Origin of the sequence: Trueperella sp. HMSC08H06, assembly GCF_001808465.1 — a bacterium.
Taxonomy (GTDB): domain Bacteria; phylum Actinomycetota; class Actinomycetes; order Actinomycetales; family Actinomycetaceae; genus Trueperella; species Trueperella bernardiae.
Window position 1 is genome coordinate 1 of the sequence record NZ_KV793339.1, and the last position, 115,343, is coordinate 115,343.

Annotated in this window: 93 protein-coding genes and 1 other RNA gene (1 of these 94 running past the window's edge); 21 read left to right on the forward strand and 73 right to left on the reverse strand. The window is 66.6% G+C overall.

Annotated elements, in window-relative coordinates:
• On the reverse strand, positions 1-3,525 hold a 3,525-nt coding region (locus tag HMPREF3174_RS00005), incomplete at its 3' end, for a glycosyl hydrolase family 95 catalytic domain-containing protein (RefSeq protein ID WP_210382908.1).
• 153 nt (positions 3,526-3,678) lie between these two features.
• Positions 3,679-3,978: a MarR family winged helix-turn-helix transcriptional regulator gene (locus tag HMPREF3174_RS00010; RefSeq protein WP_062613953.1), complete on the reverse strand. Its 300-nt coding sequence runs from the start codon at positions 3,976-3,978 to the stop codon at positions 3,679-3,681.
• Here HMPREF3174_RS00010 and HMPREF3174_RS08870 point away from each other — a divergent pair.
• On the forward strand, positions 3,968-4,228 hold the full coding sequence (locus HMPREF3174_RS08870; RefSeq protein WP_160326883.1) for an NAD(P)H-dependent oxidoreductase: 261 nt from the start codon (positions 3,968-3,970) through the stop codon (positions 4,226-4,228). The two genes, HMPREF3174_RS00010 and HMPREF3174_RS08870, sit on opposite strands and share 11 nt — an antisense overlap.
• Positions 4,212-4,364 carry a hypothetical protein gene (locus tag HMPREF3174_RS09315; RefSeq protein ID WP_160326882.1) on the forward strand — a complete coding sequence of 51 codons (153 nt, stop codon included), beginning with the start codon at positions 4,212-4,214 and terminating at the stop codon, positions 4,362-4,364. Before HMPREF3174_RS08870 ends, HMPREF3174_RS09315 begins: the two co-directional genes overlap by 17 nt.
• 158 nt (positions 4,365-4,522) lie before the next feature.
• Here HMPREF3174_RS09315 and HMPREF3174_RS00015 read toward each other — a convergent pair whose 3' ends face one another.
• Positions 4,523-4,894 carry a DUF3592 domain-containing protein gene (locus HMPREF3174_RS00015; RefSeq protein WP_062613952.1) on the reverse strand — a complete coding sequence of 124 codons (372 nt, stop codon included), beginning with the start codon at positions 4,892-4,894 and terminating at the stop codon, positions 4,523-4,525.
• A 216-nt stretch (positions 4,895-5,110) separates the two neighbouring features.
• On the opposite strand from HMPREF3174_RS00015, the gene HMPREF3174_RS09125 reads away from it, so the two are divergent.
• Complete coding sequence (locus tag HMPREF3174_RS09125) at positions 5,111-5,308, forward strand: hypothetical protein (RefSeq protein WP_148132132.1); 198 nt, start codon at positions 5,111-5,113, stop codon at positions 5,306-5,308.
• Between the two features lie 166 nt (positions 5,309-5,474).
• Here the strand turns inward: HMPREF3174_RS09125 and ssrA are convergent.
• Positions 5,475-5,852, reverse strand: a transfer-messenger RNA (tmRNA) gene (ssrA, locus tag HMPREF3174_RS00020).
• A gap of 142 nt (positions 5,853-5,994) precedes the next feature.
• Between ssrA and HMPREF3174_RS00025 the strand changes: the two genes are divergently transcribed.
• The gene (locus tag HMPREF3174_RS00025) at positions 5,995-7,068 is read left to right on the forward strand and encodes a S66 family peptidase (RefSeq protein WP_068538459.1); all 1,074 of its coding nucleotides are present in this window, start codon (positions 5,995-5,997) and stop codon (positions 7,066-7,068) included.
• A gap of 68 nt (positions 7,069-7,136) precedes the next feature.
• Here HMPREF3174_RS00025 and HMPREF3174_RS00030 read toward each other — a convergent pair whose 3' ends face one another.
• The 13 genes from HMPREF3174_RS00030 to HMPREF3174_RS00090 all read right to left on the reverse strand — a co-directional run bounded on the left by HMPREF3174_RS00030 (position 7,137) and on the right by HMPREF3174_RS00090 (position 17,065).
• Complete coding sequence (locus HMPREF3174_RS00030; protein ID WP_062613950.1) at positions 7,137-7,898, reverse strand: HAD-IIA family hydrolase; 762 nt, start codon at positions 7,896-7,898, stop codon at positions 7,137-7,139.
• A gap of 161 nt (positions 7,899-8,059) precedes the next feature.
• Positions 8,060-8,593: an SsrA-binding protein SmpB gene (gene smpB, locus HMPREF3174_RS00035; RefSeq protein ID WP_062613949.1), complete on the reverse strand. Its 534-nt coding sequence runs from the start codon at positions 8,591-8,593 to the stop codon at positions 8,060-8,062.
• A gap of 61 nt (positions 8,594-8,654) precedes the next feature.
• Positions 8,655-10,001: a murein hydrolase activator EnvC family protein gene (locus tag HMPREF3174_RS00040; protein ID WP_070447255.1), complete on the reverse strand. Its 1,347-nt coding sequence runs from the start codon at positions 9,999-10,001 to the stop codon at positions 8,655-8,657.
• Positions 10,002-10,010: 9 nt separating this feature from the next.
• The gene (gene ftsX / locus HMPREF3174_RS00045) at positions 10,011-10,919 is read right to left on the reverse strand and encodes a permease-like cell division protein FtsX (RefSeq protein ID WP_062613947.1); all 909 of its coding nucleotides are present in this window, start codon (positions 10,917-10,919) and stop codon (positions 10,011-10,013) included.
• Positions 10,916-11,608: a cell division ATP-binding protein FtsE gene (gene ftsE, locus HMPREF3174_RS00050; RefSeq protein WP_062613946.1), complete on the reverse strand. Its 693-nt coding sequence runs from the start codon at positions 11,606-11,608 to the stop codon at positions 10,916-10,918. The genes ftsX and ftsE overlap by 4 nt, the downstream gene beginning before the upstream one ends.
• 89 nt (positions 11,609-11,697) lie before the next feature.
• Positions 11,698-12,822: a peptide chain release factor 2 gene (gene prfB, locus HMPREF3174_RS00055; RefSeq protein ID WP_062613945.1), complete on the reverse strand. Its 1,125-nt coding sequence runs from the start codon at positions 12,820-12,822 to the stop codon at positions 11,698-11,700.
• Positions 12,823-12,832: 10 nt separating this feature from the next.
• Entirely contained in the window at positions 12,833-13,261 is a 429-nt protein-coding gene (locus HMPREF3174_RS00060) for a hypothetical protein (RefSeq protein ID WP_062613944.1), read from the reverse strand.
• The gene (locus tag HMPREF3174_RS00065) at positions 13,258-13,677 is read right to left on the reverse strand and encodes a hypothetical protein (protein WP_062613943.1); all 420 of its coding nucleotides are present in this window, start codon (positions 13,675-13,677) and stop codon (positions 13,258-13,260) included. The genes HMPREF3174_RS00060 and HMPREF3174_RS00065 overlap by 4 nt, the downstream gene beginning before the upstream one ends.
• A complete protein-coding gene (locus HMPREF3174_RS00070) occupies positions 13,661-14,029 on the reverse strand; it encodes a TadE/TadG family type IV pilus assembly protein (protein WP_068538462.1) in 369 nt (122 codons plus the stop codon). The genes HMPREF3174_RS00065 and HMPREF3174_RS00070 overlap by 17 nt, the downstream gene beginning before the upstream one ends.
• Positions 14,001-14,189: a hypothetical protein gene (locus tag HMPREF3174_RS00075; RefSeq protein WP_062613941.1), complete on the reverse strand. Its 189-nt coding sequence runs from the start codon at positions 14,187-14,189 to the stop codon at positions 14,001-14,003. Before HMPREF3174_RS00075 ends, HMPREF3174_RS00070 begins: the two co-directional genes overlap by 29 nt.
• A gap of 26 nt (positions 14,190-14,215) precedes the next feature.
• The gene (locus HMPREF3174_RS00080; RefSeq protein WP_068538463.1) at positions 14,216-15,073 is read right to left on the reverse strand and encodes a type II secretion system F family protein; all 858 of its coding nucleotides are present in this window, start codon (positions 15,071-15,073) and stop codon (positions 14,216-14,218) included.
• Entirely contained in the window at positions 15,066-15,857 is a 792-nt protein-coding gene (locus HMPREF3174_RS00085) for a type II secretion system F family protein (protein ID WP_168160548.1), read from the reverse strand. Before HMPREF3174_RS00085 ends, HMPREF3174_RS00080 begins: the two co-directional genes overlap by 8 nt.
• Before the next feature lie 8 nt (positions 15,858-15,865).
• Complete coding sequence (locus tag HMPREF3174_RS00090) at positions 15,866-17,065, reverse strand: TadA family conjugal transfer-associated ATPase (protein WP_062613960.1); 1,200 nt, start codon at positions 17,063-17,065, stop codon at positions 15,866-15,868.
• Between the two features lie 222 nt (positions 17,066-17,287).
• Here HMPREF3174_RS00090 and HMPREF3174_RS00095 point away from each other — a divergent pair, with 222 nt between their 5' ends.
• Positions 17,288-18,295 carry a phosphotransferase gene (locus HMPREF3174_RS00095; RefSeq protein WP_070447260.1) on the forward strand — a complete coding sequence of 336 codons (1,008 nt, stop codon included), beginning with the start codon at positions 17,288-17,290 and terminating at the stop codon, positions 18,293-18,295.
• On the opposite strand, the gene HMPREF3174_RS00100 is transcribed toward HMPREF3174_RS00095, so the two are convergent.
• The gene (locus HMPREF3174_RS00100; protein WP_070447262.1) at positions 18,292-21,705 is read right to left on the reverse strand and encodes a UvrD-helicase domain-containing protein; all 3,414 of its coding nucleotides are present in this window, start codon (positions 21,703-21,705) and stop codon (positions 18,292-18,294) included. The two genes, HMPREF3174_RS00095 and HMPREF3174_RS00100, sit on opposite strands and share 4 nt — an antisense overlap.
• Positions 21,702-24,776 carry a UrvD/REP family ATP-dependent DNA helicase gene (locus HMPREF3174_RS00105; RefSeq protein ID WP_148132133.1) on the reverse strand — a complete coding sequence of 1,025 codons (3,075 nt, stop codon included), beginning with the start codon at positions 24,774-24,776 and terminating at the stop codon, positions 21,702-21,704. The genes HMPREF3174_RS00100 and HMPREF3174_RS00105 overlap by 4 nt, the downstream gene beginning before the upstream one ends.
• Positions 24,777-24,896: 120 nt before the next feature.
• Between HMPREF3174_RS00105 and HMPREF3174_RS00110 the strand changes: the two genes are divergently transcribed.
• Complete coding sequence (locus tag HMPREF3174_RS00110; protein WP_062613935.1) at positions 24,897-25,118, forward strand: DUF3107 domain-containing protein; 222 nt, start codon at positions 24,897-24,899, stop codon at positions 25,116-25,118.
• A 127-nt stretch (positions 25,119-25,245) separates the two neighbouring features.
• On the forward strand, positions 25,246-26,844 hold the full coding sequence (locus HMPREF3174_RS00115; protein ID WP_062613934.1) for a DEAD/DEAH box helicase: 1,599 nt from the start codon (positions 25,246-25,248) through the stop codon (positions 26,842-26,844).
• Positions 26,845-26,921: 77 nt separating this feature from the next.
• On the opposite strand, the gene HMPREF3174_RS00120 is transcribed toward HMPREF3174_RS00115, so the two are convergent.
• Positions 26,922-27,542, reverse strand: a complete 621-nt coding sequence (locus HMPREF3174_RS00120; RefSeq protein WP_062613933.1) for a MarC family protein — start codon at positions 27,540-27,542, stop codon at positions 26,922-26,924.
• Positions 27,539-28,390, reverse strand: coding sequence for a PHP domain-containing protein (locus HMPREF3174_RS00125; protein ID WP_070447269.1), 852 nt, complete (start codon positions 28,388-28,390; stop codon positions 27,539-27,541). Before HMPREF3174_RS00125 ends, HMPREF3174_RS00120 begins: the two co-directional genes overlap by 4 nt.
• Before the next feature lie 77 nt (positions 28,391-28,467).
• On the opposite strand from HMPREF3174_RS00125, the gene HMPREF3174_RS00130 reads away from it, so the two are divergent.
• From HMPREF3174_RS00130 to HMPREF3174_RS00150, 5 genes are all read left to right on the forward strand, one after another.
• On the forward strand, positions 28,468-29,946 hold the full coding sequence (locus tag HMPREF3174_RS00130) for an aminopeptidase P family protein (RefSeq protein WP_068538468.1): 1,479 nt from the start codon (positions 28,468-28,470) through the stop codon (positions 29,944-29,946).
• A gap of 29 nt (positions 29,947-29,975) precedes the next feature.
• Positions 29,976-31,283, forward strand: coding sequence for a magnesium transporter MgtE N-terminal domain-containing protein (locus HMPREF3174_RS00135; RefSeq protein WP_062613930.1), 1,308 nt, complete (start codon positions 29,976-29,978; stop codon positions 31,281-31,283).
• A complete protein-coding gene (locus HMPREF3174_RS00140; protein WP_062613929.1) occupies positions 31,276-31,839 on the forward strand; it encodes a DUF1003 domain-containing protein in 564 nt (187 codons plus the stop codon). Before HMPREF3174_RS00135 ends, HMPREF3174_RS00140 begins: the two co-directional genes overlap by 8 nt.
• Before the next feature lie 9 nt (positions 31,840-31,848).
• Positions 31,849-32,982 carry an Mrp/NBP35 family ATP-binding protein gene (locus tag HMPREF3174_RS00145; protein WP_068538470.1) on the forward strand — a complete coding sequence of 378 codons (1,134 nt, stop codon included), beginning with the start codon at positions 31,849-31,851 and terminating at the stop codon, positions 32,980-32,982.
• A 91-nt stretch (positions 32,983-33,073) separates the two neighbouring features.
• Positions 33,074-33,694 (forward strand): O-methyltransferase, encoded by a 621-nt coding sequence (locus HMPREF3174_RS00150; protein WP_068538471.1) that lies wholly within the window; start codon positions 33,074-33,076, stop codon positions 33,692-33,694.
• Here the strand turns inward: HMPREF3174_RS00150 and HMPREF3174_RS00155 are convergent.
• Together HMPREF3174_RS00155 and HMPREF3174_RS00160 are read right to left on the reverse strand one after the other, a co-directional pair.
• Positions 33,691-33,861, reverse strand: a complete 171-nt coding sequence (locus tag HMPREF3174_RS00155) for a DUF3117 domain-containing protein (RefSeq protein WP_068538472.1) — start codon at positions 33,859-33,861, stop codon at positions 33,691-33,693. The two genes, HMPREF3174_RS00150 and HMPREF3174_RS00155, sit on opposite strands and share 4 nt — an antisense overlap.
• A gap of 113 nt (positions 33,862-33,974) precedes the next feature.
• Positions 33,975-34,736: an LOG family protein gene (locus HMPREF3174_RS00160; RefSeq protein ID WP_070447320.1), complete on the reverse strand. Its 762-nt coding sequence runs from the start codon at positions 34,734-34,736 to the stop codon at positions 33,975-33,977.
• A 157-nt stretch (positions 34,737-34,893) separates the two neighbouring features.
• On the opposite strand from HMPREF3174_RS00160, the gene HMPREF3174_RS00165 reads away from it, so the two are divergent.
• Together HMPREF3174_RS00165 and HMPREF3174_RS00170 are read left to right on the forward strand one after the other, a co-directional pair.
• A complete protein-coding gene (locus HMPREF3174_RS00165; protein ID WP_210382909.1) occupies positions 34,894-35,700 on the forward strand; it encodes a purine-nucleoside phosphorylase in 807 nt (268 codons plus the stop codon).
• Positions 35,700-37,382 carry a phospho-sugar mutase gene (locus HMPREF3174_RS00170; protein ID WP_062613925.1) on the forward strand — a complete coding sequence of 561 codons (1,683 nt, stop codon included), beginning with the start codon at positions 35,700-35,702 and terminating at the stop codon, positions 37,380-37,382. Before HMPREF3174_RS00165 ends, HMPREF3174_RS00170 begins: the two co-directional genes overlap by 1 nt.
• Before the next feature lie 132 nt (positions 37,383-37,514).
• On the opposite strand, the gene deoC is transcribed toward HMPREF3174_RS00170, so the two are convergent.
• The 24 genes from deoC to HMPREF3174_RS00290 form a co-directional block, all read right to left on the reverse strand.
• The gene (gene deoC, locus HMPREF3174_RS00175) at positions 37,515-38,168 is read right to left on the reverse strand and encodes a deoxyribose-phosphate aldolase (RefSeq protein WP_068538474.1); all 654 of its coding nucleotides are present in this window, start codon (positions 38,166-38,168) and stop codon (positions 37,515-37,517) included.
• 2 nt (positions 38,169-38,170) lie between these two features.
• Entirely contained in the window at positions 38,171-38,878 is a 708-nt protein-coding gene (locus tag HMPREF3174_RS00180; RefSeq protein ID WP_070444931.1) for a hypothetical protein, read from the reverse strand.
• The gene (locus tag HMPREF3174_RS00185; RefSeq protein WP_062613922.1) at positions 38,875-40,161 is read right to left on the reverse strand and encodes a thymidine phosphorylase; all 1,287 of its coding nucleotides are present in this window, start codon (positions 40,159-40,161) and stop codon (positions 38,875-38,877) included. The genes HMPREF3174_RS00180 and HMPREF3174_RS00185 overlap by 4 nt, the downstream gene beginning before the upstream one ends.
• Position 40,162: 1 nt before the next feature.
• Positions 40,163-40,603 carry a cytidine deaminase gene (locus tag HMPREF3174_RS00190; protein ID WP_062613921.1) on the reverse strand — a complete coding sequence of 147 codons (441 nt, stop codon included), beginning with the start codon at positions 40,601-40,603 and terminating at the stop codon, positions 40,163-40,165.
• Entirely contained in the window at positions 40,600-41,910 is a 1,311-nt protein-coding gene (locus HMPREF3174_RS00195) for an ABC transporter permease (protein WP_068538475.1), read from the reverse strand. The genes HMPREF3174_RS00190 and HMPREF3174_RS00195 overlap by 4 nt, the downstream gene beginning before the upstream one ends.
• Complete coding sequence (locus HMPREF3174_RS00200; protein WP_082661210.1) at positions 41,907-43,217, reverse strand: ABC transporter permease; 1,311 nt, start codon at positions 43,215-43,217, stop codon at positions 41,907-41,909. Before HMPREF3174_RS00200 ends, HMPREF3174_RS00195 begins: the two co-directional genes overlap by 4 nt.
• On the reverse strand, positions 43,218-44,759 hold the full coding sequence (locus HMPREF3174_RS00205; protein ID WP_070444934.1) for an ABC transporter ATP-binding protein: 1,542 nt from the start codon (positions 44,757-44,759) through the stop codon (positions 43,218-43,220).
• A gap of 78 nt (positions 44,760-44,837) precedes the next feature.
• A complete protein-coding gene (locus tag HMPREF3174_RS00210; RefSeq protein ID WP_062613918.1) occupies positions 44,838-45,920 on the reverse strand; it encodes a BMP family lipoprotein in 1,083 nt (360 codons plus the stop codon).
• A 174-nt stretch (positions 45,921-46,094) separates the two neighbouring features.
• Complete coding sequence (locus HMPREF3174_RS00215) at positions 46,095-47,171, reverse strand: mannose-1-phosphate guanylyltransferase (protein ID WP_070447275.1); 1,077 nt, start codon at positions 47,169-47,171, stop codon at positions 46,095-46,097.
• Positions 47,168-48,433 carry a YihY/virulence factor BrkB family protein gene (locus HMPREF3174_RS00220; protein WP_062613916.1) on the reverse strand — a complete coding sequence of 422 codons (1,266 nt, stop codon included), beginning with the start codon at positions 48,431-48,433 and terminating at the stop codon, positions 47,168-47,170. The genes HMPREF3174_RS00215 and HMPREF3174_RS00220 overlap by 4 nt, the downstream gene beginning before the upstream one ends.
• A gap of 8 nt (positions 48,434-48,441) precedes the next feature.
• Entirely contained in the window at positions 48,442-49,275 is an 834-nt protein-coding gene (locus HMPREF3174_RS00225) for an exodeoxyribonuclease III (protein ID WP_062613915.1), read from the reverse strand.
• 105 nt (positions 49,276-49,380) lie between these two features.
• Complete coding sequence (locus HMPREF3174_RS00230) at positions 49,381-50,265, reverse strand: tetrahydrofolate dehydrogenase/cyclohydrolase catalytic domain-containing protein (protein WP_068538479.1); 885 nt, start codon at positions 50,263-50,265, stop codon at positions 49,381-49,383.
• On the reverse strand, positions 50,262-51,548 hold the full coding sequence (gene glyA / locus HMPREF3174_RS00235; RefSeq protein ID WP_070447278.1) for a serine hydroxymethyltransferase: 1,287 nt from the start codon (positions 51,546-51,548) through the stop codon (positions 50,262-50,264). Before glyA ends, HMPREF3174_RS00230 begins: the two co-directional genes overlap by 4 nt.
• A 264-nt stretch (positions 51,549-51,812) precedes the next feature.
• Complete coding sequence (purU, locus tag HMPREF3174_RS00240) at positions 51,813-52,658, reverse strand: formyltetrahydrofolate deformylase (RefSeq protein WP_148132134.1); 846 nt, start codon at positions 52,656-52,658, stop codon at positions 51,813-51,815.
• A gap of 71 nt (positions 52,659-52,729) precedes the next feature.
• Positions 52,730-53,317: a biotin transporter BioY gene (locus HMPREF3174_RS00245; RefSeq protein ID WP_070447283.1), complete on the reverse strand. Its 588-nt coding sequence runs from the start codon at positions 53,315-53,317 to the stop codon at positions 52,730-52,732.
• Positions 53,314-53,736 (reverse strand): holo-ACP synthase AcpS, encoded by a 423-nt coding sequence (locus tag HMPREF3174_RS00250; protein WP_068538482.1) that lies wholly within the window; start codon positions 53,734-53,736, stop codon positions 53,314-53,316. The genes HMPREF3174_RS00245 and HMPREF3174_RS00250 overlap by 4 nt, the downstream gene beginning before the upstream one ends.
• Positions 53,729-62,758, reverse strand: coding sequence for a type I polyketide synthase (locus HMPREF3174_RS00255; protein ID WP_070447286.1), 9,030 nt, complete (start codon positions 62,756-62,758; stop codon positions 53,729-53,731). The genes HMPREF3174_RS00250 and HMPREF3174_RS00255 overlap by 8 nt, the downstream gene beginning before the upstream one ends.
• A 13-nt stretch (positions 62,759-62,771) precedes the next feature.
• Entirely contained in the window at positions 62,772-64,358 is a 1,587-nt protein-coding gene (locus HMPREF3174_RS00260; protein WP_070444950.1) for an acyl-CoA carboxylase subunit beta, read from the reverse strand.
• A 2-nt stretch (positions 64,359-64,360) separates the two neighbouring features.
• A complete protein-coding gene (locus HMPREF3174_RS00265; RefSeq protein ID WP_083281007.1) occupies positions 64,361-66,115 on the reverse strand; it encodes an acetyl/propionyl/methylcrotonyl-CoA carboxylase subunit alpha in 1,755 nt (584 codons plus the stop codon).
• Positions 66,116-66,129: 14 nt separating this feature from the next.
• Positions 66,130-66,960: a biotin--[acetyl-CoA-carboxylase] ligase gene (locus HMPREF3174_RS00270; RefSeq protein WP_070447289.1), complete on the reverse strand. Its 831-nt coding sequence runs from the start codon at positions 66,958-66,960 to the stop codon at positions 66,130-66,132.
• Between the two features lie 304 nt (positions 66,961-67,264).
• Positions 67,265-67,558 (reverse strand): ferredoxin family protein, encoded by a 294-nt coding sequence (locus HMPREF3174_RS00275; protein WP_070444956.1) that lies wholly within the window; start codon positions 67,556-67,558, stop codon positions 67,265-67,267.
• A gap of 1 nt (position 67,559) precedes the next feature.
• A complete protein-coding gene (locus HMPREF3174_RS00280; RefSeq protein ID WP_070447290.1) occupies positions 67,560-68,852 on the reverse strand; it encodes an FAD-dependent oxidoreductase in 1,293 nt (430 codons plus the stop codon).
• A 2-nt stretch (positions 68,853-68,854) separates the two neighbouring features.
• Positions 68,855-69,697 (reverse strand): electron transfer flavoprotein subunit alpha/FixB family protein, encoded by an 843-nt coding sequence (locus HMPREF3174_RS00285; protein WP_062613904.1) that lies wholly within the window; start codon positions 69,695-69,697, stop codon positions 68,855-68,857.
• 12 nt (positions 69,698-69,709) lie between these two features.
• Positions 69,710-70,471, reverse strand: a complete 762-nt coding sequence (locus HMPREF3174_RS00290) for an electron transfer flavoprotein subunit beta/FixA family protein (RefSeq protein WP_070444959.1) — start codon at positions 70,469-70,471, stop codon at positions 69,710-69,712.
• A gap of 137 nt (positions 70,472-70,608) precedes the next feature.
• Here HMPREF3174_RS00290 and HMPREF3174_RS00295 point away from each other — a divergent pair, with 137 nt between their 5' ends.
• Positions 70,609-71,280, forward strand: a complete 672-nt coding sequence (locus tag HMPREF3174_RS00295; protein WP_160326880.1) for a TetR/AcrR family transcriptional regulator — start codon at positions 70,609-70,611, stop codon at positions 71,278-71,280.
• Here HMPREF3174_RS00295 and HMPREF3174_RS00300 read toward each other — a convergent pair.
• From HMPREF3174_RS00300 to HMPREF3174_RS00350, 11 genes are all read right to left on the reverse strand, one after another.
• Positions 71,257-71,871: an MBL fold metallo-hydrolase gene (locus HMPREF3174_RS00300; RefSeq protein ID WP_070444965.1), complete on the reverse strand. Its 615-nt coding sequence runs from the start codon at positions 71,869-71,871 to the stop codon at positions 71,257-71,259. The genes HMPREF3174_RS00295 and HMPREF3174_RS00300 overlap by 24 nt on opposite strands.
• Positions 71,871-73,199: an MFS transporter gene (locus tag HMPREF3174_RS00305; protein ID WP_246783040.1), complete on the reverse strand. Its 1,329-nt coding sequence runs from the start codon at positions 73,197-73,199 to the stop codon at positions 71,871-71,873. The genes HMPREF3174_RS00300 and HMPREF3174_RS00305 overlap by 1 nt, the downstream gene beginning before the upstream one ends.
• A 47-nt stretch (positions 73,200-73,246) precedes the next feature.
• Entirely contained in the window at positions 73,247-74,125 is an 879-nt protein-coding gene (locus HMPREF3174_RS00310; protein WP_070444968.1) for a MaoC/PaaZ C-terminal domain-containing protein, read from the reverse strand.
• Positions 74,126-74,147: 22 nt separating this feature from the next.
• Positions 74,148-75,671: an AMP-binding protein gene (locus HMPREF3174_RS00315; protein WP_246783041.1), complete on the reverse strand. Its 1,524-nt coding sequence runs from the start codon at positions 75,669-75,671 to the stop codon at positions 74,148-74,150.
• Positions 75,672-75,707: 36 nt separating this feature from the next.
• On the reverse strand, positions 75,708-76,916 hold the full coding sequence (gene caiB, locus HMPREF3174_RS00320; protein ID WP_062613900.1) for an L-carnitine CoA-transferase: 1,209 nt from the start codon (positions 76,914-76,916) through the stop codon (positions 75,708-75,710).
• A 22-nt stretch (positions 76,917-76,938) separates the two neighbouring features.
• Entirely contained in the window at positions 76,939-78,072 is a 1,134-nt protein-coding gene (caiA, locus tag HMPREF3174_RS00325) for a crotonobetainyl-CoA dehydrogenase (RefSeq protein WP_070447293.1), read from the reverse strand.
• Between the two features lie 5 nt (positions 78,073-78,077).
• On the reverse strand, positions 78,078-79,055 hold the full coding sequence (aes, locus tag HMPREF3174_RS00330; RefSeq protein ID WP_062613898.1) for an acetyl esterase: 978 nt from the start codon (positions 79,053-79,055) through the stop codon (positions 78,078-78,080).
• Positions 79,056-79,061: 6 nt separating this feature from the next.
• A complete protein-coding gene (locus tag HMPREF3174_RS00335) occupies positions 79,062-80,441 on the reverse strand; it encodes an MFS transporter (RefSeq protein ID WP_062613897.1) in 1,380 nt (459 codons plus the stop codon).
• 300 nt (positions 80,442-80,741) lie between these two features.
• Complete coding sequence (locus tag HMPREF3174_RS09610) at positions 80,742-81,350, reverse strand: sugar O-acetyltransferase (protein WP_305798429.1); 609 nt, start codon at positions 81,348-81,350, stop codon at positions 80,742-80,744.
• Between the two features lie 128 nt (positions 81,351-81,478).
• A complete protein-coding gene (locus HMPREF3174_RS00345; protein WP_062613895.1) occupies positions 81,479-82,471 on the reverse strand; it encodes a malate dehydrogenase in 993 nt (330 codons plus the stop codon).
• A 98-nt stretch (positions 82,472-82,569) separates the two neighbouring features.
• Positions 82,570-85,797, reverse strand: coding sequence for a DEAD/DEAH box helicase (locus HMPREF3174_RS00350; RefSeq protein ID WP_210382910.1), 3,228 nt, complete (start codon positions 85,795-85,797; stop codon positions 82,570-82,572).
• Positions 85,798-85,935: 138 nt separating this feature from the next.
• Here HMPREF3174_RS00350 and HMPREF3174_RS00355 point away from each other — a divergent pair, with 138 nt between their 5' ends.
• Positions 85,936-86,577 carry a DUF4352 domain-containing protein gene (locus HMPREF3174_RS00355; protein WP_068538488.1) on the forward strand — a complete coding sequence of 214 codons (642 nt, stop codon included), beginning with the start codon at positions 85,936-85,938 and terminating at the stop codon, positions 86,575-86,577.
• Positions 86,578-86,941: 364 nt separating this feature from the next.
• Here HMPREF3174_RS00355 and pgi read toward each other — a convergent pair whose 3' ends face one another.
• Complete coding sequence (pgi, locus tag HMPREF3174_RS00360; protein WP_070444974.1) at positions 86,942-88,594, reverse strand: glucose-6-phosphate isomerase; 1,653 nt, start codon at positions 88,592-88,594, stop codon at positions 86,942-86,944.
• 99 nt (positions 88,595-88,693) lie between these two features.
• Here pgi and HMPREF3174_RS00365 point away from each other — a divergent pair, with 99 nt between their 5' ends.
• Positions 88,694-90,964, forward strand: coding sequence for a 6-phosphofructokinase (locus tag HMPREF3174_RS00365; RefSeq protein WP_062613892.1), 2,271 nt, complete (start codon positions 88,694-88,696; stop codon positions 90,962-90,964).
• A gap of 28 nt (positions 90,965-90,992) precedes the next feature.
• Here the strand turns inward: HMPREF3174_RS00365 and HMPREF3174_RS00370 are convergent, their stop codons facing one another.
• The 11 genes from HMPREF3174_RS00370 to HMPREF3174_RS00420 form a co-directional block, all read right to left on the reverse strand.
• Entirely contained in the window at positions 90,993-91,274 is a 282-nt protein-coding gene (locus HMPREF3174_RS00370; RefSeq protein ID WP_062613891.1) for a hypothetical protein, read from the reverse strand.
• 57 nt (positions 91,275-91,331) lie between these two features.
• On the reverse strand, positions 91,332-92,861 hold the full coding sequence (gene purH, locus HMPREF3174_RS00375; RefSeq protein WP_070447296.1) for a bifunctional phosphoribosylaminoimidazolecarboxamide formyltransferase/IMP cyclohydrolase: 1,530 nt from the start codon (positions 92,859-92,861) through the stop codon (positions 91,332-91,334).
• A gap of 41 nt (positions 92,862-92,902) precedes the next feature.
• Positions 92,903-94,321 (reverse strand): cell division protein PerM, encoded by a 1,419-nt coding sequence (locus HMPREF3174_RS00380; protein ID WP_070447299.1) that lies wholly within the window; start codon positions 94,319-94,321, stop codon positions 92,903-92,905.
• A 158-nt stretch (positions 94,322-94,479) separates the two neighbouring features.
• On the reverse strand, positions 94,480-95,397 hold the full coding sequence (sucD, locus tag HMPREF3174_RS00385) for a succinate--CoA ligase subunit alpha (protein WP_068538493.1): 918 nt from the start codon (positions 95,395-95,397) through the stop codon (positions 94,480-94,482).
• Positions 95,398-95,406: 9 nt separating this feature from the next.
• The gene (gene sucC / locus HMPREF3174_RS00390) at positions 95,407-96,579 is read right to left on the reverse strand and encodes an ADP-forming succinate--CoA ligase subunit beta (RefSeq protein ID WP_062613887.1); all 1,173 of its coding nucleotides are present in this window, start codon (positions 96,577-96,579) and stop codon (positions 95,407-95,409) included.
• Positions 96,580-96,685: 106 nt separating this feature from the next.
• A complete protein-coding gene (locus tag HMPREF3174_RS00395; protein WP_083200518.1) occupies positions 96,686-98,683 on the reverse strand; it encodes an acyltransferase family protein in 1,998 nt (665 codons plus the stop codon).
• A complete protein-coding gene (pcrA, locus tag HMPREF3174_RS00400) occupies positions 98,680-101,220 on the reverse strand; it encodes a DNA helicase PcrA (protein ID WP_246783042.1) in 2,541 nt (846 codons plus the stop codon). Before pcrA ends, HMPREF3174_RS00395 begins: the two co-directional genes overlap by 4 nt.
• Before the next feature lie 193 nt (positions 101,221-101,413).
• Complete coding sequence (locus HMPREF3174_RS00405; RefSeq protein ID WP_070444992.1) at positions 101,414-104,725, reverse strand: family 20 glycosylhydrolase; 3,312 nt, start codon at positions 104,723-104,725, stop codon at positions 101,414-101,416.
• Positions 104,726-104,853: 128 nt separating this feature from the next.
• Complete coding sequence (locus tag HMPREF3174_RS00410) at positions 104,854-105,144, reverse strand: hypothetical protein (protein ID WP_148132135.1); 291 nt, start codon at positions 105,142-105,144, stop codon at positions 104,854-104,856.
• Between the two features lie 170 nt (positions 105,145-105,314).
• Positions 105,315-106,877 carry a glutamine-hydrolyzing GMP synthase gene (guaA, locus tag HMPREF3174_RS00415; RefSeq protein WP_070447308.1) on the reverse strand — a complete coding sequence of 521 codons (1,563 nt, stop codon included), beginning with the start codon at positions 106,875-106,877 and terminating at the stop codon, positions 105,315-105,317.
• A 9-nt stretch (positions 106,878-106,886) separates the two neighbouring features.
• On the reverse strand, positions 106,887-107,891 hold the full coding sequence (locus tag HMPREF3174_RS00420) for a pseudouridine synthase (RefSeq protein WP_070444998.1): 1,005 nt from the start codon (positions 107,889-107,891) through the stop codon (positions 106,887-106,889).
• A gap of 191 nt (positions 107,892-108,082) precedes the next feature.
• Between HMPREF3174_RS00420 and pta the strand changes: the two genes are divergently transcribed.
• The 4 genes from pta (at position 108,083) to HMPREF3174_RS00440 (ending at position 112,381) form a co-directional block, all read left to right on the forward strand.
• Positions 108,083-109,714 (forward strand): phosphate acetyltransferase, encoded by a 1,632-nt coding sequence (gene pta, locus HMPREF3174_RS00425; RefSeq protein ID WP_070447311.1) that lies wholly within the window; start codon positions 108,083-108,085, stop codon positions 109,712-109,714.
• Positions 109,715-109,728: 14 nt separating this feature from the next.
• Positions 109,729-110,901, forward strand: a complete 1,173-nt coding sequence (locus tag HMPREF3174_RS00430; RefSeq protein ID WP_068538500.1) for an acetate/propionate family kinase — start codon at positions 109,729-109,731, stop codon at positions 110,899-110,901.
• Positions 110,902-110,981: 80 nt separating this feature from the next.
• Entirely contained in the window at positions 110,982-111,410 is a 429-nt protein-coding gene (locus HMPREF3174_RS00435; RefSeq protein ID WP_070447314.1) for a GNAT family N-acetyltransferase, read from the forward strand.
• 71 nt (positions 111,411-111,481) lie between these two features.
• Positions 111,482-112,381 carry a polysaccharide deacetylase family protein gene (locus HMPREF3174_RS00440; RefSeq protein ID WP_083200520.1) on the forward strand — a complete coding sequence of 300 codons (900 nt, stop codon included), beginning with the start codon at positions 111,482-111,484 and terminating at the stop codon, positions 112,379-112,381.
• An 80-nt stretch (positions 112,382-112,461) separates the two neighbouring features.
• Here HMPREF3174_RS00440 and HMPREF3174_RS00445 read toward each other — a convergent pair whose 3' ends face one another.
• The 3 genes in view from HMPREF3174_RS00445 to HMPREF3174_RS00455 are tightly spaced (each overlapping or abutting the next) and all read right to left on the reverse strand, a layout consistent with a single transcriptional unit that may run on beyond the window.
• Positions 112,462-114,630, reverse strand: coding sequence for an FtsX-like permease family protein (locus HMPREF3174_RS00445; protein ID WP_070447317.1), 2,169 nt, complete (start codon positions 114,628-114,630; stop codon positions 112,462-112,464).
• Complete coding sequence (locus tag HMPREF3174_RS00450) at positions 114,627-115,298, reverse strand: ABC transporter ATP-binding protein (RefSeq protein ID WP_070445010.1); 672 nt, start codon at positions 115,296-115,298, stop codon at positions 114,627-114,629. The genes HMPREF3174_RS00445 and HMPREF3174_RS00450 overlap by 4 nt, the downstream gene beginning before the upstream one ends.
• On the reverse strand, positions 115,283-115,343 hold the 3' portion of the coding sequence (locus HMPREF3174_RS00455; protein WP_070445013.1) for a PadR family transcriptional regulator. Its footprint extends 473 nt past the window's final position; the window shows 61 of its 534 coding nt (coding positions 474-534); its start codon lies off the right edge, out of view; its stop codon occupies positions 115,283-115,285. Before HMPREF3174_RS00455 ends, HMPREF3174_RS00450 begins: the two co-directional genes overlap by 16 nt.

Here is a 115,343-nt window from a genome sequence, read left to right on the forward strand (position 1 = left end):
GTCAGGCCCCGGCTCGGGGTCAGGCCCCGGATCGGTGATGCCCTGCGTAGAGAGCGCGTACATGTGGCCCGCCTCGGTAGGGAAGGAGACGTGGTTGGCGTCGATCTTGGTCAGCGCCAGCCGCTCCCCCGAACCCGAATGCCCGTCAATCACCACGGAGTTGAACTGGTCCGCCCCGTCGAAGAACAGCACGGCATCGCCACCGTTGTTGGAGGTCACCGTCGCGGTTGTCACCTTGCCCCCGGTCCAGGAGAAGTCGAGGTCGAAGTTGCCGCGAGCCTTCAGGCCCGACACGCTACCGTCAGCCCACGCCTTCGGCAGCGCCGGCAGCAGGTGGATGTAGTTGTGGTAGGCCACCCCATCCGCCTCGAAGGTCGAGTTCGACTGAGCGAGCATCTCGTTGATACCCGAAGTGTTGCCGAAGTTACCGTCAATCTGGAACGGCGGGTGCGCGTCGAACAGGTTGGGATACATCGCGCCCTTAAGCTGCTTGGTAATGAGCAGGTAGGCGCGGTCACCATCGCCGGTGCGCGCCCAAGAGTTGATGCGCTGGCCCACGCCCCAGCCGGTCGCGTCGTCGCCGCGCTGGTTGAGCGAGGTCTTCGCCGCGTCCATGAAGGTGGCGTTATCGACCGTGATGAGGTCGCCCGGGAACAGCCCGAGCATGTGGGACAGGTGGCGATGGCCCGCCTGGTAGCCCGCGATCGCGTTGCCGGCCTTGTCCTTGCCGAGGCCGCCCTCGAAGAACCACTCCTTGATCTGCCCGTCGTCGCCCACCTCAATCGGCTTGAGTAGGCTCTGCGCACACGACCACGAGCGGTTGGCGTCCGCCACAAACGCGCCGGAATCGTCCTTGCGCCAGTTGTCCACCGAGCACTGGCCGTCCGCACTCGCCAGGTCAGAGTCGACGCCGAGCACCGCCGCGGACTCCTGGGCGTCCTGCAACAGCTGCCACACCAGCGAGCTTTCGTAGGTGTTGCCATCGGTGCCAAGCGGTCCGTGCTCCGGCGAGTAGGCCACGCCAGTGGTCAGGCGGGCTTCGCCGTCGGCGGCGTCAGTGTTGCCTTTCTTGAGCATGTAGTTGACGTAGAAGTTGGCCTCTTCCTTCAGCAGTGGATAGATGCGGTCGGCGAGGATCGCCTCATCGCCCGTGTACTCGTAGTACTCGTAGACGTTTTGCAGGATCCACGGCACCGCCGCCGGGCTCCAGCCCCAGGAGAACGCCGCACCCGGAGTGGTCCAGCCATAGGCCGTGTTCTCGGTATGGGCCATAAAGCCGGCACCCTCGCCGATCTTTGTTCCGGCCTGCGTCTGAGCGCCCGCGTACACGTGCGCCGTCACGCGGCCCGGTTCCACCAGGCCCTCCACGTAGTCAATGAGCGGCAGGGCTGATTGCTCCAGGCTGGAGGAGTATGTGGGCCAATAGTTCATTTGCAGGTTGACGTTGAGGTGGAAGTCGGCGCCCCAGGGGGTGCGGCCGTGGGCGTTGTCATCGGCTGTGGAGGACCAGATGCCCTGCAGGTTGGAGGGCAACTGGCTGTCCTCGCGCGACGAGGCCACCGTGAGGTAACGCCCGTAGTTGTAGACCAGGGTCTCGAGCGTACGCTGGTCGGCCTCGCTCGCCGTGCCCTGCTTGTAGGCGTTGAGGAGCTCGTCGGTAGGCTTGGCGCCCTCGCCGAAGGTGGCCGCCTGGCCGAGGTTCAGCTTGACCTTCCCGTAGAGCGCCTCGTGGTCAGCGACGTGAGCCGCCCGGACGGCGTCGTAACCCTTGGCGGCGGCCGCGTTCACGACGTCGGCCAGGCGCGTGTCGAGCTGCTGTGCGGTCTCGCCGGTGCGGTACGCGGGGTAGCTCGCCTGGTAGTCGGTGCCGGCAGCCAAGTACAGCGTGACCTCGCTGGCGTTGGCAATGGTCAGCGCGTCGCCTGCATCGGACGCCGCGACCGTGGCACCCTCGCCCTCAACAACGGCCCGGATCTTCGCGTTGTAGAGTAGCCCGTTGTTGCCGAGAGCGCCCGAGGAGGTAAGAGTGTCGCCGTCGATCACGACCTGCGCGCCCGACTTGCTCCAGCCGCTATTGAGCGGGAGGGCCACGTCGAAATTAAGCGCATCCTTGCCCACAGACGTCAAGTGGGCGACCATCACGTCATCAGGGTTGGAGACGAAGTAGTCGCGCATGTAGTCGGTGCCGTCGTAGTGGAAGTGGACGTTTGCCACACCAGTCGTCAGGTCGAGGGAGCGTTGGAAGAGGAAGACCGGGGCGTCCTCGGGGATGTCCGAGGTGATCGTGAGGTCGCCCCAGTTCTGGAAGGACCCCTGCAGGGCGGCGTCGAATCCGCCGATCAGGCTGTTGGTGTTGGCCACAGTTGCCGCACCGCCGTCGAGCTCACGGTTGAGTTCGCGTAGCGCCGCGCCGTAGCGTCCGCGGCTGACCTCGTTGCCGCCCGTGTAGGTGTGCCCCTCGGCGGGGCCACCCGTCCACAGGGTCTCCTCGTTGAAGGTGATCCTTTCGGTGCCGACCTCGCCCCAGACCGTTCCGCCGACCTTACCGTTGCCGATCGGGAGGGTGGTGCGTTGCCAGCGGTCGTCCTTGCCGCCCGCCCGGAGCGGGTTGCCCGTGCCGACCGAGCCCATCGGGGTTGCCGACGCGGGCTGGCTGTACCACAGGACGTCGTCACCGGCCATCGCCGCCACCTGCTCATCCCAGGCGCGCGGGCCCTCGGGCGCCTGAGGCTCGGGTGCCTCCGGCTCGAACTCCGAAGTGACACTCAGGGTCGGCGCGTCCGCCGCCGTCAGCCCACCCAGCGCGCTGACGCCTTCGGTGGAAGCGAAGCGCATCTCCATGCCCTTCGTCTCCCCCAGCACGAAGGTCAGCTGACGATCGCCGGCCTCATAAGCCGCGCGCACCATCGCCGTGACGTCGATCGTCACCGCCCTGCGCTTGTCCGCCGCGATCGTCATACTGTCCGAGGTGTAGCGGTCGGCTGCGGCGACCGGGAAGTCGGCGGCGAAGGCGACGTCGTCGGTGGTGAGAGTGAAATCCGGGCGGGTTGCCCACGTCGACACGCCGGTGTCGCAACTGGCGGCGCCGTTGGTGCAGGTGTCGGTGTCAACCAGCGCGACGCCGACCTGCGCCTGCTCCGTACCCTGCAGGTTGTTCACGACGTGCCCAATGTACGTCAGCTGGAGCGTCGCCTCCTCCGGTGCCGCGGTGAGAGAGCTCAGGTCGAAGGAGATCATGCCCATCTTCGCGTCGGTGTAGTCCGAGGTGTCGGCGGAGACGAAGCCCTCACCGAACAGGCCGTAGGGCTGGTCGGGACTGGATATTCCCCCGCTGGTCGGGTGCAACGTGCCGATGTAAGGCTTGCCGACGTTCGACTGCGTCTTCTCCGACGCCCACGCTTGCAACGTGGTGTCCGCGCTCGCCGGGAGATCCTTCTGGGAGGTGTCAGCGAGGGCGGGTATGCTCCCCGCACTCAGCGTTAAGGCGAGAACAGCCGCTGCGGCAATACGATTTTTCATACGCATAAGGCGTCCAAAGCTCCTTTGCTTAGATCTTGCCTAGTGTGTGTACACGCCCACACTAGTGAAACCGTGTGTTTCCTGCCACCATTTTTCACAGTCTGCCAGGGGTACTGGTCCGTGCTCACACCCCTTCCGTCAGGGCGTTAGGCTCGGATACTACTGCCGTAACACTTCAAGTAGCCGGGTGAGCGCAGTGTCTAGCTTCTCCTGCTCCTCGGCAGTGAATGTGGACGAGAGGACCTGGTGGACGACGTCGTCGACGATCTGACGCGCCTCATCGTGAGCCCGGCGCCCCCGGTCGGTGACTGACAAGACGTTGACGCGCCGGTCGGCGCTACCCGGCACTCGCTCCACGTAACCTTTCGTGACGAGCTTGTCGATGACCTTGCTGATCCCGCCGGTGGTGATGTCGAGCGCGGAGGCAACCCACCGCGCAGGGCATGAGGTGGAAGTCATTGATCTGGCGTCCGAAGAGTTCGATCCGGCGCTTCGTTTCGGTTACCGACAACGCATGCATGAAGAAGCCTGCACTAAGACGCGGCAGGAGCTCCTGCAAAGGTGCGATCAAGCGGCACTCGCATTTCCCGTCTGGTGGGCGGGCGAACCCTCACTGCTCAAAGGCTGGTTCGATCGAGTTCTGACACCAGGCAATGCCTACCGCTATCTTTCGGGAAACTCGTTCACAATGGTTGCTCACCGGGCGTAGCACAACGCTGATCGCCACCAGCCACGCGCCCGCCTGGTATGCGCGCCTCCACCCGGCGAACCCGATCTCCCGCATCGCGCGGCACATCCTCGGCAACTGTGGCATCAAGGTCACGCAGCGCCTCACCTTCGGCTGAATGGACGGCAAGAACGCTACCCCTGACAACCTCCGAAGGTTCATCGCACGGGTGGAGAAGCCCGCCCACGAACTCTAGGAAATCGCCCTCGATGGGCTTGCCCGCACGTTGTTGACGCCTCGGCAGGGTGGCGCGCCTAAATCACCAACCGAATCATCCTAGATCAGGAACGCCAGCACACCTACGACCGCGGCGACGATCAAGAAAACCAGCGCAGCAACGCCATAACCGCCGACGCTTGCCGCGGAGACCTTCGTCGGGTTTGCCGGGTTGTAACGTAACGCCACCTCGTCGCCGACTTCGATCTTCGGCCGTCGTCGGAAATCCGCGTTGGCGACGTGTGCCTTGTCGTCGTCGACAATGCGGAAAACAGGCCGCCACACCTTCTGACCGTCGCTAGAGACCTCTTCGATGTTGCGGATCACCGGGAGGACTACCTGCTTCCACCTGCGCGCACGTAGAAAGAGCCCGGCGAAGATCAGGCCGAAGGCAGCGAAAATGACTGCCGATACGATCAATACCCAGAACAAGGCACCCCCTTCGTTGGCCATTTTAGAGGAGGCCGCGGGAGTCGATGGGAGATAATCGCGCCCTGCGACAGGAATTCACCCGAGGTTCGCCTTCGCCGCTTAGCTTGAACGCAACAGAACGCGCGAAGCGATCCACAGCGGGTCGGAACAAGGAAGTGAACTGTAGCGAATGCGGATCCTGACACACGACAACTCAATTCAGCCACCAGGAGAGACATGGGCCTTTTCGGACGACGTAAGAAAAAGCAAGAACAGCAAGAGCCGCAAAAGTCAGCAGCCTATCTTGCACGACAAGCAGAGATTCAGAACCTCATCGCTGCAGAACCCGAAGCGATCGCTGTCGACGGGATTGAGCTGGCAAAGCCGTCCGCGCCATCGACCCGACGCGGTTTTCTGGATTGTACCAAAGATTGATCTAGCCACATCTGCACCCTTGCTGTGTTGGAGAGAGTAACCCTATCTGCACCCTAGGGGGCCAAAAAACACCATACCAGACCAAAAAAGACCACAAAACAAAACGGGCACTTTTCCGCACCACAGCAACGAAAACCCCGCCAGATCAACGATCCGGCGGGGTGCCATGTGGAGATGGGGAGAATTGAACTCCCGTCCGACGATGCAAAACCCAAGACTTCTCCGGGTGCAGTCTGCTTTGCGTTGTTTTCAGCTCCAGCACTCACGCAGACAAGTTGCTGACGAGCATAGTTACCTAGTGTCGGCCAGCACCCGGTAACCCAGTGCCGACCCAGTGGCTTTCAAAAACGACGCCAGAATTCTCACGTGAAAGCACCGTGAGGCTGACGGACTTCCTTAAGTGCGCTCGCGCTTAGGCAGCGAGGGCGAAGTCGGACTTCTGCTTGTTGGCAGTTATTGTTTGCAGAGAGTCGTTAAAGAGATGACTCTGCATCCTCTACCCGCTTCCCTTCGGCAGTCATCGCCGTCGAAACCGATCATCCCCTTATTCAGTTGTCAACCAACTACGCCCGAAGGCGTTCGCCCATTCTACAACGACGCCGACGCCGCGTCTACCCCTGTCCCTCCCGGCTCAACCACCTCGGCTCACACCCCGCCGCACCCAGCCGGACCACTAGACTGTCACCATGACGATTACCACGCCCACCACGATCGAACCCGGCGACAGGGTCGCCCTGCTCTCCCCCGCCTGGGCGGCGCCGGCCTACTTCCCGGACATTCACGCGCAGGCAGTTGCGCGCGTGGAGCGGCTGCTCGACGTCGTCGTCGTGGAGTACCCCACCACGCGGAAAATGGGGGCGACGCCGGAGGAGCGCGCCGCGGACGTCAATGCCGCGTTCGCCGACCCCGACATCCGCGCGATCCTCACTACCGTGGGCGGCAATGACGAGATCCGCGTCATCCGCCACCTCGACCCGGCGCTCGCCCAGGCCGACCCCAAGCCGTTCTTCGGCTACTCGGACAACACGAACATCCTTAACTGGCTATGGTCGCACGGCGTGGGCGGCTATTACGGCGGCGCCACCCAGGTGCACTTCGGGCCAGGCACGCTGGTCGACGCCGAGCACCTCATCACCCTGCGCGCCGCGCTTTTCGGCCGCGGTGACACCGTCCTGCCCACCACCACCGATTCCCAGGACCACGGCTACGACTGGTCCAGCCCCGAGGCCCTCATCGAGGATTCCCCGCGCGGCCCGGCCCGCCGGATCGAGTTCATCGGTAGCGACGACGCCGTGCGCGGGCACACGTGGGGCGGGTGCCTGGAGGTCATTGACGAGCTCGGGCTCGCCGGCCGCCTGCCAGAGGTGGACGATCTCGAAGGCGCGATCCTCATCTTCGAAAACTCCGAGCGGGTGACGCCCGCGGATATCGTGGGCGACTGGATCCGCGCACTCGGCGAGCGCGGCTATCTCGAGGCTGCGGCGGGCCTCATGTTCGCCCGGCCCGTGGTCGACGACCGGGACGCGCCCACCACCCCCGACGTGCTGGAGGCGCGCCACGACGCTTACGTCGAATATCTCCTGACACAGGTGGGCCGTTACCGCAAGGACCTGCTCGTGTGCCTCAACGTCCCGTTCGGGCACACGCGCCCGCAGCTCATCGTGCCCTACGGCGGCGAGGTCACACTCGACCCGGCGGCCGAGCAGGTCACAGCCCACTTCCCGCTCGCCGAGCGCTACCGGGTCGGCGGGGCAAGCTAGGCGGCGCCTGCGCCCGCCGTCGCCCCGGCGCTGCCTGGAGCAGTGCCCATCACCCGGCTCGGCGCGCCCTAAATGTAGTCGATGACATCCTTGATCGACGCGTGAACGTGGTTGGGACGATAGGGGAACTTGATGATGTCCTCCCGCTTGGTGGAGCCGGTGAGCACAAGGTGCGTGCACAGCCCCGTCTCCACGCCCGCCTGAATGTCGGTGTCCATCCGGTCGCCCACGATCGACGTCTCCTCTGAGTGCGCCCCGATCTTGTTCAGGCCGTTGCGCAGCATGATCGGGTTCGGTTTGCCCACGAAGAACGCGCTGCGCCCGGTTGCCTTCTCGATCATCGCGGCAACGGCGCCGGTGGCGGGCAGGTCGCCGTCGGCGGAGGGGCCCGTGGGGTCGGGGTTCGTGGCGATGAATCGCACGCCCCTTTGGATGAGCCGGATCGCGGTGGTGATCATCTCGAACGAGTACGTGCGGGTCTCCCCCAGCACTACGAACTCCGGGTCCACCGACGTCATGACGAAGCCCTCTTCGTACAGCGCCGTGGTCAGCCCCGCCTCGCCCACCACGAACGCGCGCCGATTATCGGTCTGATTCGCCAGGAACTTCGCGGTGGCCAGGGCCGAGGTCCAGATCCGTTCCGGGGGCACCTGCAGGCCCGACGTCGCCAACCGCGCCGACAGGTCACGCGGGGTGAAAATCGAATTGTTCGTCAAGATCAGGTGCGGGATGTCCCGCTCCTCGAGCCGGTTCAGGAACTCTTTCGCGCCGTCCAGCGCGATCCCCTCATGAACAAGGACGCCGTCCATATCAATCAGCCATGCACTCATGCCCTAAGACAATCATGGATCACCGGCCGCCGACTACCGCAAAGCCAACCTGCACGTTTGTGCCACGCCTTGCCGAAAGGTGACCCAACGACGTCGTTCGCGGGCGTGCGCCATCAGCGCCAGTTCCTCGGGCACTCACGACGCCGTTCCCGGGCTCACGCCTAACGCGCCCGCTTGCGCGCCTCCGACACGGCCCGCTCGGCCTCACGCTGATCTTGCTTGCGGCGCAGCGTCTCACGCTTGTCCCACTCCTGCTTACCGCGGGCGAGGCCGATCTCCACCTTCGCGCGGCCACGGATGAAGTACAGCTCGAGCGGCACCACCGTGGTGCCCTTTTCCTTGACCTTAACGGCGAGCGCACGCAGCTCGTCCTTGTGCAGGAGGAGCTTGCGCTTCTGGGTGGGCGCATGGTTGGTCCAACCGCCCGTCGACCACGCGGGGATATTTGCCCCGACCAGCCAGGCCTCGCCGCGCCGATCGAAGTCGATCCACGCTTCCATGAGGGAGGCTCGCCCGGCGCGCAACGCCTTGACCTCCGTGCCCGCGAGCACAAGCCCGGCTTCGTAGGTCTTGTCAATGAAATAGTCGTGGTGGGCCTTCTTGTTGCGCGCCACCACCTGCTTCGCGTCCGCGGCCTCCTTCGCCTTTTGGGCAGGGGTCAGCTTGCCGCTGTCCTTCTTCCAGGCCTTTGGCATCGCTCATCCCTCCCTTGACGTGACCACATAGCTTAACGCCGAGAAACGGGCGTTCGCAAGATTAGGCCCAGCGGCGGGTAAAGGATGCGAAGTTCATCGGGTCAACAACCGTACCGTTCTTCCACACCTCGAAGTGAACGTGGCACGCGGTGACCAGGCCGGTCTGACCCGTCCACCCGATCACGTCGCCCTGGTTCACGCTCTGCCCCACCCGGACGTTGAACGCCGAGAGGTGGTTGGTGACCGTCACGTAGGAGTTGCCTCCCACCACGCCGTGGTTGATGTAGATCTGGTTGCCGTGCGTGCCGTTACCGGCGGCCGGGATGACAGCCGAGACGACGCCATCGGCGGGCGCGGTCTGTGCCTCGCCACACCGGGAACGCAGGTCCACGCCGTTGTGCATCCACGTGCCACCGAACGGGTAGACGCGCATGCCGAACGGCGAAGTGACGTAGACGGGGGCGGGAACCGGTGGCTTGATCCAGCTACCCGAAGTCTGTCCGGAGTTATTCGGGGCGGACGGCGCCTGCTGCGAGGAGCCGTTCCCCTGAGCCTGGGCCTGCGCCTTGGCGCGCTCTTCTTCAAGCTTACGCTTATTCTCCGCGTCGATCTGCGCGATGCGCTGGGCGGTCTGCTCGCTCTGGGTCTCGAGCGTGGCGAGCGAGGCCTGGTAGTTGGACTTCTTCTCCTCATAGTCAGCCGACTGAGCCACCAGGCTCGACTCCAGGTCCACGAGCTCGGCCTTGCGCGCATCAGCTTCGACCTTCTTCGAGGTCTGCGTATCAACCAGCTCCTCGGACTTGGCCTTCAGCTCCTCGATCTGGTCCTCCACCGCGTTCTGGCGGGACTCACGATTCTTTTCCTGCGCGGCCTTCTGCTGGAACTGCGCGAGCGACGCCGTCTGGGAGCGGCTCACGGCTGACTGCGCGCGGTACGCATTGGCGAAATCCTCGGCGGTGGCAGAGCCGACGAGCATCTCCATCGTGGAGGGCATCGTGTCGCCACGATAGGTAGCGCGGGCCAGCTCCCCCAGCGACTTGCGCGTGGCCTCCGCGTTCGCCTCGTTTTCCTTGATCTGGTCCTTGATCTGCGCAAGCTCCCCCTGGGCGGCATCCAGTAGCGCGGAGTTCGCTTCCAGCACGCGCACGGCGGCGGCGAGCTCGACCTCGGCGGTTTGCACGGCCTCCTCCGCGGCCGGGATCTTCCCGCGGGTCTCCTCCAGCTTGAGGTAGGCCTCCTGAAGGTTGACGTCGATGCCCTCCAGCTCGGACTGCAGGCGCTCCTTTTCGGCCTTCTGCTCCTGCTGCTGGTCCACCAGGTCGCTGCGCTCGTCGCCGAACGCGGGCACGACCAGCAGGGCTGACGCGGTCAGCGCGGCGGCGGCCACAGCTGAGGCGAGTTTACGCATGTTTCCTCCCTAGACCCGAGTGTAGCGGCGCAGAGCCAAGAACGAGGCGAAACCGGAGACCACGATCGCGCCGAGGATGAGCCACGGGGCGATGAGTAGCACATCGTGGCCCGTGATGATCCGTAGCCACGAGCCGGCGAACCAATCCTGAATGAAGTACTCCACTGCCGCCCACAGCGCCGCCACCGCGGCAAGCGAGCCCACGAGCGAGGCCAGCATGCCCTCGAGCACGAAGGGCGCCTGGATGAAACTGTTCGAGGCGCCAACGAATCGCATAATCTCGGTTTCGTTGCGGCGGAACATGGCCGACAGGCGGATAGTGGACGGGATGAGAAGCAACGCGGTGACGATCATGACGCCCGCTAGCGAACCGGCAATGAGTGTGAAACGGTTGAGCATTTTGAACAGCGGCTCGAGCTGCTCGCGCTGGTCGATGACGGCGTCGACACCGGGGCGCCCCTCGAGAGACTCGCGGACGACGTCGTACTCCTGCGGATCGACGAGCTTGACACGGAAGGACGCCTGCATCTGCTCGGGGTCAACCGTGTCTACCCACACACTGTCCTTGAGGTACTCGCGGAAGTTCTTGTAGGCCTCTTCCTTCGTCTCGAAGTAGACCTCGTCCACGTAGTCGGCCATCTCGGGCGAATGAAGGAAATCGTTAATCGCGTCGATCTGGTCCTGCGTGACCTCGCCGCCCGCGCACTGGGCCGTGTTCTGGTCCGGAGCACACAGGAAGGCCGAGACCTCCACCCGGTCATACCAGGCGGTCTTCGCGGACTCGATCTGATCCTGCAGCAGCACGGCCGAGCCGACGAAGAGGAGGGACACGAAGGTCACAAGCGTCACCGACGCCGACAGGGCGAAGTTCGCGCGCAGCCCCTTGAAAACCTGAGAAAAGATAAACCGTAGCCTCATGCCTGGCTCCCCCCGTAAACGCCGCGATCCTGATCGCGCACAACCTCGCCGTCAACCAACTCGATCACGCGCTTGCGCAACTGGTTAACGATCGCCTGATCGTGGGTGGCCATGACCACCGTGGTGCCCTGGCGGTTAATGCGGTCAAGGAGGCGCATGATGCCCAGCGCCGTCTTGTGGTCAAGGTTGCCGGTCGGCTCGTCGGCCAGCAGGAGCTCGGGGCGGTTGACCATCGCGCGCGCAATCGCCACGCGCTGCTTCTCTCCACCCGACAACTCGTGCATGCGCCGCTTCTCCTTGCCATCCAGGCCCACCAGCTCCAAAACCTGCGGGACCTCCTTAAGGATGGCGTGGCGCGGTTTGCCGATCACCTGCATCGCGAGCGCCACGTTGTCGAACACGTTCTTATCCTTTAGCAGGCGAAAGTCCTGGAAGACCGTGCCGATCTGGCGGCGCAGGAACGGCACCCGCCGTGAGGACACTCCCGACAGGTCCTTGCCGAGCACGTGAACTTTGCCCTCCGTGGGGCGCTCCTCGGCCAGGATAAGAGCCAGCATCGTCGACTTTCCCGAGCCCGAGGCACCGACCAGGAAGACGAACTCGCCGCGGTCGATGTTGAGGCTAACGGAGTCGAGCGCGGGAGCCGCGCCTCGCTGATAAACCTTCGTGACGTTTTCAAATGTGATCATAAATGGCGCCAAATCCTTGCAGTCATGGTCGTCACTAGCTTAGGAGCCGGGCTTTTGCGACCCGGGAAGGCGCGCCGACGTGGCGAGGATTACTCCGCCTCCCCCGCCTGGCGCCAGCGGATCCCGGCGTCGATAAAGCCGTCGAGGTCGCCGTCGAACACCGCGTCTGTGTTGCCCACCTCGTGGCCCGTGCGCAGGTCTTTGACCATCTGGTACGGGTGCAGCACGTAGGAGCGCATTTGGTCACCCCAGGAGGCCTTGACGTCGCCCGCCAGCTCCTTCTTCTTCGCTTGCTCCTCCTCGTGGCGCCTTTGTAGCAGCTTGGACTGGAGCACGCGCAAGGCCGCGGCGCGGTTTTGGATCTGCGACTTTTCGTCCTGCATCGAGACCGTGATACCGGTGGGAATGTGGGTCATGCGCACGGCTGAATCCGTGGTGTTCACGGACTGCCCGCCCGGGCCCGAGGAGCGGAACACGTCCACCCTGAGCTCCGATTCCGGGATCTCGATCGAATCGGTGGTCTCGATGAGCGGGATGACCTCCACCGCCGCGAACGAGGTCTGGCGCCTGCCCTGGTTGTCGAACGGCGAAATGCGCACCAGCCGGTGCGTTCCCGCCTCCACCGACAGCGTGCCGTAGGCGTAGGGGGCGTTGACCTCGAACGTGGTGGACTTGATCCCCGCCTCTTCGGCATACGAGGTGTCCATCACCTTCGACTTGTAGCCGTGACGCTCGGCCCAGCGCAGGTACATGCGCTGCAGCATCTGGGCGAAGTCCGCCGCGTCCACGCCGCCCGCACCGGAGCGGATGGTGATGACCGCGTCGCGATCGTCATACTCCCCGCTCAGCAACGTCTTGATCTCCATGTCCGACAGGTCCTTGGAGATCTTCGCGATCTCGGCCTCAAGCTCAGCGTAGAGCTCCTTGCCCGATTCGAGGTCCGACTCGGATTCCTCCACCGCCATCTCGTACAGGGTCTCCGCGTCCACGACCCGCTCCCCCATCTTCTCCACGCGCTCCAGGCGCGACTGGGCGTGCGAGAGTTTGGAAGTAACAGCCTGCGCGGCGTCGGGATCGTCCCACAGGTCGGGCGCCGTGGACTTCTCCGTCAGCTCCGCGATCGTGTTCTTGAGCGCGGGCACGTCGCTGACCGCCTCAATCTGGTCAAAAGTCCGGCGCAGTCTGTCGAGTTCTTGCTGATAATCAATGGCCACGGCGCCAAGTCTACGGCATTTGCCGCAGCCGAGCCGTGGAGGTGACCGTGAGTTCGACTTCGTCCACGGCGCTCGCAAACTGCGGCATGAACGGGATCCGCGCCCGCCCGGTCAGCTCCACAACGACGGCGTCGTCCGCCACCCGCGTTCGAAATCTCACCTCGCGCCCGTCCACGGTCAGCGCGCCGGACGCCGGCGGGGCGGGCGTGAGGCTGAGGGCGGGGCCCGAATAGTAGGTGGCATCCGAGATGTCCTGGGCGAGCTCGAGGGCGAGGGAGTCGGCGGCATTGAGCATGTCGCGGCGCACACCGTAGACGTGGATGACCGAGGCCAGGATGAGGATGAGCGAGATGACAACCACCCACACGCCCAGGCCGAGCACGATGAGGTTGCCGTCTTCGGCGCGCTCGCGGGGCTGGCAGAGTTTGCGGGACGTCATGGCCGTACCACCCGGTACTGGTCAACCACCATCGCCTGCTCGCCCGTGAGCGTGATCGCGCCGACGATGGGCACGGTGACCGTGGCCGAGGCCCGGGCCGTGACGGTGGCGCCGGGGCTGAGGCACGGGCTCGCGCTGCAGGCGAAGTTGAGGTCGAGTTGCTCGTCCATCCCCCGGTCCGTCCAGGCCTTACTCGCAGCTTCCCGCCCGCGTGCCTCTCCCGAGTACACCGATTCGGCCCGCACGTAGGCGCGCGCAGACTGGCGGGCGGCATCCTCGAGGGCGAGCTGGACGGTCGTCGTCGTGGCAAGGCCCGTGAGAAGCGCGAGGGCGGGCACCACGATGACCACCATGACGCCCACGAACTCGACGATGGCGTTGCCGTCCTCGCCGCGGGGCTTATTCGCGCGCCACATGGGCCCTCACCTCGATCACGTGCTCTCCCAGGAAGCCGGCCCCGGGCACCGGCGCCGTCACCACCACCTCGATCCCGTCCGGCATCGCGGTGGCGGCGATGCCGCCGGCGTAGGCGGGACTGAGCGCTCCGGTGATGAGGTCGCGGGTGCGGGCTTCGGCCACCTCGGTCGAGTTCGCCGCGGCCCCCACGCGCGCACCTTCCATCGCCGCGTCGGTGGCGATGGCGTGGACGTACCAGCCAAGGCCCGCTGCGATGATGGTGTAGACCACCATGAGGAGCAGCCCCACGGAGGCCACGAAGCCGACCGTGGCGTTGCCCGCCTCAGATGTTGAGGACGCGCTCGATCGCATTGTTAAACAGGTCGGTCAGCGCCGGGCCGGCCACCGCCCAGATGAGGACCACGAGGGCTGCCGTCATGAGGGTGATCATCACCCAGCCAGGCACGTCACCCGCCTCCTCGCGGCGGTCGCTGGGCCACACTGCCTGGCGAACAAAGTGTCGAATCTTCATAGGGCGCTCCTTATGTTGTTGCGGACTTAGGTGAAACTCAGGGCGTAGAGGGCAGGGAAGACGGTGAAGACCACCGTGAGTGGCATGATGATGAACACCACCGGGATCATCATCGCGATCTCGGCCTTGCCTCCGGCCTCGAGCAGCTCGCGCCGGGCGGCGTCGCGGGCGTCGCGCGCCTGGGAGTGGAGGGAGCCAGCCAGGCCGCTGCCCTGCTCGAGGGAGGAGACGATCGCCTCCGCGAACCGGGCAACGTTGCGGTTGGCGGACCTGTTGCCCATGTCGGTCAGCGCCGCCGGCAGGGACTGGCCGGCGTGGACCTCACTCATCGTGCGCCGCAGCTCATCGACCATCTCGCCCGTGCCAATGAGACACACGCGCTCGATCGCCACCCGGATGGATTCGCCCGAGGCAACTGCGAGCGCGAGGATCTCCACCACGTCGGGCAGCTGGGCGGTATAGGCGCGGCTGCGCTGGTCGACCTGGCGGCTCAGCGCCCAGTCCGCCCCGAGCACGCCGGCGGCCGTGAAGCAGGCGACTCCGACGATCGCGGCGGCCAGCGGGACGCCGCGGACCACGAGCGCGAAAGCGAGCAGGCACCCGGCTGCGAAACCTACCGATGCCCACTGGAACTGACGCACCCGGAAGTCCCCCACGGTCATAGCGCCGAGCATGTTGACGCGGCGCTCGACCGAGGAGGTGGTTGACCCGACGGCGTCGAGGAAGCTCGCAACGATGGCGGCGCGGCGCCGGGAGGGGCGCCGGGTGCGGGTGGCGACGTAGGGAAGGACCCGGTCGGCCAGCTGGGTGGGGCGGTACAAGACCGCGATTCCCACGAGGAGGACGCCGGCCACCAGGGCCGAACCCGCGAACGCGCTAAGCATGGCTCACCCCCGCGAAGATCCGTTCCTCCTCGGGCAGGCGGCCGAGCCTGAGCATGAGCCAGTAGGCAAGCACGGTGGCCACGAAGCCGGCCACGAGGATGAAAACGCCCACGGGCGTGGTGAACGCGTCGATCGCGCCGGGGCGGGTGGAAAAGAGAAGAAGCATGATCCAGGGCGCAACGGCGGCCAGCCGCGCCCCGTTGACCGTCCACGACTGGCGGGCTAGAAGCTCTCCACGGGCGCGGTTCTCCTCGCGCACGAGCGAGGCCAGGCTGGCCAGGGCGGCGGACAGGTCGCGCCCGCCAAGATCGTGTGCGAGGCGCAGCGACTCGAGGATCCGGTCCGTCATCGGGTCCGCCAGCACCTCCTTCAGCTCGTCGAGGGCCGGGTCGAGGCGACCGTCCGCGCGCAGGTGCTGGGCAAATTGGGTAAACGGAGGGCGCATGACCTCCGGCCCGCGCACGGCCAGCATCGCGAGCGATTCACCCACGGGCAGGCCCACGCGCACGCTCGCCACGATGTCGTCGATCACCTCTGGCCAGACCTCCCGAAGCTCTTCACGACGCCGGCGCTCGCGCGCTCCCCGCCACACGCCGGGCACGGCCGCACACATCACCGCGATCGGAATCGAGATGACGAGCGAGCTCGAGACCGCCGAGGCGAGCAGGAAGCTCCCCACTCCGGCCGCGAGCGCGGGCCACAGCGCCGGCCACAGGCCCGCCGGCACGGTGAGGGGGCGCGGCTGGCGGAAAGCGCTGGCGGCGAGGAAGACACCAAGGCCCATGACCATTCCTATAACGAAGCCCATCGTCCACCTCCTAGCAGCTGGCGCAGGTCGTAGCCGTGCTCGTCGAAGATCTCCGGGCGGGCCACGTATCCCGCGCCGCGTTCGAGCCCGAGGCCGCGGTCCACGAACAGGTCGCTCGTCTCGATCACGCTGCCTTCCGTGCGCCCGGTCAGGCCCACGATCTCGCGCACACGGCGCTTGCCATCCCGGTCGCGGTGCAGGTGGACGAGGAGGTCGATCGTGTGGGCAACCGTGGGGATGACGAAGTCCGACGTGACGTTTTCACCCGCCAGCAGGGGCAGGACGCTAAGTTTGGCCACGGCGTCGCGCGCCGAGTTGGCGTGGATTGTGCAGGCGCCGGGGATGCCGGAGTTGAGGGCGATGAGCATGTCGAAGGCCTCGGCCTGGCGCACCTCGCCAATAACGATCCGGTCGGGCCTCATGCGCAAGGATTCGCGTACGAGCCGCCGCAGCGTGATCTCGCCCCGGTCTTCGATGTTAGCCGGGCGGGTCTGCAGGGCCACCACGTCGCGGTGGGCGAGGTTGAGCTCGAAGACCTCCTCCGCCGTGATGACGCGCTGGTGGGCAGGAATGGCGCCGAGCAGCGCGCGCAGGAACGTGGTCTTGCCCGCCTGCGTTGCTCCCGAGACGATGACGTTCATCCCGCAGTCAATCGCCGCATCCAGGAACTCCGCCGCCTGAACCGTCAGCGTCCCAAGCTCTGCCAGGTCGCGCAACCTGCGCGGGCGCACGATGTACTTGCGGATGTTGACCGCCCAGTGCTTGCGCGTGATGTCTGGAATCGCCACGTGGAGGCGCTCGCCGGTGTGGAGGGCGGCGTCGACGAACGGTTGGGACAAGTCGAGCCGGCGCCCCGAGGCGCGCAGCATCCTCTCTACGAGGTCCTTGACCTGGCGCTCCTCGAGCAAGATCGTGGACAGCTGGCTCACCCCGTCACGTGCAAAGAAGACACGGCCCGGTTCGTTGATCCAGATCTCCTCGATAGTCGGGTCATCAATGAGGGATTGGAGCGGGCCGAATCCACCGATATCGTCGCGCAGCTGGCGGCGCACCTCCACCACGTCGGCCACCGGTTCCACCACACCCGCGACCGTCAGCTCCTCGTATTCGGCGAGCGCGTCATCAATCAGGGCCTCAAGCTCTGCCGCCTGGAGCTGCGGATCAATACGCGAGGCGCGCACCATCTCGCGCACGCGCGCATCGAGCCATGCGTTCCCGGCTCCCCACTTTGTCTTCACAACGCCACGCTACGATGCCGCCGCGCGTCGTGAATATCTTTCCCACAGCTGTGGATAACTTGCGCACGGGATTTCGCGACTGTGATATACGGGCGCCTGTGGGGCCAGACAGTTCCGTCAGGGCGTGTACGCCACGCGCGTTGCGCTAAAAATCGTTACCGTGGAGGGGTGAATAAGACCCCCTTCAAGCTCGCAGCGTTGGCCGTGGCCGCTATCGACGGCCTCGACGCGGTCGGCGTGCGCGGCCCGTACACGCGCACCTCCGACTTCCAATTCGGCGGCGTCATCGACTCGCGCGGCCGGCGCTGGATCGTCAAGCACCCCCTCCACCCCATGGCAGGCGCCATGATTGAGGCGGAGGCCGCCATCGCTCCCGCCCTGCTCGAGGCGCTCCGCCAGGGTCTTCTCCCCTTCGACGTTGTCCGCCCCGCGGGCTTCGCCCAGGTCAAGGACGGGCACGCCGTCGTCTACGTCGCACCCATGGGCCGCGAGCGCGACTTCGACGAGCTCGATACCGACGCCGCCCACGAACTCGGCCGCGCGCTCGCCGCCATCCACCTCCTCCCCCGCGAGACAGTCGAATCGGCGGGCCTGCCCTCCTACGACGCGCAGACTACGCGGCGCCGTCTCCTGTCCGACCTTCACGACGCCGACGCCGCCTCGCCCCTCCCGCCCGTGCTTCGCCGCCGGTGGGAGAACGCGCTCGAAGCCACCGACCTGTGGGACTTCGAGCCGCGGGTAGTGCACGGGGACGTGGGCCCGGACCAGTTCATGTGGTCCGACTGCTCAATCTCCTGCGTGCTCGGATTTGGCTCGGCACACGTGGGCGACCCGGCGCTCGACTTCTCCACCCTCGTCTCGGGCCTGGACGAGGAGCTGTTCGAGGCGGTGCTCACCTCCTACGAGAACGCGATCGGCCAGCCCGTCGACGAGCACTTCTTCAACCGCGCCGTGCTCCTGTCCGAGCTGGCACTCGCACGCTGGATGCTCTTCGGCTCGCGCAGCGGCCAGCACCAGATCGTAGACGAGGCCCGCACCATGATGGACGAGCTCGCCGCCGAGGTAAAGGCCGACCCCGAGCTGGCCACCGGGCCCACCTGGGCCGTCAGTCGCGCCACCGAGGTGGAGGCAGAGGCGGCCGACGGCGCCGGCTTCACTACCAGCTCCTTTGACTAGCCCCTCCTCTCCGACCGTTCTGCCGGGGGCAGGTGGGTGCGGAGGTAGTCCGCGATCTGCTCCTCGCTCATGTTGCCGGCGTGAAGCTCACGCCGCTCCGGGTCATCATCGCCGAGGTAGTAGAAGCACGCCGCGATATCCTCCATCGCGGTTCCCGTGGCGCGCGACCACGCCAGGCGGTAGAGCCCGAGCTGGAACTGGCGGGAGGCGACCTGCTGGGCGCTGGGCCTGCGGCCCGTCTTCCAATCGACGATCGTGACCGGGGGCAGGCCGGGCACGCCCGAGGTGTCAAGCACCGCGTCTATCACGCAGCGCACCGGGTAGTCCCCCACCCGCACGTCGATCCCCTCCTCGATCGCGAGCGCCGGACACGAGGCGTAGCGCGAGCCCCCGAAGCGCGCGATCAGCTCGGCGATCCGCTCATCGTCCAGGGGCACGACGTCGATCGGCATCTCGTCCGGGTCGGCCACGGCGTCGATGTCCATCGTAGAGGCGGCGTCGAAAGAGTGGGCGATGGCCGCGTGGACGAGCACGCCGGTGCGTGCTGCGCGTGAGGGGCGGCGTGGGATCGGTCGGTACTGCTCGTCCAGGAAGGCGTCCTGGTCCTGGGCGAGCGCCACGACGTCGGACGCCGTGAGGTAGTCGCGCGCGAGCCCCCGAGCTTGCGGTGGCGCCTCCCGCTCCGCCATGATCACCTCCGCTTCCCTCCTCCACTGCTCGACCACGGCGCGATCGGCAGTGACGACGGGAACGGGCCCACGTTCGAGGCGACGATCGACGTCCGCCGGCCACACCTTGGCGTCCGGAACCACGCTTATCTGGGTCGCTGCCAACGCAATGAATTCGAGATCAACCCCAGTCAGCACCGGATCGTTGTCCGGATCTGCCTCGGTGAACGGCTCGACATCCGTGATGAACGTGTTTTGGGGCATCTGCGCCTCGGCCGCGTCCTCATGGCCAACACTCCGTGCGAGCTTCTTCAGGGCCGCCTCCGCCTGCTCCGGGCCGGTGAGATCATACGAGGACAGGATGAGCAGGCTGCGTGGGCGGGTGACTGCCACGTAGGCGAGACGGCGGCTCTCAGCCACATGGTGTTGGGTAAAGGCCGTTTGGCGGTAGGCGTGGACCTCCTCAAGGAGGCCCACCTTGTTCAGCGGCGTGACCACGCCGCTCTTGCCCACGATGTCAGCGATGGACAGATCGGGCAGGTGTTCGCGATCCTGGCGCAGGGCGTAGGGCAACCCGTCGCGCGATTCTTGCCAGAGCTTTTCGCTCGTCTTTTCGTCGAAGCCATCCACCTTCATGTCCGGAATGCCAACGAGGTCCCACTCGAGCCCCTTTGCGGCGTGGACGGTGAGCAGTTGGACGACGCCCGACTCTGGCTCGATCTCCCATTCGCCGAAAACGGGGACGTCCCCACCCGATTCGTCCTCGCCCAAGCGCTCGTGGGCCTCGACCATGTCCACCCACTCGACGAAGCTCTCCAGACGCGAACCGGGAATGCTCTTCGCGTAATCCGCACCCAAGCCAATGAAGCTGGCGAGTGCGGCGGTCACCGGGGCACCGCCCGTCCTGCGGGCCTTGGCATGGGCGCGCAGATCGAGCAGGTCGATTGCGGCGGAAATCGCCTCCGGGATGGCCAAGTGCCTGCTGTTCCGCGCCCGCTCGAGCAGGCGAGCAAGGTGAACGAGGCGGCGGTAGCCCTCCTCGCTCATTCCGGCCACTGGGCCATCCGGTAACGCCGCCAAAGCCTCCACCAGGTTGGTCGGGACGTCAAGCCCGTCACCCACCTGCTCGCTCAACTCTTGGCGAGTGGTTCGGGCAAGGCGGCCCGCGAGCGCCGAAAGCGCCGCGATGTCCCTCGCACCGATCGCGAAGTAGGTCAGAAGTGGGACGAGGAGATCGTTGCGCGCCGGGTTCACGCTCAGGCCCAGAACGCACCGCACGAGGCGGATCTCCTGCCTTTCGATCAGCATCTGGCCGCCCACCATCTCATAGGGCACGCCGGCTTCTTCCAGCGCCGCGATCGCGTGATCCATGTAGGACCGGGCCCGGCACAGGATCGCCGCGGTGGGAGCCCGTCCAGGATCTCGGCCTTCCCCGATCGCCCTTGCCGCCTCGGCTTGAGCCTGGTCGAAGGCCTCCTTGAAGTAGTCGGCCATATCCCTGTAAGAGTCATAGCGGAAGGCGCGATGCACGTGGACCACCCGGCCATCTTGCGATTTTGCATGCGGCTGGAGTGTTTTGACAGTGAGCTTCGCGTAGCTGAGCTTGCCCTCGGTCAGGGCGTTGGCCACGTCGAGGATCCTGCGCCCGTTGCGGAAGGCCGTGGACAGGGTGAGGTTCCGTGCCACACCGAACCTGTCCATGAAGTCGGACAGCGCTGCCGAGGACGCGCCGCGCCAGGAGTAGATGGCCTGATTCGGGTCTCCCACAGCACACACCGACCACGAGTCCGTGAACGCCGCCTCGATGAACTCCGCCTGGCTCGCAGACGTGTCCTGATATTCGTCAAGCAAGACGAGCTTGTAGCGCTTGCTGAGCTCCTGGCGGACCTCGGGGACGGAGGACAGGATCTTGCGGGCGCGAACGATTTGATCGGCAAACTCGATGAGGGAGTTGTCCCTCTTATACGCCACGTACTCCTCGACGAGGTAGCTGAGAGCCACGCGATAGTTCATCCCGGCGATCATCCCCGTGAGCTTGCTCTGTTCGGCGCGCGAGGCCTCCGTGCCCGTCCCGCGCTTGCCGGTGACGCCGTGGAGCTGGTAGACAGCGCTCAGCTCGCGCTCGAGGTAGGCGCGGAACTCGCCTGCATCGACTTCGTTGCCCACCATCTCATCGACGAGGTGCAGAGCGCGACTAATGATGGTCGAGACCGCCGATGCCCGAAGGACCGCGTATCGTGGGTCGACTATGTCGATGCCGTTGACGATACGTCCCATGATCTGGAAGCGCTCCGCGTCCGTGATGAGCCGGGCGCGCGGGTCCTCCCCGATGAGCATGGAATACGCCGAGGCGATCTCAGAGGCGAAGGAGTTATATGTGGCGATGGTCGGCCGCGCCAGGGCGCGATGAATCGCGTCCGACCGATCGTCCTCACCAGATTCTTCCTGAGGTTCAACGAGGCCGGGCAGGAGCCCCTTCGCCGCCGCCTCGCGCAACTGGCTCTCGACTCGTTCGGCGAGCTCACCTGCCGCCTTCGTGGTAAAGGTGAGCCCCAGCACCTCGTCCGGGCGCACGTTCCCGTTGACCACGTGCCAGGCGATCCGCTGCGACATCGTGGCTGTCTTGCCCGATCCGGCCCCCGCGATGACGGCGATGGCGCGGTCCTCGCTCCGGATCACGGCCTCCTGCTCGGCGGTGGGGGCAAACGCGAGCGTCTTGGCGAAGTCTTCGTAAGGGATCATGAGAAAATCCTTCCTGGCCCCATGGCCGGACACGAGGAAACGTAACGGCAGTTCCGGCAATGTGAGCCGGGTAGAGCGGCATAGTCGGGGCCGCGTTGGGCGAGGTCCGCTTGCCGAATCATCTCGGCTACCTGGTCAAGGTCCTCGGCCTCAAGCGGACCCTGCTCGCGTACCACTACTTTGCCCTCGCCTGTCCCTACATAGACGAGCCGCGCCCCCTCAGACGTGGCGTAGCCCTTGATGCCGTGGGCGTTCAGGAGCCACTGGTAGAGCAGCAACTGCGGGTTGCTGCCGGTCTCTTTCACAGTGATCGGCTGCTTGCCAGTCTTGAAATCAACCACCCCCACCCCAAAGCCGACAGCCTCGAGTCGATCGATGCGCGCGCTGACATTGATCGTGTGGTCTTTTCCGTCGAGGCTGGCGCACGCCTCCTGCTCCAGGAGGACGTACGGTGCGCTGTTTTCGAGATAATCGCCAAGGTTACGCGCCATGGCGTTCACGCGGTCGCGGAGCAGAACCCCCTCGAGCCCGTCCGGAAACTCGATCGCGGAGATCCTCTCCGCACACGCCTGTTCGATCGCCTCGCGCGGCCCGGCTGGGAAATCCTCGGCGAGCCCATGAATGAGAGTCCCGATCTCGGCAGAGATTCCCGACTCCTCCGACGTGGCATTCGAACGATCGAGGAAGGCCGACAGCGGGCATTTCAATAGGCCCTCCACGCGTGACGGCGACAGCGCCGAATCCCCCGCGATCACCGGCTCCTCAGTGGAGAGTGCCAGCTCATCGACCCATGTCGACCGGTCGGCACCGCGCACGCCCGCCGCCGCGAGCTCCTCGAGTAGAACGGCGGCTTCCCGTTCAAGATGCCCATCCCCGCTCCGCAAGGCCTGGCGCAACTTGCCCACGAGGCCCGCCTCATCGAGCGTTGCCGGGCTTGCCTTCCCGCGCTCAAGCTCCGGAAACAGCCAGGTCAAGAACCGGGATGGCCGCGCCTCGTCGTTTTCCTGGGCGGTGATCAGCACCTCGCGCCGCGCGCGACTGACCGCCTGGGCGAGCATGCGCAGCTCATCATCAATCACCTCGCTGACCAGCTGGCTCGGCTCGATGTCCTGCCCTGCCATCGCGGAGCCGACCACGATGTTGACCAGCTTGGGCACCTTTGTCAGCGGGTTGCGCAGGCGCGTGTTGGGCCACGCGCCGTCATTGACGCCCACGATCGCCACGACATCCCATTCGCGTCCCACCGTGGCCGACGGCGACACGAGCGCGACCTCGTCAGCACCCCCGCCCATGCGCGCGATCGAGTCTTCGGGCAGGTCCTGGTTCTCGAGCAGCTCAAGGAGCGCGTGGATAGTGGCGTTTGTGACGTCCCGATCCGCCTGGCGCTGGGCGATGCGGAACAGGGAGATGACCGAGTCAAGATCCTGATCAGCGATGTCGCCCGCTGGGCCTCCCGCCCTCGCCTGCTCGCGCCAGGATTCGGCGACACCGACCCCGTCCCACGCCGCCCAGAGCACCTCTTCTCCAAGGCCACCGGCGGCTGCGGCCTGCCGGATGGAGGACAGTACCTCCGTAACGCGTGCGAACTCCGGGATCTTGGCTGACACCTCTCCGCCCGCCACGATGTCCTGCCAAAGCTCGGCTTTCGTGCGCCGCCCTTTGGCCGCCAGCTCCCAGCCGCGCATCTCCCTCATGAGGGCTCGCAGGCGCAGCGGATCGATGCCGAAGAGCAGGCCGGTGAGCATCGCCTCGATCCGTTCGCCCTCCACCGGGCCATCAGAGAGCGCAATCTCCAGTAGCTCGATGATCGATGCCACTGCCCGCTGTTCCCGCAGCGGCTGATCATTGACGATGGTCTGAACCGGCACACCGTAGTAGAGGAGCGTGCGGCGGATGCTGCCGTGCGACGACGTCGACCTGCTGATCACCGCCATATTCGCGTACGGCACCTGCTCCTCAAGGTGGCGCCGGCGAAGCTCCGTGGCCACGAAGGCAAGCTCCTCATCGCCGTGAGGGAAGGTGAGGGCCCGGACGGTGGACCCATCCTCCGCCGCATTGGCGTGCCGGCGATGGCCACTCACTCCCGCCGTGTGGATGCCGCTGATCACCTTATCCAGGAGAACGCGAACCTGACCATCGCACCGATAGCCGGTGCCGAGGACCATCTGCGACGCGCCGATTCCCCCGCCCGCCGCCGGCTTGCACAGCAGCGCCGGGAGGTGGGCAATGCCCCCGCGGAAACCCTGGACGGCCACGTCCGGATCGCCGAACGTCACCACCGACGTACCGTCCTCCTGCAGAGCAAGGAGGAGCGTCCGCAGGGCGAGGGTGGCGTTCTGCACGTCATCCACAATCGCCCAGTCCCAGCGCGGCTTGGCGATGTCGAGGCCGCCTTGCCCTCTGGGGGTTGCCGCCTCCCAGCCGCGCAGCATCGCGGCGGCCTGGGTGATGACCCGCGCGTGGTCCACCAGGTCAGGGTTGGCGTGCCCCAGCGCGGACTGGGTGGCGAGTGCCAGGTCATAATCCTTGATCACCGTGGCACCGGCCTCCCAAATCGGCTCATCATAACGCCGGGCGAGGTCCACCAGATCGGCAGGTGACAGCTCCAGCTCCGCGGCGCGCGTGAGCAGATCACGGAACTCAGCGCGGTAGGCCGGCAGCTGCGCCACCTCCTCGTCTATCCCGGCCTCCCCCAGCTCAAGGGCAAGCTCGAAGCGCTCCTTAATGAGCGAATCCTGCGCCGGGCCCGAGATCAGTTCGGGTTCGCGCCGCCCCATGAACTGGGCGTACGTGGAGACGATCCCGAACGCGAACGCCGTGAGCGACTGCACCTGCAGCGTCCCCGGCAGGTAGCCCAGCTCCACCGAGATCCTGTTGCGCAGATCGGAGGCCGCCCGCCGATCTGGTGAAAGCAGCGCCACGCGCGCCCCCGGATCCTCCCGCATGATCCGCGCCGCCAGCTCCACCACGAGCGCGCTCTTCCCCGTGCCGGGCGCACCGATCACCGACGCCGTGCACGGCGCCCGCAATTCCAGCACCGCGGCCTGGTTCTCATCCCATGTCTTGTTCATGCTCACGAGCTTAACGACCACCTCCGACAATTTTTTCGGCCACAGCCGAATTGCGCCGCACGAAATCTTCCCGCCCACCCGGCAGGGTACGATACTGCCAGATCAAGCCTTGGAGGAATCATGGAAATCAGCATTGGCATCCGCAACGTCGCCCGCGAACTGAGCCTCGACGTCGACCTGACCGCACACGAGGTCTCCGAGCGCGTGGAGCAGGCGCTCGCCGCCGGGGCCGTCCTCTCGTTTACGGATAAGGAGGGCAACGTCGTCGTCGTTCCCACCGACGCCCTCGGTTACGTGCAGTGCAAGGAGGCGGAAGCCCGCCGCGTCGGCTTCGGCTTTTAATGTGTAGCGCGCCACCCCTCACCGGGCGGGCGCGCCCCACGCGGTAGAATCAATCTTGGTTGACCGGTCGTCACGTTTGTTCAAAAGAATTTTCACGATCGGCTGCCCGGGCGCACACGGCGCCCCCATGTCGAAAGTGAATACTGTGCATTCTGGAATTGTGAATACCTCCGGGGCATCCGTGCGCCCGGCGAACGAACCAAAAGCTGACATCCAGGCCTCCGGCTCTGAGCTCGAGCTAGAGACGAAGAGCTTTGCCGACTTCGGCGTCTCGGATGACATCGTCGAGGCCCTGGCCGAGAAGGGCATTACGCACCCCTTCCCCATTCAGGCGCTGACCCTCCCGGTGGCGCTCAAGGGCTCGGACATCATCGGCCAGGCCAAGACAGGCACGGGCAAGACCCTCGGCTTCGGCATCCCGATGGTGGAGAAGGTCATCGGCCCGGACGAGGAAGGCTGGGAGAAACTGCGCGCGCCCGGCAAGCCGCAGGGCCTCGTCGTCGTCCCTACGCGCGAGCTGGCCAAGCAGGTGGCGGGCGACCTTCGCGACATCGCCGCGAAGCGCTCCGTGCGCGTGGTTGAGGTCTACGGCGGCAAGGCCTACGAGCCGCAGGTCAAGGAACTCGCCCGCGGCGCGGAGATCGTGGTGGGCACCCCCGGGCGCATCATCGACCTGGGCAAGCACCGCACGCTCGATCTTTCCCACGCTCATACCGTGGTGCTCGACGAAGCCGACGAGATGCTCGACCTGGGCTTCCTCGAGGACGTCGAGGCGATCCTTTCCTCCACCCCGCCGAACCGCCACACGATGCTGTTCTCGGCTACCATGCCCGGCCCGGTCATCACGATGGCCCGCCGCTACATGTCCAAGCCCACCCATATTCGGGCGCAGAATCCCGACGACGACTCGGCCACCGTCAAGCAGGTCAAGCAGGTCGTCTACCGCTGCCACGCGCTGAACAAGAGCGAGGTTCTGGCCCGCATCCTTCAGGCCCGCGGGCGTGGCCTGACCATCATCTTCACGCGGACCAAGCGCGCCGCCGCGCGCCTTGCCGACGAGCTCGAGTCGCGCGGCTTTGCCACCGGCGCCCTCCACGGCGACCTCGGCCAGGGCGCCCGCGAGCAGGCGATGCGCGCCTTCCGCAACGGCAAGATCGACGTGCTGGTTGCCACCGATGTCGCGGCGCGCGGTATCGACGTCGACGACGTCACCCACGTCATTAACTACCAGTGCCCGGAGGACGAGAAGACCTACCTGCACCGGATTGGCCGCACGGGCCGCGCCGGGCAGGCCGGTACGGCCGTGACCTTCGTGGATTGGGAGGACACCCCGCGCTGGTCGGTCATCAACAAGATCTTGAACCTCGGCTACCCCGAGCCTGTGGAGACGTACCACACGTCCGACCACCTCTACACCGACCTCGACATCGACCCCGAGGTCACCGGCCGCCTGCCGCGCTCCCAGCGCACGCGCGCCGGCCTGGACGCCGAGGAGATCGAGGACCTGGGCGAGACCGGCCGGGGCCCGCGCGGTCGCGGGCGTGGCGGCCGCGGTAATAAGGGCCGCGGGGGCCGTGGTAAGGGTGAGGCCGGCCGCTCGGGCCGCAAGCGCACCCGCACCCGTGTCTCCTCCGGGGCGTCCGAGTCCTCCGAGCAGCCTCGCACGGATAAGCCGCGTACCGATAAGCCGCGCCGGCGTCGGGTGCGTAAGGCGCCCGAGGCCTAAGCACAAGCTTCGCGCATAAGGCGCGTAAAAGGAAGGTGTCCCCGCTTTCTTGCAGGGACACCTTCCTTTTACGCGCGTTAGCTGGTCAGTGGCCGAATGACGCCGAGCACGCCAGCGATGATGAGCTGGGTGGCGATCGCGGCCAGCAGCATGCCCGAGAGCCTGGTGAGTAGCATGACGCCGGCCTCGCCGAGCAGGCGCATAATCGCCCCGGCGAAGTGCATCGAGATCCAAGAAATCAGTAGCACCGTCACGGCCGCTCCAATCACGGTGGCTTGAGCCCACGGATCGCCGGCCGAATCGCGCATGAGCAGCATGAACGCCACGATCGAACCCGGGCCCGCCAGTAGCGGGGTGCCGAGCGGCACCATGGCCACCGCGATCGTGCCGCCGGCCGAGCCCGGGTCCTCCTCCTTGCCCGTCAGCAGCTGGAGCGCCACGAGAAGGAGGAGCAGGCCGCCCGAGATCTGCAGGGCCTCGGGCGAGATGCCCATGTAGCCGAAGAGGAAGAAGCCGAAGAAGCCGAACAGGAGCAACAGGGCGAGGGCGATGAAGTTCGCCTGGAATGCCACTTTCTTCCGCCCCGCCTTGTTCAGGGTGCGCGTGAGCGCCATGAACACGGGTACGTTGCCAGGCGGGTCAATAATCACCAGCAGCGTGGCGAAGGCGGACGCGAACAGCGCCCCATCAAAATTCACGGGCGTATAACCTCCAGGAAAGCGCCCTCTTCCAGGGCGGCGAGCGTGTCCGAATCCGTGGTGTGCTCACCCAAGCGGTTCGGTTTTCCTGCTCCATGGTAATCGCTGGAGCCAAACTGGAAAAGCTCGAGTGATCGCGCTCGCTGGCGCAGCTCCTCCCGCCGCTCGAGGGGGTTATCCCGGTGATCGACCTCGACGCCGAAAAGTCCGGCCTCCGCCATCTCGTCCAGGGCCTCGAGCGGCACGGTCTTGCCGCGCGTGGCGGCCATCGGGTGGGCGAAGACGGCCCGGCCGTCGGCGGCGTTGATCCACGAAATGACGTCGAAGACGTCCGGCGAGTAGTTCGGCACGTAATACTTCCCGCGCGGGTGCAGGAGCTGCGCGAACGCCTCCTCGCGGTTCGCCACCACCCCGGCTGCGATGAGTGCGTCGGCAATGTGGGGTCTTCCGACAACGGCGCCCTCGCCGGCCACGTCCGCCACCGCGTCCCACGTCAGGTTGAAGTCCTGGGCGAGGCGGTCGACAATCTGCCGGGCCCGATCCGCCCGTCTTTCCTGCAGCTGCTGGCGGTGTGCTGAGAGCTTAGGGGCCGAGGGGTCAAAGAGGTAGGCGAGCATGTGGACGCTGACCCGCCCGCCGTCGTCGTGAAACTGGGAGGTGACCTCCATGCCACGCACCAGGCTGACGCCGGTTCTCGCAACGGCACGGCCGGCTTCGTCCCAGCCAGAGATCGTGTCGTGGTCGGTGAGGCCCACGCAGGTCAGGCCGGCGTCGCGGGCGGAATTCATGAGCTCGGTGGGGCTCTGCGTGCCGTCTGAGCGCGCGGAATGGGTGTGCAAGTCGATCATGGCTCCACGCTAAATTTCCTTCACGCTTAGAGCAACCTCGGTTCAAGTTTGTCCGATGCACGTGGGATACTAGAAATATGAGTGAACAGACCAACGAAGAAAAGGCACACAACCGCACGCAGCGCCCCCAGAGCCAGGCGTTTCGCGAGTTCATCGGCCAGGATTGGGGCGCGCGGCCCGCCGGTCCGGCCCGCATGGAGGTCGCTGATTACACCCCGTCGCGCCACAAGCGGCTCTCGGAGCTATTTCCGGGCGAGCGACTCGTGTTCCCGGCGGGCGATCTGAAGGTCCGCTCGAATGACACGGACTACCGCTTCCGCGCCCACTCGGCGTTTTCTCACCTCACCGGCCTGGGCGGGGAGGACGAGCCGGGTGCGGTGCTCGTGCTCAACCCGGTGGAGGGCGGCCATGAGGCGGTCCTCTACTTCCACCCGCGCGCCCCGCGCTCCTCGGAGGAGTTCTACGCCGATTCCCGCCATGGCGAGTTCTGGGTGGGGCCGCGGCTGAGCGCGCAGGAGATGTCCACGGCCACGGGGTTGAAGGTGGCCCATATTGATGAGATGAAGGACGCGATCTCGAAGGACCTGGGCGCGGTACAGATCCGCGTGGTCCCGCAGTCCGATCCGGCGGTGGAGGCCCTCGTGGCCGAGTTGCGCCAGCAAAACGGGTTGACCGAGGGCGCGGAGCAGGCGGACGCGCGCCTGGCCGAGGCCGCCTCGGAGATCCGCCTGACGAAGGACGCCTACGAGGTGGCGGAGATCCGCAAGGCCATCGATGTCACCAAATCCGGCTTTGAGGAGATGATCCGCGCAATGCCGCGCGCGATCGATCACTGGCGCGGCGAGCGCGTGATCGAGGGCGCCTTCCAAGCCAAGGCCCGCGAGGAGGGCAACGGCCTGGGATACGACACGATCGCCGCGGCCGGTAATCACGCCAACACACTGCACTGGATCACGAATGACGGGCGCTTGCGCGACGGGGAGCTCATCCTTATCGACGCCGGCGCGGAGGTCGATTCGCTCTACACGGCCGACATCACGCGCACCCTGCCCATCGACGGAAAGTTCACTGAGGCCCAGCGTGAGGTGTACGACGCCGTGCTGGAGGCCTGCGAGCGCGCGCTTGAGGTGGCCCAAGACAAGGTGCAGTTCAAGGACATCCACGCGGCCGCCATGGAGGTTATCGCCAAGCACCTGGAGCGGTGGGGGATGTTGCCGGTGTCGGCGGAGGAGTCCCTCTCCCCCGAGGCCCAGTATCACCGCCGGTGGATGCCGCACGGCACGTCCCACCACCTGGGGCTCGACGTGCATGACTGCGCGCAGGCCAAGCGCGAGCTCTACCAGGATTCTTACCTGGAGCCGGGGATGATCTTCACGATCGAACCGGGCCTGTACTTCCGTGAGGATGACCTCAAGGTCCCCGAACGATTCCGCGGGATCGGTGTGCGGATTGAGGACGACATCCTGGTCACGGAGGACGGGGCGATCCGCCTCTCGGAGGACATCCCGCGCACGGCCGACGCGGTGGAGGCGTGGATGGCCCACCTCCAGCAGTAAGCAGCCCGCACCGTCGGGAAAGGACACAGATGTCAGGAAGCAGAACACGAGTTTTTATTGGACGCTTAGCAGGCACACCCGTCTACGACCCGATCGGTGACCGGGTGGGCAAGGTACACGACGTGGTCGTGGTTTTCCGCCTGCGCGGCCAGCCGTCTGCGGTGGGGCTGGTGGTGGACGTAACCGGCAAGCGGCGCGTCTTCATGCCGCTCACGCGCGTGACGGCGATCGCCAATGGCCAGGTCATCACCACCGGCCTGCTCAACATCCGGCGCTTTGAGAAGCGCCCGTCGGAGACCATGGTGCTCGGCGAGATTCTGGACCGCGAGGTCCAGTTCAACGACGGCTCAGGGCGGGCCGTCGTGGAGGACGTGGCAATCGAGCAGGAGGGGAACCGCGAATGGCGGCTCACCTCGTTGTACGTGCGGATGGCGCGCGGCGGGCCGGAGGCCGGAAACACGAAGATCGTGCCCGTCACGTCGGTCACGGGCCTGCGCACGCGCGTGGCCAACCAGGCCGCCACGGCGCTACTGGCCCAGATCAACGAGCTGAAGGCCCCCGATATTGCCGACCTCCTGTCCGACCTCCCGGATGATCGCATCATCGCGGTCTCGCGCCACATGCACGATGACCTGCTGGCGGACGTGCTGGAGGAGATGTCGGACGCGGACCGGGTGACGGTCATGAGTGCGCTTGAGGTGGAGCGCGCGGCCAACGTCTTGGAGGAGATGGAGCCGGACGACGCAGCCGACCTCATCAACGAGCTCCCGCCCGCGCAGGCGGAGATCCTCCTGTCGAAGATGGAGCCCGACGAGGCCCAGGACGTGCGCCGCCTCATGTCCTACGGGGAGCGCACGGCCGGTGGCCTCATGACCACCGAGCCGATGATTCTCTCCCCCGACGCCCCGATCTCTATGCTGCTCGCCGCGGCCCGCCGGGAGGACCTGGCCCCGGCGATCGCCAGCATGTGCTTCATCGTGCGCCCGCCCACAGAGACCCCCACGGGCCAGTATCTGGGCGTGGTCCACCTCCAGCGCGCGCTGCGCGAGCCGCCGTCGGAGATGGTCGGCTCGATCATTGACCAGGTGGAGTCGCTCTCCCCCGACGACGGGATCGGCACCATCACCCGCCTGCTCGCCACCTACAACCTCACGATCTTGCCGGTGGTAGACAACGGGTTGCTGGTGGGCGCGGTCTCGGTCGACGACGTGCTGGACCACCTCATGCCCGAGGATTGGCGCGATGCGGACGAGGAGCAGATCGATACCCATATCGACGAACGCCATGTCGATGATCTGCTAGAAGACCCCACCGATGAGGAGGGCCGCGATGCCTGAGAGTTTCGATCAGCCACTCGGTAAGCGGCGGCGCAGGTGGCGCGCCTCCGTCGATTCGGAGGCCACCGGGGTCATTGCCGAGCGGATCGCCCGCTTCACGGGCACCCCGAAGTTCATCATCTGGCTCACCCTGTTCGTGGGGCTGTGGCTGGTGTGGAACAGCTTCGCGCCCGATCACCTGCGCTTCGATTCGGCAGCGCTCGGCTTCACGGCGCTCACCCTCATGCTGTCCCTGCAGGCCTCCTACGCCTCCCCGCTCATCCTGCTCGCCCAGAACCGGCAGGATGATCGCGATCGGGTGAGCGCCGAACAGGACCGCCAGCACGCAATGCGCACGCTCGCCGACACCGAGTTCCTCCTGCGCGAGATCGCCTCGCTGCGGATGTCGATGCAGGACCTCGCCACCCGCGATTTCGTGCGCTCCGAGATGCGTGACCAGTTCGAATTGCGCGAACGGCTCCTCGAGCGAGAAGAGGAGGTCGCGGAGAAAGACGCGAAGATCGTCGAGCTCGAAGCGAGGCTTGCCCAGCTCGAAACTGGCGAAGGTCAAGGATAGGATAAACGCATGAGTTTACCGAGCATTGAAGACATTAAGGCCGAGCTCGCCAAGGTCATTGACCCGGAGATTCGGCGCCCGATCACCGATCTGGGGATGGTGCGCTCCGTGGAGATCGACGAGGCCGGCAACGTGGTCGTCGGGATCGATCTGACCACGGCGGGGTGCCCGCTGCGGGACACGATCACAGCCGACACCCAGAACGTCGTGGGCGCGATGCCAGGCGTGGCATCCGTGACCGTGAGCATGGGCGTGATGAATGATGAGCAACGCGCCGAGCTGAAGAAGACCCTGCGCGGGGGCGAACCCGAGCGGGTCATCCCCTTCGCCCAGCCAGATAACCTCACGCGCGTGTACGCGATCACCTCCGGCAAGGGCGGCGTGGGCAAGTCCTCCATGACCGTCAACCTCGCCTCGGCGATGGCGAAGGAGGGCCTGAAGGTGGGCGTGGTCGACGCCGATATCTACGGCTTCTCGATCCCTCAAATGATGGGTGTGACCCACCCGCCGCAGGTGGTGGACAACATGATCATCCCACCGGTGGTGCACGACGTGAAGACGATCTCAATCGGCAACTTCATGTCGGAGAACGGCCCGGTGGTGTGGCGCGGCCCGATGCTACACCGCGCGCTCGAGCAGTTCTTCGCGGACGTGTACTGGGGTGACTTGGACGTCCTCCTCATCGACCTGCCGCCGGGGACCGGCGACATCGCACTGTCGGTGTCCTCGCTCATCCCCAAGTCCGAGATCGTGCTGGTCACCACCCCGCAAGTGGCGGCGGCCGACGTGGCGGAGCGCGCGGGCCTCATGGCCAAGCAGACCGACCAGCGGGTGGTGGGCATCATCGAGAACATGTCCTACCTGGCGATGCCGGACGGCTCGCGCATGGAGATCTTCGGCGCGGGCGGCGGCGACGCCGTATCCGCCCAGCTCTCGCGCAATCTCGGCTACAACGTGCCGCTGCTGGCGCAAGTTCCGCTCGAGCAGGACCTGCGCGAGGGTGGCGACGCCGGCACCCCGTTCGCGATCCAGCCGGGCCAGTCGCCTGCGCAGGAGGTGATCCGGGCGGTGGCGAAGACCCTCGCCCATCGTGCCCGCGGGCTGGCCGGCCGCCCGCTCGGGGTCAAGCCAATCGACAACTAAGGTAAGTGACAGCGAAGAGTGTGCGTGGCCGGCATCGCCCCGGCCACGTTCGCGTTAAGATGCTGGTAAAGAGCAACAGAAAGGGGCGGTAGTGGATAAGGCCCAGTCGTGGACGTACGCCGAGCACATCGTCGCGGAATCGGACGTGGTGCGGGTGGCGCGTGAGCACGCCGCGGATCTGGGGGTGGAGGCGCTCTCGGCCGCCACCGGACATTTCCTCACCTGCCTCGCCGCGATGGGCGTGAAAACCATTGCGGAGATCGGCACGGGCACGGGCGTGTCGGCGCTCTACCTGTTGGCCGCCTCCACGGACTCGGTGCTGACCTCCATTGATACCGACGCCGAAGCGCAGGGATACGCGCGGGAGAACCTGGCCGCGGCCCACATTCGCCCCGGCCGCTTCCGGCTCATCAACGGCCGCAGTTCCGACATGCTCCCCCGGCTCGCCTCACGCTCCTATGACCTGGTGCTCGTGGACGGCGATCCGCTCGAAGCCGCGGGCGACGTGTCTGAGGCCCTGCGGATGCTGCGCCCGGGCGGCACGCTCGTGCTCTCCCACGCCCTGAACGACGATCGGGTAGCGGATCCGGCCCGCCGCGACGAGGCGACGGTGGCCCTGCGCAACCTTGGCCGGGAATTGATTGAGGCTGAAGACCTGGTCTCCAGCCTCATTCCCCTCGGGGACGGTGTGTTAGTGAGCGTCAAGCGCTAAAGCTCAAGGACCTTACCCAGGACCTCGTGGAGGGACTTGACCTCCTCGTCGCTCAGTTCGAGCACGAGGCGCCCTCCGCCTTCCAGAGGCATCCTCAAAGTCGTTCCGTGGAGGTCACGCTCCGCCTCGAGCGGCCCGTCTCCCGTTCTCGGTTTCATGGCTGCCATGGTTACTCCTTCCGGGGCACGTTTGCGCCCGATACTCATATTCTACGTTAATACGTGGACCGCGTCAGGTGTTCACTTGCGGCCCCGCCCCAGGTCGGTGGCGCGCGCCGGGCTTACTTCCCGTTCGAACGCTTCTCCTCCGCGAGCCGGTGGACGCCCTCGAGGACGGCCGAGACGGCGTCGTCGGCCGTGTCGACCACCTGGAAGAGCTTCTCGTGACCCTCGGAGATGTAGCCGTCGGCTAGCAGACGGCCCTCGATCCAGTCCACGAGCCCCGTCCAGTACTCGCTGCCCACGAGCACCACAGGGAAGCAGGAGACCTTGTTGGTTTGGACGAGGGTGAGGGCCTCGAACAGTTCGTCCATCGTGCCGTACCCGCCGGGCATGACGATGAAACCCAAGGAATACTTGACGAACATCATCTTACGGACGAAGAAGTAGCGGAAGTCGATGCCGACGTCGACATACTGGTTCATCCCCTGTTCGAAAGGCAGCTCGATGCCGAGGCCCACGGAGACCCCGCCGGCTTCGTGTGCGCCCTTGTTGCCGGCCTCCATGATGCCGGGGCCGCCGCCGGTGATGATGCCGTAGCCGTGGGAGACGAGCTCGCGCGCGATCTGTTCGGCGAGCTGGTAATACTTGTCGTCTTCCGGGGTGCGGGCGGAACCAAAGATGGAGATCGCCGGGCCGAGGTCGGCCAGCGCGCCGAAGCCTTCTACGAACTCGGCCTGGATTCGCATGATCCGCCAGGGCTCGGAGTGGATGAAGGAGGGGTCCTGGAATGGGCGCAAGAGCCTGGCATCCGTGGTGGTGTTCGGAATGTGCTTGCCCCGCAACATCACGGGGCCCTTACGGTAACGCTTCTTTTTTGCCATATGGCAAGCGTACAGGTCGCAGATGAACAGCTGGTGCATGCCCGCCCGGATCGACGACGACGCCGCCCGCCCGTTATGGCACGCATCACCACCGCAACACACATATAATGCCATGGGCACAGGTCACAGGCCGTGCTACTCCTGTAAAATATCGGCCATGGATTACATGGATTTGGCCCGCGAAGCGGCGGCAAAGATCGCCGACGTGACGGGCGTCGATAAGCATGACATCGCGCTGACTCTCGGCTCTGGCTGGGGCGGGGCGGCCGACCTCATCGGTGAGGTCGTGGCTGAGATCCCGGCCGAGGAGATCCCCGGCTTTTCTAAGTCGGCGGTGGCCGGCCACGGAGGCAAACTCACCTCGATCCGCCTCAATGATGGCAAGCACGCCCTGGTGCTCGGGGCCCGCACCCACTTCTACGAGGGCAAGGGCGTGCGCGCCGTCGCTCACGGCGTGCGCACTGCGGCGGCCGCCGGAGCGAAGGTCTGCATCCTCACCAATGGATGCGGCTCCACCCGTGAGGAGACCGGCCCGGGTAGCGCCGTCCTCATCTCCGATCACATCAACCTGACCGCTACCTCCCCGCTTGAGGGCGCCACCTTCGTGGACCTCACGGACCTGTACTCGTCCCGCCTGCGCGGGATGGCTCACGACATCGATCCGGACCTGGCAGAGGGCGTCTACGTCCAGTTCCCAGGCCCGCACTACGAAACCCCGGCGGAGGTCCGCATGGCGGCCACGCTCGGCGGCGACCTCGTGGGCATGTCCACCGCACTCGAGGCGATCGCAGCACGTGAGATGGGGATGGAGATCCTCGGCATCTCGCTCGTGACGAATCTGGCCGCCGGTGTGGCGAGCGTCAAGCTTGACCACGCCGAAGTGCTCGAGGCTGGCAGGGCTGCCGGCCCGCGCATTTCCCAGCTTCTCGCGGACATCATTGAACGAATTGCGAAGGAGATGTGATGACCTCACAGCTTTTTGACGACGTCGCGGCGTGGATTGCCGCCGACCCCTCGGCTTCCGACCGAGCCGAGCTCGAGGCGCTTCTTGCGGCGGCTAAGGCCGGCGACGCCGATGCCACGGCCGATCTTGAAGACCGTTTTTCTGGCACGCTCCAGTTCGGCACCGCCGGCCTGCGCGGCGTCATGGAGGCCGGGCCGAACCGAATGAACGCGGCGGTTGTGCGCCGGGCCGCCGCCGGCCTGGTCGCGTGGCTGAAGGAGACGGTGGCCGACGACTTCGTGGTTGTCATCGGCTACGATGCCCGCTACCACTCGGATGAGTTCGCGCGCGACACGGCCGCGATCGTCACTGCCGCAGGCGGCACCGCCCACCTCATGCCCTTCCAGCTGCCCACCCCATTGCTAGCGTACGCCGTGCGCAAGTACGGGGCCGACGCCGGCGTGATGGTCACCGCCTCGCACAACCCGCCCAAGGACAACGGCTACAAGGTCTACCTCGGCGGGCGCGCGGCCAGCGCGGACGGCAACGGCGTGCAGATCATCCCGCCGGTCGATAGCGAGATCGCGGCTAAGATCGCGGCCGCCCCCGCGGCGAACGAGGTCCCGATGGCGGAGGGCTGGAATGTCATCCCCGCCTCGATCGTGGACGACTACGTGGCCGACACCCTCGCCCAGGTGGCAGACGGCCCGCGCGATCTGAAGATCGTCTACACCGCCATGCACGGCGTGGGCAAGAGCCTGGTCCACCCGCTGCTCGAGGCAGCGGGCTTCACCGATGTCGTCGACGTCCCCTCGCAGATCGAGCCCGACCCGGACTTCCCCACCGTCGCCTTCCCCAACCCGGAGGAGGCCGGCGCGCTGGATGAGGCGATCAAGGTGGCGCAGGAGGTGGGCGCCGACATCATCATCGCCTCCGATCCCGACGCCGACCGCTGCTCGGCCGCCATCCCCACCCCGTCTGGCTGGCGTCAGCTGTCAGGCGACGAGATCGGCTCGGTCCTGGGCGAGCAAGTGGGCGCAGCCGCGGCAGCCGCCGGTACGAAGGGCTCGCTTGCCTCGTCGATCGTGTCCTCCCAGCTGCTGTCCCAGATCGCCGCACACCACGGGTTGGACTACCACTCGACCCTGACGGGCTTTAAGTGGATCGCGCGTGCCAAGGACATCCTCTTCGGCTACGAGGAGGCCATCGGGTTCTGCTCCTACCCGGAGCTGGTGAAGGACAAGGACGGCGTCTCGACCGCACTCGTGCTCGCCATCACGGCGGCGAAGATGAAGGCCGAGGACAAGTCCATCCAGGACGTGCTCGATGCCCTGGCGATCCGCCACGGCCTGTACCTCACCGCCCCGGTGACGGTGCGCGTGGATGACTTGTCGATCATCCCGGCCACGATGGCGAAGGTGCGCAACGAGCCGCCCACCGAGCTGCTCGGCCTGCCCGTGGCCTCCATCGAGGACCTGTCCGAGGGCAACGCCGACCTCCCGCCCACGGACGCGTTGCGCATCCGCACCTCCGAGGGCGACCGCGTGATTGTACGCCCATCAGGCACCGAGCCAAAGGTCAAGTGCTACCTCGAAGTGATCGTGCCCGTGGCCGACGCCGACTCGCTCCCGCAGGCGCGTGAGGCGGCCAAGGAGCGCATGGAGCGCTTCAAGGCAGATGTGGCGCAGATGCTCACACTCTAAGCACCTGCGTACACGCGAAGGCCCCCGAAAAATCGGGGGCCTTCGCGTTTCACCAGCTGGCGGCGTCTCCGTGGACCGCACGTGCGGGAGGCAGTCACGCGGCTCGCGTCAACGCCTCCGATTCCGTAGATACTAGTTGGCGAATCCTTCGATGACGGCGCGCGAGGAGGACAGGCCGAGGCGGCTGGCGCCGGCCTCGATCATCGCCTTGGCGGTCTCGGCGTCGCGGATGCCGCCGGAGGCCTTGACCCCGAGGTCCTCACCCACGGTCTCGCGCATGAGCTTGACGGCGTGGGCGGAGGCGCCACCTGCCGGGTGGAATCCAGTGGAGGTCTTGACATAGTCAGCGCCGGCCTCGGCCGCACACTTGCAGGCCTCGACGATCTCCTCGTCCGTCAGCACGGCGGACTCGATGATGACCTTGAGCAGGGCGTACGGGATCGCGTCGCGGACCACGGCGATGTCGTAGCCGAGCGCGTCCCAGTCGTGCTCCTTGGCGTAGCCGAGGTTGATGACCATGTCCACCTCGTCGGCACCGGCGGCAACCGCGCGGGCGGCCTCGGCGGCCTTGATCTCGGAGGCCACGGCGCCCGAGGGGAAGCCGACCACAACGCACAGCTTGACGTCGCCCAGCTCGATGCTGGCCGGCAGCGGGAGCATCGACGGGGAGACGCACACCGAGAAGGTGCCGAGCTCCTTGGCCTCCTCGACCAGCTTGGCCACGTCCTCGATGGTGGCCTCCGGCTTGAGCAGGGTGTGGTCGATCATCTTTGAAACTTCAGTCATGTTTACTCCTTCATAGGTTGCGGGAGCACTGCCCACACAAGCCGTGTCCAGTGCCCAAAGGCGGGCAGCGGCGTTGACCGCTGCGCCATGGAAAAGATGGGGACGCGATACACGGATCCCGACCCCGGGTCGTAGATGGATAGTTCAGGTGAGTCATCGGCGGCCGGCAGTGCCAGCACGACGTGCCGGGGCACGGCGCGTGCCACGCCCTCGGCGAGGTCTCCCCCGGTGAAGAGGGGCACGGGCAGGCCGACGCCGGCAGCGTGCCACGCCCATTGCAGGATCGCGCGCCCGCGTTCGGTGTCCGTATCCACGGGCGTGCTGACGTAGGTGACGTCATAGCCCGCCTGCCGGGCGATCGCCGTCATCTCCCTGGCCACCGCCCACGGCGGCGAGCCGAAGGCGGCCGGCCAGGTGAGCGGGCCGAGCGCCCGGTGGCGCAACTGGGCGTAGATCTCAGCTTCGGCACGCTCCGGCCCCTCGCGCTCCACACGCTCGCGCAGGAGCGGGTCGAAGAGCATACCGGCGGCCAGCACCACCATGGCGCCACAGGTCTGACCCGTGGACTGGGCCAGCCGGCGGCCCCCGTATGGCTCGCCCGCCGCGTCGTCGGCGAACCAGTCCTCGGCCACGAAATCATCGGGCCAGGAGAACTGGATCGGGGTCACGACCGGGCGGGCGAGCCGCGCGAGAATAGTGGACAGGTTCACTTGGCGATGCGATCCAGCACGACCGACTCGCGCGGCCTGTACTCTCCGCCGATCACGACGCCGCCCTCGAGCGCCTCAAGCGCACGCGGGATACGGCCATCTTCGTCGGTGAGGAAGGTCATGAGCTTCTCGCCCTTCTTCACCGTGTCGCCCGGCTTCTTGTACAGCTCGATGCCCGCAGCCAGCTGGACCGGCTCCTCCTTGAAGGCACGGCCGGCACCCAAGCGCCACGAGGCCACGCCCACAGCGAGCGCGTCGAGCTCGGTGAGCACACCATCCTCATCGGCCAACACGTCGTGAGAGTGCTTGGCCACCGGGAGCGGGGCGTCCGGATCACCGTCCTGGGCACGGATCATCTCGCGCCACTTGTCCATGGCACGCCCGTCCTTGAGCGCCTCTTCGATGTCCGCGTCGGGCTGGCCGGCTGCGGTGAGCATCTCGCGCGCGAGCGCCAGGGTGAGCTCGACGACGTCGGCCGGTCCCCCGCCCGCGAGCACCTCCACCGACTCGGCGATCTCGGGGGCGTTGCCCACCTTGAGGCCGAGCGGGGTGGACATGTCGGTGAGCAGGGCGGTGGTGGTGACGCCGGCGTCGGTACCGAGGTCGACCATCGTGCGGGCCAACTCCTGGGCCATCGACAGGTCCTTCATGAAGGCGCCCGAGCCGACCTTGACGTCGAGGACGAGCGAGTCGGTGCCCTCGGCGATCTTCTTCGACATGATCGAGGAGGCGATGAGTGGGATGCAGTCCACGGTAGCCGTCACGTCACGAAGCGCGTACAGCTTCTTGTCCGCCGGCGCCAGGCCGGAGCCCGCCGCGCAGATCACCGCGCCGCAGCCGGCGAGCTGGGTCATGACCTCGTCGTTGCTGAGCGCCGCGCGCCAGCCGGGGATGGCCTCGAGCTTGTCGAGCGTGCCGCCCGTGTGGCCCAGCCCGCGGCCTGAGAGCTGTGGGACGGCCACGCCGTAGACAGCCACGAGCGGGGCTAGCGGCAGGGTGATCTTATCCCCCACGCCGCCCGTGGAGTGCTTGTCCGCGGTGGGCTTGCCCAACGAGGCGAAGTCCATCCGCTCACCCGAGTTGATCATTGCCTGGGTCCACTGGGCGATCTCCTCCCGGTCCATCCCGTTGAGGAAGATCGCCATCGCGAGCGCGGCCATCTGCTCATCGCCCACCACGCCACGGGTGTAGGCGTCAATCGTCCAATTGATTTCGGGAAGCGTCAACTTGTTCTTGTTGCGCTTGGCCCGGATGATGTCAACGACATCAAACTGTTCCGTCATATCAGTCCTTAAAAACCGTCTTCGCCATGTCAACGCTATCTTCGCTGCCGTACGCGGTGAGGTCACGCGGCCCGAAGGCCTCCGGGAGCACGTACGTCATCGGCTGGGGTCCCGTCTTGGGCATGTACACCAGCAGCTCCGGCCCTCCGAATTCGTACAGCAGCTGACGGCAACGGCCGCAGGGAACCGCGGTTTCGCCGTCGCCCTTCACACACCACACCGCCGCGAGCTGACCCCCGCCCGAGCGGACGAGCGCGGAAACCATGCCGTTCTCCGCACACGTGCCCAGGCCGTAGGAGGCGTTCTCCACGTTGCAACCGGAGACATAGCGGCCATCGGTGGTCACGCCCGCCGCCCCCACCGGGTAACCCGAGTACGGCGCGTAGGCGCTATGCATTGCTTCAATCGCCAGTTCTTTTAAGGCGTTCCAGTCAATATTCATGATTTCATGTAGGGGATATTCTCGGCCGCCGGCGGCTTGGACTTACCCACGAAGCCGGCCACGGCAATGATGGTCACAATGTAAGGGATCATGTTGAGCAGGTTGGACGGGATACCGCTGTGTAGCGAGGGCACGAGTTGGGCAACCGCGCGGGCGAAGCCGAACATGACGGCCGCGCCCATGGCACCCACCGGGTGCCACTTACCGAGGATCATGGCCGCGAGGGCGATGTATCCATTACCTGCGGAAATGTTGTCCGTGAACGCCAGGCCCGTTCCGATGGTGAACGAGGCGCCACCGAAGCCGGCCATCGCCGATCCGAGGATCGTGTTGCGCGTGCGGGTGCGGTTGACGTTGATGCCCACCGTGTCCGCGGCCCTCGGATGCTCGCCACAGGCGCGCAGGCGTAGGCCCCAGCGGGAACGGAAGATGAAGATCGCCAGGAAGATCACCGCGGCGTACATGACGTAGACGATGATGGTCTGGTTGAACAGCATCGGGCCGATCACCGGGATCTCGGACAGGCCCGGGATCTTGATCGCACTCAGCGAGTAGCGGTTCGTGTTGAACAGCTGCTGGTCCTGGGTCATGATCGTGTCGTAGAAGAACGCGGTCAGACCGAGCGCCAGCACATTGAGCACCACGCCCACGATGATCTGGTCCACGCCGTAGCGCACCGCGAACAGCGCGAGCAGGGCGCCGAGCAGCGCGCCGGCCACCGGGGCGAAGAGCAGGCCGATGTATGCGTTCTTGAAGAACGACGCCGCCATCACGCCCGCAAACGCACCCGCCAGGAGCTGGCCCTCAATGTTAATGTTAACCACGCCCACGCGCTCACAGATCACGCCGGACATCGCGCCGAAGATGAGCGGGGTGGAGATCGCCACCGTCGCACCCAGGGTGGAGGTCAGCGTGACCGCGCCCGCCGAACCGGCGCCCGCGAAGATGAGGAAGGACAGGATGGTCACGGTGCCCACCAGGAGCATCGTCACCAGGTCCAGGGTGCGGCCCATCTTGCCGTACTTGCCACGCGAGAGCGTGGACAGGATCGACCAGACGGTGCCGGCGAGTGCGATGATGGCAAACACCCACAGGAACAGCGGGGCGTCAATCGTGGCATCGTCCATCGTGTAGGACTGGCTACGGTGCCCCAGGCGCAGGATCGTCTCACCCTTGGCGTTCAGTGCGAAGAAGACCAACAGGAGGGTCGCCAACGCGTACGTGATCGGAAGCTTCCACGACAGGCGAGTCTTCACTTCCTCATTCTCCGCCACCTGCGGAGCCTCGTTGCGAACGTCAACGCTCATTGCTGGCCTCCCTTGTTCAGCTCGTCGGTCGCTTCCGCGGTGTCCCCTGCCACGCTGATCCGGCTCTCGTCGCGCACGGGCTTGACGCTCTCAGTGACGACGCCGGCCGCCACCAGGTCATTCGCGTTCTCTTCGGTCACGTCGATGCCGCGCTCGGTCAGCGTGATGTACTGGCGCAGCGTGACGGTGTTCGTTGACGGCAGGCGGAAGATCCAGCGCACGAGCGCCGGGGCCGCGATGAGGAGAACGATGATGGACTGCAAGATGAGGATCATGTCAACCGGCACGCCCCTGGTCTGCATGATGTAACCGCCGGCCTTGAAGGCGCCGAACAGCAGGCCCGCGAAAAAGGTGCCGAGCGGCTTGTTGCGGCCAAGGAGTGCCACCGTGATCGCGTCGAAGCCGACCGTACCGGCCACGTTCGACGAGACGTACCCGATGGTGCCGAGCGCCTCGTTCGCGCCGGCGAGCCCGAGGAAAGAGCCGGAGACGACCATCGTCAGCGTGGTCACCTTGCCCACCGAGATGCCCGCGGTACGGGCAGCGTTCGGGTTGGCGCCCACCGCGCGGACCTCGAAACCGAAGGTCGAGCGCTCGAGCACCCACCAAAACAGGATCGTGGCCAGGATGGCGATGATGATACCCGCGTGGAGCTTGAACGGCGCGGGCAGCAACGGGCTGAGCGCGGCCGAATCGGCCACGGTCGGCGTTTTCGGGAAAGACGAGCCGGGCACCTGCCAGGCCGGCTGCAAAAGGATGTAGCCAAGGGCGAGGGTGGCGATCGAGTTGAGCATGATCGTCACGATCACCTCGTTCGCGCCCGTGCGCGCCTTGAGCACGCCCGCGATTCCCGCGTACAGCGCGCCGGCCACGATGCCCGCCAGCAGGGCGAGCAGGGTGTGGATGACCGGCGGGAAGGACATGTTGAAGCCCACCCACGCCGCGCCGAGCGCGCCGAAGATCAGCTGGCCGGCACCGCCAATGTTGAACAAGCCGGCGCGGAAGCCGAAAGCCAAGCCCAGGCCGCCGATGATGAGCGGGATGGCATAGAAGAAGGAGTCGGTAATCGGCTTGATCTGGCGAACGAAGGTCGAACCCTGCGGGTCGAAGATCGCGCCGCGGAACATCGCATAGTAGGCCTCAAGCACGTTCGAGCCGGTGAGCGCAATAAGAATGCCACCGATGACGAACGCGATGAGCACCGCGAGCACCGACACGAGCCAGCCGGAGCGCACGCACCTGTAGACCAAGCCCTTGATGTAGGTGCCCACGCCCGCCTTGCGCGGGGAGGTCGTATTCTGAGCCATTTAGAGCTCCTCCTTCGGGGTCTGCGACATCGCCAGGGCCTCCTCCTGGGGCACGCCGGCCATCATGAGGCCGAGCGCGTCACGCGAGGTGTCAGCGGGGACGGTGCCGATCACGCGGCCGCGGTACATGACGACGATCCTGTCAGCGAGCGCCACCACCTCATCCAGTTCGGAGGACACGAGGAGCACCGGGGTGCCCGCGTCGCGCACCTCCACGATGCGCTTGTGGATGAACTCGATCGAGCCGACGTCCACGCCGCGGGTGGGCTGGTTCGCGATCAGCAGCTCAAGGTCACGCGAGAGCTCACGGGCCACGACCACCTTCTGCTGGTTACCGCCCGACAGGGTGGAGATTGGGTCGTAGACCGAGGTCAAGCGGATGTCGTACTCCTCCTGCTTGTCCAGCGAATTCTTGTGAATGACCTTGGGGCGAAGCACGCCGCCAGCCGAGAACGGCTTGTCACGGTACTGGTCGAGCACCAGATTCTCGGCGATCGAGAAGCTGGCAATCACGCCGTCCTTGGAGCGATCCTCGGGGATCTGGCCGATGCCGTCTTCGATGGTCTGACGCACGCCGTGTGCGGTGATATCGGTGCCGTTGAGCAAAATCGTGCCGCCCGCAGGCTCCTGCAGGCCGACGATGGTCTCCGCAAGCTCGGTCTGGCCGTTGCCCTGCACACCTGCGATGGCCACGACCTCACCCTTGTTCACCTCGAAGCTCACGCCGTCGAGCACCCTGGTGCCGGCGGAGTCGAACGCGGTGAGGTTGTCAACCACCAGGCCCGGGCCGGCCAGTTTGGCCGGCTCCTTCTCCACCTGCATCATGACCGGGCGACCCACCATGAGGGTGGCCAGCTCGGCCTCGGTGGAGGTCGGGTCTGCCGCCCCCACCACCTTGCCACGACGGATGACCGTGATGTCGTCCGCAACGGCGCGGACCTCACGAAGCTTATGGGTAATAAAGACGATCGAGGTACCGGCGTCCGCGAGCTGGCGCATGATCGCCATCAGCTCGTCCGTCTCCTGCGGGGTGAGCACAGCAGTGGGCTCATCGAGGATGAGGACGCGGGCGTCACGCGAGAGCGCCTTAACAATCTCCACGCGCTGCTGCGCGCCAACAGGGAGATCCTCAATCTTGGCATCCGGGTCAAGGTCAAAGCCGAAGCGGGCGGAGACGTCCTTGACGAGCTTGCGCGCCTTGGCGATATCAATGAGGCCCGCGGCCTTCGTGGGCTCGTATCCCAACGCGATCGACTCGGCGACCGTGAAGACGGGGATGAGCATGAAGTGCTGGTGGACCATGCCGATGCCGGCGGCAACCGCGTCGCCGGGACCGCTGAACTTCTGGGGCTTATCATCCAGAAGAATTTCGCCCTCGTTCGGCTCGTAGAGGCCGTAGAGAACATTCATCAACGTTGATTTACCTGCGCCATTCTCACCGAGAAGCGCATGGATGTGGCCTGGTTCGACCACAAGGTCAATGTGGTCGTTCGCCACGAGGGTCCCAAACCGCTTGGTGATCCCTCTCAGTTCGAGTTTCACGTGTCTGCCTTCCTGTGACAGTAAACGGGGAGGCCCGGCCCTGGACGGGCCGGGCCTCCCCAGGTTGCTTAGACAGGACTAGTTGCTCTTCGGAGAGGCGTCAGACTCAACCTTGAGCTCGCCAGACTTGATCTGCTCCTCGAGCTTGATGATCGCATCCTTCAGCTCGGCCGGAACCTTGTCCTCGAAGTTGTGGTACGGAGCGATGGACACGCCACCGTTCTCGAGGGTACCCACGTACGGATCGGACGAGAACGTGCCCTCCGAGCCAGCCTTGATCGTATCCTCGACGGAGGCCGCGATCTCCTTCATGACCGAGGTCAGCATGAGGTCGGCGTAGTCGGGAGCGGTATTGAACCAGTCGGAGTCAACACCGATGAACATGACGTCGCCAGCCTCTTGGGCGGCAGCGGCGGCACCGAGGCCGACCGGGCCGGCAACCGGCATGATGACGTCAGCGCCCTGGTCGATGAACTGCTGGGCCTGCTGCTTGCCGAGAGTCTGGTCATCGAAGGAGTTGGTGAACGCACCGGCCTGCGAAGCCTTGTCCCAGCCGAGAAGCTTGACGGAGGTGCCCATGTCCTCGTTGTACTTGGCCACGCCGTCGGCGAAGCCGTCCATGAAGATGGTGACCGACGGGATCTGCAGGCCGCCGAAGGTGGCGACCGTGCCGGTCTTGGTCATGCCAGCTGCCAGGTAACCGGCGAGGTAGGCGGCCTCGGCGGTGTTGAAGACGAGCGGGCGGCCGTTCTCAACCGTGACGGTGGCGTCGCCGTCGGTGAAGAAGGAGTCGACCAGGCCGAACTCGATGTCCGGGTTGTTCGCAGCGGCATCCTGGAGCGGCTGCTCGAGCAGGAAGCCAACGCCGATGATCATGTTGCAGCCGTCAGCGACCATGGCCTCGACATTCGGCGCGAAATCCGCGTCCGAGGACGACTCGGCCGTCTTGACCTGGATACCGAGCGACTCCTTGCTCTGCATGAGGCCGTTGTATGCGGATTCGTTGAACGAGCGGTCATCCCAACCGCCGGCGTCCGAGACGAGGCAGGCCTTAAAGTTGGACTTGCCCCCTTCCGAACCGTTGTCCCCGCCGCCAGAGCAGGCGCTGAGTGCAAGAGCAGTTGAGGCCAAGACGGCCGCAAACTTCTTGAAATTCCTCACGGATAACTCCTTCGTAACCTTCGTGTGCTACTTTCACTACCCCTGTGCAGTGATCACATCAACTTTAGCGCGCGTGTGCGCGGTTGTCGCACAGTGACGAATCTGTAATCTTTTCGCAATAATCCCGTTTAACAGTTATTAGCTATCTGTGCACTAATGTATGTTCCCGGGATTTTACCGAATTTCGTCCATACCCACGGCAGAAATCTGCTCTACGATAGCTTTCACTTCTTGCGAACACGCAATATTAGTGACGAGAATCGCATTTTCCGACTCGACAATCACCGCGTTTTCTAAACCGAGTACGGCAATTGGCTTCGAATGCGTGTACACGAGCGCGCCCGGGGAGTCGATCGCGATCACCGGCTGCGCTCTCCCGCCTGGGGCCACGTGCGCGCTCCCGTCCAGTAGCTCTCGCAGCGAGGCGTAGTCGCCGACGTCGGACCAGCCCATCTCCACCGGCACGACGGCGACCCCGCCCATCTCGGCCAGCGGCTCGGCGATCGCGTGGTCGATGGCGATCTTCTTCAGCTCCGGCCAGTGTTCGGCGAGCACGTCCGGCCCCGCCGCCGTGTCGTAGGCCGCCGCGATCGCCATGATCCCCGCGTACAACCCCGGCTGGAAGCGCTCGAGCGCGCCGAGCAGCACCGAGGTCTTGACCACGAACATCCCCGCGTTCCACCGGTACTGATCGGTGGCGAGATACTTGGCGGCCGTGGCGGCGTCGGGCTTTTCCACGAAGCGCTGCACGTGGCGCGCCGTCCCCTCTTCCGCAAGCACCTCCCCCTCGTAGATGTAGCCAAAGCCGGTGGCCGGGTGGTCGGGAGTGATGCCGATGGTGGTGAGGTACCCCATCTCGGCGGCTCGCTCGGCCTCCGCGAGCGCCGCATGGAACGCCGGTACGTCGGCAATGAGGTGATCGGCAGCGAACGATCCGATCACGACGTCCCCCGCACGCTTGGCGATGACGGCCGCGGCGAGCGCGATGGCGGCCATGGAATCGCGCGGTGAGGGCTCGGCGATGATCGCGTCCTCCCCCAACTCGGGCAGCTGGGCGGCCACCGCGTCGCGGTGCGCCACGCCTGTCACCACCGTCACGGTCTCCGACACGGGCGCGAGCCGGTCATAGGTCTGCTGGATGAGCGTGCGCCCGGCCCCCGTGAGGTCGGTGAGGAACTTCGGGTAGTTGCGCCGCGAGAGCGGCCACAGGCGCGTGCCGGCACCGCCGGCGGGAACGATGGCGTGGATCATTGCTCATCCTCAATCACGACGTCGCCCCTCTTGACGGCGGCGTTCTTCGAATTGGTGGTGTAGTGAGTGGAGGCGTAGAAGGCGTCCCACGCCCCATCCTTATAATCCTGGCGGGCCTTGGCGAGCGCGGCCTCGGCCTCGCGCATGCCCTGTTCGGCGGCCTCGATCCGCTTCCGGGCGCGCCGTTCGCGCAGGCCCTTCCACTCCGGGGTCTGCTCGGCGGTGGGCTCGGGCGGGTCGGGGGCGATGATGCCCGAGCGCGGGTCATGCACCCAGCTCTTCGTGTCGGGTACGGATTCCGTGACGTAGTTCGGGGTCTCCTCCAGGTGCTCCACCTGGGAGGGCGTGGGCTTGCCGGGGGCGGGCGGGTTGGCCGCCACGCACGCCGCAACGAGCAGGAGCCGACCGAGGAAGTTGATCCACAGAAGCAGCGTGGCGATCGCGGCGAAACCGGCGAGCAGCGCGTTGTTCGACGCCGAACCCACCACGGCCGTGCCTGCGGTTCTCAGCACGGCTGATCCGATCGCGGCCGTCACCCCGCCGAGTGCCAGGTCACGCAGCGGGGTCTTGACCCCGGACATGACGCGGATGAGGTACATGACCACGGCGGCGTCGATGACGAAGGCCGCCGCGTAGGTGCCGGCCGTGATGAGGGAGTTGCCCGCGCCGCCCGAGATGCCGAGGAAGTCGAAGACCCTCTCCCCAAAGAGCTGGGTGACCGAGACGAGCAGCGTGGTGGACAGCACCCCAAGTCCGAGCACCAGGAATCCCGACAGGTCGAGCAGCTTGGCGGCCACGGCATTGCGGGGGACCATGATGATGCCGAACATCGACTGGATCGTCATGCGCAACCCGCCCATGAGCGAGATCGACGACCATAACAACACGAGCAGCGCAACGAGGGAGGCCAGGTTGAATGGATCCTCCACGATCAGGTCATTCGGATCGAGCAGGCCGCCCGCGTTCGCCTCGGTCTTGAGGATGCCGGGCAGAGCCGTGTCGATCGTGGCGAAGAGGTTTTCGCGCAGCTGATCATTGCCGCCCAGAGTATAGGAGAAGACGGTCAGCCCGATGGTGAGCGCTCCGGCCAGCGCGAACAGCGCCGAGTAGGCGATGCCTCCGGAGAGCTGGGCGCCGCGAGCCACCCCGTAGCGCTGGAAGGCCCGTACGATCCGCAGGTTCATCACCCACTCAACGAGCCGGATGGCCTTGCGCACCGCCACCGGCGGAGGGCTTTTCTTTTCTCGGATCTGCGCGCTCATGTCTCTCCTTAGTCCTGGTAGTCAACGACGAGCGGCGCGTGATCCGACCAGCGCATATCGTACTGGCTGGCCCGATCCACCCGGGCATCGACGGCGAGCGCCGCCAGGTCCGGGGTGGTCATCTGGTAGTCGATGCGCCACCCGGCGTCGTTATCGAAGGCCTTGCCGCGCTGGGACCACCACGTGTATGGGCCCTGCGCCTCGCCCACCAGCGCCCGCTGCGTGTCCACATAGTCGGCGAACCAGCGGTCGAGGTAGGCGATCTCGGAATCGAGCACGCCGGCGGTCTTGTTGTGGTTGGGCTTCCAGTTCTTGATGTCGAGCGGGGTGTGGACGATGTTGAAGTCCCCCGCCACGAGCACGTGCGGGAGGTCGGCCGGGCGCTCGGCCCGTAGCGCGGCCAAGCGCAACGTCACCCTGTCAAGGTGAGAATACTTGGCCGCCATCTTCTCCGCGTTATCCGCCACCCCCGAATGCAGGTAGGCCGAGACGAAGGTGGTGCCCAGCTCCGGCACGTCCACCTCGATCCAGCGCCCAGTATCCACGGCCGGCTCCGCGAGCGCGCCCGCATCGTCCGGTTCCAAACCCGCTTGCAGGCCGCGGCGCACGGCGCCCAGCTCATACTCGGTCTTCACCGCCACCGCCACGCCGGCGCGCCCCTTGAGGGCGGAGGCCTGCTCCACCACGTGGTAGCGATCGCCGATCAGGCCAGCGACCAGCTCCTCGGGCGCGCGCACCTCCTGGAGCAAGATGACGTCCGCGTCCGCGGCCTCGATCCACTCCCCCATGCCCTTGCGGGCGGCTGCACGGATTCCATTGACGTTGACTGTGGCGACAAGCATGCGACCTCCTCGCTCCAAGCATACGGGCTGGCTCCGACATTCGCAGGGGCGGCCGGTGCCGCTACGCCCGTGGCTAACGACGCCGGCGCCCCCGGTTACGTCCGTTTAGACCCGCCCGGCCGCGGCATTCTCCCCGGCCTCGACCACGTTGAGCAGGAGAGTGGCGCGGGTCATCGGCCCCACCCCGCCCGGGTTGGGCGAGAAGTAGCCGGCCACCTCTCGAACCGCCGGGTCGACGTCGCCGATGATCTTGTTCTTGCCCGTTGCAGGATCGAGCCTTCGGGTGACGCCCACGTCGAACACGGCGGATCCGGGCTTGACCATGTCGGGCGTGATGAGTCCGGCCACGCCGGCGGCGGCCACCACGACGTCGGCCTCCCGGGTGTGCCGGGCGAGGTCGCGGGTGCCGACGTGGCAGGCGATGACCGTAGAGCCGACCTTCTCGTGGGTGAGCAGGAGGGAGAGCGGGCGGCCGGCAGTTTGGCCTTGACCCACCACGCACACCACCGCGCCGGCCCACTCGACGCCGTGGCGCTGGCCGAGCTCCACAATGCCGCGCGGAGTGCAGGCGATCGGGGTGGGCAGCTCGCCGCGCGAGGTGGAGGCGAGCCGGCCGACGTTGAGCGGGCTCAGCCCGTCCACGTCCTTCGCCGGCGCCATCGCCTCCACGATCCGCTCCGTGTCGCACTGCGGGGGCAGCGGGAGCTGGACGATGAAGCCGGTGACGGCCGAGGCCTGGTTGAAGTGCTCGACGGCGGCGAGCACGTCCTCGGTGTTGGCCTCCCGTGGTAGCTCGATGCGCAGCGACTGGATGCCGACTTCGGCGCAGTCGCGGTGCTTGGCGTCCACGTAGATCTTCGACCCCGGGTCATCCCCTACGAGGATCGTGCCCAGCCCGAGCACAACTCCGCGCTCGCGCAGGGCGGCCGTGCGCGCGGCGACCTCTTCCTTGATCGAGGCCGCCGTGGCCTTTCCGTCCATGAGGATCATGCGAACTGGTCCAGCCCTTCGTACAGCGGGAAGTCGGCGGCGAGCTTGGCAGTGCGGGCGCGTAGGGCCGCCACGTCCGCATCCTTGCCGTCGCGCAGGGCGGTGGCGATGACGTCAGCGACCTCGCGGAACTCATCCGCGCTAAAGCCGCGGGTGGCAAGCGCCGGGGTGCCGATGCGCAGGCCGGAGGTGACAGCGGCCGGGCGCGGGTCGAACGGCACGGTGTTGCGGTTGACCGTGATGCCGACCTCGTGGAGCAGGTCCTCCCCCTCCTGGCCGTTGAGCTCGGCGTCGCGCAGGTCCACCAGCACGAGGTGGACGTCGGTGCCACCGGAGACCACCGCGATACCCTTCTCGGCCACGTCGGGCTGGGCGAGGCGCTCGGCCAGGATCTTCGCGCCCTCGAGCGTGCGGCGCTGACGGTCTTTGAACTCGGCCGTGGCCGCGATCTTCAGCGCGATCGCCTTGGCCGCCACCACATGCATGAGCGGGCCGCCCTGCTGGCCGGGGAAGACGGCCGAGTTGAGCTTACGGCCGAAGGTCTCCGCGTCACGGGAGAGAATCATGCCGGAGCGGGGCCCGCCGATGGTCTTGTGGATCGTGGTGGTGACGACGTCGGCATAGGGCACCGGGTTCGGGTGCAGGCCGGCGGCCACAAGGCCCGCGAAGTGCGCCATGTCCACCCACAGGTAGGCGCCGACCTCGTCGGCGATGTCGCGGAAGGCCTGGAAGTCGAGGTGGCGCGGGTAGGCCGACCAGCCGGCGATGATGAGCTTCGGCTTGTGCTCGAGGGCCTTGGCCCGCACGTCGTCCATGTCGATGAGATACGTGTCGGGCGAGACGCCGTAGGCGACCACGTTGTAGTTCTTGCCCGAGAAGTTGATCTTCATCCCGTGGGTGAGGTGGCCGCCGTGGGAGAGCTCGAGGCCCATGATCGTCTCCCCTGGCTTGAGCAGGGCGTGGTAGATGGCGGCATTCGCCTGGGCGCCCGAGTGCGGCTGGACGTTGGCGTACTCGGCGCCGAACACGGCCTTGGCTCGCTCGATCGCGAGCGATTCGGCCACGTCCACGAACTCGCACCCACCGTAGTAGCGCTTGCCAGGGTAGCCCTCGGCGTACTTGTTGGTCAGCACCGAGCCCTGCGCTTGGAGCACGGCGCGGGGCACGAAGTTTTCGGAGGCGATCATCTCGAGCTGTTCGCGCTGGCGGTTCAGCTCATCATCAAGAACCTTCGCGATGTCCGGGTCGAGGTCGCGCAGCGACTGGTTGAAAAGGTCGGTCATCAGAATCTCCCCATATCTGGCCCGTAGGCCCTATGCGACCACGTGCCCAGGCGAACGACCCGCGGTCAATTCTGTGCCGCTCCCCGGTGGTGACCACCTACGCCAGTCGCGACCCGCCCAGTCTACCCCAGCCCTTCTTCTTGCCGACCGGGCGGTACGAGCTGTGAGACTTACCGTCTTAGAGCGCGAACGACGCCCGAGCCGTGGGCCCGCGTCCCCGGCGCGGCGGGCGATGGTGCGCGGCCGGCGTCGCCCACCAGACGTTTAGGAGAAGATAACGGTGCGGTTGCCGTTCATGAGGATGCGATGCTCGGCGTGCCACTTGACCGCCCGGGAAAGCACCTGGCGCTCGACCTCAGCGCCCTTGGCGCGAAGCTCGCGCTCGTCGTCGTCGTGAGCCACGCGCACCACGTCCTGCTCGATGATCGGGCCCTCGTCCAGGTCGGAGGTGACGTAGTGGGCGGTGGCGCCGATGAGCTTGACCCCGCGCGAGAAGGCCTGCTGGTAGGGGCGGGCCCCCTTGAAGGAGGGAAGGAAGGAGTGGTGGATGTTGATGACGTTGCCGGCCAGGCGCTCGCACAGCTCCGAGGACAGGATCTGCATGTAGCGGGCGAGCACCACCAGTTCCACGCCCTCGTCCTCGATGAGCTGGAGTAGCTCGGCCTCGGCCTCCGCCTTCGTCTCGGCGCTGATCGGGATGTGGATGAAACGCTTGTTGTAGAAGTCGGCCAGCGGCTGGAGAGTGGTGTGGTTACCCACCACGCCCACGATGTCGATGGGCAGGAGCCCTTCGCGGTTTTTCGACAGGAGGTCGGACAGGCAGTGAGCGTCCTTCGTGACCATGACCAGGGTGCGCAGGGGCGCGTCAGCCTCCGACAGCTGGTAGGTCATCTGGTGGTTGGCCGCGAGCTGGGCGAACGCCGCCTCAATCGTGGCCTTTCCGCCGGGCACGCGCGCCCGGATGCGGACGAAGAAGTATCCCGACTCGGGGTCATTGAACTGCTGGGATTCCATGATGTTGCCGCCCACGGTGGCGAGCAACCCGGTGATGGCGTAGGTGATGCCCGGCTTGTCGGGGCACTTTACGGTCAGGATGAGGTCCTCAGTCATTGCAACAGGATAGGACAAAGCGGGCGCGGGGGCGCAATCCGGCCGAAGCTCGGACGGCCCCCGCGCTGCTCTTAGCGGCGCAGGGCCGTGGCGCCGGTGGCCACCGCGGCGGCAGCCACGAGCTTCAGGATGTCGCCGGGAATGAACGGTGTCATGCCAGCGGCGAGCACCTGGGCTGACCAGGGCGCGCCCATGCCCGTGAAGGCCGAGAGCCAGATGAGGCCTGGGATGTACGGCATGGCGAGCGCCACGGCGAAGACCGCCAGGGCGCGCAGACCGGCCAGGGGCTGGCGCGACTGCATCCAGCCCACGAAGGCGGCCGACACGATGAAACCGAGCAGGTAGCCGGTGGACGGGGAGATGCCCGCCGTTCCGGCGGAGAGGATCGGCAGGCCGGCCACGCCCATCGCGCCGTAGATGCTGACGGCCGCGAGGCTGCGCCCGCCGCCGAGGGCCCAGCCCACGAGCACCACTGCGAGAGTCTGCATGGTGACCGGCACGGGCTTGAACGGGATGGCGAGCTGGGCGGCGATCGCGAGCACGACCACTCCGGCGCCGATGGCCAGGGCGTTGCGGGCAATTCCCGCCTTGGTTGTGCGCGCGCAGGCGGAGGCAGCGGGGGCGGAGCTGGCGGGGACGGTTGATGAGTTCTGAGTCATGAGTATTCCTTATTTTTGGTTGATATCTGGCAGACGGCGATGGCGTAGTCGCCGTCGTGGGACAGGGACAGGAGGATGTCGGTATCCCCGAAGGCCTCCTTGATGGCGCTGGTGAGGGCAATGTAGGGGCGGTGGTAGGGGTCGGAGAGGACCTGGATCTCGGTGAGGTTGACGTCCTGTTCCGCGATCAGGGGCGGACGGCCGACGAGCGTCGAGGACCAGGCCTTGATGAAGGCCTCCTTGCCGGCCCAGCGGGCGGCGAGGTGGTGGGCGACGTCGGCGCCGGTAGCCGCCGCCCGCCGCCGGGCTCCGCGCATCTCGGCCCCGGAGAAGACCTGGGCCATGTGCGTGCCCGGCGCGGCGAGCTGCTCGGCAAACGTGGGGATGTGGACCAGGTCCACCCCCAGCCCGCTAGGCATAGAGCCCATCCTCGCCAAGGCGGGCCGCCGGGTCGAGGAGCATCGCTGCCTCTACCTCGTGCGGGTCGTAGCCGGGACGCTCCGCGCCGAAGCGACGCGAGGCGATCGGCTCGAACAGGGCCCGATTGCCCACCATGCCCTGCTCGAGGTGGCGGGCGCCGGCCTTGAGGCGAGCCTCCGCCTGAGCGCGCCACGCATCGGCGGCCTGGCAACCGTGCGCCCGCCGAATCGCAGCCTCGAAGGCGCCCGGGTGAAGGATCGCCAGGAGAGAGGACACGTGGCCAAATCCGAGCGAGGTAGCCATCGCCGCCTTGATCTGGCCCCGCTTGCCGAGGTCGAGTGGCTCGCGGAGCCACACGAGGAAGGGGTCCTCAGCAAAGACCGGGTCGAGGTTGTCTAGCGAACGATTGCCCGGCACCACGCCGGTGGCGAGCACCTCGGTCAGGCCCGCGATCTGGAAGAGTGCCGCGCCACCCTTCGAGTGCCCAGTCAGTGTCTTTTGTGAGATGACGTGCAGCGGATTGCCCGCGCTGCGCCCGAGCGCCCGGGCGAGGCGAACGTGGAGCTCGGCCTCGTTGGGATCGTTGGCGTTCGTGGAGGTGTCGTGCTTGGACAGCACTGCGACGTCGTCCACGCTCGCCCCGAGTGCCTCGAGCTGGCGGGCCAGGCGGGAATCCCGTCCGCCGAGTCCGGCCGCGAGCGCGCCGAGCCCGGGCGCGGGGATGGAGGTGTGGGCTCCGTCGGCGAAGGTCTGGACGTAGCCGACCACGCCGTAGACGGGCAGGCCCATCTCGAGGGCGAGGTCGCCGCGGGCGATGAGCACGGTGCCGCCGCCCATGGCTTCCACGAAGCCGCCGCGGCGCAGGTCGCCGGCGCGGGAGAAGAAGCGGTCGGCGATCCCCTGGGCCTCGAGCGAGGCGGAGTCCGCGGTGGCGTTCATGAAGCCGAAGCCCTCGAGGGACTCCACCGACAGGTCATCCACCGCGCCGGTGACCACGAACTTCGCCTTGCCGGCTGCGATCTTGTCCACGCCATCCTCGAGTGAGACAGCGGCCGAGGCGCACGCTGCCACCGGCTGGACCATGGCGCCGTAGCCGCCCACGTAGGTCTGCATGGTGTGTGCGGCAACCACGTTCGGCAGGGTCTCTTGCAGGATGTCCTGCGGGATATCCTCCCCGCGGAAGCGCTCCACGAACAGCTTGCGCATCGAGCTCATTCCGCCAAAACCGGTGCCCTGAGTGGAGCCGACCTCGGTGGGGTGAATGTGGGCCAGCAGCTCGGCCGGGGTGAAGCCGGCGGAGATGAAGGCGTCGACCGTGGTCAGCAGGTTCCACACCGCCATCTTGTCCACCGATTCCACCATCGACTGCGGGATGCCCCAGCGGCTGGGGTCGAAGTCAGTGGGCAGCTGGCCGGCCACGAAGCGGGACAGGGTGGTCTTGCGCGGTACGAGTGCGGTGGCGCCCTTGATGCGGGTCACCGACCACTCCGACTCTCCCGGTTGCGGGGCTGCGACCTGCGTGAACTGCGGGTCGGCCGCCTCGTAGGCGCGTGCCTCGGCCTCGGTGGCCACCGTGAAGATGACAGGCTTGTCGAGGAAGACGGTCACCATGTCCACCGTGCCGCCGGCCTGAATCGGGCCGTCGTCGGTGAGGCGGCGGATGCCGGAGCGGGCCACCACCTCGTCCCGGTAGCGCTCGAAGATCTCCTCCTCGGGCACCAGGTTGTCTTCGGCATCGTACCAGCCGGCCTTCGGCGATTCGTGCCAGGTGAGCAGGCCGGTCATCCACGCCAGTTCGAGCACGCCCGCAGCGGTGAGGTCCACGTCGCCGTCGGCCCTGATGCCGAGCTCGGCGGCGCGGCGGGTGAGGGCCGAGCCCCACGGGCCCACCTCGCCAACCCCCACGATGACGATCGTGTCCTCGGGGCGGGCGGTGCCACTGCCCCACACATCGGCGTACTCGGGCAGGCCCACCACCTGCGGGCGCGGCAGTGCCGAAATGGTGCCGCCCTGGCGCTCGGAGCTAGTCGCGGCCGCGGGCGCGGCCTCGATCTGGCGGGTGAGCTCGGCGAGGTTGATGTTCGACAGACCGCCGGTGAGGTCGGCGTCGATCGGCGCGCTCGCCGCGCGCTCCCGCGCGTCGTCGGTGGCAAGGGCGATCAGCTCGCCCGCGATCTCGGAGGTGGACCACGTGCGCACGCCGCGCTCCTCCACGGCCGCGACCAGCGGGTCGTTGCCGCCCATGAGGCCGGTGCCGCGCACCCACCCGATGCGGGCATGGGCCAGGCTCACGCGCTGCGCCCACGGCTCCACGTGCCACTTGTTCACCACGGCGTCGAAGGCTGCCTTGACCTCGCCGTAGGCGCCGTCGCCGCCGAAGGTTCCGCGGTTGGGCGAGCCGGGCAACACGGCGTGGAGGCGGTGGCCCACCACGGTGTCCGCGCCGATGGCGGCGAGCCCGGTGAGCAAGCGCTCCACGCCCCACAGCATGAGGCGGGTCTGGATCTCAGCCGCGCCCCCGGCGTCGCTCATCATGCCGAACACGCGCGGCGCGGCGAACGGGAAGAGGAGGTCGGGGATCATCGCGGACTTCTTCTCCACGGTCGCCCCACCCACGGTCTCGCGCACGGGGTTTCCGATCCAGTCCACGAGCGCGTCGATGTCGCGGTAGGAGGCGAGGTTGGCGGGCACGAGCCACAGGGCCGCGTCCCCGCGCGCGTTCTCGCGGTAGATCTTGCGCCCGGCGAGTAGGCGCGCCTGGTCCACGCGGGAGGCGGTGGCGATGACGGTCGCGCCGCCGGCGAGCAGGCGTGCCACGACGCCGCCGCCGATAGACTCCGGCGTCATGCCCGTGACCACCGCGACCTTGCCGGAGAACTCCCCGGCGCTCTCGTCACGCGCGGTGGTCGCCACCTGGAGCAGACGCACGCGGTCGGCGTCGGACGCGGCGATGTCCGCGTAGTACTCGGCCTGGCGGGCCACCTCGGCACCAGTGCCCACGAAAGTGGCCTCGGCGGGAAGCTCGGCGGCGCCGGCCGCGAATCGGGCGAGGTCCTCGCGGGCACTCGCCCAACGGTCGTTGAGGAGCACGGCCTTCTTCGCGTCGAAGGCGGGCGCCACCTGGGATACCCAGTTCGCGCCGAGCTCGGCGCTCACGGCCTCCACCACGGCCTCGTCGCTGGCCTCGTTAGCCGCAACGGGGGCGGCGTCGCCGAGGCGGGCCAGCAGGTCGCGGGCGTTGTCGGCGAGGATGGTGGTGATGTGGGAGGAGAAGGCGTCGAGTGCCGCGGAATCCACGACCCCGCCGCTCGCCCCGCCTGCGCTCGGCTTGACCACGTTCACCCCGCGCAGGGCGCCCACGCGTTCCACGGCGGCGTCGATGAGGGAGTCGACCTCGGCGGCTGTGGCGGGTGAACCGGGCAGACCGGCCAGCTCCCCGCCGCGGGCGGACTTGCCCTCGCGGGTCTCGAGCAGTAGCACCGCGGTGGTCCACGCACCCCAGCCGTGGCCAAGCGCCCATGCCTCGCGGACGCGGGCGCCCACACGGTCGGGCTTGACGCCGGCCGCGCCAAACAGCTTGCGCAACCTGTCGCCGATCGCATCGGACAGGACGGGCCCGAAGGGCTTGTAGTTGTGGGCGAGCTTGTTGACCGTGGCCGACAGCTCGGCCACGCTCGCGTCCGCCGCACCGTCGATGGCCGTGAGGCCGAGTTCGGCGGACATGTCCATGAGCACCTGGTTGCGCTTGGAGGACACGCCGTTCGTCAGCGACTCCACCGTGTCGGCCGCGCCCACCTGGTCGAGGTTGATCTTGTTCGACTCCGCCAGCAGCACCGTAATCGCGTCCGCCGCCGCGAACGCCAGGTCCTCCGGCGACGCCGTGGCCGCACCTACCTGCGCGGGTGCGGCGTGCGGTTCGGGTGCGGGCTGGGTCGGCTCGGGAGCCACGGGGACCTGCGTTGCGGGGGCCTCGCCAGCCTGCGCCTGTGCCTCCGCGATCTCATCTGCCGCTTCGGGCTCGGCCGCGACCGCTTGGTCGGTGAAGTAGACGGGGGCGGCATCGCGCTGGACGTTGGCCACCGCCACGGAGGCCGAGGCGTGGCGCGGCTGGGCGAGGGTCTTGGCGGCGAGGTTAGCCAGCGTCGGTGCGGCCCCAAGGCCGACCTCCACGAAGCTCTCCACGCCGGCCCCGTCCGGGCGCGGGGTAAAGAGGTAGTCCTGGGTTTCGATCCAGCGCACCGGGGAGGCGAACTGCCAGGCCAGGAGCTCGACCAAAAGCTCGCGCGTGATCGTCCCCGCCTCGGAGGCGAGGTCGACGTCGTCCCAGCGCTCGCGCAGAGCCCGCACCGAGTCGGCAGGCACCACCTCGAGGATAGAGTCAAGGAAGTCGGCGGTCAGCTCGAAGGGGCGGGCCACGAGGTTGGGGATGTAGCGCCCCACGAGCACCGCCGGGTCGATCTGCTCCGGCAGGAGGCCCTGCAGGAGCTCGCGGAAGTCCGCCACCCCGCCGCGCAGCACACTGGAGTGGAACGGTACGTCGATGCCGGGCACGAGCATGAAGGGCCTGCGCCCGCCGGCCTCCTCGGTTCGGCGTTCGGCGTCGGCCGCGAGCGCGGCCAGGCCCGCCACCGTGCCGGCGATCGAGTACTGTTCGCCGGCCAAGTTGTAGTTGACGATCTCGATGAACTCCCCGCTCGCCTCGGCGATCGAGGCGACGTAGGCGGCCACGTCGGCGTCGCCCACCCCGAACTGGTTGGGGCGCAGAGCGGCCATCTGGTAGTTCGAGCGGCCCTCGGCATCGCGCGGCACGAGATTGTGCATGGTCGAGCCGCGGTGGAAGACGATCTCGATGACGGTCTCGAGCGGGAAGATGCCGGCGTAGGCGGACAGGGCGTTGTACTCGCCAAGCGAGTGGCCCGCAAGGTAGGCGCCCTCCACGAGCACGCCGGCCTCGCGCAGGCGCTCGCTCTGGGCGAAGGCAACGGTCGCGAGTGCCACCTGAGTGAACTGGGTCAGGTTGAGCACGCCCTGCGGGTGGCGGTAGGCCACGCCGCCGGCGATGATCTCGGTGGGGTTGTCGCGCACGATTGTCAGGATCGAGAAGCCGAGCGCGGAGCGGGTGTGGGCATCGGCGCGCTCCCACACGTCGCGGGCGGCGGGCGAGGTGGCGCGCTCGTCGAGCGTCATGCCCTGGCTCTGCACTCCCTGGCCCGGGTAGACGTAGGCGGTGACGGCCGGGGTGACGTGGGCCGAGGCGACGGAGACCACGTTCTTGTTCACGCGGCAGGTCACCTCGAGGATGAGCCCGCCGGCGTCAACCGCCCCCACGCGCTCCACGCTGATCTCCACCTCGTCGTTCAGGTCCACGGTGCCGTACATGCGGTAGGTCCACCCGGCGATGTGCCAGCGCTTGCCGTCCTCGCCCGTGGCGCTGACCGCGTGCTGGGCCGCGGCGCACAGCCACATCCCGTGCACGAGCGGCGCGTCCATGCCGGCCACCTTCGCGGCCCGGTAGGAGGTGTGGATGGGGTTATAGTCGCCCGAAACCATTGCAAACGGCGTCATGTCCGCCGGCGCGGTCACGGTGACGCGGCGCAGCAGCGAGCGCGGCGTGTCGCGGATCTCGCGCTCCACCTCGCCCGCGTACGGCGGGTCGGCGGGCAGGTCCGTGCCGAACACTCGCCCGCGGATCGCGAAGCGCTCGGTGAACGCGCCCACCCGCTCCCCGTCGTGGCTGAGCTCGGTTTCGACGACAACAACCCGGCCCGAGCTCGACTCGGTCAGCGACGTGCAACGCGAGCGCGCGTCAAGGTGGTCAAGGCCCGCGAGCCGATCGGTATCGAGGTCCTCGGTGTGGTCGAGGTGGACCGCGTTGAGCAGGCCCTCGATGACGGGGTAGTCCCCCACGAAAGCCGAGCCGAGGGCGGCGTAGATAGAGGGCCAACACATGCCAAGCACCGCCGAGGGCACGATCGGCGCGAGCTTGTAGCCGGGCAGGTCGGCAGTGACGCCGGCGTGCAGGGCGCCAAGTTCGGGGCGCAAGGAGAAGCGGTAGTGGGCCTCGCCGAACTGTGAATCAGCCGAGTCGGTGATGGCGGGCAGCTCGCCGATGTGGTCGCCCAGCACGTTCTGCGCCCCCACACCGGCCGTGACCGCGAGGAGAGCGAACATGGCCGCGGGCAGCCGCTCGTCGTCGACCACCGGGATCGCGCCGGTCGAGGCGCCGGCCGGGATGCGGAACGGCACGCGCAACTCGCGCACGGCGTGCTGGCGGACCCCGCTGCCATCCCACAGTGTGTCGAGGTGGATGACCATGTCATAGCCGGCGTCGGTGGCCACGATGTCGTAGTTCTCGACCACGCGGGCGGGGTTGGTGATGACATGACCGTGCCAGGAGATGTTCTCCGCCCCGCGCAGGTAGTCCTCCACCGTGGCAAACGCGCGCGAGAAGCGGCGCTCACCCGCCTCGCCCCCGAGCGCCTCAATCGTGGCGTCCTCGTAGCGGGCGAGGATCGTGGCCACGGGCTCGTTGACCGTGGTGATGCCGGCCACCGACACCGGGCCGGGGATGATGCGCACCTGATCGGCGGTGTAGCGCGGATCGTGGGACTGCCACAGGCCGTCCGTGCCCCACGAGCGCAACAGATCAGCGTCAATGATCGACACGAAGGGCACCGGCTTGGGGTACTTGCGGCACAGCTCCACGAACCAGGCCGCATCGAAGGTGGTGACCTCCACGCGCTCGGCGTCGGGGTAGGCGGCCACAATCTTGTCGATGGCCGCGGCCGGGTCGGCGACCGCCTCCACGCTATCGAACATCGACACGAGCTCGCCGGAGTCCTGGGGCGAGAGGCGGGCCTCCACGCGCTGGGCCAGCTCGAAGAAGCGCTGGGCCCACGACGGGTCGGTGAACGGGTAGGACAGCTCGGCGAAGCGGCGCAGCACCTCGGCGTACGTCATGTCCTCCAGGTCGCCGAAGTAAGGCTTGGCGGTGGCGTCGATCGCCCCGATGATCTCGGCGCGGCGGGTGACGAGCGCCTCGGGGTCGGAGGCAACCTCCACGATAAGCCGGGCGGCGCGCGAGGCGGAGTTCTCGATCTCATACATGTCCGCCAACAGGTGCGACAGGCCGGAGGTCACCCCACCGTCCACGGCGCCCTGGCCCACCCATCCGGCGTTGCGATCCACGGGAACGCCGGCGGTGTCGACGAGGAGCTGCTTGACGTCGTCGTTGGTCTTGGCCTCACGCGCGGTCATCGCGGCAGTGCCGATCATGATCGCGTCCACGGGCATGGGCACCGGGCCATGCTCGAGCGCCCACGTGCCGGTGAGGAAGCCTGCGGCGCGTTCGGGCACGCCCAGACCGCCGCCCACGATGAGCACCGTGTTGTCCTGCGCGCGGATCTCGGCATAGGTGTCGAGCAGCAGCTGATCGAGGTCCTCCCACGAGTGGTGGCCTCCGGCGTGCCCGTCCTCGACCATGATGAGGATCGGGGCGGTGGTGGCGCGGGCGATCTTCAGCACCTGGCGGATCTGCCCGATCGTGCCGGGCTTGAAGGCCACGTACGTAAATCCTTCGCCGCGCAGGCGCTCGACCAGCTCCACGCCCTCCTCGGTCTCGGGAATGCCGGCCGAGATCACGACCCCGTCCAGCGGGGCTCCACTTTGGCGGTTACGGGAGACGATGTGCTGGGTGCCGAACTGGAGGTTCCACAGGTAGCGGTCCATGAACATCGCGTTGAACTGGGCGGTGCGGCCCTCCTCGAGCCCGGCAACCAGCCCGGCGAGGTTCTTCTCGAAGACCTCCTCCGTGACCTGCCCGCCTCCAGCCATCTCCACCCAGTATCCGGCGTTCGCGGCGGCGGCCACGATCTCGGGTTCCACGGTGGTGGGGGTCATGCCGGCGAGCAGCACGGGGGCACGGCCGGTCAGGCGCGTGAAGCGGGTGTCGACCACCACGCGCCCGTCGTCGATCATGGCGAGCTTCGGGGCGAACGCGGACCAGTCCTCTCCCGGCACCCAGGCATCCTTCGTGGCAAGCGCGTCGCGCGCGTCAGCAGAGCCCGCGTTCACGACGCCGATGCCCCGCCCACGCACGTTGTCCCGCGTGATTCGGGCCAGGCCCGTGCCGGGGCCAAGGTCGACCACCCAGCCAACGCCCTTAGTTGCCTCGGCAAAGACACTGTCCCAGTCAAGGCGGTCGGTGAGGACGGCGGCGGCCAGGCGCTCGACGTCGTGCATGTCGATGGGATCGGTGGCATCCTCGGCCCAGCCGCAGGCCCGCACCCAGGCGAGCACCTGCTCGAGCGCGGGCGCGAGCAGGGCGGAGTGGAAGGGCGCGGAGACGTCGAGGAACTCGGTGATCGGGGTCAGGGCAGCGCCGCCGATCGTCTTCTCGGTGCGAGCCTTGGCCTCGGCACTGGCGAGGGCGTCGAGGTCGCGGCGCACTGCCTCAAGCGAGGCGGGCAAGCCGGCCAGGGTGAAGGAGGTGGCCGTGTTGCGGATGGCGATCTGGGCGCCGTGACGGGCGGCCACCTCGGACAGCACACGCTCGGGCGCGTCGCGCACGGCCAACATCGGGGTGAGCTCGCCGAAGCGGGAGGCACCCTCAGCACGGGTGGCCTGGGTGGCCGCGGCGCCAATCAGGCGGGCCAGGGCGAGGACGTGGGCCTTGTGCTCGGAGGCGAGCATGTGAACGGCGAGCACGCCCTGCGAGTGGCCAACCACCGCCTGCGGCTGCGCGCCGAGCGGGAGGTCGAGGTAGGAACCATACTGAGCCAGCAAGATGCCGGGCACGGAGGCGAAGGCCTCGCCCGAGGTGGTGGCCAGCAGGTCGAGCGGGCCGGCGCAGATGCGGGTCAGCTCGGGCAACACCGAGGCCAGCAGCTCCTCGGCGCGGGCCTGAAGCCGCTCGAGGGTGTCGCGGATCGCCGGATCCTCGGCCGCCTCGGCGAGGGCGGCACGCCACGGGGTGGCCTGGCCGGCGAACTGGAGGACGTAGGGGTCATGAATCTCGTACATGTTTCTCCTTGGGCTACATCGGCATGTTGCCGTGTCGGGCAGGGCCCTGGTGGATGGTGGTTTTGGACTGGAGGGCCTCGAGCGAGACCGCGATGGTGGAGCGGGTGGCGTTCGGGGCAATGATGCCATCGAGCTCGCCGCGTGCCACGGACAGGTAGGGGTTGACGTTCTCGCGGGTGTAGCGGGCGGACAGCTCGGCGAACACCTCGTCGCCACGACCCTCAGCCTCGGCGGCCTTAAGCTCACGGCGGTGGACGATCGCCACGGCGCCGTCGGCCCCGAGCACCGCGATTTCGGCGCCGGGCCAGGCGTAGACGAGGTCCCCGCCCAACGACTTGGAGCCCATGACGATGTAGGCCCCTCCGTAGGCTTTACGCAGTATGACGGTCACCAGCGGCACCGAGGCGGTGGCATAAGACCAGATGAGCTTCGCGCCGCGGCGAATAATACCGGCTTGCTCCTGCTCGGTGCCCGGCCGGTAGCCCGGCACGTCCACCAGCGTGACCACGGGGATCTTGAAGGCGTCGCAGAACTGAACGAAGCGGGCCGCCTTCTCCGAAGCGTCCACGTCGAGCGTGCCGGCGTCGTGCAGTGGTTGGTTCGCCACGATCCCCACCGAGCGGCCCTCGATGCAGGCGAAGCCGATCACGATGTTGCGGGCGAAGAACTCCTGGATCTGCACGAACTCGCCATAGTCCACGATTGCTTCGATAACTTCGACGACGTCGTAGGGCACCTTCGTCGATTCGGGTACCAGGGCCGACAGGTCCGCGGGGGCCGCAGGCGCGAGCGCCAGGTCGAAGTCGTAGGCGGGGACCTGGTCGTCGCAGTTCGCTGGCAGGTAGGTGAGAAGCGTGCGGGTGTAGTCGAGCGCGTCCTCCTCGTCCTCGGCCAGGTAGTGGGCCACGCCGGACTGGAAGTTGTGGACCTGCGCCCCGCCGAGGTCGGCGAAGGAGACGTCCTCGCCCGTCGTCGCCCGCACCACGTCCGGGCCGGTGACGAACATGTGCGAGGTCTCGCGGGTCATGATAATGAAGTCGGTCAAGGCCGGGGAGTACACCGCTCCCCCAGCGCACGGGCCGAGGATCAACGAGATCTGCGGGATAACGCCGGAGGCGGCGCACGTGCGCTTGAAGATGCGTCCGTACTGGCCAAGGGCCACCACGCCGTCCTGGATGCGCGCGCCGCCCGAATCCATGATCCCGATCACGGGGATACGCAGGGACAGTGCCTTGTCAATCGTGGCGATGATCTTGTTACCCTCGGCCTCGCCGAGCGTGCCGCCCTGCACCGAGAAGTCCTGGGCGTAGACGGCCACGCGCCGCCCGCCGATCGTGCCCAGCCCGCACACCACCGCCGCGCCGGCAAAGCCCTGGGCCACATTCCCGCCCACGAACTGGCCGATCTCGGAAAAACTGCCCTCGTCCAGGAGGGTGGCGATGCGCTCGCGGGCCGTGAGCTTTGACTTGGCGTGCTGGCGCTCGAGCGCCTTGCCCTCCGCCTTCACCGAGAGCGAGGCGGCGTAGGCGATGAAGGCCTCCCGGTCGATCTCGCGCGAGGTAGTGTCAATCGTTAAGGATTCGTCAACAATGTGAGACATGGTCACTCCTTCTCTTCGGGGGTGATGGTCAGCAGGGCGGTGCCGGCCGCCACGTTCGAGCCGGCCTCCACGGCCACGTCCTCCACTCGGCCGGCCAGCGGGGCATAGACGTAGCTCTCCATCTTCATGGACTCGAGCACCACCAGCAGGTCTCCTTCGGCGACGACGGCACCCGGCTCCGTCACCACCCGCACCACGATCGCCTGGATCGGCGAGCGGACGTCGCCGCTGGCCGCCTCTCCAGCCTCTGGCACCGTCCTGGAGCGAGAGGAGCGGCGCAGGGGCTGAGGACGCGGGGTTTGGGGCGCTCCCTGGGCGAACATGCCTTTGGGCACGGTGAGGGTGGCCTGACGCCCGTCGATCTCGATGGTAAAGGTCTGCCGCTCGGCGGGCGCCTCCGCGGGGGCGGGCGCCGGCGTCGTGCCAGCGTGCTCGGCATGCTCGGCGTTCCAGGCGGGGAGGAAGGACTCCTCGAACCAGCGCGTGGAGTAGTGGAGGGCGGCGAAGTCGGGGTCGGCGATGATGTCACGGTAGAGCGGGACCGGGGTGGCCAGCCCGTCCAGGCGGAACTCGCCGAGTGCGCGCAGGGAACGGGCGATGGCGGCGTCGCGCGTGGGAGCAGTGACGATGACCTTGGCGAGCATCGAGTCGAAACCGGAGGTAACGACGTCGCCGGCCACCACCCCGGTCTCGATACGAACGCCGTGGCCGAGCGGCCAGGTGAGGGCCGCGACGGTGCCCTGCGAGGGTTGCATGTCGCGCGCCGGGTCCTCGCACGTGATGCGGAACTCGAAGGAATGCGCGCGCGGGGATGGGACCGGGCTGATGGCCTCGCCGCGGGCGATACGGATCTGCTCGGCCACAAGATCAAGGCCCGTGATCTCCTCGGACACCGTGTGCTCCACCTGCAAGCGCGGGTTGACCTCGAGGAAGAAGATCTCCTCCCCCACGAGGAACTCGCACGTGCCCAGCCCCACGAAGCCGGCCCCGTCGAACAGGGCTTGCGAGTAGCGCTCGAGCGTCGCCTCCTGTTCGGTCGTGAGCCCAGGCGCGGGGGCCTCCTCGATGAGCTTTTGGTTGCGGCGCTGGACCGAGCAGTCACGCGTGGAGACCACGGCGAAGTTGCCGTGGACGTCGCGCATGCACTGAGTCTCTACGTGCCGTGCGGTCTCGAGGAACTTCTCCACAAACACGCCCTGCGGGTCGGGGCCGGCGGCCTGGAAGAAGTGGTCGAGCCCGGCGTCGTCGCGAATGATGGTGATGCCGCGCCCACCGCCCCCGTCGGCCTTCTTCGTTACGACCGGGTAGCCCCAGCGGGCCACAAAGTCCTCCACCTCGGCCCGGCCGCTGATCTGCTCGGAGATACCCGGCACCGGCTGGACGCCAACGCGCTCGGCCAGCTGGCGAGCGCTGATCTTGTCCCCCAGCTCGCGCAGCGTGTCCGCCGACGGCCCAATCCACGTCAGGCCCGCAGCCACGACGGCCTCGGCGAACTCTGGACTTTCGGAGAGGAAGCCGTAGCCGGGGTGGACGGCGGCGGCGCCGGTGGCGCGCGCGAGCTCGATGAGCTTGTCACCGTTCATGTAGGTCTCGGCCAGCGTGTCGCCACCGAGTGCGTGGGCCTCACCGGACGCGCGCGTAAACGGGGTGTCGAAGTCGGCGTCCGCGTAGCCGACCACGGTGTCGATTCCCAGCTCCGTAGCCGTGCGGATCACGCGCAGGGCGATCTCGGAGCGGTTGGCGATGAGGATCTTCATTGAGGTCCTTTCTGTCAGCAGTTGTGCTCGGCGAACATGGCCACCTCGTGCGGGTAGACCCGAATGCGTGCGGGGGTGGCCACCTCGGGTCGAGCGCTGGGCGCGGGGACGCTGGTGGACGCGGGGGCGGTGGCGGCGGTGAGGATGAGCTCGCCGTCCGGCCCGATCTCGTCAACGACGCCGGTGCGGCCCGCCACGCTCACCTGCTGCCCGCGCTGGGCGAGGTGGACGTTGAGCTCGGCGATGATGGGCGCAGTGGCGGGGGCGTTCGGATCGGCGGCGAAGGCTTCGACCCGCGCCGCGAGCTCGGCAAGGTAGCGATCGAGGAGGATGCCGGCGGGGTCGGCGTCGTCGGGACGGAGGTCCTCGGCGGGAAGGAGGCCCTCGGCGGCAAGCGAGGTGGCGCCCTCAAATAGCTCGTCGCCCTCCTGGAAGACGTTGGCGCCCACGCCAATCGCGGCGCTAAGCTCCCCGCGCGCGGCGGACATGTCGGCGTAGAACTCCCCAAGCACGCCGCAGATCTTGCGGCCGCGGATGACCACATCGTTGGGGAACTTGACCTTCGCGGGCGCGCCGAAGTCGGCGAGGGCCGCGCGCATCGACAGCGCGCCGATGAGGGTGAGGAAGCCGCCGCGCTCGCGCAGGGCGGCAGTGGCGGGAAGAACCACGAGCGTGGAGGCGAGCAGCGAGCGGCCCGCGCCCGACTCCCACGTGCGGCCCAGGCGGCCGCGGCCGCGGATCTGGACGTCGGCACGGATCGTGGTCAGGTGCGGGGCGTGCGCGAGGGTGCCCAGCACGTCCTGAGTGGAGGTGACGCTCCGGCGGTGGTCAACGAGGCCAATCATGTGGACAGACTAACGCAAGTTACCCAACGGTAGGGTAAGTTAGCGACTCGTTGTCCATCGCGTGGTCGGGCACCTGACGCCCTGGTGCGCGAAGATGCGGGCGCCCGTGATCATTGTTACTAAACCGTAACTTGCGACGCGTCGGCGCGTTTTGGCACCAAGGGCAGGGGCTGCGGAGGGGCTACTCTCCTGGGCGCCCCTCATCGCTCGGCCAGATTAAAAAACTTTGGACGATTCCGGGGCGATCTGCGCATATACGAAGATCGCCCCGGAATCGTCCAGTGTTTTCAAACGCCCGGCGCTCCTACCCCTCGCGGTAGACCACTCCCATCGAGCTTGCCGGGTAGTGCCACGTCAGCGTCCCTGGCGGGGCGACCGCAAGGCACGTGCCGCATTCGAGACAGGCGGCGTATTCCACCGCAACCTCGCCGTTTTCTTCCGAGTACACGTGGGCCGGACACACGTTGACCAACAGCTTCGCCGCGCCGGTCTCACGCACGCGCTCCTGGTTGACCACGATGTGGGGATTGCCCTCGTCAATCTCGTAGACGTTCATCGCCAAACGATCATTGATCGTTCCCGGTTCGAAGCTTGCCATCTTACATCGACCTCACAGCACTGATACCGAGTTTCGCAAGCCCCGCCAGGGATAGGCGAGACCTCTTCACCGCGCCCATGACGACCTTGAGCAGCGGCTTACGCGGCGTGAGGTCGTGGTTGTAGACGCCGTGGAGGACGTCTGCGACCAGCTCCCCCACGTCCCCGTACATCGCCGGGTTTTCGAGGAAGTCCGGGGCCTTGGCATAGGTGTCCATGTCCTTGCCGACGAACGAGGCGTTGTACTCCTCGACATACTTCCCCAGCGCCTCGGCAGAGAAATCCTTGGCCTTGAGCGCGTCGGAAATCACCGAGGCCGCGGCGCGGGCCGAGCCTGCCGCGAGATCCATGCCGCGCACGGTAAAGCCCGTGTTCAGCGTGAATCCCGCGGCGTCTCCGATGACGAGGAGTCCGCGGTGGACCAGGTCGTGCTGCATCTTCTTCCCGCCCTCGGCCACCAGGTGGCACCCGTATTCGTGGAGCTCGCCGTCCTTGAGGAACGGCGCGATCGCCGGGTGGGTGAGGAAGTGGTCGTGCAAATCGGAGGAGCTCTTGCCCGACTTCTCGAGGTCGTCGAGGCGGGCCACGATACCAATCGAGATGGAGTCGCGGTTGGTGTACATGAAGCCGCCTCCGGCCACGCCCTGGGTGCAATCACCCACGACGGCGTACGCCGCGCCCTCGTCGCCCGTCAGGTTGAAGCGCTCCGCGATCACCTCCGGGTCGAGGGCGATGACCGACTTGACGCCCACGGCCAGGTTCTCCTTCGGCTCCTTGGCGCGGATGCCCGCATACTGGGAGAGGAAGGAGTTGACGCCGTCGGCTGCCACCACGACATGAGCGCGTAGCTCGTCCTCGCCGGCGCGCACGCCCACGAACTGGCCGCCGTCGCGAACCAGTTCGTCGACCTTGACGCCGGGCATGACGGTCACGCCCACGTTCTCGCACTGCTCGGCGAGCCACGGATCGAACTTCGCGCGAAGCACCGTCACGGCGTTGACCGGTTCGCTCAGTCGGCCGTCCCAGTAGTCAATGTTGACGAAGTTGTCCTTGTTGAGGAAACTCAGGCAATTGCGCGTGATGACGCGCTCGATGGGTGCCTCCTCGAGGAAGTTATCGAAGATCTCCTGCATGACGCGGCAGTAGAACACGCCGCCGGACAGGTTCTTCGACCCCGGCTCGACACCGCGCTCGATCAGCAAAACCTCATAGCCGTCTTTGGCGAGCAGGTAGGAACAGACTGATCCTGCCACGCCGCCGCCGACCACAATGACGTCGAAATCCACCTCTGCCATGGCTACAGCGCTTCGGTCAGGGCCGGCAGCACCGAGTACAGGTCGCCCACGATGCCGTAGTCGGCCTGCTCGAAGTAGGGTGCGTTCTTGTCCGAGTTCACGACGACGACCGTCTTGGCCTCGTTCATGCCCGCGGTGTGCTGGATCTGGCCGGAGATGCCGGCGGCGAGGTAGAGGTCGGGGGTCACGTGCTGACCGGATACGCCCACGTAGCGGTCGCGCCCGAGCCAGTTGTTGCCCTCGGCGATCGGCCGCGAGCAGGCCACTTCTGCACCCATCTTGGAGGCGAGGTCGAAGGCCAGCTTGAGGTCGTCCTCATTCTTGAAGCCGCGGCCCACAGCCACGATCTTCTTCGCCGCGCCGAGGTTGACCGACTTGGTCTCGGCGCTCTCGGTGGCGCTCACGCGCAGATCGGCGGCGTCGGCAGCCAGCGGATCTCCGGCCACGGGCTCGCCCTCAACCGGCGCGCCTCCCGAGACGAGGACGACGGCGGGGGCTCCGATCTCCTCCTCGACAATGCCGCCGAAGCGGGCGGCGAGCACCTTGCCATCGCGCACGCCCTTGGCGCCGGTGACGACGGGCAGGCCTGCCGCCGCGGCGATCGCGCCGGCAAACACGCGCCCGGCCGGGGTGGCGGGCAGGAAGACGAAGCCGGTGGTGTCGACGTGGGCGGCGAGGCCGGCAGCGACGGCCTCCTCCGGGACGCCCTCGCCCAGCGCCACGTCGGCGTGGGCCATCGGCAGGTCGGGAGAACCGACAGAGATGACGGCGGCCTCACCGGGCAGTTCGTTCGCCCAGGCAAGCATCGTCGAGACGTTGGAATTCAAAGCAATAATGGTCGACATGTGTTCTCTCCTTTACAAAATACCGTCGGCCTTGAGCGCGTCGATCAGCTGCGCCGCCGCGTTGTCTCCCTCAAAAACCATCTTCTTGCGCTCGCGCATCTCAGGCTGGCGAGCCGCCTGGACGTTGCGGCCCACCTCCGCCACCGTGAGGTCGGCCAGGGCAACGGTCTCCAGCGGCTTCTTGCCCGCCGCAAGGATCTCCTTCATCGACGCGGCCTTGACCTCGACCGCGTCCGTGGCCGCGCTCAGCACCACGGGCCCGGAGGTTTCGACCGTCCGGGTACCGGACTCGGTGCGCTGGCGGATCTTCACGCCGTCGCCGGCCGTCTCAACCGAGAGGACTTCGAGCAGGCAGGGCCAGCCGAGCGCGCCCGCGAGGAGCGGACCCATGACGCCGGCGCCCTCGTCCACCGAAGCGTCGCCGGTGAAGACGGCCTTGACGTCATCGACCCTCTTGACCAGCTCGGCGAGAGCCGCAGCGGTCTGCGTGTTCGACCAGTCCGCGGTCGCGTCGTCGGCCACCACGAGCGCGCGGTCGAGCCCCTTGGACAGGGCGTTCTTCTTGGCCAGCGACGAGGCGACGTCCGCCCCGCCCACGCACACGCCGACGACCTCGCCGGCGCCCTCGGCGGCGAGGCTCTTGGCGAGCTCCACCGCGACCGGGTCGTATTCGGACACCGCCTTCTTCACTCGCGCCCAATCGACGACGCCGTCGGAACTGACCTTCGCGTCCTGCGGATTACCCGCGTACTTGTATGCCACGATGATGGACATTTCCACTCCTTCTGTGATTTTCGGTAGTTGTCAGCACCCGCGAAGGTGCCTGTCTTGCTATTTGGTCTGTTGTCGGTTCTTGGTAAGGGTTAGACTGTCTGTACTTTTCCAACGACGGGAAGAAGGGAGTGACCTCGTTGTCGATAACGGCGCCTCAGGAAGAAGCGACGCTCTCTCTTCACGAGCGCGTCTACGACGCCGCCCTCCTGCTTTACGGCGAAACCGGCTGGAGCGGCTTTAATCTGACGAAGGTCGCCGAACGCGCACGCGTTGGGAAGTCCTCGCTGTACTCGCGCTGGCCTACCGCCGAAACCCTGTTGCTCACGGCGTTTCATCACGCCTATCCCCGCCGCCAGTTCACGGGGAAGACCCTGTACGACGTGCTCTTCGAGGAAATTGACGCGCGCATGCACGCCTACCTCGGCCGATACTCTGCCGCCATCCGCCGACTCATCGTCGAGGCGCCCACGGATGTACCCGTGGTCCAGCAAGCGTGCCGGTACGTCTGCACCGACCCGCTGGAGACCCTGCGCCAAGGCTTGTGGTACTACAAGAAGGCAGGCGAGATCCCGTCTGACGTGTCGATCGTGCGCTTGGTGGACGCCATCGAGGGTTCCGTGCTCCTGCGCTCCATCTGGCTTCCGCCCAACGATGTTGACTGCTTCCTGGAAAAGATTCCTGAGTACGCTCATGACCTGATCACTGACCTCCTTCCTCATCTTGACTTCGTGCCCCGGCCCGTCAGGTCGGCCGGCGAGCTTGGGGTGTATGACACCGGGTCGATGTCATACCAAATACGGATTTCGTAGCTTTTCTGTTCCCATCGTGGTTGGCTGCCCGTGCCCAGGGAGCACCCGGATGTCGTCGGGCAGGGTGCCCAGCTTCTTGAGCGACGTGAGCAGGTCGCGCCTGTTTGCCCGCGCGTACTGCGTGGAGCCGATCCCGTTGGAAAAGAGCGTGTCGCCCGTGTAGAGCACCTCGTTGTCGGCGTCGAGGAGGCAGATCGATCCTGGCGTGTGGCCCGGTGTGGCGATCACGTGGAGCCTGCCGCCCGACCAGCTGAAGATCGTCTCATCGTCCCACTCGGCCGTCACCTCCTCGACCGCGTAGTCCGAGCCCTCGTCGGCGAACCCGGACAGTCGGGGGTCAGCTGCGCCGACGGCGTCGTGCACGCCAATGTAGACGGGAGCCCCCGTGGCGGCGACCAATTCGTTGACTGCCCCGATGTGGTCGGAGTGGCAGTGCGTGAGGAGGATGGCCTCCAGCTTGCGCTCCCCCAGGGCGCGAAGGAGTACCTCGGGTTCAGCTCCCGGGTCGATCATGACGACGCCGGAGTCGGACTGCAACAGGTAGCAGTTCGCCTTCCACGAGCCCACCACCCGCACATCGATGCTGTACATTACCGTTCCTTCCACTCGCTCGAACCGGCCTCGGTCAGGGTGAGGCCGCGGGTCTCGGGCGCCCACGCGATCGAGACGATGAGGCCAATGAGCGAGATCAGCGCGCCGGCGACCATCATCGGGCCATTGCCGTAGGTGGACAGCAAGCCGGGCAGGACGAAGATCGAGATCACGGTAGAGATGCGTGAGAAGGCCATCGCCGTGCCCATCGCTGAAGCCCGAATTGAGGTCGGGAAGATCTCGTTCGGGTAGAGCCACTGCAGATTGCCGGGCCCGCCCGACGCCAAGGCGTAGATGCCGAAAACAATGATGACGAAGGCCATCGAGGTGGCGGGCACGACGCCCAGGATGGCGAGGGCGCCCGTCATGATGACGAAGGACCAGATGCACAGCGGGCGGCGGCCCCAGTACTCCGCGAGGAACATCGCAGGGATCGTTCCGAGCATGAAGAACGTGCCGATGACCAGCTCCCCGATGAGGGCAGCCCTGCCCTCGCCCAGACCGAAGGCGGCGATGATATCCGGGCCGTAGGTGTAGACCGCGAACATCGGGATGGCCTGGCACAGCCAAATGATCCCGACGAAGATCATGCGCTTGAAGTAGGGCCGGCGGAAGATCGCGGAGTAGGACGTATGCTCGGCCACCTCGTCCTCGATCACCACGTTCTGGCCGAAGGTTTCGCGTACGATCCTCGCCGCGTCCTCGTGGCGCCCCTTCGACATGAGCCACCGCGGCGATTCCGGGATCGACCAGCGGCCAAGAAGGATGACGACGCACGGGATGACCGACGAGCCGAGCATCCACCGCCAACCGTTGTCGATGTCAAGCAGGAAGTAGCCCACCAGGTACGAGGCGTTCGCGCCGAGGTACCACACGGCCGCGAGGAAACCCATCGTGATCGCCCGATACCTGCGCGGGGTGAATTCGGCGATGATGGACGTGGCAATGGGGTAATCCGCGCCAACGGCCACGCCGATAAGGAAACGCAAAAGGACCACCATGAGTGGGCCGCTCACGAACATGCACAGGACCGAGAGCACCGCAATGGACATCACGTCGATGATGAACATCCGCTTTCGGCCAATGAGGTCCGTCAAGTAACCACCGAAGATGGCGCCAAAGAAAAGACCAACGAGGGCGGCAACGCCGATCATTCCCTTCCAGGTATCGTCAATACCCAGGTCGGGAACCATCTTGAGCAAGGCCACGCCGATGATCGCGTGGACGTAGCCCTCCAGGAACGGGCCACCGGCAGAAAACGCGGTGAGCCGCACGAGGAATGGCGACATCCCGATATCGTCGAGGCTGACTTTTTGCTCGTTGTTCACGGTTACTCCTTTCTTTGGCTCGACCCACTCATGGGATCCAACGCGTTCTACCCTTCGAATTCGATGATTCCCCAGTTCAGGTGCGGCTTCGCGCCCGTCTCTTCGACGTCGACGTCGACCAGGCGGAAGCGCAGTTCGCCGGGACCGACCTTCCACAGCTGGGTCTTCAGCGTGGTGCCCGGGTGGACGGGCGAGGTGATGCGGGTCTTGAAACGCTTGATGCGCTCCGGTTCGCCCGGCATGAACTCGTTGATCGCGTGGCGCATGACAATGCCCGCATACGAGATCGCGTGGAGGATCGGGCGCGGTTCGCCGTTGGCTGCCGCGTAATCCCAGTCGATATGCTGCGGGTGGTAGTCACCCGACAGGCGGTAGATCAGCGCCTGGTTCTCAGGAATGCGCTCGGCCACCTCGACATCCGGCTCGCGCTCGGGCATGTCAACGATGTCCTTCGGCGCGGCCGGGCCGCCCCAGCCGCCGTCGTAAATGAGGCAGTCCCAGGACTCGTTCGTGAACAGGAGGTTGCCGTCCGAATCGTAGGTGTCGCCGATATGCTGGGCGAGCAGGCCCCGCCCCTCACCGCGGTCGTAGAGTCCTTCGAGCTTGACCTTGGTCTGCACGGTGTCGGCCATCTTCGTGATCGGCTGGTGGAAGCGGATGTCGAACCCCCAGTGCAGGGAGCCGGCGTAGTTATAGCCGTAGTCGATGGTCCGGGTCACTTCCGAATCAACAATGAGCATGGCTCCAAACATCGGCAGGACCTTGAGCTGCGGGTTGCGCTCGTCCTTCTCGTTGAGGTACTCCAGGCCATCGCGGCCGTCAATTCCCGCACCGCAACCCAGGGCAAATAGCTCAAGATCACGGAAGGTGTATTCGCGGATGAACGGACCAAAGGTCTGTCCAACCATCTCGGTCTTGATCGTCATTGTTCAATTCCTTTCACTGTATCTACTTGAGTTCTGACTTGAGGACTTTTCCGTACGTGCCGCGCGGAAGGGCGTCGAGGAAGGTGATAACGGTGGGGATCTTGAAGTAGGCCAAATAGCTCCGGCAAAACTCGGTGAGGTCATCGACGTCGATCCTGGCCCCGGGCTCGGCGACAATCGCGGCCTTGACGGCCTGATCCCTAATCAAGTCCTCGACGCCGACCACCGCCACCTCAGCGATTCCCGGGTAACGGGCGAGGACCGATTCGACCTCGGCGCACGAGATGTTCTCCCCCGAGCGCTTGATGATGTCGGTGTGACGGTCGGTGAAGTAGATCCACCCCTCCTCATCGACGTAACCGAAATCGCCGGTGCGCAGCCAGCCGTCCACGAGGGTCTGCGCCGTGAGCTCGGGCTTCTTCCAGTAGCCCGCCATGAGCGACACGCCGGGCACCCCCTGGATCTGGATCTCGCCCACCTGGCCGGGCCCGAGCTCGCCGTCGTCACCCATGATCCGCGCGTTGTAGCCGGGGCCGACACGGCCGATCGATGGCCAGTTGCGGGGCCCGGTGGGATAGTCCGTCACCACCCCCACCAGGTCCTCGGTCGAGCCGTAGTTGTTGAGCAGGCGCACGTTGAAGCGAGCTTCGAAACGCTCCTTGTCCGCGGCTGACATGGGCAGGAAGTAGTGGACCTCCCGCACGTCGTGCTCGGTCTCACCCGGGCTCACCGGCTGAGCCATCATGGTCTTCGCCATCATGGCCATGGCCTGCACGAGGGTCCCGCCATGCTTGCGCACCTGCGTCCAGAAGCGCCTGGCCGAGTATCGGCGCAGCAGGACCAGCGTGGCACCCGCCGTCACAACAGGTGCCAGCGCGCTGAGCTGCATGTTGACGTGGCTTGCCGCCATCGTCGTCACGTACCTGTCGGTTTCGCGCATCTGGAGTTGCCAGTTGACGTAGTACCCCGAGAAGACGAAGTTCTGCTCGGTGATCATCACGCCCTTCGGCGCCGACGTCGTCCCTGACGTGTAGAGGATCTCCATGATCGGCATCGGTTCAACGCGCCGAGCGGGAGCGGTGATGGCCTGGGTCTGCTTGAGCTGTGTGAAGCACACATCGACACAGTCTCCCCCAACCACGATCGTGTCGAGCCCCTCGCCGTAAGCCGGGTCGAAATCCAAGAAGCACTGCTCGATCACGAGCGTGTGCGCATCGCAATCGGCCATGATCGTCCTGGCTTCTTCCACGGTGTACTCCGGGTGGATCGGCACGTAGATCGCGCCGATCCGGCACAGTGCGAAGATGCACTCGATGAGCTCGGGGCAGTTGTTGAGCTGGACGGCAACCGCGTCACCGGCCCCGATTCCCCGGGACAAGAACAGATTGGAGGTGCGGTTGATCTCCTCGTCGAACTCCCGGTAGGTCCAGGTCCGCACGGTATCGCACGCGTGGTCTTCGTAGACGAGAAACTCCGCCTGCGGCCGCAACCGCACCTGGCTGTCCCAGATGTCAAACAACGTCAGCCCCTGCGCTTGAGTAATCACCTCACACCTCCAATCTGTTCATCGTGTCCGCGCTCGCTAGTTGGCGAACTTGACCTTGCCCGACTTCGCGAACCGCTCGATGTCCTCCTCGGAGAAGCCGGCCCGCTCGAGGACGTCTCGCGTGTCCCCGCCGAGCGGGGGCATCGGCCGCCAGAATCCGCCAGGATTACGCGCAAACTTCGGCACGGTGTTCAAGCCGCGCACCTTCACGCCATCCGCGTTCTCCCACTCGATGAAGTTCTCACGCTTGGCCACATGGTCTTCCGCGAGGATGTCTTCGAACTCCATCACCACCTGGGCGGCGATGCGGTGGGCGGAAAAGTCGCGCTCGACGTCGTAGCGCTTTTGAGTCTTGAGGTACTCGGTGAGGCGCTCCTGGATGAGATCCGCCTTCGGCCCGTCAAGCCACAGCGCGGAGGTATCCTCCGGGTACTCCTCGGTTCCCCACAGCTCGCCCAGGCCGATGGTCTCGAGCAGGTACTTGTTCTGGTCGACTCCGTAGCAGCACAGTCCGAGGAACCCGTCCTCGCACTCGTAGATGCCAATCGCGCACAGATTCTGATGGCGGCCACCCGGGCGCGGGTACTTCACGCCGTCGTTGAGGTAATCCATCATGTAGTAGGTACCCACGCGCAGCGCCGTCTCATACATGGCAAGATCGATCGATTCGCCCTGGCCCGTGATCTGGGCCTTGTGCAAGGCCGCGAGCGCGGAGGAGACCACCATGAGCGAGTTGACGTAGTCGGCAGTGTACGGGTGGAGGTTGGTGGGCAGCTCGGGAGTGCCGTTTTGGGCGACGAGGCCCGCGTAGGCGGCGACCGTCAGGTCGTAGGCCGCGGCGTTGACCTTCTGCTCATCACCCCAGTGCCCGAAGCCGGACACGTGAACGATGACGAGCTTGGGGTTGATCTCCCACAGCCACTCGTCGGTGATCCCCTTGCGCGCCCACGCGGGGCCCTTGGAGGATTCGATGAAGATGTCGGCGTCCTTGACGAGCCTGGCGATGATCTCCTTGCCTTCATCGGAGAAGGGGTGGAGGGAAATCGAGCGCTGGTTGCGACGTTCCATCTCCTTGACCCACTTCGTGTCGCGCACGGAATCACCGGTCCAGATGTTCTCCATCCAGGTGACGTCTGCTCCCCACTCGGCCATGATCTCGGCGGCGGACGGGGCTGCGATTTCCACGGCGGAGTACAGGACCTTGACGTCGTCAAGTACTCCGAACGAGGGCTTCACGGTTTCCATGATGACTTCCTTCCTCGGTCCTTTAGCGGTATTCCTTGAGAGCGGCGCGGCCGGCGGCGGGGATCATCATCTCGTCCGTGCCACCCGACACGCGGTCCACGCGGATGTCGCGGTAGAAACGCTGGACGCGGTGCTCGCCGGTGATGCCAACTCCGGACAGGATCTGCAGCGCCTGGTCGATGACCATCGAAGAGGCCTGCGAGCAGTAGTACTTGGCCATCGAGCAGTCACCCCGGCCGAGGCGGCCGTTGTCGTGCTTCCACGCGATTTCGTAGAGCATGTTGCGCATGTTGGTGATGGCGATCATCATGTCGGCCATCTTCAGCTGGATGAGCTGGGTGCGCCCGATGGCTTCCTTGCCCTGGATGCGCTGGTTGGCGTACTTGGCCGCGTCTTCGAATGCGCAGTAGGCCTGGCCGTAGTTGGTCAGGGCCACGAGGAAACGCTCGAGATCGAAGTCCTGGACGCCGCGCTTAAACGCGCCGCCCTCGGTGCCGAAGAAGTCGGACTCGTCGAGCTCGACGTCGTCGAAGTAGACCTCGGCGAGCGAGTCCATGCGCAGGCCGAGCTTCTTGAGCGGCTCGCGCGTAATCCCGGCCTTCGTCATGTCGACGAAGAACTCCGAGTAGACGGACATGTCCTCTGCGTTGCGCGCCATGACCACCAGGTAGGGAACCTTCATGCCGGAGGTCTGGAAGGTCTTGTGACCGTTGAGGTAGATCTTGCCGTCCCGGCGCGTGTAGGTGGTCCGCATGTCGTCCCAGTTCGAACCCGCGCTCGGCTCGGTCATGGCGTAGTTCAGCATCTGCTTGCCAGAGCCGAGGAACTCGAACATGGTGGCCTTCTGTTCCTCACTGCCCTCGCGGATGATCGTGCCCCAGCCCGGCAGCTGGTAGAGCACGTACGTGGGGCCGCCCATGCGCCCGAGCGCCTCGTAGACCGCGGTCAGCTCCTGCCAGCCGAGCCCAAGCCCCTCGTACTCCTCGGGCAGGAGGATGCGATCGAAGCCGAGTTCGCACAGGGCCTCAACCCACTCCTGCGGGTATTCCTTGTTCTCGTCACACTCATTGAAGTACGTCTCCCATGCGCGCGACTCCATGAGCTCGACGAACGTGTCGGCCATCAGTTGCTGTTCTTCTGTCAATGAGAAATCCATTGTTCCTACTTTCCAGTTGGGTGGGTTGGTGAAGGGATCGATGTAAAGAATGTGCCGCCATGCGCCATCACCTGGCGTGCCGCATCTAGCATTCGCCCGTGGTGGAGGAATGCGTGGATCACTCCGGGCACGACCTCGAGTTCGTGGCTCACGCCCTGCGTCTCGTAGATCTTTGCCAGCAACCGCGAGTCGTCGAGGAGCGGATCGAGCTCCGCTGCGCAGATGTAAGCCGGCGGAAGGCCTTCGAGGTCGGCGTTGAAGATGTTGAGGTAGGGCGAATCGAGGTCGGCCTCGCGCGTGATGTACAGCTGCTTGTACATGGAGAAGTCCTCCGGCGTCAGGCCGTCCCACACGCCTCCGTAGAGGCGGATGGACACGCTATCCTTCAGCCCGAACCAGCCGTAGTACAGCAGGAAGCAGCGCACGCCGCCGGCGTCGTTCATCACGTCGCGCAGGTAGAGGTAGGTCGCAATCGACATGTTCGCCCCGCCGGAATCGCCAGCGAAGGAGATGTCTCCGCTATCGAGGTCCCATGTCTTGGCGTGAGAGCGCACGTATTGGACCACCTGCGCGCATTCCTCGATGGCCTGCGGGAACTTGGCTTCCGGGGAGAGCGTGTAGTCGATCGCGACGACGGCCGCGCCCGCTTCGTCGGCGATGTTGCGGCAAATGCGATCGTGGGTGTCGAGGTTGCCGAGGGCGAATCCGCCTCCGTGGATGTAGAAGATGATGGGGAGCGTGCCGTCAGTGGGCCGGTAGATGCGCACCCCAACCTCGCCGTGCGACGTGGGGATGCCAGCATCCTCGGTCGAGGCCATCGCGGGCCCACCCTCGTTCCAGAACCGGCGTTCCGTGAGGTACCCTTCCCGCATCTGCGCGAGGGTTTGGCCGGGTGCGTACAGGCCAGCAGCAATCTGGTCCTGCTTGGCAATCGCCGCGCCCATCGCCTTGCTCCACAGAGCAGGCACATCGAGTCTTTTCATGACAATCTAGCCCTCGAGGTCCTCGCTGGCGTCCGCGACGACGCCCTCATCGACGCCGACCAGGTCAGCGGCTTCCTCCAGCGAAATGCCCTGGGCCTCCGCGGCCGCTGTCAGCTGGGCGGCCTCAAGCTTCTTCTCGTTCTTCTTCACGTAGAAGTGGAGGAGGAAAGAGAACGCGGTGGCGAGAATCGCCGCACCGGCGAGGATCATGAAGATCTCCACGTAGGCATCGTTGCCCTTGTTATCGATGAGGGCTCCGAACCAAATGGAGGAGAACGTATCCGGGGCAAAGCCGATCACCGACAGGACGCCCGTCGCCGTACCGAAGATCGTGAGCGGGACCTTGCCCTCGGTCAGTGCCGAGGAAACGATGCCGAACACGCCGTTGGCAATGAAGCCGAGCAGGATTGCGATGATTGCGGCGACGACAGCCATCGCGGCTCCCGCCGGGAGGAAGGCGATCGTCACGAGGGCGATGACGGCGACCACCGAGCCCCAGCCAATAACGCGGGTCGGGCTACCCGCGCCCTTGGCAAGGAAGCCGAAGGCCGGGCCGGACAGGAGGGTGACGCCGTACTGGCGGACGATTGACACGAGCGAGACGATGCCGATCGAGGCACCCATAACCGAGGAGAGGTAGGGGGTGGTGTAGGTGACGCCCGTGTAGTAGAAGTACACGAAGAACATGATCGCCGCGGCCATCCACACCACGGGGCTCTTCAGCGCCATGCCCACCTCGGAGAGGTTGAATCCCTGAGAGCTGTCGGCAATCTCGCCTTCGAACTTGGGGATGAGGAAAGACAGAAGGCCGAGCACAAAGATGAGCACGCCCAGGAAGATGAGCATCCACCGCATCGAGTCCGTGGCACTGGCGATGTACTTGATAAACAGAAGGCAGATGAGGCCAACCGCTAGGCCAGCAGCGCCGTACAGGCCGTAGGAAATACCGATGTTCTTCGAGTACTCTTCTTCCTCCGAGATGAGGCGAACCAGCTTGAAGCGAATACCCCACCAGATGAGAATCGTCGAGATACCCATTCCCACGAAGACCATCATGAGCGTTCCCACCGACGGCAACGTGGCGTAGACGAAAGTCAGTGCCGCTGTCAGCATGAAGCCGACCCAGGACAGCGTGCGCACGCGCACCTTGTCCGCGATCACGCCCGAGGGGAAGTAGCAGATCAGCGCAGTGATCGCGTAAGCCGAGAGGAACTGGCCGAGCTGGGCATTTGTGACGTCAAGCGCCTCCATCAGCGGATCGTAGAAGACGTTCTTGAGGTAGGCAGGGGTGTAGATGATCGAGCTACCCATGGAGACGAGGGTCAGGAGGAAGAACCGCCGCCCGCGGGACAAGTCCTGTGCTCGTACTTCGTTTTTCTTGTTCATTGTGTCAACTCTCTAGGCGATGGAGCAGGTAATAATTCCGGCCAACTTCACTGTTGGTGGATGACGAATCACCGATTGACCTGTGTACCTACGACCCTACGGGAGCAAAAATGTGATTAACGGCCCAAAGCTCCCAGGATTACGGACGGAACCCGTCCACCCCTAGAAACTCCTGCAATAAAGCCAAATTGGAGGCGTTCAAGACTTGGCGCAAAGCCAGGAGGCAGGATTTGACAAACACGCGTGTGGCCCCGAATCCGTTGCGGACTCGGGGCCACACGCGAGTAAGAAATATTCGCCCTAGAGTAGGTGCTCGGGCACCAGCTCTGCCGAAGCGGCGTCGTCCGGAAGCGGGCGCAACACGCGTGCCGGGGTGCCCACCGCGATGACGTTGGCCGGCAGGTCCTTCGTGACCACCGCACCGGCGCCCACCACCGTGTTGTCCCCGATCGTCACGCCGGGCAGGACGATGACGCCGGCGCCGAGCCACACGTTGTCGCCGATCGTGATCGGCCGGCCCGACTCCCAGCCCTCCCGCCGTGGGGTGGGCTCGAGCGGGTGCTCGGCGGTGATGAACTGGACCCGCGTGGCGATCTGGCAGTTCTTGCCGATCACAATATCGGCCACGTCCAGGAAGACGCAGTCGAAGTTGATGAACGCGCCCTCCCCGATGTGGGTGTGGGCGCCGTAGTCGCAGTGGACGGGGGTGCGGATGGCGGCGCCGTCGCCGAACGCGCCGAAGAGCTGGCGGGCCAGGTCCGCGATCGCCTCCATGTCGCCGGTGGGCAGGGCGTTGATTTCGTCTTGAAGGCGCATCGAGCGCTCGAAGGCGACGTCGAAGGCGTGGCCCTCCACGCGGTAGAGCTGGCTGGCGCGCATGCGCTCAAACTGTTCCTCGGACCTGTCCACGTTCCCTCCGCTCTGCTGCGTGGCCCTGCCACGCCGATCGTCCTCACGCCCAGCCTACAGGCCCTCCCCCGGTAGGCAGGCATACGAAAACGGGCGACCCCGCAGGGCCGCCCATCTTCGGGTGTGGCTTACTTGATCAGGCCGAGAGCACGAACCGCGTCGAGCTCCTCCTGAGCAGCCTTGATGTTGCGCTCGATGCCCACGCGCGTGGCGTCGGAGATCTCCAGGCCGTCGACGATCTCCCACTCGCCGCCCTTGGAGATGGCCGGGAAACCGAAGATGAGGCCCTCGGGGACGCCGTAGTGCGAGCCGTCCGAGTAGACGCCCGGGGTGACCCAGTCGCCTTCCGGTGTGCCGTTGACCCAGTCAAAGACGTGGTCAATCGCGGCGGACGCGGCCGAGGCGGCCGAGGACGCGCCGCGGGCCTCGATGATGGCGGCGCCACGCTTGGCGACCGTGGGCACGAAGTACTCGTCCAGCCAGGCCTGGTCAACGAGCTCGAGGGCCGGCTTGCCATCGACCGTGGCCCAGGACACGTCCGGGTGCTGGTCGGCGGAGTGGTTGCCCCACACCGTCATGCGCTTGATGTCGGCCACGCGGGCGCCGGTCTTCTCAGCGAGCTGGGAGATCGCGCGGTTGTGGTCGAGGCGCATCATGGCGGTGAAGCGCTCCTTCGGCACGTCCGGGGCGTGCTGCATGGCGATCACGGCGTTGGTGTTGGCCGGGTTGCCCACCACGAGCACGCGGATGTCGTCAGCCGCGTTGTCGTTGATAGCCTTGCCCTGCGGGCCGAAGATGCCACCGTTCGCCTCGAGCAAATCCGCGCGTTCCATACCCTTGGTGCGCGGGCGGGCGCCGACCAGAAGGCCCACGGAGGCGCCGTCGAAAGCCTTGTTCGCGTCGTCGAAAATGTTGACGGACTCAAGCAGCGGGAACGCCGAATCGTTAAGCTCCATCGCGGTACCCTCAGCGGCCTTCAGGCCCTGCGGGATCTCGAGGAGGTTGAGGCGAACCGGCACGTCATTGCCGAGCAGCGCGCCCGACGCGATGCGGAAGAGCAGCGCGTAGCCGATGTTGCCAGCTGCGCCGGTGACGGTAACGGTAACTGGAGACTTTGCCATGTAGATAACTCCTTCATTGGATTCACGCGCCCGTGCGCGCACAGTCCCAATTCTACCCGCTGGCTTTCCCAAAATGCCGTCTTATGTCCCAAGCGAATCTAGGAGACAAGCTTGGATGCCGCGAGCAACATTGCCGGCATTGCCCGGTCCAGCTCCCACTCAATCGCCATCGGCTTCGAGCCGCTGTGGCGCACGTAGCGCGCCCTCCCGAGGCACGTGTAGGGCTCGGTCCCGATCTCGCCCACCTTCGTCTCGCGCACGAACAGCACGACGTCGGTCCCCCGGCTTTCGTGGGTGATGTAGCGCTGGCCGGTGGGAGAGTTTTCGCCCGTGGTGGACTGCGACTCCCAGTGGAAGAGGTTGGGGGTGAGGGCGTAGTCGCGGTAGAGGGTGGTAGGCGAGTAGTCGGCCTCGGACTTGCGCAGCGTGACGAGCAAGATGTCCACCCCGAGGTGGCGCACGTACTTCACACCCTCGCGCACGTTGCCCGGCTTTTCTTCGTCCTGAGTCCCGACGCCGAAGCCCGCCAGTAGCTCCTCGCGCGTGTAGCGCCCGTGGCTGAGCACCGGCACGCCGGCGAGCCTGCCCGGAAGCGGGCGCGCCACGGTCCGCAGCGCGTCCTCGCGCACCTCAAGCACCTGCTCGAGCTCAGCGCGGAAGACGCCCGAGCGGACCGCCTCCCACAACTTGACGGCCATCTCGCCGGGGTCGCCCGTCGGCCACAGGGAGAAGTACAACATCGGCGCGTAGGCCGCCTTCTCCCCCAGGCCTGCCAGGACCTCCTCCGCCTCCGCCGGCGTCTCCGCAAGCGCAAGCGCCGCGAGGATGCGCCGGTAGGCGGCGATGCGCGGGCGGTCGTTGACGTGGGTGAAGGCACGGATGCGGCGCAGCAAGTCGAGCTCGACCACGCTCGCCTCCCCGATCTCCTTTCCCCCGCCGAGCGCCAGGCCGGCCAGGGCTTGCCACGTGCGGGGAATCTTGCGCCCCCGCACAGTTGCCGTGGGGTTGCCCGCGTAGATGTCGGCAAGCGAGCGGTCGGCGTCGTGAAGGTAGGAACGCAAGGTGTAGGGGCGGACATCGCCGGCGTGAACGCGAATGTCAGCAACGAGCTGGGCAGCTCTGAGCTTGACCGTCTGCGTCAAGTTCTTCAGCACCTCGTCTTGCGTGACGCGGTCAAGCTCAATGTGGCAGCCGGCTGGGAGGAAGGGGAAGCCGGCCTCGACAGCGGTGCGCAGCTTGCGGCGGCCGAGGCCGGTGAGCGCGCGGAACTTGACGTCGAAGCGGAAGTCGGCGTGCTGGTGGCCCACGAAGTCAAGCACAGTGAGGACGGCTTTGGTGGGCGTGCGGCGCAGGCCGCGCCCGAGCTGCTGGAGGAAGATCGTGGCCGACTGGGTGGGGCGGGCCATGATGACCGTGTCGATGTCGGGGATGTCGAGGCCCTCGTTGAAGAGGTCGACCGTGAAAAGGGCCTTCACCTCCCCGGAGCGTAGCGCCGCGAGCCCCGCCTCGCGCTCTGCCCGGCTCGAGCCGCCATCAAGTGCCAGGGCCGGGATACCGGAAGCGGTGAAGTAATCCGCCATGAAGTGGGCGTGCTCCACGGTGACGCAGAATCCGAGCGCCTTCATCCGCCCCACGTCCGCCACGTACTGTCGCGTGTTTTCCACGATCTTGGCGGCGCGGGCGCGGTCGGCCAGGTAGAGCCGGGAGAGTTCCCCCTGATCGTACTGGCCACGCCTGAAGCTCAACCGGCGAAGGTCCGTGCCATCCGCAATCCCGAAGTAATGGAAGGGAACCAGCAGGTCGGCCTCGAGGGCATCCCACAGCCGCAGTTCGGAGGCGATGCGCCCGCCGAAAAACACGTCCGCCACGCTCACCCCATCCCCACGCTCCGGGGTGGCCGTCAGACCAAGCAACTCCTTGGGGCGGAAATGGGACAGGACCTTGCGGTAGGAGGCGGCGTGCGCGTGGTGGAACTCGTCAATGACGACGACGTCGAAGCGCTCCGGCTCGAAAACACACAGATCCTGCAGAGACTGCACCGAGGCGAAGACGTGATCGCCGCGGGCGGGGCGCTGCCCGTCCACGAACATCTCGCCGAACGAGCCGTCTTTAAGCACGTCGCGATAGGTGCGCAGCGCCTGCTGGAGGATCTCCTTGCGGTGGGCGACGAAAAGCAGGCGGGGCAGGACGCGCCGGCCGTCGCCGTTCAGGCGCTCAATGAGCCGTGCGTAATCGAGCGCCGCCACCACGGTCTTACCCGTGCCCGTCGCGGCCACCAGCAGATTCGCGTGGCGCCCGCCCTCGCGCTCAGCCTCCAAGTCCTCGAGCATGAGCTGCTGGTGCGGGTAGGGGCGCACGGTCAAAGCCGTGACGGTCGACGTCGTGCCCGGGCCGGGCAGCCCGCGCGCGTCACGCAGGGCCTCGTCGAGGCGCGCGGAGTCGGTGGCCGGGTCGTAGGGCTGGTAGTCGGGCGAGGACCAGTACGTCTCAAATGTCGCCGCGAACTTGGCGAGCACGTGCGGGGTGGCCACCTGCGAGACGCGGACGTTCCACTCCACGCCGTCCGTCATCGCGCTACGCGAGAGGTTGGACGAGCCGATGTAAGCCGTGGAATAGCCGGAGTTGCGGTGGAAGATCCAGGCCTTGGCGTGCAGCTTCGTGGAGGCAGAGAAGTAGTTAACCCGCACCTGGGCGCCAAGCCCGGCGAGCGCGTCGAGGGCCTTGCGGTCGGTGGCGCCGATGTAGGTGGTAGTGAGCACCCGGATGGGGACGCCGCGGCGGGCGAGGGGCTCCAGACCGGGAAGGAGCGTGCGCACGCCCGTCCACTTGATGAACGAACCAAGGAGGTCGATGCGGTCGGCCGAGCCCATCTCCTTGACGAGCTCCGCAGCCAGGCCCGGGTCCTGCGGGCCGTTCGTCAACAGGGCGACGTCGGCCAGTGGGATCTCCGGGCGCCCGGGTGCCTGATCGAAGCCGGCCGGCCACAGGGATAGGAGCTGGTCTGGTGAGGGCTCCTTTTTCGGGTCCACCTCGGGTCTTTCCTGCAGTGCGCTGCCGTCCGGGAGGAGCGCGAGGAGACGATTGGCAAGCTCGAGGCGCTCGCGCCCCTTCGCTGCTTGGAGGGCTCTCTCGATCCGGGCCGCCAGGTGGGTGGCGAGGACGTGAGGGGCATCGGCGCTATCGACCTTGCCGCTGACCGCGCGCAAGTCCGAAGCCGCGAGCGCTTCGGCCAGTTCGGCGTCGATGAGCCGCTCGTAGAGCCCCGGCGTCAGGTGCGCGCCGACGCCGCCCGGCCCCGGCCAGTGATATCCAGCGGTGTTCGTCACTGGACCAGGTTAGCAGCCGGGCCCGCAATCGCGGGCCCGCGGGCGCAAGTCCCTGTTGAGTTCCGTTTTCGGCTTGCGGGGGGGGGAGACCTGCTTAGCTTATTCTGACGTTATTTCGCACTAATAGATCGGACAACCATGACTAGCACAATCGCCAACACGCAGCGCTCATGGATCGGTCAGTACAAGATTCTGACCGCTATCATCGCCCTTTTTGTTCTCGGCTTCACCGCGATCCTCACGGGGTGCTCGAGTGACTCTCCGGAGACCGCCCCCGCCACCACCGCGTCCGAAAAAACGGACAATCCTGCTAAGGACACCGCCGAGGCCGAAGAAGAGGAAACGAAGTCCGCCGAACCGGAGGAGACGACCACCCCCGAGGAGCCCGCTGCGACCATTGGCACGCCGGTCGAGGTCGGCGATTTTACCGTAACAATTGAAGGCATTGAGCCTGGCATTGCCGAAGTCGGTAACGAGTACTTTGGCGCCCAGGCCCAGGGGCAGTTCGTCATCGTGAGCGCGTCCATCCTCAACAACGGCAACAAAGCCGAGAGGTTCTTTACCGACTCTATGAAGCTCATCGACGAGCAGGGCCGCGAGCACTCCTACTCGAGCGAAGCTGCACTTCACATCGAAGGCTCGTGGGGTTTGGACGAGATCAATCCGGGCAACACGCTGTCCGGCAAGTTCGTCTTTGACATTCCGGCAGACAGCACCCCGACGAAGGTTCTCCTCGAAGCAGGCTTCCTTGGCAAGGACGTCGAGGTCGCACTCAGCTAAACGACGACGCGGCGACCAGCGCCTTCACCGCTGCGAAAGGGGCACGATCCCGCGGGTCCGAGCAAACGCTCAGCCGGGGACCGTGCCCTTTGGGTACATCACCCTCACCGGCTTAGGCAGATTAAAATATTTTGGACGATTCCGGGCCGATCTCCTCATATATGAAGATCGGCCCGGAATCGTCCAGTAAATTCAAATCCGCGGAACGCTCCGGTCCCGCGGCACGGCCCGAGCCGTGACAGACGCGACGGGTGGGCCGATTGTGGCTGGTGTGAAACAGTGACTGGTAGCCTGGCGCCTGCGCTTGCGACCTGAAGCGAAAGTGCCCGCCGGCGAGCCGGCGGGCACCCCGATCGGTGACGTTCTACTTTCGGTGCGCCCGGTAGTACTCGATGAGGCCGCGGGTCGAGGAATCCTCGGCAGCGATCGCCGCCTCGTCGCCCTCAACGGCGCTGGTCAGCTCCTTGGCCATCGCCTTGCCGAGCTCCACGCCCCACTGGTCGAAGGAGTCGATACCCCACACGATGCCCTGGACGAACGTGATGTGCTCGTACAGCGCGATGAGCTGGCCAAGCACTGACGGGGTCAGGGTCGGGGCCATAATCGACGCGGTGGGCTTGTTGCCCGGGAAGACCTTCGCGGTCACCAACTCCTCGGCTACGCCCTCCGCGCGGACCTCGTCGGCCGTCTTGCCGAAGGCGAGCGCCTTGGTCTGGCCAAAGAAGTTACCGAGGAAGAGCTCGTGCTGGTCGGCATCCCCGTCCTTGAAGTCGAAGGTGGGGTTGGCAAACGCAATGAAGTCCGCCGGGATGAGCTGCGTACCCTGGTGGATGAGCTGGTAGAAGGCGTGCTGGCCGTTCGTGCCCGGCTCACCCCAGAAGACCTCGCCCGTGGCCGACGTGACCGGCGTGCCGTCCCAGCGCACGCGCTTGCCGTTCGACTCCATCGTCAGCTGCTGGAGGTAGGCCGGGAAGCGGTGCAGGTACTGAGAGTAGGGCAGTACGGCGTGCGTGGGGGCGCCCACGAAGTTGACGTAGAAGACGTTGAGCAGGCCCATGAGCAACGGCACGTTCTGCTCGGCCGGGGCATCCGCAAAGTGGCGGTCCATCGCACGGAAGCCGGCCAGGAAGTCCTCGAAGTACTCCCGGCCCAGCGCGATCGCTAGCGACAGGCCCACGGCCGAGTCGACCGAGTAGCGCCCGCCCACCCAGTCCCAGAAGCCGAAGGCGTTGACCGGGTCAATCCCGAAGGCCTCCACCTTGTCCAGCGCCGTGGACACGGCCACGAAGTGCTTGGCCACGGCGCCGTCCGTCGGCGCCCCCTGCTCCTCGAGCGTGCCGAGCAGCCAGGAACGCACCTGGCGGGCGTTGGTGAGCGTTTCGAGCGTCGTGAACGTCTTGGACGCGACGATCACCAGGGTCGTCTCCGGGTCGAGCCCCTTGAGGGTCTCCCCCACGTCCGTGGGGTCAATGTTCGAAATGAAGCGGCACTCCAGCCCGTCCTTCACGTACGGCTTGAGCGCCTCGTACGCCATGACCGGGCCCAGGTCCGAGCCGCCGATGCCGACGTTGACCACGGTCTCGATCCTCTTACCCGTGACGCCCGTCCACTCACCGCTACGCACCTTGTCCGCGAAGTCGAACACGCGCTCGAGGACCTCGTGGACGTCGTCGACGACGTTGCGCCCGTCCACATCTACCTCCTCACCCTTCTCGCGGCGCAGGGCGGTGTGCAGGACTGCGCGGTTCTCGGTGACGTTGATTCGCTCGCCACTGAGCATCGCGTCACGACGCTCGGCCAGGTTCACTTGGTCAGCCAGCTCCAGGAGCGCGGCCTTGACTTCATCGGTAAGGAAGGTCTTCGACAGGTCCACGTACAGATCCGCGGCCTGGAAAGTGAAATTCTTCGCACGGGTTTCATCCTTAAACCACGCGCGGAAATCGACGTTGAGGCCCGCCTCAAGGTCGGTCAGGCGAGCCCACGCGGGCGTCGCAGTTGCATCAATCGGCGCTGTCATAACTCTCCTCCTGAAAGCTAACAAGTGCCCCCATTCTACCCAATCGCGCCGGGGCAAATATGACAGAATTGGGCGTGACGCAAATGTGAAGGAGATGTCGTGGATAGCAACACAAGCGCCCCGGAAGTGAAGATAGGAATCCTGACTTCGGGTGGTGATGCACAGGGCATGAACGCGACGGTTCGCGCCGTTGTTCGCACCGCGCTCCAGCTCGGCGCCACGCCCTACGCATTCCTCGAAGGCTGGCGCGGCCCCGTCGAGGGCGGGCATCTGATCAAGAAGATGGGGTGGTCGGACGTCTCCTCCACCATCAACAGGGGCGGCACCGCCATCGGCACCGCGCGCTGCGACGAGTTCCGCGAGCGCTCGGGCATGAAGAAGGCCGTATACAACTTCGTGAAGAACGGTATCGACCGCCTGGTCATCATGGGTGGGGACGGCACGCTGACGGGCGCGGACGAGCTGCGCGAGCTCTGGCCCGAGCTGCTGGCTGAGCTCGTGGCCGAAGGGGCGGTGTCGGAAGAGGAGGGCCAGCGCCACGCGAAGCTGCTCATTTCCGGCGTCGTCGGCTCGATCGACAACGACCTGGTGGGGACCGACATGACCGTGGGCACCGACTCGGCCCTCACCCGCATCATCGAAGCGATCGACGCGATTGCGGCGACGGCGGCCTCCCACCAGCGCACGTTCATCATCGAGGTCATGGGCCGACGCTGCGGCTACCTCGCCCTCATGTCCGCCATCGCCGGCGGCTGCGACTACGTCTTCATCCCCGAGCTTCCCCCGGCCGACGGCTGGGAGGATGAGCTGGCGGAGAAGTTGCGCCTGGGCCGCGAGAACGGCCGGCGCGACTCGCTGATCGTCGTCGCCGAAGGAGCCTCCGACCGCGCCGGCAACAAGATCACAGCGGAGGACGTTCGCACCGCGATCAAGGATCGCATGGGCGAAGACCCACGCATCACTTCGCTCGGCCACGTCCAGCGCGGCGGCACTCCCTCGGCCTACGACCGCTGGATGCCCACCCTGCTCGGCTACACCGCAGCCTGGGACCTGGTCCACGCCACCCAGGAGACCGAACCCGTCATCATCGGCACCCGGCGCAACAAGATCGTCCGTCTGCCCATGATGCAGGCGATCCAGAACACGCGCGCCGTCAAGGAACATCTCTCATCTGGCGACTGGGACGCCGCCGTGACCTCGCGCGGCAACCACTACCAGGAGATGATCGACCTCTTTGCCACACTCTCCTCTCCCGTGGCCCCCGAGCGCCCGGAGGGTTCCAAGCGCATCGGCATCCTCCACGCCGGCGGCCTCGCGCCCGGCATGAACCCGGCGGCGCGCGCCGCCGTGAAGTTCGGCATCGACCGCGGCTACACCATGCTCGGCATCGAGGGCGGCTTCCCGGGCCTCGTGGACGGCAGGATTCGTGAGCTCAAGTGGCACGACGTCGAAGGGTGGGCCGAGGACGGCGGCGCCGAGCTTGGCACCCGGCGCACGATCCCCGACGTCGACCAGTACTACGCCCTCGGCCGCGCGATCGAGAACGCGCAGCTGGACGGCCTGATCGTCATCGGCGGTTTCAAGGGCTACAAGATGGTCTACGAGATGCACAAGGAATCCTCACGATACCCGGCGTTCAAGATCCCGATTGTGCTGGTGCCCGCATCGATCGACAATAATTTGCCCGGCTCTGAATTCTCGATCGGCACCGACACGGCGCTGAACTGGAACACGGAGACGATCGACCGCATCCGCCAGTCCGCCTCCGCCTCCCGGCGCTGCTTCGTGGTGGAGACAATGGGCCGCAAGTGCGGCTACCTCGCCCTCATGTCCGCGCTCACGACGGGCGCCGAGCAGGTCTACCTCTACGAGGACGGGATCACGCTCAGCCAACTCGCCGCCGACACGCAGAAGATGATCCGCTCCTTCGAGGCCGGCCGCCAGCTCTACTTGGTGGTGCGCAACGAGGACGCTTCGGAGTACTACAACGCCGACGTCCTGGCCAACATCTTCGAAGAAGAGGGCGGGGACCTGTTCGACGTGCGCTCGCTCCTCATTGGCCACGCCCAGCAGGGCGGCAACCCCTCACCGTTCGACCGCACTCTCGCAGTTCGTCTGGTCAACACTGCGATGACCGTGCTAGATCGGGAGCTTGCCGGCAAGGGCGGCTCCTACCATGTAGGCATGGTGGACGGGCACATCGAAGCCCAGCCGGTGGCACACATGGACGAGCTCATCGACATGGAAGACCGCCTCCCCTTCGAGCCCTGGTGGCACCCGCTGAAGGAAGTCCTCTACGTCGTGTCCGACCCCACGGCCGATCTGGAGCTGGCCCAGTTGCCGATCGTCATCGACGGGGCGGAGTCCTAACGAGCGCGCCGCTGGTCCGGGCTTCGGCCTACAGGACCGGCGGCGTGTTTCCCCACGCGGCCAGCATGAACAGGGCCGCGGCGCACAGGCACAAGATGGTGGCGTCGTGTGCCTTGGACCGCACGCGCGGTACCGCTCCGTCCGGGAGCGTTACGCGGGCCACGGCGATCGCCACGCACGAGGCGCTGAGCGCATAAACCGCCCGCTGCACGTCGAGCAGGAAGCCAGTGGCGATGATCGCGCCCACCCATGCCACAAGGAGCACGTAGACGATGGCGGGCGGGAACTTACCGCCGGCGTACTTGTCCATGTCTCTCCCTTCGGCTCGCGTGACGATCATACTCTAGCCGCCGGACGAGACGCGGACTCAGTGCGCGAAGTGACGCGTGCCCGTGAGATACATCGTCACCCCGGCAGCCTTCGCCGCCGCGATGACCTCCTCGTCACGGATCGAGCCGCCGGGCTGGACCACGGCACGGACGCCGGCCTTGGCCAGCACCTCGAAGCCGTCGGCGAAGGGGAAGAACGCGTCCGGCGCCGCCACCGCGCCACGCGCCCGCTCCCCGTCCCCGAGGGTGTTGGCGCGCTCGACGGCCAGCTTGCACGAGTCGACCCGGTTGACCTGGCCCATGCCCACGCCCACCGTCGCAGCCTCGCGCGCCAGCAGGATCGCATTGGACTTCACGCAGCGCACTGAGCGCCAGGCGAACTCGAGGTCGGCCGCGGTTTCGGCGTCGGCGGGCTCTCCCGCCACAAGCTCCCAGCTGACGATCTGGTCGCGTTCACCTAGCGTGTCGCGCTCCTGGACCACCGCGCCGCCGCTGATCGGGCGGATATCCAGCCCGCCCTCGGTCGGCGCCACGCGCAGGATGCGCAGGTTCTTCTTGGTCTGGAGCAGGGCGAGGGCGTCGGGATCAAAGTCGGGCGCCGCCACCACCTCGGTGAAGATCGGCCCCAGCTGTTCCGCCATCGCGGCCGTCACCGGTCGATTCGCGGCCACCACGCCGCCGTAGGCCGAGAGCGGGTCGCAGGCGTGAGCGCGGGCGTGAGCGGCGGCGACGTCGCCGGCAATCGCCACACCGCACGGGTTAGCGTGCTTGACGATCGCCACAGCCGGCTCGGGGTGGTCGTAGGCGGCGCGCAGGGCGGCCTCGGTGTCCTGGTAGTTGTTGAAGCTCATCGGCTTGCCGCCCAGCTGGGTGGCGTGGGCGAGCCCGGCGCCGCTTGCGTCCTCGTAGAGCGCGGCGGCCTGGTGCGGGTTCTCGCCGTAGCGGAGGTCGGCGGCCTTGGTCCAGCGCGGGGCGAGCTCGGCGGGAAGGGCATTCGCCCCGGCCTGGCCGGCGAACCACGCCGCGATCGCCGAATCGTAGGCGGCGGTGTGGGCGAAGGCGACGGCCGCGAGCTCGCGCTTGAACTCGACCGTCAGCCCGCCGGCGGCAAGCTCCTCGGCTACGCGCGCGTACTGGGCCGGGTCGGTCACCACGGCCACGTCTCGATGATTCTTCGCGGCCGCGCGGATGAGAGCCGGCCCGCCGATGTCGATCTGCTCTACGCACTCCTCAGGCGCGGCGCCCGAGGCCACGGTCTGCACGAACGGGTACAGGTTCACGACCACGACGTCGATCGCCTCGATCCCCAGCTCCGCCATCACCTCGTCATCGGTGCCCCGGCGTGCGAGGATACCGCCGTGGATGAAGGGGTTGAGGGTCTTGACCCGGCCGTCGAAAATCTCGGGGAAGCCGGTCACCTTCTCCACGGGCGTGACGGGCAGCCCGAGCTCCGCGATCACCTTCGCGGTTGAACCAGTGGAAATCAGGTCATATCCTGCCTGCTGCAATACCTGGGCGAACTGCGCAATGCCGCTCTTGTCCGAGACTGAAATCAGGGCGCGGGCCATGAAACCTCCTTGAGTCGATGGCTTCAGCCTATCGACGCCCCCTAGTCCCGCTCGGAGCCGTCCACTCCTAGAGCACTTTCTGTCTCACCTTCCGATACGGCGACGTCTGAGCTGGTCGGCGCGTCCTCGCCCTCAGTGGCGTTCGGCTCGGCTTCCGTCTGGGCGGGCTCGGCTTCACTGCCCTCGACGGCCGGTGGGTTTGCAGGCTCGTTGCGCTCTTCCGTGTTCGCGGCAACGCCGTCGTCGCCGGAAAGCTCGTCCTGCCCGGCACGCTCATCGTCCTCAGCCCGCTCGGCCGCGCGCTCCTCAGCGCGGTCCTTGACGGCCTGGCGGCGGTCGGATGCCCATTCGGCGGTCGCCTCGCTGCGGGCCCGCAGGAAGGTGAGTGTCTGGGGATGAACGAGCGCGCCCAGGAGGTAGGGCAGGCCAAGCACGAGCAGGGCCATGCCGAACATCACCGGCGGCACGGGGCCGGTCTGCGCCAGCCGCTCCGGGCCGATCGCGCCCGTACCCATCGCCGCGAGGGCCGCCACCACGAAGGCACCGATCAGCGCCGCGAGGGCCGAATCAAGCAAGGAAGCTGGGAGCGACTTCTTCTCCCGCCGCGTGACCACCGCCCCCACGATCAAGAAGATCGCCGCGAGGACGCCGAGCATCCACGGGTACCCATCCCCCACCGACGGCAGCGCACCCAGTAGCGGAATTGCCGGCAGCGGCGCCGACTCCACGCCCAGCACCGAAAAGTGCGTGCCCTGCCCCACGGAAAACCCCGGGCCGAGCAGCCACGCCAGCGCCCAAATAAACGCCGTGGGAAGGTAGGCCAGCTGGACGAGGAGAAGCCCGGCCGTGCCCACGGCGCCGGTCAGGTAGTAGCCGTGAATCTGGGTCATGCGCGACCAGCCGCCGACGAACGCGACCGCCACGGTCGCCGTCGTGAGCACCGCGAGCACGCCCAGGAACACGCCTGTGCGAGGAAGGGCCCGCGCGAGCCACGGCCAGACCAGAAGCTCATCGCGCCCGGCCCAGGCAGCCGTGACGCCACCCATGATCGCCCCGCCGATAATCGCCGGCCACCACACACCTTCGGGCCGGACGGCCACACCGATGAGCGCCACCACGGCCGCCTGCGCAATCGCCGCGGCAGCCACCTCGCCCCAACGCGCCACCAGCCGACGCCGAAATACCGCCACGCTCGCATAGACCATGATGAGCGTCATAAGCGTGGGCATGAGCGAGATCGCCACGCCCTGGATCTCAGTCTGGCCGCCGAGCGTGGTCATCCACCACCCGGTGCCCATGCGCGCCACGTCGTGCCACGTCGTCTCACCCAACGTGGGTGCCGAGGCCGTCAGCGTGTAAAACACCGTGGCGATCACGGCCATCGCCAGCCAGCCGAAGGCCAGCGGGGCAATCGCACCGCGGGCGACGGTCAGTTCGCGGGAAAGGTCAATGGTCTTCACCCTTCCATCGTTGCGCGAAGTTTCGGGGCGTGCGCCACGTGGGCCGGGCGTGTTGCCCACTTGGCCTACTCGGGCGAATGACAAGGCCAGCCCACACGCCGCAAGCCAGCGGCCGGCCGAGGCATCCGCCCCGGCCGGCCCCACGAAAAAGCTACGCGCTACTTCAGCAGCTCGCGCGCCAGGTTCGCCGTCTCCGTGGGGGTCTTACCCACCTTGACGCCTACGGCCTCAAGGGCCTCCTTCTTCGCCTGCGCAGTGCCCGCCGAGCCGGAGACGATCGCGCCCGCGTGGCCCATCGTCTTGCCCTCGGGGGCCGTGAAGCCGGCAACGTAGCCCACGACAGGCTTGGTCACGTGCTCCTTGATGTAGGCCGCCGCGCGCTCCTCGGCGTCGCCGCCGATCTCGCCAATCATCACGATCAGCTCGGTCTCCGGGTCCTCCTCGAAGGCCTTCAGCGCGTCGATGTGGGTGGTGCCGATGATCGGGTCGCCGCCGATGCCGATGCAGGTGCTGAAGCCGATGTCGGACAGCTCGTACATCATCTGGTAGGTCAGCGTGCCGGACTTCGACACCAGGCCGATCTTGCCCGGGCCCGTGATATCCGGGGGCGTGATGCCCACGTTCGACTGGCCCGGCGTGATGATGCCCGGGCAGTTCGGGCCGATGAGCTGCACGCCGCGCTCGTGGGCGTAGGTAAAGAACTCCGCGCTATCCTTCACGGCGATGCCCTCGGTGATGATGACAACCAGGCGCATGCCGGCGTCGACCGCCTCGATCACAGCCGCCTTGGCAAACGCCGGGGGCACGAAGATGACCGACACCTCGGCACCCGTGGCCTCCTTCGCCTCCGCCACCGTGCCGTAGACCGGGATGGAGACCGTGCCGGCCTGGCGCTCCTCGGCACCGTACCCGATCGGCGTGACCTCAAAGTCCACGGATGTGCCCGCCTTGCGCGGGTTCGTGCCGGCCACAATCTGGGTCCCCGCGCCGAGCATGCGGCGCGTGTGCTTCTGCCCCTCCGAGCCGGTCATGCCCTGGACGATAATCTTGTCTGACTTATCAAGAAAAATAGCCACGTTGCTCCCCTACTTCGCTGCCAGCTCGGCCGCCTTGACGGCGGCTCCATCCATCGTGTCCACTAAAGTCACCAGTGGGTGGTTCGCCTCGTTGAGGATCGCCCGGCCTTCCGCCACGTTGTTGCCATCGAGGCGCACAACGATCGGCTTGGTGGCCGCGTCCCCGAGGATCTCGAGCGCCTTGACGATGCCGGTGGCCACCTGGTCGCATGCCGTGATGCCACCGAAGACGTTGACGAACACCGACTTCACATCCGGGTCTCCGAGGATCACGTCCAGGCCGTTCGACATGACGGTGGCGTCCGCGCCGCCGCCGATGTCGAGGAAGTTCGCCGGGCCCACGCCGAACTTTTCGCCCGCGTAGGCGACGACGTCGAGCGTGGACATCACCAGGCCCGCGCCGTTGCCGATGATGCCCACCGAGCCGCCCTCGAGTTTGACGTAGTTGAGGCCGAGGGCCTTCGCCTTGGCCTCGAGCGGGTTCTCGGTCTGCTTGTCCACGAGCGCCTCGTGCTCGGGCTGGCGGAAGCGGGCGTTGTCATCCACGGTCACTTTGCCGTCGAGCGCGATGATTTGACCGTCCGTGGTCCTGACCAGAGGGTTGACCTCCACGAGCGTGGCGTCCTCGCCCGCGTAGACCTCGCCGAGTTTGACGATGACGTCGGCTACCGCCCCCTTGAGTTCCTCCGAGAAGCCGGCCGCGTCCACGATCTCACGCGCCTTGGCCGCATCCACACCAACGTTCGGGTTGACCGGGACCTTCGCGAGCGCCTCGGGGCGCTCCGCCGCGAGCTGCTCGATCTCCATGCCGCCCTCGACCGAGCACATGGCGAGGTAACGCCGCTCGGAGCGGTCGAGGAGGATGGAGAAGTAGTACTCCTCGGCAATGTCCGCGCCCGACGCGATGAGGACGCGGTGAACGGTGTGGCCCTTGATGTCCATGCCGAGGATCTCCTCGGCCTTCTCCCTGGCCTCTTCCGCGCTGCGCGCGAGCTTCACGCCGCCCGCCTTGCCGCGGCCGCCCGTCTTGACCTGTGCCTTGACGACCACCAGGTCGCCGTCCTTGAGCAGCTCCGTCGCCGCTTCAAATGCTTCATCCGATGTTGCCGCAACTCTGCCCGCCAACACGGGCACTCCGTGCTTGGCAAAAAGGTCGCGTGCCTGGTACTCGTAGAGATCCACGAAGTGTCCTTTCGCTTGGCGAACGTCCCCGATTGTCTCGACGCCGAGACATCTCTTTGAGCATAGCGAAATATCTTCTCCGCCGCTCACTATTTGGCGTACTTTCCTACTTCCCTAGCTCGGCGAGCGCGGCTCCCTTCCCGAGCGTCAGTTCCGCGGAAAACTTCTCTATGGATTCCTTCATGAGGTTGCCATAAAAATTCGCGCCCTCGATCGAGGTATGCGTGGCGTCCACCTGCAGCAGGTTCGGGTTCTCGGAGGCCGCCTTGTGCCAATCGACCAACATGACGTTGGGGTACTCCCCGGCCACCTCAGCCAGCGCCTCGTTCGAGGAGTCGATGAACGTGGAAGGCGAATACAGGTTGACTAACAGGACCATTCGGTCCGGGCCGAGCGCCTGGATGACGGCGCGCACCACGTCCGCATCCGACACGCCCGCGTTCGTGCCGTAGTGGAGGATGACGACGCGTCCGATCGAGCCGTCCGCGAGCCCCGCCTGCACCACCCCGAGCGCCTCGGACCACTTCAGGTTCGAGCGCGCCAGGAACGTGATGCCCGGCATCGCGTACTCCAGGCCCGTCTTCGAGGCCGCCACCATCGAGTCCCCAATCGCGGTAACTTCCGGCCACGTGGGCATCGAGGTGTCGAGCGTCGGCGAGAGCGAGGTTTCCGCAGGGTTGAGCGGGACGTCCGCCTGCGGCGTCATGCCCTCCCCAATCGTCGTGTCCTCATTTTGCTCGATCGTGAGCTGGGTCTGGCTCTTCGCCGGCGCGACCACCAGCCCCACACCCGTCGCCACGAGCGCGATCGCCACGACACCGGCGCCCACCTTCCCTGCTACCGTCTGCCACACCTCACCATAGGCCCATGCCAACGATGCACGGATGCCCCGCTTGCGCACCGGGGTCTCGAGGTAGCGGTAGGAGACCTCGCAGATCGCGGCGGTGAGGGCCACCGCGACCAAAGAACGTAGCAGGTAGGCCACCGACCCGAAGGCCACCGGGTAGGCAACCCCGACCATCACGAGGACCGGCCAGTGCCACAGGTACAGGCCGTAGGAGCGCGTGCCGATCCAGCGCGGCACGCGCCATTCGCCCATCATCGCCAGCACGGAGCCCGGAACGAGCATGGAGGCGATGAGCACCACCGTCAGTAGGGAGGCGAGGAACATCCCGCCCACGTAGGCCCACGGCCCGGTGTCCGGCAAGATCAGCATGAAGACGAGGAGCAGGGCGAGGGCCGCCCACCCGTACCAGGCGGAGAACTGGCGCCAGTGGGCTCGCCCGAGCAGGCTCCCGTCCGCCCACAGGAACGCCAACCCGATGCCGATCGCGATCCCGAACAGGTGGGTGTGAGTGCCGTAGTAGACCGTGGTGGCGTTGGTGCCGTTGTAGAGCACCATCATGAGCCCGGCCGATCCGAGGGCCAACCCGGCCGCGAGGGCGACGCGCGACCGCCAGCCGGGCAGTAGCGCCAGGACCACCAGCATGAGCAGCGGCCAGAATAGGTAGAACTGTTCCTCTATCGCCAACGACCAGAAGTTTTTGAATAGGTTGGGCGTGGTCTGGTCGAAATAAGAGGAGCCGTGGGCAATCTCCAGCCAGTTCGTGGAGAAGGTCAGGGCGCCAAGCACCTGGCGCCGCACACCCACCAGCAGGTCCCTGTTGATCGCGAGCGCGACCGGCACCACCACGAGGATGAGGGCCACGAGCGCAGGGATGAGGCGCCGCAAGCGGCGCTGCCAGAAGGCTTTGAGGTTGATGTAGTTATTCTTCCGGTCCTCGCGCAGGAGCAGGGTGGTAATAAGGAAGCCGGATAGGACGAAGAACACGTCCACGCCCAGGAATCCGCCCCTGACCAAGCCGGGGAACAAGTGGTAGGCGATGACCGCCGTCACCGCCAGAGCGCGCACGCCGTCCAGGCCGGGAATGTAGCCGCCGTGGTCGGACATGGACGAGCCGAGGTCCGCGGCCGACGCCGGCCGCGGACCGCCGGAGGCGCGCCCGCGCCCAGCCCCTCGATCCGCACCCCGCCCGGTCCCCGGCGGCTCAGAGGCTTGCCTCGCATCGTGCGCGGGGCGAGGGGTATGCAATCCGTAACTCATGAGACCTTCTCCAGTGGTGCGAAGCGCAACATGAGGCGCTTGGTGGGCCCCGACTTGAACGTCACCTTCGCAATCGTGGACCTGCCCTTGCCCTCGAACGCGATGATCCTGCCGACCCCGAAGGACTTGTGGCGGACCGTGTCGCCCACGGCCAGCCCGCCCGTCTCAGGCACGTCGCTCGAGCTCGGCGCCTGACCGGAATCGGCCTGCCGGTCCGCCCCGCCAGCGCCAGCCGCGCCTGCCGAGCCAGCCGCGCCCGACGTCGTCGTGCCTCCGCCCTGCCCCACTCCGCTCTCCTGGCCGAACTTTCCGGGCACGAACGCGCGCCCGTCGCCGGCGCCGAAAGCCGGGGCGAAGTCGTCATCGAAAGAATCGGAGTAGCGCGAAGTGCGCCGCGAGCCGGACCAGCCATTCCCCCAGCCGGTACCGTGGCGCAAGGTCTGCATGGCCGATTCGTCCCGCCGCCACTCGATCACGCCCTCCGGGATCTCCTCCAAGAAGCGCGAGGCCGGTAGCTCCTGGGGCGCGCCCCACTGCGAGCGCGCCCCCGCGCGGGTGACGTACAGACGCTGGCGGGCGCGCGTGAACGCCACATAGGCCAGCCGACGCTCCTCCTCTAGCTCCTCGGGCGAGTTCATCGCGCGGATGTGCGGGAACGTGCCGTCCTCCATACCCGTGACAAACACGACCGGGAACTCCAGACCCTTAGCGGTGTGAACGGTCATGAGGATGACCTCCCCCTCGCCCCCGTCCTCATCCGGAATCTGGTCCGAGTCAGCCACAAGCGAGACCTGGTCGAGGAAATCGCCGAGCGTGCCGCCCTCATTGACCACGAGGAAATCGGAGGCCACGGAGTGGAACTCGGCCAGGTTCTCCACCCGCACCTCGTCCTGCGGGTCATTCGACTTCTGCAACGTCGCCAAATACCCGGAGCGGTCCATCACCTCATCGAGCACGTCCGCCGGCGCCGCACCCGCCTCCGCCTTCGCGCGGATCTCCTCGAGCATGAGCGCGAACTCCCGCATCGCGTTGATGGCCCGCGCCTGCAGGCCCTCCACGGGCGCGCGCCCAGCCTCGAGGGCGGAATCGGGGTGGGCGACGTCGGCAAGCGCCGCTCCGAACGAGATCTCAAAGCGGGCGGCGTGTGCCGCCACCGCGTCCTCCGCCTTCGCCCCCAACCCGCGCCGCGGCTCGTTGAGGATACGGCGGATCGAGACCGTATCATCCGGGTTGGCGATCGCGTGGAGGTAGGCGATCGCGTCCTTGATCTCCTTGCGCTCGTAGAACTTGGTGCCGCCCACCACCTTGTACGGGATACCCGAGCGGACGAACATTTCCTCCAGCGCCCGCGACTGAGCGTTCGTACGATAGAACACGGCCACCTGGCCGTAGGTGTAGCCCTTGCCGCGTAGCGAGTCGATCTCCTCCACGATGAAGGAGGCCTCATCCGACTCCGCGTCGGCCACGTAGCCCACAATCTTCTCCCCGCTACCCGAATCCGTCCACAGCCGCTTCGGCCGCCGCCCGGCATTGTTCGCGATCACCGCGTTCGCAGCCGACAGGATGTTCTGCGTGGAACGATAGTTCTGCTCGAGCAGGATCGAGGTGGCGTTCGGGAAGTCCTGCTCGAAGTCCTGAATATTGCGGATGGTGGCGCCACGGAAGGCGTAGATCGACTGGTCCGCGTCCCCCACCACGGTCAGCTCCCCGTGCGGATCGTCCCCCTCATCCCCCACAAGCACGCGGATCAGTTCGTACTGGGCCACATTCGTATCCTGGTATTCGTCCACCAGAATGTGGCGGAAGCGCCGCCGGTAGTACTCGGCAATCGCCGGGTTATCGCGCAACAGGTTGACCGTGAGCATGATGAGGTCATCGAAATCCACCGCGTTCGCCGCCGTGAGCCGACGCTGATAGCCGGCGTAAGCCTGGGCGAGGACCCGCTCGTCCCGGTTCAGGTTGCGCCGCTCGAATTCCCACGCCGTGACCATCTCATTCTTCAAGTCCGACACCTGGCGCAGTAGCTTCTTCGCCGGGAACTGCTTCGTGTCAATGTTCTCCTCGCGCGCCACCATGGTCATCAGCCGGTTCGAATCCGCCGCGTCGTAAATCGTGAACGTGGAGCGCATCCCCAGCGCCTCGTGCTCCGCGCGCAAAATCCGCACGCACGCCGAATGGAAGGTGGAGATCCACATCCGCGTGGCCGACGGGCCGATCATCGCCTCCAGACGCTCGCGCATCTCCTTCGCCGCCTTGTTCGTGAACGTGATCGCGAGGATCTCCCACGGACGCACCTTCCCCGACGAAATCAAGTGCGAGATGCGGGTGGTGAGCACCCGCGTCTTGCCCGAGCCCGCACCTGCCACCACGAGCAAGTGCCCGCCCTCATGCACCACCGCTTCGCGTTGCTGGGTGTTCAGCCCCGCGAGTAGCGGATCCTCGGTAGTAGGGGCGATCAGCCCGGGAGGCGCGGCTACCGGACGGCGGACATCATTGGCTTCCTGCGCTGCCGCGACACGGGCTCGCAGGCGCTCCATAGCGTTTTGATAAGCATCAGACATAACGACTTCAGCTTAATTGACCCCTCCGACAAACTTGTCAGGCGCCCCGTGCGCCGCGGATTTCTGCGCAAATCCCGGGCTTGTGCGCGAAGTGTGCCACGGCGTCGTTCACGACGCCGTGGCACGCCCCGCTGGGTGCACGATCCGACCGACCGCGCGCCCACTCGCCCTAGCTCAGGTCAACCATGCGGCCCCAGCCGTGGCCGACCTCGGTGGCTGGCCCCCAATAGCCCGTGCCCGTGTTCTTGTAGAAGAACAGCTTGCCGTCGTCACGGACGCCGATCAGATCATTCAGACCGTTGCCGTCCCTGTCGCCGGGAACCGTGACGTTGACAAACGGCTCCCAGCCACCGCCAATCTGGCCCGCGCTTACCAGCGCCCCGCCGAACGTGCCGGCGTAGGCGAACATCTTGCCATCCGAACGGATCGCCACCACGTCCGAGTTCGCATCGCCGGTTAACTGCCCCGTGCCCACGATCACGGTCATATCCGACCAGCCGTGGCCGATCTTCGTGCCGTTCGACAGGCCCGCGCCGCTGATCTGGTAGCGGTACAGGTCGCCCGTGGCCTTCTGCCGCGCGATCACGTAGTTCGTGGACGAATTGCCGAGCTTGCCGGCGAAGGACACGTTGTCCATCGACGTCCACCCGTGGCCCACCTGGGCACCCTTCGACAGGAACCCGTTGCCGGTCGAGTAGTAGTAGAAGGCGTCGCCGTCGGCGGTGATGGCGAGCAGGTCGGCCCGCCTATCGCCGTTGACGTCCGGGATCGCGGTGATCTCCGCCAGGTCCACGTCCGGGCAGTGCACCACGCCCTGGTGCACCATCCCCGCCCCGCGGCTGGCGTAGAAGTGGATCGCGCCGTCGTCGGACAGCGACCACATGTCCGCCAGGAGGTCGCCGGTGGCCTCACCCAGCAGGTTCGTGGCGCGCGCCGGCCGAACCGGCCCCGCCATCGCCTCGCACTGCGGCGGGGTGGGGTTCTCCGGCTCCTCCGGATCCACCGGACCGCCGGGGTTCTCCGGATCCTCCGCGACCACCAGGGTCACCTGCGCGCTCACGGCCTTGTCCGTATCCCCGCCCACGACCATCGTGATCACGCCACCGTGCGTGCCCGCGGGGAGGGCGGCCGCCGCGTCGTCGGGCAGGGCGAACTCCCACAGGCCCGCCTGCGCGCGGTTGTTGTTGTTCGCATCGTTCGCCGGCAGGTACGGCCGCATCGACGTTGCCGTCAGCGCCATCGGCTCAAGCCCGTCGAACGTGACGGTCGCGCTCACGCCGTCGGCCGGCGTCGCGGGCGAGTACCCGTAGCCGACGACGCCGTCGGGCACGGCCACCGCACGCACCAACGGCTGGTGGTTGATCCCGTAGGCGTAGAAGTCGGCGCCCTGAACCGTCAGCGCCGGCATGGTGTCCGCGAGCCGCGTGCGCAGGTTGTTGATCCGGCCCGTGCGCAGGTTCTGCGGGGTCCACCCGACCTCGGCCGCCGCCATTGCGCGCGGGAACGCCGGGAAGAAGAAGTCCTGGATCGAGCGCACGTGCTCGTTCCACATCGCGCCCTCGATGCCGAGAAGCTGGCCGGGCTGCAGGCCCATGTCCGCCTCGGGATCGTAGTTGTAGAACTGCTCCAGGCCACACGCGCCGCCGCACGCCCAGGTCGCGCCCCAGATCCCCGGGCCGGCCTTCTGCGGGAAGTACAGGTTGGAGGCGTGCGAGAAAATGGCCTTGCCGCCGGACGCGGTGAGCCCCGCGGCGAAGCTCGCCTTGGCGCCGTTCCACAGCTGCATAACGTCACCCTGCTGCGGCACGTTGCCGTTCGGCGCCCACTCGTTCCACCCGATCGGAGTGACGTCGAACTCGCGAACCATCGCTGAGGCCTCGCGCAGGAACTCAACCGCGGCACCCGGGTTGGCCTGGTCCATCTTGTGCGTCTCGTCGCCGCCGATGTGGAAGTACTCGCCGCCAACAATCCCTTGCACCTGACCCACCACGTGGCGCAGGAACTGCCACGTGTACTCCGAGTTCGGGTCGAGGTAGGACTCGCCCACGTCCGAGGTGTTCTGCGGCGGCGCCGTCACGTACTGGGACGGGTCGGTGATCGGCTGGCCGTCGTCGCCCACCGTGCCGTCGTGCGACGAACCGGGCGTGTTCAGCTGCGGGATCGCCTGGAGGATGCCCTGGCTGTGGCCGGGCATGTCCACCTCGGGCACGATCGCGATGTGCCGATCCGCCGCGTAGGCCACGATGTCACGCAGGTCGTTCTGCGTGTAGAAGCCGGTCACGCCGGGCTTCGAGTTCCGGTCGGTCGGCCCCATCGCCGTCTGGCCGCCGACGGCCGTCAGGCGGGTGTAATCGATGGTATCGCCGTCCTCGCGTCCATCATTCGTGATCTCGATGCGCCAGCCCTGGTCGTCCGTCAAGTGCAAGTGCAGGTAGGAGAACTTGTACATCGACATGACGTCGATGGCCTGCTTGACCTCGTCGACCGTGTAGAACGAGCGTGCCGGGTCGAGCATGATGCCGCGGTAGGCGAAGCGCGGGGAGTCCTCGATCGCCACGCTGGGCACCTGCCACGGGCCGGCCATCGGGGTGGTCATCAGCGCCCACGGACCCAGCAGTTGCAGCATCGTGCGGCCGCCGTTAAAGGCGCCGTGCGTGGTCGAGGCTGTGATCGTGGCGGCCTGGGCCGTCGTCTTGAGCGTGTAGCCCTCCTCGCCCAGACCCTCGGCGGTGTCAAACATGATGTCCGCGGCCGGGTCTACCGACTCGGCGACCACCGGCAAGTCAAAGCCCGTGGAGGCGCGCAGGATCTGCGCCACCTTCTCCGCCTCGGCCTGCATGTCCGCCGCGGCCACGATGTCAGAGGTGGAGGTCAGCTCGAAGGTTCCCGCGTCCGCGGCCTCGTAGCTAGCCGGCAACGGGACGAGCGCCGGAAGTTGCTCCGACTCGCCGACCGTGCCCAGCACCTCGATCTCCCAGATGCTGACGGGCCACTCGCTACGGTGACCGAGGGTGGTCATGCGCAGGTAGCGGCTGGTGACGTTGAGCTCGCTCGAGACCTTGTCCTGGAACTTGCCCTCGTACACCCCGTCGACATCCTGCCAGGTGGTGCCGTCGGCCGAGACCTCGAACTTGTACTTGGTGGCGAACTGGCGACCCCACGTGATGTTGACCTGCTGGATGTCCGCCGGCTGGCCGAAGTCGAAGGCGAGCCACACCGGCGGCTCCTTCTTATTCGCCGACCACCGCGACGCGTCCTGCGCGAACCACTTCGCCTCGCGGGTCGCATAATCCGTGCCGTCGTCGCCGTCAACCGCACGATCCACGGTGAAGCTACTACCGGACTCGTAGCCCGACGCCGTCACCACCGTGTCGGCAAGCTGTGCAATATTGACCAGTTGATCGTCATCGACCTCGGCCGTCGCAATCGACGTGGTGCCGAATGTCAAGAGAAGGGCCGCTAACGCCGCGAGAACCCGCATTTTTCCTCATTTCGCCATTGAAATAGTCAGCTCGAGGATATCAGGAAGGTGATACAAGCGCTGTCAATTGTGCGAAGTTGCAGATCGCGGGCGGTACGGGTGCCCGCCGGTTGGGCTACCGTCCGCCTTCAAACGGGAACGGCTCGAGCGGCGCAGCACCCCACGGGCAACCCCGGACGCACATTGATGTGCTTTGGCGTTAGGTCGCCGTTCTTCGCGGCGAGGACGGTACGGTCGCGGTGCTCGGCGAAGAAGCGCTCGAACTCCCGGACAGGTCCGGCTAGCTCATTCTCGGCGTATCCTCCCCACATGGCTACCGTGACGCCCGCACCCGCGATGAATTCCTTCGCGAGGTCAAGGACAAAGGCGAGGGCCCACTCGCGGTCGCCGTCGGGCAATGCGGCCCAACACTCACGCACCTTCCCCCAGGTTCCAAGCGCCCTCCAACGACATGGCCGGATTAAAACAATCTGGACGATTTCAGCGCGATCTCTTCATATGCGAAGATGACGCCGAAATCGTCCAAATTATTCTAAAACGCCGCCGCCTGCCGCGGGCCGACGGCCACCAGGCCCCTGCCCGCAGGCGCCTACTCCCACTCGATGGTCCCCGGCGGCTTGCTCGTCACGTCGAGCACCACGCGGTTGATCTCATCCACCTCGTTAGTGATGCGGTTGGAGATCTTGGACAGCAGGTCGTAGGGGATGCGGGTCCAGTCGGCACTCATCGCGTCCTCGGAGGACACGGGCCGCAACACGATCGGGTGGCCGTAGGTGCGCCCGTCGCCTTGCACTCCCACCGAGCGCACGTCCGCCAGTAGCACCACGGGGCACTGCCAGATCTCGCGATCGAACCCGGCGGCGGACAGTTCCTCGCGCACGATCGCGTCCGCTTCGCGCAGGATGTCGAGCCGTTCGCGGTTGACGGCCCCCACCACGCGGATGCCCAGGCCGGGCCCGGGGAAGGGTTGGCGCCACACGAGCTTCTCGTCCAGCCCGAGCTCCAGGCCGATCGCCCGCACCTCGTCCTTGAACAGGTCGCGTAGCGGCTCCACGAGCTCAAAGTCCAGGTCGTCCGGCAGGCCACCCACGTTGTGGTGAGACTTGATGTTGGCCGTGCCGTCCCCGCCGCCGGACTCCACCACGTCCGGGTAGAGCGTGCCCTGCACAAGGAACTTGATCTCCTTGCCCTCGGCGCCCGCCTCCTCAACCAGCGCGCGCTGGGCGGCCTCGAAGGAGCGGATGAATTCGCGGCCGATGATCTTGCGTTTGGTCTCCGGGTCCGTCACGCCCTCGAGTGCGGAGAGGAATCGCTCCGACTCGTCCACCGCCACCACGCGGATGCCGAGCGATCCAGCGTAGTCGCGCACCACCTGCTCGGCCTCACCCTTGCGTAGCAGCCCGTGGTCCACGAACACGCACGTGAGCTGGTCGCCAATCGCCTTGTGTACGAGCGCCGCCGCCACCGACGAATCCACGCCGCCGGACAGCGCGCAGATCGCGTGCTTGTCTCCCACCTGTTCGCGGATCTTGCGCACCTGGTCCTCGATCACCGACGACGAGTCCCAGTTCGCCTCCAGCCCCGCGCCCTCGCGCAAGAAGGCTTCGATCTGCTCCTGGCCGTACTCGCAGTGCTTGGCTTCGGGGTGCCACTGCAGGCCGAACAGGCGCCGCTCCACGTTTTCCATGGCCGCCACCTGCGCGCCCGGCGTCGTCGCCGTCACGGTAAAGCCCTCCGGGGCCCGCGTGACCGAGTCGCCGTGGCTCATCCACACGCTCGCCATGCCGCCGGCCGGGCCGGTCACGACGCCGTCCGCCACCATCTGCGCCGGGGCGTTGCCGTACTCCTTGTCGGCCCTGCCCACCACGCCGCCGAGCGCGTGCGTCATCTGCTGGAAGCCGTAGCAGATGCCGAGCACGGGGATGCCGGCCTCGAGGATTGCGGGGTCGAGCTGCGGGGCGCCCTCGGCATACACCGACGACGGCCCACCCGACAGGATGATCGCCACCGGCTCCTTCTCCAGCACCCGCTGCGCGCTCCACGAATGCGGGACCAGCTCGGAGTAATAGCCGGCGTCGCGCACGCGGCGCGCGATCAGTTGCGCGTTTTGCGCTCCATTATCAATAACCAAAACTGGGCGTAGTTCACTCACCCCACCAGACTACCGCGTCAACAGCTCCAGTGTCCTGCGCGTTCGCACCACCACGGGCTCATCGTCCATCGGGTCGGAGAACTCCAACCCCGCTGCCAACAGTTGCGTGGGGAACGGCCGCCGCGCGGTCTCCTCCAGGCTCATCACGCGCGGGTAGAGCGGGTCGCCCGCGATCGGCACCCCGAGGTAGCTCATCGTGGCACGCAGCTGGTGCAGCCGCCCCGTCACGGGTCGCAGCTCGTACAGCGCCAGCCCGTCCGTGAGCTCCCGCTCCTTCGCGACGAGCGTGCGCGCGTTTGGCACGCCCTCCCCCACGCGCACCGCGATCTCCCCCGGCTCCCGGGTCAGGTGCAGCTCCACGTTCACGACGCCGTCCGCGCCCCTCCCGCCCAGGGCCGCGGCGTGCCCAGGCCCGGCTTCGACGACGCCCGCCCGGCCCGCGAGCGCGCCCAGGTCGATCGATGGCGCCACCGCACGATAGACCTTGCTCACCTGGCGGGCGGCGAACATGTCCTGGTAGGGGCCACGCCAGCGCGGGTCAAGCGTGAGCAAGACGAGACCGGCGGTCTCGGCGTCGAGGCGATGGGCCGCGGAGACGTCGTCGTTGGCAAACTGGCGCCGGGCCGCGACGGTCACGGACCGGGCGACGTAACTGCCGCGCGGGATGGTGGCGATGCCGTGGGGCTTGTCGACGATGATGAAGCGCTCGGCGCGGTGGACCACGTCGAGGACGATGGGGCGCTCGGGCTCGTCGGGGACGGGGCGGAAGATGTACAGGCGCGTGCCGGGACGGTACGTGTCGGCGGCGCAGGCCGGCACGGAAAAGTCGTAGAAGGCGTCCCCGTCGAAGATCCCGGCGCCCTCCGCTCCGAAGCGCTCCGCCGCCCACTCCCCGAGCGTTGCAAACTCACGCTCGGGAAGCACCACGGGCGAGGCGTTGATCCCGCCACGCAGGGCGGGCCGGGTGGCACGCTGGTACGCCGAGCGTCGTTGCGATCGTGGCCTGCGCCCCACGGCCCCTCCTTTTCCCTTGCGCTTTCCCTTGCGATCCGGCCGGAATCCCGGCCGGTGTCTCGCCCTTTGGTCCTGCACTTCCCGTGCACGGCTTCATATGGAATTATGCCGAAATTTGTTCATCCCCTACCCAAACGTGGGACGATAGGAACACGGCTCGGCCGTGGAACAAGATCATGAGAGAGGATGACATGACCAAGAGCGTCTACTTTACCGCAGCAGAGGGCAACTCCGGCACCCGCCCCGTCGTCCGCGCGGTCATCGAACAGCTCACCCAGGACTACCCCAAGCTCGGCCTCTTCCGCGCCTTCACCAACGGCCCGATCGACACCGACGATGAGTTCATTGACCTCATCAAGCTCGTGGGGCGCGAGGAAGACCTCGACATCGCGTGGGGCACCACCCGCCAGGCCTACGTGCGTAACGAAGAAGCGGCTATGACGGACCTCGTCAAGCGCTATACCGACTACGCCCAGAATTTCGACGCCGTCCTCATCCTCGGCCTCCTTGATGGCGATCCGGTCAACCCGGGTATGCTCGCCCGCACGGGCCGCGCCGCCGCCAACCTCGCCACCTCGGTGTTCGTGGTGGTCTCCGCCGCCCTGCGCACGCCCGAGCAGGTGGTCAACCTATCCCACCTCGTCTCGCGCGAGATCCAGGGCGAGAACGCGCCGATCTCGGCCGTGGCCGTCACCTCCGCCGAGCACCGGGTGGAGCAGGAGAAGAGCCCCGAATACGCCCACATTCCGATCGTCTACTTCTACGACGGCGAAGCCGTGGAGCTGACGGATACCGACAGGGCGATCGTGCGGGCGTCGATGGAGCACGGCTCGGACGTCATCACGCCGCTGAGCTTCACCGCCTCCCTCATCTCCCGCGCCCGCGCCCAGCGCAAGCGCATCGTTATGCCCGAGTCGGCTGATGACAGGATCCTGCGCGCGGCCGACGAACTGATCCGCCGCGAGGTGGCCGACATCGTGTTGCTCGGCGAGCGCGAGGACGTGCTGGCCCGCGCCGCCCACCTCGGCCTCGACCTCGATGGGGCCGACATCGTCTCCCCCGCCAACCCCGACCTCATCGCGAAGTACGCCGCCGAGTTTGCCCGAGTGCGCGAGAAGAAGGGCGTCACCTACGACCAGGCCGTGGAGACGATCAAGGACCTGTCCTACTTCGGCACCATGATGGTCCACATGGGGGATGCCGACGGCATGGTTTCCGGCTCGATCAACACCACCGCCAACACGATCGTTCCCTCCTTCCAGATCATCAAGACCAAGCCGGGCGCGGCTCTCGTCTCCTCCTGCTTCCTCATGCTCATGGAGGACCGGGTCTACGTCTACGGCGATTGCGCCGTGACCACCAACCCCACCCCCGAGCAACTGGCAGGCATCGCCGTGTCGTCGGCCGAGACGGCCGTGCAGTTCGGCGTCGACCCCAAGGTCGCGATGCTGTCTTACTCCACCGGCACCTCCGGCAAAGGCCCGGACGTGGACGCCGTCGTAGAGGCCACGCGCATCGCCAAGGAGCAGCGCCCCGACCTCCTCATTGAGGGCCCGATCCAGTATGACGCCGCCGTCGATGCCAAGGTCGCCGCCACCAAGCTGCCCGGCTCGCCCGTGGCCGGCCAGGCCACCGTGTTTGTCTTCCCGAACCTCAACGCCGGCAACATCGGCTACAAAGCGGTCCAGCGTTCCTCGGGCGCCGTGGCCGTGGGCCCGGTCCTGCAGGGCCTGAACAAGCCCGTCAATGACCTCTCGCGTGGCGCGCTCGTGGAAGACATCGTCAACACGGTTGCCATCACCGCTATCCAGGCCCAGAACTAATCAAAGGAGAATCCGTGACAGTACTCGTCATCAACTCTGGATCGTCGTCGATCAAGTACCAGCTCATCGAGCCCGATTCGGGCACGACGCTGGCCAAGGGCCTCGTGGAGCGCATCGGCGAATCCACCTCCCACCTCGAGCACGAGGTCGAGGGGCAGACCTTCGAGCTCGACCAGCCGATTGAGGATCACGCCGTGGGCCTGTCGCTGGTGATCGACATGTTTAACACCCACGGGCCGGCGCTCGCCGACGCCGGGATCCGCGCCATCGGCCACCGCGTGGTTCAGGGCGGAAAGTACTTCGACAAGGCCGTGCTCATCACCGACGAGGTGGAGCAGATCATTGAGAATCTCATCCCGCTCGGCCCGCTCCACAACCCCGCCCACCTCAAGGGCATCAAGGTGGCGCGCGAGATGTTCGACGTGCCGAACATTGCCGTGTTTGACACCGCGTTCTTCCAGTCCCTGCCGAACGAGTCCGCCACCTACGCCCTCAACCGTGACGTGGCCGAGAAGTACCAGATCCGCCGCTACGGCGCGCACGGCACCTCCCACCAGTTTGTTTCCGGCGCGGTGAGCGAGCTGCTCGGCCGCGATGACCTCAAGCAGATCGTGCTCCACCTCGGAAATGGCGCCTCGGCGTCGGCGGTAGTGGCCGGAAAGGCAGTGGACACGTCGATGGGCCTGACCCCTCTCGAGGGCCTGGTCATGGGCACCCGCACGGGCGACATCGACCCGGCGGCCGTCTTCCACCTTTCGCGCGAGGCCGGGATGAGCACCGACGAGATCGACACCCTGTTCAACAAGCAGTCCGGCCTCAAGGGCCTGGCGGGCGACAACGACATGCGCCAGGTGCGCGCGCTTGCCGCGGCGGGCGACCCGCACGCAACGGAGGCCCTCGAGGTCTACGTCCACCGCCTGCTGCACTACGTCGGCGCCTACACCGCCGTCATGGGCGGGCTGGACGCGATCACGTTCACCGCCGGCGCTGGTGAGAACGACGCCGACCTGCGTGCTGAGGTATGCGCGCGCCTGACGCCGTTCGGCGTCAAGCTCGACCTGGAAAAGAACGCGGTGCGCTCGAAGGAGGCCCGCGTGATCTCCACGCAGGACTCGGCGGTGACCATCTGCGTGGTTCCCACCAACGAGGAGCTCGCCATCGCACGCCAGTGCATGGAGATCATTTAATCTGTTACCTTTCGCGGGGCGACGTCGCCGGACACGGCCGGTATCGCCCCGCGAAAGCAATTGTCTAGGAAGAGGACCTCATGTCTATTGAACTTGCCACGTCAGCAACCCCGCAGCTCGAGGCCGCGTTCGCTCGCCTCATCCCCCAGCTTTCCTCCACCGCGGCGCCGATGGACATCGAGCAGATCGACCAGCTGCTCGCCCAGCCGTGCATCGGCCTGTTGCTGTTCAAGGACGAGGGCGAAATCCTCGGCATGCTTCCCCTGGTGACGTTCACCATCCCCACGGGCACGCGGGCGTGGATTGAGGACGTGGTGGTTGACGACGCGGCGCGCGGGAAGGGCGCTGGTCGGGCACTCGTGGAGGCAGCGTGCGACCTTGCAACGACGCGCGGTGCGAAGAGCGTGGATCTGACGTCCCGCCCGTCGCGCGAGGCCGCCAACCGTCTGTACCGTCGGTGCGGATTCGAAGCGCGCAAGACCAACGTGTATCGTTACGGCGGGAAGTAACGGTTTTAGTGCCCACCCGCCTCCCCCTGCGGGTGGGCATCGGCGAGCTTTCGGGGGAATAGGCTAGAGGCATGAGGTTTTTTCGTAGCAGTTTGGCTCTCGCGCTCGCGCTCGCGCTGACTGGATGTACCTCCTCTGTACCTCCCGAGCCGTCCGCCGCGCAGCCGCTCGATTTTTCCAAGGCGCCCACGTCCGGGTATGAGATCGACAACGATCCGGAGTTCGCCCCGCCGAACACGTGGGGACCGCGCGGCACGGCGAGGCCCGGCGTCGGACCCGGCGGGCTCCCGCTTGCTCCCGGGCCGAATGCGAACCGCGCCGCCGCGCCCAAGCTGGAAGACGGGCGGGTGGACTGTTCGCAGGCCCGGTGTGCGGCGCTGACCTTTGACGACGGTCCCGGCCCGTACACCGATCAGCTGCTGGATACGCTTAAGGACACGGGCGTGCCTGCCACGTTCTTCCTGGTGGGTTACAAGGTCGAGGGCGGGGCGGCCACCGTACAGCGCGCCGCCGCCGAGGGCCACGCGATCGGCACCCACACGTGGAGCCACCCCGTCCTGCCCAAGCTCGCCGAGGGCGCGATGCGGGCGGAGATGGCCTCCCCCATCGACGCGCTGACGGCCATCGGCGTTCACACCGACATGATCCGCCCGCCCTACGGAGCCCGGAATGCCACCGTGGATGCCGTGGCCGACTCGCTCGGGCTGGCCGAGGTCCTGTGGTCGGTCGACACGCGCGACTGGGAGTCGCTCTCCACCCCCTCCGTCATCAACGAGGCCGTCACCGCAGCTCACCCCGGTGCGATCATCCTCATGCACGACATCCACCCCACGTCGGTGGCCGCCGTGCCCGACATCATCACCAAGCTCGAGGCGCAGGGCTACGTGCTGGTCACTGTCCCCGAACTGCTCGGCGATTCCTTCGGCACGGGCAGGACGATCTACTCCCAAAACCAAGTCAAGGCCCACTAGCCCGGCCCTGCGCGGGCGACGCCTTGTCACGACGCCGCCCGCGCGGCCCGCGTCCACAGTCCGCGTCTGCTCGGCGCTTCTTATTCGGTGCGGTTGACCGCGAGCCGTGTCATCTTCTTCATCGAGGGCAGGATCGCGACGATAGCGAGGCCGGCCGCGATGAGCGCCCCGATGAGCGCCGCCACATATGTACCGGTGAAGCGCGCGTCGAGCGTGTAGGACACGGCGTGCATGAGCACGAAGCCGGCGCCGATGCCCGCGGCGGTGGCGATCGTGGACATGACCACCAGCGGTACGAAGGACTCCACCAGAACCATGGCGCCCAGCTGGCGCAGGGTCATCCCGCACAGGCGCAGGCTGAGCAGCGATCGGCGTCGTTCGAGCAGGCCGGAGTAGGTGGAGACGACGAGCGAGATGACTGACACGACCAGCGTGACCGCGATGCCGGCATAGGTCAGTTGCGTAAAGAAGCGGACTGTCGTGTCGGGGCTCTTCGTGGCCGACTCGATGAAGATGTCCTGGGCCCGGCCGGCCACCACGTTGCGTAGCGCCTCGATGTCGCCCGCCTCGCGCAGCTTCACGAGCGCCACCACGGACGTGACGGGCTGGCCGCCATCGTACTCGATGTAGGCGCCCGCGTTCGCCTCGAGCTCCCGGGCCACTTCGGCCACGTCGGCCCCGTAGTAGTCGGCCTGGGCGCCGGACGCGTAGGGGTTGATGGCCACGACGCCGTCGTCGCACGCCACGTCGTCAACGAACCGTGCGGCGTCGGCGCAGGGCATGACCATGTAGGCGCCCGCGAGCTGGGGGTAGTCATGTACCTCGCTCGCCCAGGGGGAAAAACGGATTTGGGCCACCTCCGCCGTGTTCATGCCGTCCACGCGCACCACGCCGGGGGCGAAGCCGTCGGAGCGCTGGTCGAAGAGATCCTCGGGCACGTCGGAGACGGCGGTGAGGAAGAAGCTGCCCGCAAACAGGGCGAGCACCACACCGACCACCGAGCGCGACACGCGGCTGGCGTGGGCACGCACGTAGGAGGAGCCGATGAAGAGGTCGGCGGAGCTGGTGAGGCGGCGGACCAGCCCGCCAAGTGCGTAGGTGAACCACGGCCCGGCCAGCACCAGGCCGATCATCGTGGCGATCACGGCCGCCATGAGCTGATAGACCGTGTTGCCGTTGCCCTGATTTTCGTCCACGGTTGCGTAAATGTGGACGAACGCGCCGATGCCGGCTGCGAGCGGCAGGAGGCGCAGGGCGCCGGGGCGCGCTTCGCGCTTCTGGCGCCGGGCCACGCCCAGCGGCGAGAGGCGTAGCCCGCGCATGCCCCAGGCGTTGGAGAGGAAGATGAGCGCGATCGTGGCAAGCGCCACCGCCACCCAGTGGAGCGGGGTGACGTCGATGCGTGAGGGCCACTGCCGCCCACCGCCGAGCGTGAGTTCAAACAGGGCCGGGCGCGCGGCAAAGTAGGCAGCCGCGCCGATCACCAGGCCGCCCGCGGCCGCCACGAGTGACTCGAAGGTGACGATCATGAGGATCTGCTTGTTCGTGGCACCCACCAGGCGCAACGCGGCGTAGCGCTGCTCGCGCTGCACGCTGCCGAGTTTTGCCGCGATCGAGATGAGGATGAGGACGGGGAAGAGCACGATGGCCACCCCGAGGTAGACGACGGCGCCGATCACCTGAAACTCGAGGTCCACCAACGGCTCGTTGAAGCGGTAGACGGCCACAGAGTCGGGGATGTCGGCCTTGTCCACTCCCATGATGACCAGCTGCTCGTCAGGCCCGGCCACCATCGACTCTGGAAGAACCCCGAGCTTCGTGCTACCAAAGCGCATCCCGACATCGTAGGCGCTGGTCTCCATGATATCCGAGACAGCGGGCGAAACCCAGTACTCCCCCGGCTCGGGCCAGCGCGGCAGACCCGCGGGCAGCTCGGGCGAGCCGGTGTCGGTGGCGACTTGCATGACAGAGGTGGCGTGGTCGCCGAGCGCGTAGGCGGAGTCGAGGCGCAGCTGCATCCACAGGGGGTCGCCGTCGCCGGGGGCAAGCTCCTGGTCGTACCAGAACGCCGACCGCGCCTGGTCGTATCCCTGGCGCCAGACAGTATACGAGCGGTCGAAGAGCGCGTGGTGGTAGGCGGAGAAGAGGAAGAGGATGAGTACACCGAAGGCGACCGCCCAAGTGAGCAGAGCGAGGCGGCCGCGGCTGCGGGCGGCGCTGGCCTTGAAAAGCTGGGCTGCGAGTTTCATTGCCCCTCGATCCGGCCGTCCCGCACCACGACCTCACGGTCGGCGTAGGCGGCGATCATCGGCTCGTGGGTGACCATAACCACGGTCAGACCCTCGGCGCGGGCGAGGCTGACGATCATCTCCATCACCTGCTCGGAGGCGAAGGAGTCGAGGGCGCCGGTCGGCTCGTCGGCGAACAGCACCTCGGGCGTGATGATGAGGGCCCGGGCGATCGCCACGCGCTGGGCCTCGCCGCCCGAGAGCTGGCCGGGCAGGGCGTCCGCCCGATCGGACAGCCCCACGCGCGCCAGCCACTCGCGAGCTCGCCGTTCGGCGTCGTTCTTGCGCACCCCGCCCAACATGAGCGGGACCATGACGTTCTCCAGGGCCGACAGCTCGGGCACGAGCTGGCCGAACTGGAATACGAAGCCGAACTTTGTGCGGCGCAAGATCGTGCGCTCGGCGTCGGGCAGGGAGTCAATCCGGGCGCCGTTGAGGGTGACCGTGCCCTGGTCGGGGGCCTCGATCGCGGCGAGCGTGTGCAAGAGCGTGGACTTGCCCGAGCCGGACGGGCCCATGATGGCCAGCACCTCCCCGCGCAACACGTCGAGGTCGATCCCCCGCATGGCGTGGGTGGGCCCGAAGCTCTTCGTGAGCCCGCGGGCCTCGAGGATCACATCGCGGACCATAGTTCCTCCTTCAGGTTGGTCAGGCGGCTGGCGGTCATGTCCATC

Excerpts from the sequence above, each read along its gene's own strand:
- HMPREF3174_RS00010 (WP_062613953.1), bottom strand. The coding sequence starts at position 3,978 with ATGACTTCCACCTCATGCCCTGCGCGGTGGGTTGCCTCCGCGCTCGAC.
- HMPREF3174_RS09125 (WP_148132132.1), top strand. The coding sequence starts at position 5,111 with ATGGGCCTTTTCGGACGACGTAAGAAAAAGCAAGAACAGCAAGAGCCG.
- HMPREF3174_RS00025 (WP_068538459.1), top strand. The coding sequence starts at position 5,995 with ATGACGATTACCACGCCCACCACGATCGAACCCGGCGACAGGGTCGCC.
- HMPREF3174_RS00030 (WP_062613950.1), bottom strand. The coding sequence starts at position 7,898 with ATGAGTGCATGGCTGATTGATATGGACGGCGTCCTTGTTCATGAGGGG.
- smpB (WP_062613949.1), bottom strand. The coding sequence starts at position 8,593 with ATGCCAAAGGCCTGGAAGAAGGACAGCGGCAAGCTGACCCCTGCCCAA.
- HMPREF3174_RS00040 (WP_070447255.1), bottom strand. The coding sequence starts at position 10,001 with ATGCGTAAACTCGCCTCAGCTGTGGCCGCCGCCGCGCTGACCGCGTCA.
- ftsX (WP_062613947.1), bottom strand. The coding sequence starts at position 10,919 with ATGAGGCTACGGTTTATCTTTTCTCAGGTTTTCAAGGGGCTGCGCGCG.
- ftsE (WP_062613946.1), bottom strand. The coding sequence starts at position 11,608 with ATGATCACATTTGAAAACGTCACGAAGGTTTATCAGCGAGGCGCGGCT.
- HMPREF3174_RS00060 (WP_062613944.1), bottom strand. The coding sequence starts at position 13,261 with ATGACGTCCCGCAAACTCTGCCAGCCCCGCGAGCGCGCCGAAGACGGC.
- HMPREF3174_RS00065 (WP_062613943.1), bottom strand. The coding sequence starts at position 13,677 with ATGTGGCGCGCGAATAAGCCCCGCGGCGAGGACGGCAACGCCATCGTC.
- HMPREF3174_RS00070 (WP_068538462.1), bottom strand. The coding sequence starts at position 14,029 with ATGCGATCGAGCGCGTCCTCAACATCTGAGGCGGGCAACGCCACGGTC.
- HMPREF3174_RS00075 (WP_062613941.1), bottom strand. The coding sequence starts at position 14,189 with ATGAAGATTCGACACTTTGTTCGCCAGGCAGTGTGGCCCAGCGACCGC.
- HMPREF3174_RS00080 (WP_068538463.1), bottom strand. The coding sequence starts at position 15,073 with ATGCTTAGCGCGTTCGCGGGTTCGGCCCTGGTGGCCGGCGTCCTCCTC.
- HMPREF3174_RS00085 (WP_168160548.1), bottom strand. The coding sequence starts at position 15,857 with ATGGGCCTTGGTGTCTTCCTCGCCGCCAGCGCTTTCCGCCAGCCGCGC.
- HMPREF3174_RS00090 (WP_062613960.1), bottom strand. The coding sequence starts at position 17,065 with ATGGTGCGCGCCTCGCGTATTGATCCGCAGCTCCAGGCGGCAGAGCTT.
- HMPREF3174_RS00100 (WP_070447262.1), bottom strand. The coding sequence starts at position 21,705 with ATGATCCCTTACGAAGACTTCGCCAAGACGCTCGCGTTTGCCCCCACC.
- HMPREF3174_RS00105 (WP_148132133.1), bottom strand. The coding sequence starts at position 24,776 with ATGAACAAGACATGGGATGAGAACCAGGCCGCGGTGCTGGAATTGCGG.
- HMPREF3174_RS00110 (WP_062613935.1), top strand. The coding sequence starts at position 24,897 with ATGGAAATCAGCATTGGCATCCGCAACGTCGCCCGCGAACTGAGCCTC.
- HMPREF3174_RS00115 (WP_062613934.1), top strand. The coding sequence starts at position 25,246 with ATGTCGAAAGTGAATACTGTGCATTCTGGAATTGTGAATACCTCCGGG.
- HMPREF3174_RS00125 (WP_070447269.1), bottom strand. The coding sequence starts at position 28,390 with ATGATCGACTTGCACACCCATTCCGCGCGCTCAGACGGCACGCAGAGC.
- HMPREF3174_RS00130 (WP_068538468.1), top strand. The coding sequence starts at position 28,468 with ATGAGTGAACAGACCAACGAAGAAAAGGCACACAACCGCACGCAGCGC.
- HMPREF3174_RS00135 (WP_062613930.1), top strand. The coding sequence starts at position 29,976 with ATGTCAGGAAGCAGAACACGAGTTTTTATTGGACGCTTAGCAGGCACA.
- HMPREF3174_RS00140 (WP_062613929.1), top strand. The coding sequence starts at position 31,276 with ATGCCTGAGAGTTTCGATCAGCCACTCGGTAAGCGGCGGCGCAGGTGG.
- HMPREF3174_RS00145 (WP_068538470.1), top strand. The coding sequence starts at position 31,849 with ATGAGTTTACCGAGCATTGAAGACATTAAGGCCGAGCTCGCCAAGGTC.
- HMPREF3174_RS00155 (WP_068538472.1), bottom strand. The coding sequence starts at position 33,861 with ATGGCAGCCATGAAACCGAGAACGGGAGACGGGCCGCTCGAGGCGGAG.
- HMPREF3174_RS00160 (WP_070447320.1), bottom strand. The coding sequence starts at position 34,736 with ATGGCAAAAAAGAAGCGTTACCGTAAGGGCCCCGTGATGTTGCGGGGC.
- HMPREF3174_RS00165 (WP_210382909.1), top strand. The coding sequence starts at position 34,894 with ATGGATTACATGGATTTGGCCCGCGAAGCGGCGGCAAAGATCGCCGAC.
- HMPREF3174_RS00170 (WP_062613925.1), top strand. The coding sequence starts at position 35,700 with ATGACCTCACAGCTTTTTGACGACGTCGCGGCGTGGATTGCCGCCGAC.
- deoC (WP_068538474.1), bottom strand. The coding sequence starts at position 38,168 with ATGACTGAAGTTTCAAAGATGATCGACCACACCCTGCTCAAGCCGGAG.
- HMPREF3174_RS00185 (WP_062613922.1), bottom strand. The coding sequence starts at position 40,161 with ATGACGGAACAGTTTGATGTCGTTGACATCATCCGGGCCAAGCGCAAC.
- HMPREF3174_RS00190 (WP_062613921.1), bottom strand. The coding sequence starts at position 40,603 with ATGAATATTGACTGGAACGCCTTAAAAGAACTGGCGATTGAAGCAATG.
- HMPREF3174_RS00195 (WP_068538475.1), bottom strand. The coding sequence starts at position 41,910 with ATGAGCGTTGACGTTCGCAACGAGGCTCCGCAGGTGGCGGAGAATGAG.
- HMPREF3174_RS00200 (WP_082661210.1), bottom strand. The coding sequence starts at position 43,217 with ATGGCTCAGAATACGACCTCCCCGCGCAAGGCGGGCGTGGGCACCTAC.
- HMPREF3174_RS00215 (WP_070447275.1), bottom strand. The coding sequence starts at position 47,171 with ATGATCCACGCCATCGTTCCCGCCGGCGGTGCCGGCACGCGCCTGTGG.
- HMPREF3174_RS00220 (WP_062613916.1), bottom strand. The coding sequence starts at position 48,433 with ATGAGCGCGCAGATCCGAGAAAAGAAAAGCCCTCCGCCGGTGGCGGTG.
- HMPREF3174_RS00225 (WP_062613915.1), bottom strand. The coding sequence starts at position 49,275 with ATGCTTGTCGCCACAGTCAACGTCAATGGAATCCGTGCAGCCGCCCGC.
- HMPREF3174_RS00230 (WP_068538479.1), bottom strand. The coding sequence starts at position 50,265 with ATGATCCTCATGGACGGAAAGGCCACGGCGGCCTCGATCAAGGAAGAG.
- glyA (WP_070447278.1), bottom strand. The coding sequence starts at position 51,548 with ATGACCGACCTTTTCAACCAGTCGCTGCGCGACCTCGACCCGGACATC.
- purU (WP_148132134.1), bottom strand. The coding sequence starts at position 52,658 with ATGACTGAGGACCTCATCCTGACCGTAAAGTGCCCCGACAAGCCGGGC.
- HMPREF3174_RS00245 (WP_070447283.1), bottom strand. The coding sequence starts at position 53,317 with ATGACTCAGAACTCATCAACCGTCCCCGCCAGCTCCGCCCCCGCTGCC.
- HMPREF3174_RS00250 (WP_068538482.1), bottom strand. The coding sequence starts at position 53,736 with ATGCCTAGCGGGCTGGGGGTGGACCTGGTCCACATCCCCACGTTTGCC.
- HMPREF3174_RS00255 (WP_070447286.1), bottom strand. The coding sequence starts at position 62,758 with ATGTACGAGATTCATGACCCCTACGTCCTCCAGTTCGCCGGCCAGGCC.
- HMPREF3174_RS00260 (WP_070444950.1), bottom strand. The coding sequence starts at position 64,358 with ATGTCTCACATTGTTGACGAATCCTTAACGATTGACACTACCTCGCGC.
- HMPREF3174_RS00265 (WP_083281007.1), bottom strand. The coding sequence starts at position 66,115 with ATGAAGATCCTCATCGCCAACCGCTCCGAGATCGCCCTGCGCGTGATC.
- HMPREF3174_RS00270 (WP_070447289.1), bottom strand. The coding sequence starts at position 66,960 with ATGATTGGCCTCGTTGACCACCGCCGGAGCGTCACCTCCACTCAGGAC.
- HMPREF3174_RS00275 (WP_070444956.1), bottom strand. The coding sequence starts at position 67,558 with ATGGCAAGCTTCGAACCGGGAACGATCAATGATCGTTTGGCGATGAAC.
- HMPREF3174_RS00280 (WP_070447290.1), bottom strand. The coding sequence starts at position 68,852 with ATGGCAGAGGTGGATTTCGACGTCATTGTGGTCGGCGGCGGCGTGGCA.
- HMPREF3174_RS00285 (WP_062613904.1), bottom strand. The coding sequence starts at position 69,697 with ATGTCGACCATTATTGCTTTGAATTCCAACGTCTCGACGATGCTTGCC.
- HMPREF3174_RS00290 (WP_070444959.1), bottom strand. The coding sequence starts at position 70,471 with ATGTCCATCATCGTGGCATACAAGTACGCGGGTAATCCGCAGGACGCG.
- HMPREF3174_RS00300 (WP_070444965.1), bottom strand. The coding sequence starts at position 71,871 with ATGTACAGCATCGATGTGCGGGTGGTGGGCTCGTGGAAGGCGAACTGC.
- HMPREF3174_RS00310 (WP_070444968.1), bottom strand. The coding sequence starts at position 74,125 with ATGACGATCAAGACCGAGATGGTTGGACAGACCTTTGGTCCGTTCATC.
- caiB (WP_062613900.1), bottom strand. The coding sequence starts at position 76,916 with ATGGAAACCGTGAAGCCCTCGTTCGGAGTACTTGACGACGTCAAGGTC.
- caiA (WP_070447293.1), bottom strand. The coding sequence starts at position 78,072 with ATGGATTTCTCATTGACAGAAGAACAGCAACTGATGGCCGACACGTTC.
- aes (WP_062613898.1), bottom strand. The coding sequence starts at position 79,055 with ATGAAAAGACTCGATGTGCCTGCTCTGTGGAGCAAGGCGATGGGCGCG.
- HMPREF3174_RS00335 (WP_062613897.1), bottom strand. The coding sequence starts at position 80,441 with ATGAACAAGAAAAACGAAGTACGAGCACAGGACTTGTCCCGCGGGCGG.
- HMPREF3174_RS00345 (WP_062613895.1), bottom strand. The coding sequence starts at position 82,471 with ATGGCAAAGTCTCCAGTTACCGTTACCGTCACCGGCGCAGCTGGCAAC.
- HMPREF3174_RS00355 (WP_068538488.1), top strand. The coding sequence starts at position 85,936 with ATGACTAGCACAATCGCCAACACGCAGCGCTCATGGATCGGTCAGTAC.
- pgi (WP_070444974.1), bottom strand. The coding sequence starts at position 88,594 with ATGACAGCGCCGATTGATGCAACTGCGACGCCCGCGTGGGCTCGCCTG.
- HMPREF3174_RS00370 (WP_062613891.1), bottom strand. The coding sequence starts at position 91,274 with ATGGACAAGTACGCCGGCGGTAAGTTCCCGCCCGCCATCGTCTACGTG.
- purH (WP_070447296.1), bottom strand. The coding sequence starts at position 92,861 with ATGGCCCGCGCCCTGATTTCAGTCTCGGACAAGAGCGGCATTGCGCAG.
- HMPREF3174_RS00395 (WP_083200518.1), bottom strand. The coding sequence starts at position 98,683 with ATGAGTTACGGATTGCATACCCCTCGCCCCGCGCACGATGCGAGGCAA.
- pcrA (WP_246783042.1), bottom strand. The coding sequence starts at position 101,220 with ATGGAGCGCCTGCGAGCCCGTGTCGCGGCAGCGCAGGAAGCCAATGAT.
- HMPREF3174_RS00405 (WP_070444992.1), bottom strand. The coding sequence starts at position 104,725 with ATGCGGGTTCTCGCGGCGTTAGCGGCCCTTCTCTTGACATTCGGCACC.
- pta (WP_070447311.1), top strand. The coding sequence starts at position 108,083 with ATGACCAAGAGCGTCTACTTTACCGCAGCAGAGGGCAACTCCGGCACC.
- HMPREF3174_RS00435 (WP_070447314.1), top strand. The coding sequence starts at position 110,982 with ATGTCTATTGAACTTGCCACGTCAGCAACCCCGCAGCTCGAGGCCGCG.
- HMPREF3174_RS00440 (WP_083200520.1), top strand. The coding sequence starts at position 111,482 with ATGAGGTTTTTTCGTAGCAGTTTGGCTCTCGCGCTCGCGCTCGCGCTG.
- HMPREF3174_RS00445 (WP_070447317.1), bottom strand. The coding sequence starts at position 114,630 with ATGAAACTCGCAGCCCAGCTTTTCAAGGCCAGCGCCGCCCGCAGCCGC.
- HMPREF3174_RS00450 (WP_070445010.1), bottom strand. The coding sequence starts at position 115,298 with ATGGTCCGCGATGTGATCCTCGAGGCCCGCGGGCTCACGAAGAGCTTC.